The organism is Streptomyces sp. NPDC050534 (assembly GCF_044457745.1).
Lineage (GTDB): Bacteria > Actinomycetota > Actinomycetes > Streptomycetales > Streptomycetaceae > Streptomyces.
On the sequence record NZ_JBITHF010000012.1, the window covers coordinates 111,269 to 224,791 of the forward strand.

The 113,523-nt window shown below is 69.9% G+C and carries 102 protein-coding genes, 3 pseudogenes and 1 riboswitch (2 of these 106 only partly in view); of the genes and pseudogenes, 36 read left to right on the forward strand and 69 right to left on the reverse strand.

The window, feature by feature from the left end:
- The 3 genes from ACIBN2_RS34520 to ACIBN2_RS34530 form a co-directional block, all read right to left on the reverse strand.
- On the reverse strand, window positions 1–693 hold the 5' portion of the coding sequence (locus tag ACIBN2_RS34520) for an outer membrane lipoprotein carrier protein LolA (protein WP_399140398.1). Its footprint begins 531 nt before the window's first position; 693 of the gene's 1,224 nt are visible here — the first part of the coding sequence; the start codon lies at window positions 691–693; its stop codon lies off the left edge, out of view.
- A 251-nt stretch (window positions 694–944) separates the two neighbouring features.
- Complete coding sequence (locus ACIBN2_RS34525; protein ID WP_399140399.1) at window positions 945–1,955, reverse strand: CHRD domain-containing protein; 1,011 nt, start codon at window positions 1,953–1,955, stop codon at window positions 945–947.
- Window positions 1,956–2,131: 176 nt separating this feature from the next.
- A complete protein-coding gene (locus ACIBN2_RS34530) occupies window positions 2,132–3,142 on the reverse strand; it encodes a polyprenyl synthetase family protein (protein ID WP_399140401.1) in 1,011 nt (336 codons plus the stop codon).
- A 731-nt stretch (window positions 3,143–3,873) separates the two neighbouring features.
- Window positions 3,874–4,079: riboswitch (cyclic di-AMP (ydaO/yuaA leader) on the forward strand.
- 4 nt (window positions 4,080–4,083) lie between these two features.
- On the opposite strand from ACIBN2_RS34530, the gene ACIBN2_RS34535 reads away from it, so the two are divergent.
- Window positions 4,084–4,566: a transglycosylase SLT domain-containing protein gene (locus tag ACIBN2_RS34535; RefSeq protein WP_399140403.1), complete on the forward strand. Its 483-nt coding sequence runs from the start codon at window positions 4,084–4,086 to the stop codon at window positions 4,564–4,566.
- A 17-nt stretch (window positions 4,567–4,583) separates the two neighbouring features.
- Here the strand turns inward: ACIBN2_RS34535 and ACIBN2_RS34540 are convergent, their stop codons facing one another.
- The 3 genes from ACIBN2_RS34540 to ACIBN2_RS34550 all read right to left on the reverse strand — a co-directional run bounded on the left by ACIBN2_RS34540 (window position 4,584) and on the right by ACIBN2_RS34550 (window position 8,075).
- Window positions 4,584–5,423 carry an HAD family hydrolase gene (locus ACIBN2_RS34540; protein WP_399140404.1) on the reverse strand — a complete coding sequence of 280 codons (840 nt, stop codon included), beginning with the start codon at window positions 5,421–5,423 and terminating at the stop codon, window positions 4,584–4,586.
- A gap of 131 nt (window positions 5,424–5,554) precedes the next feature.
- On the reverse strand, window positions 5,555–6,757 hold the full coding sequence (locus tag ACIBN2_RS34545) for an FAD-dependent oxidoreductase (protein ID WP_399140405.1): 1,203 nt from the start codon (window positions 6,755–6,757) through the stop codon (window positions 5,555–5,557).
- 70 nt (window positions 6,758–6,827) lie between these two features.
- On the reverse strand, window positions 6,828–8,075 hold the full coding sequence (locus ACIBN2_RS34550; protein WP_399140406.1) for an ATP-grasp domain-containing protein: 1,248 nt from the start codon (window positions 8,073–8,075) through the stop codon (window positions 6,828–6,830).
- Between the two features lie 239 nt (window positions 8,076–8,314).
- Here ACIBN2_RS34550 and fahA point away from each other — a divergent pair, with 239 nt between their 5' ends.
- The 8 genes and pseudogenes from fahA (at window position 8,315) to ACIBN2_RS34590 (ending at window position 18,228) form a co-directional block, all read left to right on the forward strand.
- On the forward strand, window positions 8,315–9,544 hold the full coding sequence (gene fahA / locus ACIBN2_RS34555; protein WP_399140408.1) for a fumarylacetoacetase: 1,230 nt from the start codon (window positions 8,315–8,317) through the stop codon (window positions 9,542–9,544).
- A gap of 581 nt (window positions 9,545–10,125) precedes the next feature.
- Window positions 10,126–11,067 carry a M56 family metallopeptidase gene (locus ACIBN2_RS34560; protein ID WP_399140410.1) on the forward strand — a complete coding sequence of 314 codons (942 nt, stop codon included), beginning with the start codon at window positions 10,126–10,128 and terminating at the stop codon, window positions 11,065–11,067.
- Window positions 11,068–11,281: 214 nt separating this feature from the next.
- Window positions 11,282–12,070 carry a GntR family transcriptional regulator gene (locus ACIBN2_RS34565; RefSeq protein WP_399140411.1) on the forward strand — a complete coding sequence of 263 codons (789 nt, stop codon included), beginning with the start codon at window positions 11,282–11,284 and terminating at the stop codon, window positions 12,068–12,070.
- A gap of 41 nt (window positions 12,071–12,111) precedes the next feature.
- Entirely contained in the window at window positions 12,112–12,339 is a 228-nt protein-coding gene (locus ACIBN2_RS34570) for a ferredoxin family protein (protein ID WP_030180763.1), read from the forward strand.
- 16 nt (window positions 12,340–12,355) lie between these two features.
- Window positions 12,356–13,699: pseudogene (locus ACIBN2_RS34575) on the forward strand (ABC transporter substrate-binding protein).
- Between the two features lie 11 nt (window positions 13,700–13,710).
- Entirely contained in the window at window positions 13,711–14,574 is an 864-nt protein-coding gene (locus ACIBN2_RS34580) for an ABC transporter permease (RefSeq protein WP_399140658.1), read from the forward strand.
- Window positions 14,558–15,325: an ABC transporter ATP-binding protein gene (locus ACIBN2_RS34585; protein ID WP_399140413.1), complete on the forward strand. Its 768-nt coding sequence runs from the start codon at window positions 14,558–14,560 to the stop codon at window positions 15,323–15,325. Before ACIBN2_RS34580 ends, ACIBN2_RS34585 begins: the two co-directional genes overlap by 17 nt.
- An 11-nt stretch (window positions 15,326–15,336) precedes the next feature.
- Entirely contained in the window at window positions 15,337–18,228 is a 2,892-nt protein-coding gene (locus ACIBN2_RS34590; RefSeq protein WP_399140414.1) for a fumarate reductase/succinate dehydrogenase flavoprotein subunit, read from the forward strand.
- A gap of 49 nt (window positions 18,229–18,277) precedes the next feature.
- Here ACIBN2_RS34590 and recQ read toward each other — a convergent pair whose 3' ends face one another.
- The 15 genes from recQ to ACIBN2_RS34665 all read right to left on the reverse strand — a co-directional run bounded on the left by recQ (window position 18,278) and on the right by ACIBN2_RS34665 (window position 36,469).
- A complete protein-coding gene (recQ, locus tag ACIBN2_RS34595; RefSeq protein WP_399140659.1) occupies window positions 18,278–20,287 on the reverse strand; it encodes a DNA helicase RecQ in 2,010 nt (669 codons plus the stop codon).
- Window positions 20,288–20,475: 188 nt separating this feature from the next.
- Entirely contained in the window at window positions 20,476–22,134 is a 1,659-nt protein-coding gene (gene nuoN / locus ACIBN2_RS34600; RefSeq protein ID WP_399140415.1) for an NADH-quinone oxidoreductase subunit NuoN, read from the reverse strand.
- Window positions 22,131–23,702: an NADH-quinone oxidoreductase subunit M gene (locus tag ACIBN2_RS34605; RefSeq protein ID WP_399140416.1), complete on the reverse strand. Its 1,572-nt coding sequence runs from the start codon at window positions 23,700–23,702 to the stop codon at window positions 22,131–22,133. Before ACIBN2_RS34605 ends, nuoN begins: the two co-directional genes overlap by 4 nt.
- Window positions 23,703–23,707: 5 nt before the next feature.
- Complete coding sequence (gene nuoL, locus ACIBN2_RS34610) at window positions 23,708–25,654, reverse strand: NADH-quinone oxidoreductase subunit L (protein ID WP_399140417.1); 1,947 nt, start codon at window positions 25,652–25,654, stop codon at window positions 23,708–23,710.
- A gap of 14 nt (window positions 25,655–25,668) precedes the next feature.
- Complete coding sequence (gene nuoK, locus ACIBN2_RS34615; protein ID WP_242779136.1) at window positions 25,669–25,968, reverse strand: NADH-quinone oxidoreductase subunit NuoK; 300 nt, start codon at window positions 25,966–25,968, stop codon at window positions 25,669–25,671.
- Window positions 25,965–26,801 carry an NADH-quinone oxidoreductase subunit J gene (locus ACIBN2_RS34620; RefSeq protein WP_399140419.1) on the reverse strand — a complete coding sequence of 279 codons (837 nt, stop codon included), beginning with the start codon at window positions 26,799–26,801 and terminating at the stop codon, window positions 25,965–25,967. The genes nuoK and ACIBN2_RS34620 overlap by 4 nt, the downstream gene beginning before the upstream one ends.
- Window positions 26,798–27,409 (reverse strand): NADH-quinone oxidoreductase subunit NuoI, encoded by a 612-nt coding sequence (gene nuoI, locus ACIBN2_RS34625; RefSeq protein WP_399140420.1) that lies wholly within the window; start codon window positions 27,407–27,409, stop codon window positions 26,798–26,800. Before nuoI ends, ACIBN2_RS34620 begins: the two co-directional genes overlap by 4 nt.
- Window positions 27,402–28,766 carry an NADH-quinone oxidoreductase subunit NuoH gene (nuoH, locus tag ACIBN2_RS34630; RefSeq protein ID WP_399140422.1) on the reverse strand — a complete coding sequence of 455 codons (1,365 nt, stop codon included), beginning with the start codon at window positions 28,764–28,766 and terminating at the stop codon, window positions 27,402–27,404. The genes nuoI and nuoH overlap by 8 nt, the downstream gene beginning before the upstream one ends.
- Entirely contained in the window at window positions 28,763–31,267 is a 2,505-nt protein-coding gene (locus ACIBN2_RS34635) for an NADH-quinone oxidoreductase subunit G (protein WP_399140423.1), read from the reverse strand. The genes nuoH and ACIBN2_RS34635 overlap by 4 nt, the downstream gene beginning before the upstream one ends.
- Window positions 31,264–32,610 (reverse strand): NADH-quinone oxidoreductase subunit NuoF, encoded by a 1,347-nt coding sequence (gene nuoF / locus ACIBN2_RS34640; protein WP_399140425.1) that lies wholly within the window; start codon window positions 32,608–32,610, stop codon window positions 31,264–31,266. Before nuoF ends, ACIBN2_RS34635 begins: the two co-directional genes overlap by 4 nt.
- Complete coding sequence (gene nuoE, locus ACIBN2_RS34645) at window positions 32,610–33,479, reverse strand: NADH-quinone oxidoreductase subunit NuoE (protein WP_399140427.1); 870 nt, start codon at window positions 33,477–33,479, stop codon at window positions 32,610–32,612. The genes nuoF and nuoE overlap by 1 nt, the downstream gene beginning before the upstream one ends.
- Entirely contained in the window at window positions 33,476–34,798 is a 1,323-nt protein-coding gene (locus ACIBN2_RS34650; protein WP_399140429.1) for an NADH-quinone oxidoreductase subunit D, read from the reverse strand. The genes nuoE and ACIBN2_RS34650 overlap by 4 nt, the downstream gene beginning before the upstream one ends.
- The gene (locus ACIBN2_RS34655; RefSeq protein ID WP_399140430.1) at window positions 34,795–35,544 is read right to left on the reverse strand and encodes an NADH-quinone oxidoreductase subunit C; all 750 of its coding nucleotides are present in this window, start codon (window positions 35,542–35,544) and stop codon (window positions 34,795–34,797) included. Before ACIBN2_RS34655 ends, ACIBN2_RS34650 begins: the two co-directional genes overlap by 4 nt.
- Window positions 35,541–36,095, reverse strand: a complete 555-nt coding sequence (locus tag ACIBN2_RS34660) for a NuoB/complex I 20 kDa subunit family protein (RefSeq protein ID WP_399140431.1) — start codon at window positions 36,093–36,095, stop codon at window positions 35,541–35,543. Before ACIBN2_RS34660 ends, ACIBN2_RS34655 begins: the two co-directional genes overlap by 4 nt.
- 14 nt (window positions 36,096–36,109) lie before the next feature.
- Window positions 36,110–36,469, reverse strand: coding sequence for an NADH-quinone oxidoreductase subunit A (locus tag ACIBN2_RS34665; RefSeq protein WP_003992243.1), 360 nt, complete (start codon window positions 36,467–36,469; stop codon window positions 36,110–36,112).
- A 767-nt stretch (window positions 36,470–37,236) separates the two neighbouring features.
- Between ACIBN2_RS34665 and ACIBN2_RS34670 the strand changes: the two genes are divergently transcribed.
- A complete protein-coding gene (locus ACIBN2_RS34670) occupies window positions 37,237–38,046 on the forward strand; it encodes a C40 family peptidase (RefSeq protein ID WP_399140433.1) in 810 nt (269 codons plus the stop codon).
- A gap of 119 nt (window positions 38,047–38,165) precedes the next feature.
- Here the strand turns inward: ACIBN2_RS34670 and ACIBN2_RS34675 are convergent, their stop codons facing one another.
- The gene (locus tag ACIBN2_RS34675) at window positions 38,166–39,980 is read right to left on the reverse strand and encodes an FAD-dependent oxidoreductase (protein WP_399140435.1); all 1,815 of its coding nucleotides are present in this window, start codon (window positions 39,978–39,980) and stop codon (window positions 38,166–38,168) included.
- Window positions 39,981–40,070: 90 nt separating this feature from the next.
- On the opposite strand from ACIBN2_RS34675, the gene def reads away from it, so the two are divergent.
- Complete coding sequence (def, locus tag ACIBN2_RS34680) at window positions 40,071–40,697, forward strand: peptide deformylase (protein ID WP_399140437.1); 627 nt, start codon at window positions 40,071–40,073, stop codon at window positions 40,695–40,697.
- Window position 40,698: 1 nt separating this feature from the next.
- On the opposite strand, the gene ACIBN2_RS34685 is transcribed toward def, so the two are convergent.
- Window positions 40,699–41,991, reverse strand: coding sequence for a geranylgeranyl reductase family protein (locus tag ACIBN2_RS34685; RefSeq protein ID WP_399140439.1), 1,293 nt, complete (start codon window positions 41,989–41,991; stop codon window positions 40,699–40,701).
- 98 nt (window positions 41,992–42,089) lie between these two features.
- Between ACIBN2_RS34685 and ACIBN2_RS34690 the strand changes: the two genes are divergently transcribed.
- Together ACIBN2_RS34690 and ACIBN2_RS34695 are read left to right on the forward strand one after the other, a co-directional pair.
- Entirely contained in the window at window positions 42,090–42,614 is a 525-nt protein-coding gene (locus ACIBN2_RS34690; protein WP_399140440.1) for a GNAT family N-acetyltransferase, read from the forward strand.
- Between the two features lie 83 nt (window positions 42,615–42,697).
- Complete coding sequence (locus tag ACIBN2_RS34695) at window positions 42,698–43,033, forward strand: PASTA domain-containing protein (RefSeq protein ID WP_399140441.1); 336 nt, start codon at window positions 42,698–42,700, stop codon at window positions 43,031–43,033.
- On the opposite strand, the gene ACIBN2_RS34700 is transcribed toward ACIBN2_RS34695, so the two are convergent.
- The 4 genes from ACIBN2_RS34700 to ACIBN2_RS34715 are packed head-to-tail and all read right to left on the reverse strand — an operon-like array spanning window position 43,020 to window position 47,514.
- Window positions 43,020–43,715: a demethylmenaquinone methyltransferase gene (locus ACIBN2_RS34700; protein WP_399140443.1), complete on the reverse strand. Its 696-nt coding sequence runs from the start codon at window positions 43,713–43,715 to the stop codon at window positions 43,020–43,022. The genes ACIBN2_RS34695 and ACIBN2_RS34700 overlap by 14 nt on opposite strands.
- A gap of 23 nt (window positions 43,716–43,738) precedes the next feature.
- A complete protein-coding gene (locus ACIBN2_RS34705) occupies window positions 43,739–44,857 on the reverse strand; it encodes an acyltransferase (protein WP_399140445.1) in 1,119 nt (372 codons plus the stop codon).
- Window position 44,858: 1 nt separating this feature from the next.
- Window positions 44,859–47,180, reverse strand: coding sequence for a bifunctional polysaccharide deacetylase/glycosyltransferase family 2 protein (locus ACIBN2_RS34710; RefSeq protein ID WP_399140447.1), 2,322 nt, complete (start codon window positions 47,178–47,180; stop codon window positions 44,859–44,861).
- Between the two features lie 19 nt (window positions 47,181–47,199).
- Window positions 47,200–47,514, reverse strand: a complete 315-nt coding sequence (locus tag ACIBN2_RS34715; RefSeq protein ID WP_399140449.1) for a hypothetical protein — start codon at window positions 47,512–47,514, stop codon at window positions 47,200–47,202.
- A gap of 389 nt (window positions 47,515–47,903) precedes the next feature.
- Between ACIBN2_RS34715 and ACIBN2_RS34720 the strand changes: the two genes are divergently transcribed.
- Window positions 47,904–48,926, forward strand: coding sequence for a chitinase (locus ACIBN2_RS34720; RefSeq protein ID WP_399140450.1), 1,023 nt, complete (start codon window positions 47,904–47,906; stop codon window positions 48,924–48,926).
- A gap of 10 nt (window positions 48,927–48,936) precedes the next feature.
- Here the strand turns inward: ACIBN2_RS34720 and ACIBN2_RS34725 are convergent, their stop codons facing one another.
- From ACIBN2_RS34725 to ACIBN2_RS34740, 4 genes are all read right to left on the reverse strand, one after another.
- Entirely contained in the window at window positions 48,937–49,386 is a 450-nt protein-coding gene (locus ACIBN2_RS34725; protein WP_399140452.1) for an imidazolonepropionase-like domain-containing protein, read from the reverse strand.
- Window positions 49,387–49,408: 22 nt separating this feature from the next.
- Window positions 49,409–50,608, reverse strand: coding sequence for a cyclic dehypoxanthinyl futalosine synthase (gene mqnC, locus ACIBN2_RS34730; RefSeq protein WP_399140454.1), 1,200 nt, complete (start codon window positions 50,606–50,608; stop codon window positions 49,409–49,411).
- A gap of 150 nt (window positions 50,609–50,758) precedes the next feature.
- Window positions 50,759–51,502, reverse strand: a complete 744-nt coding sequence (locus tag ACIBN2_RS34735) for a prepilin peptidase (RefSeq protein WP_399140456.1) — start codon at window positions 51,500–51,502, stop codon at window positions 50,759–50,761.
- Entirely contained in the window at window positions 51,499–54,456 is a 2,958-nt protein-coding gene (locus ACIBN2_RS34740) for a BTAD domain-containing putative transcriptional regulator (protein WP_399140458.1), read from the reverse strand. The genes ACIBN2_RS34735 and ACIBN2_RS34740 overlap by 4 nt, the downstream gene beginning before the upstream one ends.
- A gap of 370 nt (window positions 54,457–54,826) precedes the next feature.
- On the opposite strand from ACIBN2_RS34740, the gene ACIBN2_RS34745 reads away from it, so the two are divergent.
- On the forward strand, window positions 54,827–55,468 hold the full coding sequence (locus ACIBN2_RS34745) for a hypothetical protein (protein WP_399140460.1): 642 nt from the start codon (window positions 54,827–54,829) through the stop codon (window positions 55,466–55,468).
- Between the two features lie 2 nt (window positions 55,469–55,470).
- A complete protein-coding gene (locus ACIBN2_RS34750) occupies window positions 55,471–56,529 on the forward strand; it encodes a hypothetical protein (protein WP_399140462.1) in 1,059 nt (352 codons plus the stop codon).
- A gap of 21 nt (window positions 56,530–56,550) precedes the next feature.
- Here the strand turns inward: ACIBN2_RS34750 and ACIBN2_RS34755 are convergent.
- Window positions 56,551–57,454, reverse strand: a pseudogene (locus ACIBN2_RS34755) (hypothetical protein).
- Between the two features lie 33 nt (window positions 57,455–57,487).
- Window positions 57,488–57,895 (reverse strand): ATP-binding protein, encoded by a 408-nt coding sequence (locus ACIBN2_RS34760; RefSeq protein ID WP_399140464.1) that lies wholly within the window; start codon window positions 57,893–57,895, stop codon window positions 57,488–57,490.
- Window positions 57,896–58,133: 238 nt separating this feature from the next.
- Between ACIBN2_RS34760 and ACIBN2_RS34765 the strand changes: the two genes are divergently transcribed.
- Together ACIBN2_RS34765 and ACIBN2_RS34770 are read left to right on the forward strand one after the other, a co-directional pair.
- Window positions 58,134–58,985 carry a helix-turn-helix domain-containing protein gene (locus tag ACIBN2_RS34765; RefSeq protein WP_399140465.1) on the forward strand — a complete coding sequence of 284 codons (852 nt, stop codon included), beginning with the start codon at window positions 58,134–58,136 and terminating at the stop codon, window positions 58,983–58,985.
- A 4-nt stretch (window positions 58,986–58,989) separates the two neighbouring features.
- Window positions 58,990–59,193 carry a DUF397 domain-containing protein gene (locus tag ACIBN2_RS34770; RefSeq protein ID WP_399140467.1) on the forward strand — a complete coding sequence of 68 codons (204 nt, stop codon included), beginning with the start codon at window positions 58,990–58,992 and terminating at the stop codon, window positions 59,191–59,193.
- Window positions 59,194–59,231: 38 nt separating this feature from the next.
- Here the strand turns inward: ACIBN2_RS34770 and ACIBN2_RS34775 are convergent, their stop codons facing one another.
- Together ACIBN2_RS34775 and ACIBN2_RS34780 are read right to left on the reverse strand one after the other, a co-directional pair.
- Entirely contained in the window at window positions 59,232–59,708 is a 477-nt protein-coding gene (locus ACIBN2_RS34775) for a hypothetical protein (protein WP_399140468.1), read from the reverse strand.
- Entirely contained in the window at window positions 59,708–60,250 is a 543-nt protein-coding gene (locus ACIBN2_RS34780) for a barstar family protein (RefSeq protein WP_399140470.1), read from the reverse strand. The genes ACIBN2_RS34775 and ACIBN2_RS34780 overlap by 1 nt, the downstream gene beginning before the upstream one ends.
- 225 nt (window positions 60,251–60,475) lie before the next feature.
- Here ACIBN2_RS34780 and ACIBN2_RS34785 point away from each other — a divergent pair, with 225 nt between their 5' ends.
- Entirely contained in the window at window positions 60,476–60,643 is a 168-nt protein-coding gene (locus ACIBN2_RS34785; RefSeq protein ID WP_399140472.1) for a hypothetical protein, read from the forward strand.
- Between the two features lie 13 nt (window positions 60,644–60,656).
- Here ACIBN2_RS34785 and ACIBN2_RS34790 read toward each other — a convergent pair whose 3' ends face one another.
- The 10 genes from ACIBN2_RS34790 to ACIBN2_RS34835 all read right to left on the reverse strand — a co-directional run bounded on the left by ACIBN2_RS34790 (window position 60,657) and on the right by ACIBN2_RS34835 (window position 67,888).
- Entirely contained in the window at window positions 60,657–61,070 is a 414-nt protein-coding gene (locus tag ACIBN2_RS34790) for an SsgA family sporulation/cell division regulator (protein WP_399140474.1), read from the reverse strand.
- 251 nt (window positions 61,071–61,321) lie between these two features.
- Window positions 61,322–61,789, reverse strand: coding sequence for a TadE/TadG family type IV pilus assembly protein (locus ACIBN2_RS34795; RefSeq protein ID WP_399140476.1), 468 nt, complete (start codon window positions 61,787–61,789; stop codon window positions 61,322–61,324).
- Window positions 61,789–62,241 (reverse strand): TadE/TadG family type IV pilus assembly protein, encoded by a 453-nt coding sequence (locus tag ACIBN2_RS34800; RefSeq protein WP_399140477.1) that lies wholly within the window; start codon window positions 62,239–62,241, stop codon window positions 61,789–61,791. Before ACIBN2_RS34800 ends, ACIBN2_RS34795 begins: the two co-directional genes overlap by 1 nt.
- 3 nt (window positions 62,242–62,244) lie before the next feature.
- Window positions 62,245–62,706, reverse strand: coding sequence for a TadE family protein (locus ACIBN2_RS34805; RefSeq protein WP_399140479.1), 462 nt, complete (start codon window positions 62,704–62,706; stop codon window positions 62,245–62,247).
- Window positions 62,707–62,731: 25 nt separating this feature from the next.
- Window positions 62,732–62,983, reverse strand: coding sequence for a hypothetical protein (locus ACIBN2_RS34810; protein ID WP_399140481.1), 252 nt, complete (start codon window positions 62,981–62,983; stop codon window positions 62,732–62,734).
- Window positions 62,984–63,082: 99 nt separating this feature from the next.
- The gene (locus ACIBN2_RS34815) at window positions 63,083–64,006 is read right to left on the reverse strand and encodes a type II secretion system F family protein (RefSeq protein WP_399140483.1); all 924 of its coding nucleotides are present in this window, start codon (window positions 64,004–64,006) and stop codon (window positions 63,083–63,085) included.
- Window positions 64,003–64,947, reverse strand: coding sequence for a type II secretion system F family protein (locus tag ACIBN2_RS34820; RefSeq protein ID WP_399140661.1), 945 nt, complete (start codon window positions 64,945–64,947; stop codon window positions 64,003–64,005). Before ACIBN2_RS34820 ends, ACIBN2_RS34815 begins: the two co-directional genes overlap by 4 nt.
- 34 nt (window positions 64,948–64,981) lie before the next feature.
- A complete protein-coding gene (locus ACIBN2_RS34825) occupies window positions 64,982–66,289 on the reverse strand; it encodes a CpaF family protein (RefSeq protein ID WP_399140485.1) in 1,308 nt (435 codons plus the stop codon).
- Window positions 66,286–67,140, reverse strand: coding sequence for a hypothetical protein (locus ACIBN2_RS34830; RefSeq protein ID WP_399140487.1), 855 nt, complete (start codon window positions 67,138–67,140; stop codon window positions 66,286–66,288). Before ACIBN2_RS34830 ends, ACIBN2_RS34825 begins: the two co-directional genes overlap by 4 nt.
- 19 nt (window positions 67,141–67,159) lie before the next feature.
- A complete protein-coding gene (locus ACIBN2_RS34835; protein WP_399140489.1) occupies window positions 67,160–67,888 on the reverse strand; it encodes a hypothetical protein in 729 nt (242 codons plus the stop codon).
- A gap of 485 nt (window positions 67,889–68,373) precedes the next feature.
- On the opposite strand from ACIBN2_RS34835, the gene ACIBN2_RS34840 reads away from it, so the two are divergent.
- Together ACIBN2_RS34840 and ACIBN2_RS34845 are read left to right on the forward strand one after the other, a co-directional pair.
- On the forward strand, window positions 68,374–70,512 hold the full coding sequence (locus ACIBN2_RS34840) for a hypothetical protein (protein WP_399140491.1): 2,139 nt from the start codon (window positions 68,374–68,376) through the stop codon (window positions 70,510–70,512).
- A complete protein-coding gene (locus ACIBN2_RS34845) occupies window positions 70,502–71,752 on the forward strand; it encodes a hypothetical protein (RefSeq protein WP_399140492.1) in 1,251 nt (416 codons plus the stop codon). The genes ACIBN2_RS34840 and ACIBN2_RS34845 overlap by 11 nt, the downstream gene beginning before the upstream one ends.
- Here the strand turns inward: ACIBN2_RS34845 and ACIBN2_RS34850 are convergent.
- The 9 genes from ACIBN2_RS34850 to ACIBN2_RS34890 form a co-directional block, all read right to left on the reverse strand.
- A complete protein-coding gene (locus tag ACIBN2_RS34850) occupies window positions 71,733–72,335 on the reverse strand; it encodes a hypothetical protein (protein ID WP_399140494.1) in 603 nt (200 codons plus the stop codon). The genes ACIBN2_RS34845 and ACIBN2_RS34850 overlap by 20 nt on opposite strands.
- Window positions 72,335–73,000: a hypothetical protein gene (locus ACIBN2_RS34855; protein WP_399140496.1), complete on the reverse strand. Its 666-nt coding sequence runs from the start codon at window positions 72,998–73,000 to the stop codon at window positions 72,335–72,337. Before ACIBN2_RS34855 ends, ACIBN2_RS34850 begins: the two co-directional genes overlap by 1 nt.
- On the reverse strand, window positions 72,997–73,800 hold the full coding sequence (locus ACIBN2_RS34860; protein WP_399140498.1) for a hypothetical protein: 804 nt from the start codon (window positions 73,798–73,800) through the stop codon (window positions 72,997–72,999). The genes ACIBN2_RS34855 and ACIBN2_RS34860 overlap by 4 nt, the downstream gene beginning before the upstream one ends.
- Window positions 73,801–73,813: 13 nt before the next feature.
- Window positions 73,814–74,596, reverse strand: coding sequence for a hypothetical protein (locus tag ACIBN2_RS34865; protein ID WP_399140500.1), 783 nt, complete (start codon window positions 74,594–74,596; stop codon window positions 73,814–73,816).
- A gap of 17 nt (window positions 74,597–74,613) precedes the next feature.
- Window positions 74,614–76,023 carry a hypothetical protein gene (locus tag ACIBN2_RS34870; protein ID WP_399140501.1) on the reverse strand — a complete coding sequence of 470 codons (1,410 nt, stop codon included), beginning with the start codon at window positions 76,021–76,023 and terminating at the stop codon, window positions 74,614–74,616.
- Window positions 76,020–76,322 (reverse strand): hypothetical protein, encoded by a 303-nt coding sequence (locus ACIBN2_RS34875; RefSeq protein ID WP_399140503.1) that lies wholly within the window; start codon window positions 76,320–76,322, stop codon window positions 76,020–76,022. Before ACIBN2_RS34875 ends, ACIBN2_RS34870 begins: the two co-directional genes overlap by 4 nt.
- 919 nt (window positions 76,323–77,241) lie before the next feature.
- Window positions 77,242–77,478 carry a hypothetical protein gene (locus tag ACIBN2_RS34880; protein WP_399140504.1) on the reverse strand — a complete coding sequence of 79 codons (237 nt, stop codon included), beginning with the start codon at window positions 77,476–77,478 and terminating at the stop codon, window positions 77,242–77,244.
- A gap of 39 nt (window positions 77,479–77,517) precedes the next feature.
- On the reverse strand, window positions 77,518–81,840 hold the full coding sequence (locus ACIBN2_RS34885; protein ID WP_399140506.1) for a DUF6531 domain-containing protein: 4,323 nt from the start codon (window positions 81,838–81,840) through the stop codon (window positions 77,518–77,520).
- Between the two features lie 11 nt (window positions 81,841–81,851).
- The gene (locus ACIBN2_RS34890) at window positions 81,852–82,133 is read right to left on the reverse strand and encodes a hypothetical protein (RefSeq protein ID WP_399140663.1); all 282 of its coding nucleotides are present in this window, start codon (window positions 82,131–82,133) and stop codon (window positions 81,852–81,854) included.
- Window positions 82,134–83,092: 959 nt separating this feature from the next.
- Here ACIBN2_RS34890 and ACIBN2_RS34895 point away from each other — a divergent pair.
- The 7 genes from ACIBN2_RS34895 (at window position 83,093) to ACIBN2_RS34925 (ending at window position 89,417) form a co-directional block, all read left to right on the forward strand.
- Window positions 83,093–83,752: a hypothetical protein gene (locus ACIBN2_RS34895; protein WP_399140665.1), complete on the forward strand. Its 660-nt coding sequence runs from the start codon at window positions 83,093–83,095 to the stop codon at window positions 83,750–83,752.
- Entirely contained in the window at window positions 83,740–84,783 is a 1,044-nt protein-coding gene (locus ACIBN2_RS34900) for a hypothetical protein (protein WP_399140508.1), read from the forward strand. Before ACIBN2_RS34895 ends, ACIBN2_RS34900 begins: the two co-directional genes overlap by 13 nt.
- 589 nt (window positions 84,784–85,372) lie before the next feature.
- On the forward strand, window positions 85,373–85,675 hold the full coding sequence (locus ACIBN2_RS34905; protein ID WP_399140510.1) for a hypothetical protein: 303 nt from the start codon (window positions 85,373–85,375) through the stop codon (window positions 85,673–85,675).
- A 1-nt stretch (window position 85,676) separates the two neighbouring features.
- Window positions 85,677–86,951, forward strand: coding sequence for a WXG100 family type VII secretion target (locus ACIBN2_RS34910; RefSeq protein ID WP_399140512.1), 1,275 nt, complete (start codon window positions 85,677–85,679; stop codon window positions 86,949–86,951).
- 11 nt (window positions 86,952–86,962) lie between these two features.
- Window positions 86,963–87,856: a hypothetical protein gene (locus ACIBN2_RS34915; protein WP_399140514.1), complete on the forward strand. Its 894-nt coding sequence runs from the start codon at window positions 86,963–86,965 to the stop codon at window positions 87,854–87,856.
- A 22-nt stretch (window positions 87,857–87,878) separates the two neighbouring features.
- Complete coding sequence (locus ACIBN2_RS34920; RefSeq protein WP_399140516.1) at window positions 87,879–88,514, forward strand: hypothetical protein; 636 nt, start codon at window positions 87,879–87,881, stop codon at window positions 88,512–88,514.
- Between the two features lie 6 nt (window positions 88,515–88,520).
- Window positions 88,521–89,417 (forward strand): hypothetical protein, encoded by an 897-nt coding sequence (locus ACIBN2_RS34925; protein WP_399140518.1) that lies wholly within the window; start codon window positions 88,521–88,523, stop codon window positions 89,415–89,417.
- A gap of 18 nt (window positions 89,418–89,435) precedes the next feature.
- Here the strand turns inward: ACIBN2_RS34925 and ACIBN2_RS34930 are convergent, their stop codons facing one another.
- From ACIBN2_RS34930 to ACIBN2_RS34940, 3 genes are all read right to left on the reverse strand, one after another.
- Window positions 89,436–89,930 carry a hypothetical protein gene (locus ACIBN2_RS34930; RefSeq protein WP_399140520.1) on the reverse strand — a complete coding sequence of 165 codons (495 nt, stop codon included), beginning with the start codon at window positions 89,928–89,930 and terminating at the stop codon, window positions 89,436–89,438.
- Between the two features lie 62 nt (window positions 89,931–89,992).
- Complete coding sequence (locus ACIBN2_RS34935) at window positions 89,993–90,655, reverse strand: hypothetical protein (RefSeq protein WP_399140522.1); 663 nt, start codon at window positions 90,653–90,655, stop codon at window positions 89,993–89,995.
- 116 nt (window positions 90,656–90,771) lie between these two features.
- On the reverse strand, window positions 90,772–91,071 hold the full coding sequence (locus ACIBN2_RS34940) for a WXG100 family type VII secretion target (protein WP_384264376.1): 300 nt from the start codon (window positions 91,069–91,071) through the stop codon (window positions 90,772–90,774).
- A 291-nt stretch (window positions 91,072–91,362) separates the two neighbouring features.
- Between ACIBN2_RS34940 and ACIBN2_RS34945 the strand changes: the two genes are divergently transcribed.
- Entirely contained in the window at window positions 91,363–95,964 is a 4,602-nt protein-coding gene (locus ACIBN2_RS34945; protein ID WP_399140524.1) for an FtsK/SpoIIIE domain-containing protein, read from the forward strand.
- Between the two features lie 27 nt (window positions 95,965–95,991).
- Here the strand turns inward: ACIBN2_RS34945 and ACIBN2_RS34950 are convergent, their stop codons facing one another.
- Together ACIBN2_RS34950 and ACIBN2_RS34955 are read right to left on the reverse strand one after the other, a co-directional pair.
- The gene (locus ACIBN2_RS34950; protein ID WP_399140526.1) at window positions 95,992–97,776 is read right to left on the reverse strand and encodes a protein kinase; all 1,785 of its coding nucleotides are present in this window, start codon (window positions 97,774–97,776) and stop codon (window positions 95,992–95,994) included.
- Between the two features lie 56 nt (window positions 97,777–97,832).
- Window positions 97,833–98,681, reverse strand: coding sequence for a menaquinone biosynthetic enzyme MqnA/MqnD family protein (locus ACIBN2_RS34955; protein ID WP_399140528.1), 849 nt, complete (start codon window positions 98,679–98,681; stop codon window positions 97,833–97,835).
- Between the two features lie 307 nt (window positions 98,682–98,988).
- Between ACIBN2_RS34955 and ACIBN2_RS34960 the strand changes: the two genes are divergently transcribed.
- Window positions 98,989–99,192 (forward strand): cold-shock protein, encoded by a 204-nt coding sequence (locus ACIBN2_RS34960; protein ID WP_003992177.1) that lies wholly within the window; start codon window positions 98,989–98,991, stop codon window positions 99,190–99,192.
- Between the two features lie 129 nt (window positions 99,193–99,321).
- Here the strand turns inward: ACIBN2_RS34960 and ACIBN2_RS34965 are convergent, their stop codons facing one another.
- Entirely contained in the window at window positions 99,322–99,897 is a 576-nt protein-coding gene (locus ACIBN2_RS34965; RefSeq protein ID WP_399140530.1) for a helix-turn-helix domain-containing protein, read from the reverse strand.
- 68 nt (window positions 99,898–99,965) lie between these two features.
- On the opposite strand from ACIBN2_RS34965, the gene ACIBN2_RS34970 reads away from it, so the two are divergent.
- The 4 genes from ACIBN2_RS34970 to ACIBN2_RS34985 are packed head-to-tail and all read left to right on the forward strand — an operon-like array spanning window position 99,966 to window position 102,512.
- Window positions 99,966–100,700 carry an AzlC family ABC transporter permease gene (locus tag ACIBN2_RS34970; protein ID WP_399140532.1) on the forward strand — a complete coding sequence of 245 codons (735 nt, stop codon included), beginning with the start codon at window positions 99,966–99,968 and terminating at the stop codon, window positions 100,698–100,700.
- Window positions 100,697–101,011: an AzlD domain-containing protein gene (locus ACIBN2_RS34975; RefSeq protein WP_399140534.1), complete on the forward strand. Its 315-nt coding sequence runs from the start codon at window positions 100,697–100,699 to the stop codon at window positions 101,009–101,011. Before ACIBN2_RS34970 ends, ACIBN2_RS34975 begins: the two co-directional genes overlap by 4 nt.
- 47 nt (window positions 101,012–101,058) lie before the next feature.
- Entirely contained in the window at window positions 101,059–101,721 is a 663-nt protein-coding gene (locus tag ACIBN2_RS34980; RefSeq protein ID WP_399140536.1) for a class I SAM-dependent methyltransferase, read from the forward strand.
- A gap of 35 nt (window positions 101,722–101,756) precedes the next feature.
- A complete protein-coding gene (locus ACIBN2_RS34985; protein WP_399140538.1) occupies window positions 101,757–102,512 on the forward strand; it encodes a PIG-L deacetylase family protein in 756 nt (251 codons plus the stop codon).
- A gap of 21 nt (window positions 102,513–102,533) precedes the next feature.
- On the opposite strand, the gene ACIBN2_RS34990 is transcribed toward ACIBN2_RS34985, so the two are convergent.
- Window positions 102,534–104,456: an AMP-dependent synthetase/ligase gene (locus ACIBN2_RS34990; RefSeq protein ID WP_399140541.1), complete on the reverse strand. Its 1,923-nt coding sequence runs from the start codon at window positions 104,454–104,456 to the stop codon at window positions 102,534–102,536.
- Window positions 104,457–104,645: 189 nt separating this feature from the next.
- Complete coding sequence (locus ACIBN2_RS34995) at window positions 104,646–106,568, reverse strand: AMP-dependent synthetase/ligase (protein ID WP_399140667.1); 1,923 nt, start codon at window positions 106,566–106,568, stop codon at window positions 104,646–104,648.
- A 297-nt stretch (window positions 106,569–106,865) separates the two neighbouring features.
- Here ACIBN2_RS34995 and ACIBN2_RS35000 point away from each other — a divergent pair, with 297 nt between their 5' ends.
- Together ACIBN2_RS35000 and ACIBN2_RS35005 are read left to right on the forward strand one after the other, a co-directional pair.
- Window positions 106,866–108,164 carry a 3-oxoacyl-ACP reductase gene (locus ACIBN2_RS35000; protein ID WP_399140543.1) on the forward strand — a complete coding sequence of 433 codons (1,299 nt, stop codon included), beginning with the start codon at window positions 106,866–106,868 and terminating at the stop codon, window positions 108,162–108,164.
- A 5-nt stretch (window positions 108,165–108,169) separates the two neighbouring features.
- A complete protein-coding gene (locus ACIBN2_RS35005) occupies window positions 108,170–109,015 on the forward strand; it encodes a MaoC family dehydratase (protein WP_399140669.1) in 846 nt (281 codons plus the stop codon).
- A gap of 117 nt (window positions 109,016–109,132) precedes the next feature.
- Here ACIBN2_RS35005 and ACIBN2_RS35010 read toward each other — a convergent pair whose 3' ends face one another.
- From ACIBN2_RS35010 to ACIBN2_RS35040, 7 genes and pseudogenes are all read right to left on the reverse strand, one after another.
- Window positions 109,133–109,783, reverse strand: a complete 651-nt coding sequence (locus ACIBN2_RS35010) for a TetR/AcrR family transcriptional regulator (RefSeq protein WP_399140545.1) — start codon at window positions 109,781–109,783, stop codon at window positions 109,133–109,135.
- A 74-nt stretch (window positions 109,784–109,857) separates the two neighbouring features.
- The gene (locus tag ACIBN2_RS35015; RefSeq protein WP_399140547.1) at window positions 109,858–110,157 is read right to left on the reverse strand and encodes a DUF4229 domain-containing protein; all 300 of its coding nucleotides are present in this window, start codon (window positions 110,155–110,157) and stop codon (window positions 109,858–109,860) included.
- A gap of 93 nt (window positions 110,158–110,250) precedes the next feature.
- The gene (locus tag ACIBN2_RS35020) at window positions 110,251–110,775 is read right to left on the reverse strand and encodes a GNAT family N-acetyltransferase (protein WP_399140549.1); all 525 of its coding nucleotides are present in this window, start codon (window positions 110,773–110,775) and stop codon (window positions 110,251–110,253) included.
- A gap of 130 nt (window positions 110,776–110,905) precedes the next feature.
- A pseudogene (locus ACIBN2_RS35025) lies at window positions 110,906–111,232 on the reverse strand (uracil-DNA glycosylase family protein); the annotation flags it as partial.
- Between the two features lie 86 nt (window positions 111,233–111,318).
- Window positions 111,319–112,482 carry an aminofutalosine synthase MqnE gene (gene mqnE / locus ACIBN2_RS35030; protein ID WP_399140551.1) on the reverse strand — a complete coding sequence of 388 codons (1,164 nt, stop codon included), beginning with the start codon at window positions 112,480–112,482 and terminating at the stop codon, window positions 111,319–111,321.
- A gap of 46 nt (window positions 112,483–112,528) precedes the next feature.
- The gene (locus tag ACIBN2_RS35035) at window positions 112,529–112,984 is read right to left on the reverse strand and encodes an Lrp/AsnC family transcriptional regulator (RefSeq protein ID WP_399140553.1); all 456 of its coding nucleotides are present in this window, start codon (window positions 112,982–112,984) and stop codon (window positions 112,529–112,531) included.
- A 67-nt stretch (window positions 112,985–113,051) separates the two neighbouring features.
- A protein-coding gene (locus ACIBN2_RS35040; protein WP_399140555.1) for a UbiX family flavin prenyltransferase crosses the window boundary here: on the reverse strand, window positions 113,052–113,523 show its 3' portion. It continues 209 nt past the right edge of the window; only the last 472 of its 681 coding nucleotides appear in the window; its start codon lies beyond the right edge, outside the window; it ends in the stop codon at window positions 113,052–113,054.

A 113,523-nucleotide genomic window follows, 5' to 3' on the forward strand; every position in this document is an offset into this window, starting at 1 on the left:
GGTCGACCCGGACTGCTTCGGCTTCACGACCAGCCGGTAGGCGTCACGGCCCGCGACCTGGGCGGTGCCCTGGACGGTCACGGAGGTGGTGTCGTCGACCGACTTCAGGGCCTCCGAGGTGAAGTCCTTGGGCGTGGCCGGGACATCCTGCTTCTGCTGCGCCTTCGGGCTGCCGGAGGCGGTGGAGTGGTAGACCTCGTTCGACCGGCTGTCGTAGCCCCAGACGTCCTTGCCGTTGTGGATGAGGCTGTACTCCGCCGCGTTCTCCAGCAGCGACACCTTCTGCCGGTCCGGGCCGTCGGACGCGACGCGCAGGGTGTGCGTGCCGGTGACGAGCTCGGTGAGCTTGGAGCTCGGGTCGGCGGACGAGCCGCCGCCCTGCTTGGCGGCGCCGGACATCAGGTTGCTCTCGAGACCGCCGAGGTCCGGCAGGCCGAGGTCCGTGCTGACCTTCACCGTGCCGGACATCTGCTGCACGTCCGACTTGGCGATCTTGTCGATGAGTTGCTGCGCGCTGATCTTCGGCAGGCTGGGGTCGCCGGAGTCGGCGAGGGCCGGGACGAGGCCGATGGTCGCCGCCGCCACCCCCACCACCGCGACCGGGACCACGTACCGTGCGGCCTTGCGCCGGCCCGCGCGGAGGTCGTCGGCCTCCTCGGCAGTCGTGCTCTCGTCGGATTCGTACGGTGCCATGTGTGCGCTACCTCCGTCGTCGGCGGCGGCCTGTCCAACTCACGTGCTGCTGTTGTCCACCCCGTGCCGCCATTCTCACCCGAATCGGTGAGGAGTGGTGATTTCCGTGGTTTCCATCTCACCAAATTCGCCAGGAGGAAGCGTCAGACCGGGGATTCAACTCCGTGTACGCCTGGGGTATGACGCGAGAGGGCGGCGCCTCCCCCGACCCGTAGGGGTCGAGGGGGAGCGCCGCCGAAGATGAGCCCGTGTCAGTTCCGCACGAAGACGTAGTCCGCCTGGTAGGGGACGCCGACGATCGTGCCGGGCGAGCAGGAGCCGGACGGGGCCACTCCGCCGACGGTGTTGAGCCGCAGGATCTCGGCGGTGTGCGCGAGCAGGCCGTGGCGCTTGCCCGACTGCGTGGCCTTGAGGTCGAGCTCGGGGATGTTGCCGTCCCCGTTGGGCGTCTTGGACAGGACGGCCCCGGTCACCGCGCTGCCGTCCGGCGCGACCCACTGCGGCGTACCGGAGTTGGGCGCGGTGAAGGTGTGCCGGATGTCCCCGCCGAGCCGGGCGGCGACGTCCCGCTGCGCGAAGGCGTAGCCACCGCCGTCGGCCGGCTTGCACTCGTAGATCTGCTTGCCCTTGACCACCGACGCCTCGAAGTTGTGCAGGGCGTCACGGAAGTCGAAGGCGGCGACCGTGACCTTGTGGAGCTGGCCGCGGACGGCTCCGCCCGGGAACTCGGCGGTGTGCAGATTGGCGTAGAAGGAGCCGGGATCGGACTTCAGCGCGTCGAGCAGCGCCTTGTCCCCGACCTTCACGGTGCCGGTGACGCTGTGCCGCTTGCTGTGCCCGAGCAGGCCGGTGAAGTCGACCTTGACTCCGCCGTTGGTGCCCTTGGCACCCTGGTGGATGTGGAGCATGGTCGGTTTGCCGGTGCCGCGCCAGGTCACGGCCACGGACACCTTGTCGCCCTTGACCTTGATGAACTCCAGGGCGGCGCCGTCCTTGTCGCCGACGGCCGGACCGCCCGCCACGGGAACCTCGTTGGCGCCCCGCAGGCCGGCGGCGAGGAGCGTTCCCCCGCTGCCGCCGGACACGGTCCCGCTCTGGGTCACGATGCTCTGCTCACTCATGCCGGAGTGGCCCGCGTGGTCGGCGCGGGTGCCTCCGGCGGCGAAGGCGGGAATCACCGCGGCGGCGACACCGCCGGCGGCGGTCACCGCGACAGCGGTGACGATCAGGCTCTTACGGCGCTTGGAGGACGTCGTATTCATGCCCATGATTCTGTTTTCTCCCCGTAGACCGGCCGACACCCCCTGCGTCGGCCTTCTGGGTATGACTACGGAAGGGATCTGAGTTTGGACTCAGTCCAGAGTTGTGACCTGCATCACATCATGCGAGCGCAAGGTGCGCGACCTTTCCCGAGGGACTCCGGACGGGCGTGCAGGACTCAGCCGGCCCGGTGGACCACGGCGTCGCACATCTCCATCAGCGCCAGCTTCGCGTCGCACTCCGTCAGCGGAGCCAGCGCTGCCCGCGCTTCCTCGGCGTAGCGCACGGTGTCGCGGCGGGCGTGCTCCAGCGCGGGGTGCGCCCGCAGCCCGGCCAGCGCCTCCTCGAGCCGCTCGTCGTCACTCAGGTCGGAGTCCAGCAGCTCGCACAGGGCGATGTCCTCGGCCAGCCCCAGCCGCGCCGCCCGCTCCCGCAGCCGCAGCACCGGAAGGGTGGGGATCCCCTCACGGAGGTCCGTCCCCGGCGTCTTGCCGGACTCGCGCGATTCGGACGCGATGTCCAGCACGTCGTCCGCCAGCTGGAAGGCGACGCCCAGCCGCTCGCCGTACTGCGTGAGCACATCCACGACCGTCTCGTCGGCGCCCGACATCATCGCCCCGAAGCGGCACGAGACGGCCACCAGCGAGCCCGTCTTGCCGCCCAGCACGTCCAGGTAGTGGTCGACCGGGTCCCGGCCGTCCTGCGGCCCCGCCGTCTCCAGGATCTGCCCCGTGACCAGCCGCTCGAACGCCTCGGCCTGCACCCGGACCGCCTCGGGCCCGAGGTCGGCCAGGATGTGCGAGGCCCGCGCGAAGAGGAAGTCGCCGGTGAGGACCGCGACGGAGTTGCCCCAGCGGGCGTTCGCGCTGTCCACGCCGCGCCGCACGGCGGCCTCGTCCATCACGTCGTCGTGGTACAGCGTCGCCAGGTGGGTCAGCTCCACCACCACGGCCGAGGGCACGACGCCCGGCGCATACGGGTCGCCGAACTGCGCGGCGAGCATCACCAGCAGTGGACGGAACCGCTTGCCGCCCGCCCGCACCAGGTGCTGGGCGGCCTCCGTGATGAAGGGGACCTCACTCTTGGTGGCTTCGAGCAAACCCTCCTCGACAGCCGCCAATCCGGCCTGGACATCGGCTTCCAGAGCCTGGTCCCGCACGCTCAGCCCGAACGGCCCGACGACGGTCACGAGGGGTCTCCTGTCTGCTGGTGTCTACCTGCGGTTCATGCGGTTTGTCGATAGGTCGCTGCCATCACTCAAGTCAGCGTATCCGGTCACCTTTCGATCACCCATGCCGCCCACCCGTCCACCACGGGCGGTATCGGATCACGACCGGTATGTTTTTGATCGCCTCATATGAGCGGATATCTGTCGACTTGTCCACCGGTGCGTCGGCCGGCCGGGCGGGAGGCGGCGACCCGCGCCCCGAAGGCTCTCGTGACATCACTCCCCACACAGCCCCCCACATCGCTCCCCCAGAGGACGACCGCCCTGAGAACGATCTGCACCACTCGGGAGGTTCCGTCCCTGCGGACATATGGCCGGGCGGCTCGATAACGACGGCCCTGATTCGTCCCTTTTTCACCTTCAATAAGGCGATCTGCACCGAGGACGAAACGGCCGAAACGGTGGCCCGCTACCGGACTTGGGAGCGACAGATTCCACGGGCGGCTGGTTGAACACGAGTTGGGCTCAATGCCCGATTTACCACTCTTGCGGACGCCAGTGAGTTGGGTCACGTCCACCTCGGATCCGACGGTCATTCAGCTACCCCCGTTCTTCCGTCGCCCACAGGTCAGTTGAGGATTGGCAGCAGCAAAGGATCAAGCACCTCAAAAACCTCAGACCAAGGTCAATAGGCATGGTCTGTGAATCCGGCACTTGTTCCGGACATGTGCTCTCGCATACGTTCCCGGCCAGTCGGGCAGACGCCGAATCCTGCCGCAGCCCGGCCGACCCATCGACGAACTCACTCGCACGGCAGGAGCGGGGGACCCAGGTAAGTCGCCGGACCGGACACAGCCCCGGACCGGCTCGGGGTGAAGCCGCGACGCCGCAAGGCCGCGCGGCCGGGCCACTCCCGCCCGAACCCGACAGCTCACCTCGCAGGCGCCGGAGAGGAACCCCCCATGTCTGCTGCCGCTCAGCATCGCCGTCCCAAGAACTCCCGCCTCGCCCGCAAGCTCGCCGTCGTCGGCACCGGTGCCGCCGTTCTCGCCCTCCCGGTCATCGGCGCGACCAGCGCCTCGGCGGCCACGCCGACGACGCTCACCGCGACCTCCATGGGCTACACCGACAACCTCGACGGCTGGATCCGGGCCTCCCTGCAGGTGATGTCGCAGCACGGCATCCCCGGCTCGTACGACGGCATCTACCGCAACATCATGCGCGAGTCCTCCGGCAACCCCGCCGCCATCAACAACTGGGACTCGAACGCGATCGCCGGCACCCCCTCCAAGGGCCTCCTTCAGGTCATCGACCCGACCTTCCTCGCCTACCACGTGCCCGGCACGCAGCTGAACCCGTACGACCCGGTCGCCAACATCACCGCCGCCTGCAAGTACGCGGCCGCGCGCTACGGGTCGATCGACAACGTCTACGGCGCCTACTAGGACCTGACGGACGGACCCTAGAGCTCACCTGCCCCACTGAGCTCCTCCAGCCTGAAGAACAGTCGCTCGAGGACGACGGCGATGCCGTCGTCCTCGTTCGACAAGGTGATCTCGTCGGCCACCGCCTTGAGTTCGGGATGGGCGTTGGCCATGGCGACGCCGTGCGCCGCCCAGTCGAACATGGGGATGTCGTTGGGCATGTCGCCGAAGGCGATGGTCTCCCGCGGCCCGAGCCCCAGGTGCGCGGCGGCCAGGGCGAGGCCCGTCGCCTTGGTGATGCCGCATGGCTGGAGTTCGACGGTGCCGGGTCCCGACATGGTGACCGTGGCCAGCGAACCGACCACCGAGCGCGCCGTCGACGCCAACTCGTCGTCGGACAGGTCGGGATGGCGCAGCAGCACCTTGCTGATGGGCGCGCACCACAGGTCGTCGCGCCGGTCGACCTGTACGGCCGGCAGCGTGGGGTGCGGCATCAGATAGCCGGGCTCGATGAGCGTGAGGCCCTCCACTCCGTCCTGGTCGACGGCCGCGTACACCTGGCCCACCTCGGCCTCGATCTTGCCGAGGGCGGTCTCGGCCAGCTCCCGGTCCAGCGTGACGGACCACAGCAGACGGTCCGCGCCGGCGTCGTACACCTGCGCGCCCTGTCCGCACACCGCGAGCCCCGTGCTGCCCAGGTCGTCGAGAAGCGGCCGCACTCTCGGGGCCGGACGGCCCGTCACGACCAGATGCCGGGCGCCGGCGTCGGCCACCCGCGCGAGCGCGGCGAGGGACCGGTCGGACAGCGTGTCGTCGCCTCTCAGCAACGTGCCGTCCAGGTCGGTGGCGATGAGTGCATATGCGGTGGGTGCGGCCATGATCAGAGAATACGGACCGGACGCGCCACCGACTCATCCTGAACCGGACGACCACGGCGTCCCTCGCGGTCCCCGCTCAACTTCCTTGCCCCCGCCGGTCCTTCGTTCCCGTCCGGCGCCCGGGCCCCGGTCTACCCATGGGCTGCCACCAGGTGCCCGGCCAGCCTCGGCGAGGCGAACTCCGTGCCGCACACGAAGCGCATCGACGGGCCGTACGACGCCGCCGCCGGCAGGCCCGTGAAGTACAGACCCCGGACCGAGGAGACGTATCCCGCGCCCAGCTTGGGCGTGCCCCGGCTCACCGCCAGGCGGGTGCGCAGCTCGTGGCCGAGGAAGTCCATCGCTGCGATGTCCACCCGGTAGCCGGTGGCCGCGATCACGTGGTCCGCGGACAGCTCCTCGGTGCGGCCCGCGTGCGTGCGGACCGTCAGCCTCGGGCCGCCGTCGGCCGCGTCCGCCCGCACGATCCGGTCGACCTCGCTGACCTGCACCTTCCCCTCGAAACGGTCACGCAGCCACCACGCGCCGAGCGGACCGAGCACGCGGCGCACCAGGTAGTGGCGGGCCTCGGCCGGGAGGTACCGGTAGGGGTGCGGGTAGTAGCTGAGCGCCCACAGGGACCAGGCGCGGCCGAAGGGCGACTCGGGGCGCAGCTTCGGCTGCTTCCACGGCGGCGCCCCGAAGGCGACCTTGCCGCGGCCGCGCGAGACCACCCGCACCTGCGCGCCCGCCTCCGCCGCGAGCGCCGCCGTCTCCAGCGCGGACTGCCCGGCGCCGACGACGATCAGGTCCTTGCCCGCGTAGCGCGTGAGGTCGTGCTCCTGGGAGCTGTGGGAGACCGGACCCGTGGGCGCCGGTCCCTCCGGGACGGCCGCGGCGAGCTCCGCCGGCAGGTGCGCCAGGCCGGACAGACCGGTCGCCACGACGACCGCGCGGGCGGTGAACAACTCCCCCGAGTCCAGCTTCAGTTCGAACCCGCCGCCCCGGTCCCGGTCCACCGACACCACCCGCACCTGCTCCAGTTCGGGCAGGAGCCGGTCCCGGAACCACTCGCCGTAGCCGATGAAGGTCTCGACCGGGATGATGTCCTCGTCCGTCACCAGCCGCTTGATGCCGGCGGCGTCGCAGTAGTCGACGAGGCTGTGGCCCCGCTGGGGGGCGTCGATGCTGGAGGCGGCCGGGGTCGACTTCAGGCGCATGCCCGCGGGCATGTGGTCGCGCCAGCTGACCATGGGGTCGCCGAAGACGCGCACCGGGATGCCACGGGCCTTGAGATGGGCGGCGGTCGACAGGCCGAACGGCCCGGCGCCGATGACTGCAACCGGTTGCATCACGAAGTCCCTCCCCAGGACGTCACTTCGCCACTTCGTGTCCGGCTCTCGCAGCTGGTCGGGGTCTGCTCGGCTAGCTGCTCGAACCGGCGCTGCTGCCGCGGCGGTTGGTCCGCCACAGCTGATACAGATGCTTCGCGCCCGGCCGCACGAAGCGCGCGAGCATCGTGAGGAACGGCAGCGGGTCGTCACCCGCGAGCCAGGCCAGCTCCGTCCCGCTCGCGCGCGCCGGGGCGTGCGGCGTCGTGTAGCCGCTGCGGCGGTAGGCGAGCAGGGCGGGCAGGTCGATGTTCTCCACGATGTACCGGTGGCCGGCCCGCTGTTCCCCCTCCGGAACAGAGCGTCCGGTCAGATTCAGATGCATGGCGCGGACCACGTCCACCCCCGACTCGTTCTCGAAGAGCCGGAACTGGGCGCCCATGCGCGGGTTGAAGTCGAGGAGCTTGTACTGTCCGTCGCGCCGGTCGAAGCGCAGGTCGAGGTCGATGATGCCGGTGAAGCCGATCTGCTTGATGAAACGACCGGCGAGGTCGGCGAGTTCCGGATTGTCGACGACGTACGCGTTCGCGGTCATGCCCGCGTGCGGCGGCCAGGAGCGCACCTTCACCCCGGTGAACATGGCGAGCGGGGTGGAGTCCTGGTCGAAGTAGGCGTGCACGATCCAGTCCTCCGCCTCCTCCCTCGGCAGGTACTCCTGGAGGATCACCCCCGGTTGCTCGCCCCAGTCGCGGGCGAGGCGCAGCAGGCCGTCGCGGGTGGCGATCCGCGTGGTGCCGTTCACCGCCGGCTGCCTGCGCCGCAGGAACGCCTCGCGGTTCTTGGCCACCACCGGGAAGCAGGCCTTCTCGGCGAAGTCCAAGATGTCGTCGTACGACTGCGGAAAGGCCGCCGTCGGGCTCGGGATGCCGTGCTCCACGCACAGCTCGTGCAGGCCCTGCTTGCTCGCGAGGCGGCGCGGCAGGGCGGGGTCGACGGGCGGGAAGAGGAAGTTGCCGGCGAGCGCGTCCTGGTGCTCGGCGATCAGGACGGCCGCCTCCTCGTCGGTCGGGACGAGGACGGTGGGGCGGCCGATCCGGCGGCCGATCCGGATCAGTCCCTCCACCAGGTGGTCCGGGTTCTCCGTGCCGGTGGTCGGCCAGACGAAGGCCTTCTTGAGGTAGCGGGAGGAGGCGGCGGGTGTGTAGCGGTCCTCGGTGATCGCGTACATGGGCACGCCGAGGCGGCCCAGGCTGCGGATCGCGCCGACACCGCCGTGGTGCAGCGGGTAGTCGCCGATTTTGACGATCAGGCCGGGCACATCACGGTCGGCGTCAAATGGCACACTGCCGCTGTTCCTGGCCACGGGTCCCCCCACGCGTCCCCCCTACGGACCGGACCCACCCCGTCCGTGTCCCCCAAAGGACGCTAAGCCGGAATTAGGGCCTCCGACAAGGCCAATTCGGACATTGCAATCTCTTTAGACACTGCCCAAGCGGGCAACTCAGCCGTAACGTGTGGCGCGGCCACATGACGGCCCGTGACAGAACGCTTGCGACCTGGTGAGAGTGAGGCAGTCACCCCATGCCCCCCTTCGATGTCCCCGAGGGCGACCCCTTCGGACCGCACAACCTTCCGTACGGCGTCTTCTCGCTCGGCGATCCGGCGCAGCGGACCGTCGGCGTCCGGCTCGGCGACCACGTCCTCGACGCGGGCGCGGCGGCGCTGGCGCTCGGCTCGCCGTACGCCTCCCTGCTCGCGCGGCCCTCGCTCGGCCCGCTCCTCGCCGCGGGCCGCACCGCCTGGTCGGACGTACGGCGCGCGCTGACGGCGTGGGTGACGGTGCCGGCGCACCAGGAGTCCGTCGCCCCCTTCCTGCACCCGCTGTCCTCGGTGACGCTGCACCTTCCGTTCGAGGTCGCGGACTACGTCGACTTCTACGCGTCCGAGCACCACGCCCGCAACGTCGGACAGATCTTCCGCCCCGACGCGGCGGACTCGCTGACCCCGAACTGGAAGCACCTGCCGATCGGCTACCACGGTCGGTCCGGCACGGTCGTGGTGTCGGGCACGGACGTCGTACGGCCGTCCGGGCAGCGCAAGGCTCCGGCCGACGCCGCGCCCGTCTTCGGGCCGTCCGTCCGCCTGGACATCGAGGCCGAGGTCGGATTCGTGGTGGGCGTGCCCTCGCCGCAGGGGACGCCGGTGGCGCTCGGCGACTTCCGGGAGCACGTCTTCGGGCTGTGCCTGCTCAACGACTGGTCCGCGCGCGACATCCAGGCCTGGGAGTACGTGCCCCTCGGCCCGTTCCTCGGCAAGTCCTTCGCGACCTCGGTGTCGGCCTGGATCACACCGCTGGACGCGCTGGAGGACGCGCGCGTGGGGCCGCCGGAGCGCACGCACGCGCTGCTGCCCTACCTGGACGACACCGAGGACACCGACGCCGAACCCGGCGGCTACGACCTGCGCATCTCCGTCGCGCTCAACGGCCATGTCGTCTCCGAGCCGCCCTTCTCCACCATGTACTGGACGGCCGCGCAGCAGCTCGCCCACATGACGGTGAACGGCGCCTCCCTGCGCACCGGCGACCTGTACGGCTCGGGCACGGTCAGCGGTACGGAGCCGGCCCAGCGCGGGTCCCTGCTGGAGCTGACCTGGAACGGGCGGGACCCCCTCGAACTCCCCGACGGCAAGCGGACGTTCCTGGAGGACGGCGACATCGTGACGCTCTCGGCGTGGGCGCCCGGGCCGGGCGGCGTCCGGGTCGGACTGGGCGAGGTGAGCGGACGCATCGTGGCGGGGCCGCGGGAGTGAGCGTGCGGGGGTGAGCGGTGGGCTCGCGGGAGTGAGCGGCCGGGCGTGAGCGGTGGGCCGGGGTGAGCGGCCGGGCATGACCGGCGGGCTGAGGTGAGCGTGCCAGTGTGAGCGGGCGGTTCGCGGCACGCGCGCGGGCGTGAGCGTCGCGGTACGAGCGGGCGTCGCGGTACGAGCGCCGGGTCGGCTCGTGGGTCTGGGCACACGCGCCGGACCGGGCCTCCGGTCGGGGCGCACGCGCCGGGCGGAGCTGTCGGTCCAGGCACATGCGCCGCGCGGCGCCGTCGGTCCAGGCACATGCGTCGCGCGGAGCTGTCGGTCCAGGCACATGCGCCGGGCCGGGCCGAGCCGTCGAGTGGGGCGCACGTGCCGGGCTGCCGTCGCCGTAAGGGCGTTGAGGTGAGCCGGAGTTGCAGGGCGTGACGACGGCCGCACGGGACGTACGGGGTGGTCGTCGTCTCCTGACTCCCGCGCCGTTCGCCGTCATACTGGCGGCGAGCGCCCCGTGCGCCGAGCCGCAACACCCCGCCGCAGCACCCCACCGCACCGCCCCCTCCTCCGACCGATCCGGAGACCGTGGCATGACCGTCTGCCTGCTCCTGCTGAGCTTCGTCGCCCTGATGGCCGCCGTGCCGGTTCCGCGTGCGCTGGTACGGGCGGCGTGGCCCGAGCGGGAACCCGTGGTCGCCCTGTGGGTGTGGCAGTGCCTGGTCGCCACCGTCCTGCTGTGCTGTCTGACGGCGCTGGTGCTCGGCGCCGCCGCCGTCTTCCACACCTTCCGCGACCACGTCTTCGCACCGGCGCCCCCGGCCGTGACCGCGGCGTACGACCTGACCGCCACCCCTGCCTGGGCCGACGCCCTCACCCTGCTGCTGGCCTGCGGCGCCGCCTGGACGACGGCGATGCTCGCCCGCGAACTCGTCGAGGCCCGCCGGCACCGCGGCCAGACCCGGGCGCATCTGCGCGAACGCGCCCCCGAACTGCCCGCGGGACTGGAGGAGGCGGCGCGCGGTCCGCTGCTGGTGCTGGAGGACGAGTACCCCGACGCCTGGTGGATGCCGGGCCATCCGCCCCAGCTCGTCGTCACGACGGGTGCGCTGCACCGTCTCACCGACCACCAGCTCGACGCCGTCCTCACCCACGAGCGCGACCACGCCCGCGCCCACCACGACTGGCTGCTGCACCTGTCGAGCGCGCTGGCCACGGGTTTCCCCCGGGTGCCGCTGTTCGCCCACTTCTGCGAGCAGACGCACCGGCTGGTGGAGCTGGCGGCGGACGACACGGCGTCGCGGCGGTGCGGCCACCTGACCACCGCGCTGGCCCTGATCGAGCTGAACCAGCACCGCGGGGTCCTGTCCTGCGCCTCCAGCCACCGGCTCCTCGGCGAACGGGTCGACCGTCTCCTCCAGCCTCCGCCACGGCTCGGCCGCCGGCACCGCGCCCTGACGACGACGGTCGCCGCCCTGGTGCCTCTGCTGCCGCTGCTGATCATGTTCGCGCCGGGGCTGACGGCGCTCGGCTGAGAGGCCCGGCCGCCGTACCGTTCGGTGGCAGGCGCGCGGCTCTTCAGGCATGCACCAGGCGTGCACCAGGCGTGTGCCAGGCGCGGCCGAGGTTGTGGCAGATCTTACATCCGCACCGCCATTCTCCCAGCTCAGCGCCCTGTCTGACACCCCGGTAGGTGGCGCAACACCGCCGCAACACTCCTTTCCCTACCGACTCGGTATGGTTCAAAACATGCCACCCAGCGACCGCATCCGAGACCACGCCGGCCAGAGCGCGACCACCGTCGCCGCCCACCGGGCGCGGCGCCGGCTGCGCGCCGACCAGGCCAGGCAACTCGCCGATCTGCTCCGCCACCAGCTCCTGGCCGGCGGCTTTCCGGACGGCACCCTCCCCCACGAGACGACCCTCGCCACGGACTACCGCGCGACCCGCAACACCGTCCGCCAGGCCCTGGACCTGCTCAGGGCGGAAGGTCTCGTGGACCGGCTGCCCGGAGTCGGGACGGTGGTCGTCGGGCAGAAGTACCCGCACGGCCTCGACCGCCTGATGGGCCTCGCGGAAACCCTCCGCGAGCACGGCCGGGTCACCAACGAGGTCCGCGCCATGGGCCCCGCCTCCGCGCCCGCCCCGGTCGCCGAACGCCTGCAGGTCCACCCCGGCACCGACGTCCTCTACATCGAACGCCTGCGCCGCCTGAACGGCCTCCCCCTCTCCCTCGATCTGACCTACATCCCGCTCGACATCGGCACCGCCCTGCTCGGCGCCGACCTGGAGAACACCGACGTCTTCCGCCTGCTGGAGACGATCACCGGCCGGCGGCTGGGCCATGCCGAGATCACCCTGGAGGCGGTCAGCGCGGACGCCCACTCCGCCGCCGTACTCGAAGCCCCGCACGGCGCGGCCGTCCTGATGCTGGAACGGCTCACCCACCTCGCCGACGGCCGCCCCGTCGACCTGGAGTTCATCCGCTTCCGCGGCGACCGCATCACCATGAGCGGCCTGCTGCACCGCTCCCTCTGACTCCCCGCCTCCCATCGAGTTCGACCTTCCTGGAGACAGCCATGCCTTTGGCGCCCCAGCGGGCCGATGTGCCCGTGACCATCGACGAGTCGAAGTGCATCGACGGCTGCACCCTCTGCGTGGACATGTGCCCGCTGGACTCCCTCGCCATCGACGACAGCACCGGCAAGGCCTACATGCACGTCGACGAGTGCTGGTACTGCGGCCCGTGCGCGGCCCGCTGTCCCACCGGAGCCGTGACGGTCAACATGCCCTACCTGCTCCGGTGAGAGGTCCCGAACTCCCATGAAACGCACCGCAGTCGCCGCGTCCGCCGCCCTTCTCCTGCTGCCCCTGTCCGCCTGCGGCGGCAGCGCCGAGGCCGGCGACGGCAGGACGGTCGCCATCACGGTCGGCTACCAGTCCAAGACCATCAACACGGTCACCGCGGGCACCCTCCTGCGCTCGCTCGGCTACCTCGAGAGGGACCTCAACGCTCTGCACGACGGCCACACCTACAAGGTCGACTGGCAGGACTACGCCACCGGTGCCCCCATCACCGCCCAGATGACCGCCGGGAAGATCGACATCGGCTCGATGGGCGACTTCCCGCTGCTCATCAACGCGGCCCGGGGCAAGCAGCTCGGCAAGCCGACCCACCTGGTCTCCGTCACCGGCTACAACCTGCGCGGCGGTCTCAACACGATCGTCACCTCCCCCAGGTCCAAGCTGTCCTCCCTGACCGGCCTGAAGGGCAAGAAGGTCTCCACGAGCGTCGGCTCCGCGGCCGACGGCACCCTCGTACGGGCCCTGCAGCGCGCCGGCATCGACCCCGACAAGGGCATCGAAAAGCTCAACCAGCAGCCCGCGGTGGGCGCTTCGGCCCTGTCGGCCGGCAGCGCGGACGCGCTGTCGCAGTTCGTCGCCTGGCCCGGCCTGCTCGCCTACCAGGGCAAGGCGAAGGCCCTGTACGACGGTGCCCAGCTGAACCTCCCCACCTTCCACGGCGTCACCGCACGCGAGGACTTCGCCAAGCGGCGACCGACGGTCGTGGAGACCTTCCTCAAGGCCCAGGCAGAGGCGACCGACTACCTCGACGCCCACCCGGTCGCCGCCGCCGAGAAGGTCGCGAAGGCCACCGGACTGCCCGCCGAGGTCGTCTACCTCTACAACGGCGCCCACGGCATCTCCACCTTCGACCCGGCGATCAAGCCACAGCTCGTCTCCGCCCTGAAGCAGGACGTCTCGGTCCTGAAGTCGGAGAAGCTGACCGGCGACATCGACGTGGCCTCCTTCGTCGACGACCGGTACGTCAAGAAGGCCCTCGGCACCGGCTACGCCAAGCGGCTCATATCGACACCGCCGACTGCCGCGAGCGAGGTGTGGCCCAAGGGCTAGGAGCAGACGATCGGCTTCAAGACCCCCGCCGAGTTGCTGAGTTACGTCGCCGGGCACAAGAACGGCATCCGTGCCGCCTACGTCCCCGACGCCACCACCGGCACCCTCTGGTTCGCCGACCAGTCGGTCTGGGTGGCCGACGGCAAGCAGCTCCTCCCCTTCGTCGCACCGGCGACCGCGAAGGCGTACGCCGCCACGCACGGGGGCGCCCGCATCATCACGTACGCCGACGCGCTGGGGCGGGCGTCGTGAGCCGCCGGCCCCTGGCACGGTATGCGCTCCGGGCGGTGTCCCTGGCCGCCGCCCTCGGTCTCTGGCAGCTGCTGACCAGCCTGAACGTCGACCTGTGGCTGCGCTTCTCGCAGTTCCCCACGGTTGCCGACGTGGCCCGCGCCTTCGCCGACCGGCTGTCCGGCCCCGACTACTGGACGGACCTCTCCGACAGCCTCACCCGCATCGTCACCGGCTTCCTCCTCGCCGCCGTCCTGGGCGTGGCGACGGGCGTGCTCGTGGCGCGCTCCCGTCTCGCCGAGGACCTGCTCGGCCCGCTCGTCGAAGTCGTCCGCCCGATCCCGGCGATCGCCCTGGTCCCGGTCGCGATCCTCCTCTTCCCCTCCAACGAACAGGGCATCGTCTTCATCACCTTCACCGCCGCCTTCTTCCCGGTGCTGGTCTCCACCCGGCACGCGGTCCGCGCCCTGACCCCGGTGTGGGAGGAGGCGGTGCGCACCATGGGCGGCGGCCGGTGGCGGATCCTCGCCTCGGTCGTCCTGCCGGGCGCGCTGCCCGGCATCTTCGGCGGCCTGTCGGTGGGCATCGGCGTCTCGTGGATCTGTGTGATCTCCGCCGAGATGATCTCCGGCCAGTACGGCGTCGGCTACCGCACCTGGCAGGACTACACCGTCGTCAACTACGCGGGCGTCCTCGTCGGCATGGTCACGATCGGCGTGCTCGGCTGGCTCACGTCCACGGCCGTGGAACTGCTCGGCCGCCGGCTGACCCGCTGGCTGCCGCGCACTTCGTACGTGCCCGCCGGCCGGACTCCGCGGCGGGCACGCGGCGCCGAAGCCGCCGTACCGGTGGGCCCCAAGACCAAGGAGGACGTGCCCCATGACCAGCTCGTCTGACCTCCGCCGGCCTTCCCGCACCGGAGCGGGGCTGGCGCTGCGCGGCGCGGTCCTCGGCCGTCCCGGCGCGCCCGTGCTCGACGACGTGGACCTCGACGTGGCCCCCGGCGAGATCCTCACCGTCGTCGGCCCCTCCGGCTGCGGCAAGTCGACCCTGCTGCGCACGCTGGCCGGACTGCTGATCCCGCTGGCCGGGTCCCTGGAACAGGACGGACGCCCGCTGACGGGCCCCGCCGCCGACCGCGCCCTGATCTTCCAGGAGGACGCCCTCCTGCCCTGGCGCACCCTGCGCGCCAACGTCGAACTGCCCCTCGCCATCCGGGGTCTGCCGCGTGCCGGACGCCGCGCCCAGGCCGAGTCCTGGCTCCGCCGGGTCGGACTCACCGACCACGCACGGCACCTGCCGCACCGCGTGTCCGGCGGACAGCGCCAGCGCGCCCAGCTGGCCAGGGCCCTCGCGGGAGCGCCCCGCGCGGTCCTCATGGACGAGCCCTTCGGCGCCCTCGACGCCCAGACCCGCGCCGACATGCAGGACCTGCTGGTGGAGGTGCTCCAGGGCACGGGCGCGACCGTCGTCTTCGTCACCCACGACGTGGACGAGGCCCTGTTCCTCGGCGACCGCGTGGCGCTCCTCGGCAACGGCCGGCTGACCGCCGTACGCGACGTGCCGCGCCCGCGCGACCGCACGGCGCACGACGACCCCGGGCGCGTGGCGCTGCGGCGCGACGTCCTCTCCTCGCTCGGTACCTGAAAGGCCCCCCGGTGACCACCTCCGTGAACACACCCCTGGAGATCCCCGCGCTCGATGACGCCGAGGAGATCAGCTGCGACGTCCTCGTCGTCGGCGGCGGCACCGCCGGCACCATGGCGGCGCTCACCGCCGCCGAGCACGGCGCGGACGTGCTCCTGCTCGAGAAGGCCCACGTCCGGCACTCCGGCGCGCTCGCCATGGGCATGGACGGCGTCAACAACGCGGTCGTCCCGGGCCGGGCCGAGCCCGACGACTACGTCGCCGAGATCACCCGCGCCAACGACGGCATCGTCGACCAGACCACGGTCCGCCAGACCGCCACCCGCGGCTTCGCCATGGTGCAGCGGCTGGAGTCCTACGGGGTCAAGTTCGAGAAGGACGAGCACGGCGACTACGCGGTCCGCCAGGTCCACCGCTCCGGCTCCTACGTGCTGCCGATGCCGGAGGGCAAGGACGTCAAGAAGGTCCTGTACCGGCAGCTGCGGCGGCGCGAGATGCGGGAGCGCATCCGCATCGAGAACCGGGTGATGCCGGTGCGCGTGCTCACCGCGGAGGGGCGGGCCGTGGGGGCGGTCGGCTTCAACACGCGAACGGGCGGCTTCGTCACCGTACGCGCGGGCGCCGTGATCCTGGCGACCGGCGCCTGCGGCCGCCTCGGCCTGCCCGCCTCCGGCTACCTCTACGGCACGTACGAGAACCCGACCAACGCGGGCGACGGCTACGCGATGGCCTACCACGCGGGTGCGGAGCTCACCGGCATCGAATGCTTCCAGATCAACCCGCTGATCAAGGACTACAACGGCCCGGCCTGCGCGTACGTCGCCAACCCCTTCGGCGGCTACCAGGTCAACCGGCACGGCGAGCGCTTCGTCGACTCCGACTACTGGTCGGGCCAGATGATGGCCGAGTTCGCGGCGGAGGTCGCGAGCGACCGCGGCCCGGTGTACCTGAAGCTCAGCCACCTTCCCGAGGAGTCGGTCTCCGCCCTGGAGTCGATCCTCCACTCGACCGAGCGCCCCACCCGGGGCACCTTCCACTCGGGCCGCGGCCACGACTACCGCACCCACGACATCGAGATGCACATCTCCGAGATCGGCCTGTGCGGCGGCCATTCGGCCTCGGGCGTACGGGTCGACGACCACGCCCGTACGACCGTCCCCCGCCTGTACGCCGCCGGCGACCTGGCCTGCGTGCCGCACAACTACATGATCGGCGCATTCGTCTTCGGCGACCTGGCGGGGGCGGACGCGGCCCAGTACACGCCGTACGAGGGCGAGTTGCCGGCCGATCAGCTCCGGGACGCGCACGAGCTGATCTACCGCCCGCTGCGCAATCCGGACGGCCCGCCGCAGCCTCAGGTGGAGTACAAGCTGCGCCGCTTCGTGAACGACTACGTCGCCCCGCCGAAGTCCGGCGCCCGCCTCTCCCTGGCCCTCGAGTCCTTCGAGCGGATGCACGACGACATCGCGGAGATGGGCGCCCGCACCCCGCACGAACTGATGCGCTGTGCCGAGGTCTCCTTCATCCGCGACTGCGCGGAGATGGCCGCGCGCTCCTCCCTGGCCCGCACGGAGTCCCGCTGGGGCCTTTACCACGACCGTCTCGACCACCCCGAACGCGACGACGTCTCCTGGTTCCACCACCTCGACCTGCACAAGTCCCCCTCCGGATCGATGGAGTTCACGGCCCGTCCCGTGGCTCCCTATCTCGTCCCCGTCGACGAGTTCACCCCCGTCGGCGGCCCGTCCCGTCACCTCGGCGAGGTCCACCCCGAGGACGTCGCCACGGCCGGCTCGCGCGACGTGGCGCCGGTGGCCTCCGGCGCGCGGAGGACGCCGGCGGTCGCGACCGGGACGGCCGGCGCCGAGTCCCCGCTCCCGGACCCCGGCCAGGCCTCGGCCCGCCTCCTGGAGCTCGTCGCCCTCGCCGAGGAAGAACCCGAACTCGACGCCCTGCGTCCCTACTTGACCGACCCCGCCTCCGCCGTCCGCCGTGAGGCCGTCGCCGTCCTCACCGAGACGGTGCCGCCGGGAACGGGTCCCGCCCTCGCCGAGGCCCTCCGCGACGCCGCCCCCCAGGTGCGGGCCGCGGCCGCCGCGTCCCTGCGCGAACTCGTCGAGACGCTGCCCGCGCAGCCGGCCCTCCGCGACGGCCTCGCCGCCGCGTTGGCGTCGTCCGACCCCGTCGTCCGCGCCGCCTCCCTCGATGTACTGCGCGCCCTGCACCTGGGCGATGCGGCCCTGTTCACCGGGGCCCTGACCGACTCGGACATCGCTGTCCGCATCGAGGCCGTCCGCGCACTCGTCTCGGTGGACGCCGCCACGGAACTGTCCCGGGCCGCCACCACCGACCCCTCCCGCGAGGTCCGCGTCACCATCGCCAAGGGCCTGGCGACCGTATGGGCGAGCCGAGTTGGGGAAGTGGCGCAAGGCCGGATCAGGGAGGCGGAAGACCCGCTCGGGGAGGTGGAAGGCCCGCTCGGGGAGGTGGAAGGCCGGCTCGGGGTCGGGGACGACGCAGAGGCGACCGGCGACCTCGCCGCCGTCCTCACCGCCCTGGCCGACCTCACCGGCGACCCCGACGCCCTGGTGCAGGGCGCCGCCTACGGAGCGCTGGGCACCACCGGCTGCCCGGCACCGCTCGCCGCTCGCGCCATGGCCGCGCTGTCCGATGCGGCCTGGCAGGTGAGGTCGGGTGCCGCGACCGCGCTGTCCGCCGCCGAGCCGGACGTCGCGGTCCCCGCCCTCGCCAAGGCCCTCGCGGACCCGAACGCCGACGTGCGCAAGGCGGCCGTCCTCGCCCTGACCCGGCACGGCGACACCGAGGACGCCTGCGCCGCTCTGGCCACGGCCACGTCGGACTCGGACGCGGACGTCAGGGCGTACGCGGCCCGGGCGCTGTGACGATGCCCCACGCCGCGGGCCGGTGCCAGAACGGCGCCGGCCCCGCTCCTCATATCCAGTCGTCCGGTTCCGGCTCCGCGTCCATCTCGGGCCAGTAGTCCTCTCCCCCCGCACCGGCATTCGCTGTGGGAGCAGGCGCGGGAGCGGTCGGTGCACCCGCCGCGGGCTCCGAGGCGGGTGCGCCGCCCAGCGAGGCCAGTACCTCCAGCACACCCTCGCCGTACGTCGCCAGCTTCTTCTCGCCGACGCCGCCGATGCCGCCGAGCTGCTGCACCGACGTCGGCCAGACGGTGGCGATCTCCCGGAGCGTGGCGTCGTGGAAGATCACGTAGGCCGGGACGCCCTGCTCCCGGGCCTGTTCGGCGCGCCAGGCGCGCAGGGCCTCGAACGCGGGCTGCAGTTCCTCGGGCAGTTCGGCCGCGGCTGCCTTGGCCTTGCGCTCGCCCTTGCCGGAGGACGCCGACCGCGAGGTCGCCGGCTTCTTCGGCTCCTTGCGCAGCGGCACCTCCCGCTCGCGCCGCAGCACCGACCCGCTGTCGTCGGTCAGCACCAGCGTGCCGTACTCGCCCTCCACCGCGAGCAGTCCCTGTGCCAGCAACTGCCGTACGACGCCGCGCCATTCGCCCTCGGCGAGCTCCTCGCCGATGCCGAACACGGACAGCTGGTCGTGGTCGAACTGGATCACCTTGGCCGTGCGCCGCCCGAGCAGGATGTCGACGATCTGCACCGCGCCGAACTTCTGCCCGCGCTCCCGCTGCAGCCGCACCACCGTCGACAGGACCTTCTGGGCGGCGACCGTGCCGTCCCAGGTCTCCGGCGGGACGAGGCAGGTGTCGCAGTTGCCGCAGCCCGTCGGCTCGGGGTCCTGGCCGAAGTAGGCGAGCAGTTGCCCGCGGCGGCACCGGACCGTCTCGCACAGCGCCAGCATCGAGTCCAGGTGGGCGGCGGACCGGCGCCGGAACGCCTCGTCGCCCTCTCCGGTCTGGATCAGCTTGCGCTGCTGTATGACGTCGTTGAGGCCGTATGCCATCCATGCCGTCGAGGGCAGGCCGTCCCGGCCGGCCCGGCCCGTCTCCTGGTAGTAGCCCTCGACCGACTTCGGCAGGTCGAGGTGGGCGACGAAGCGGACGTCCGGCTTGTCGATGCCCATGCCGAAGGCGATGGTCGCGACCACGACCAGGCCCTCCTCGCGCAGGAACCGGGACTGGTGCGCCGCGCGCGTGCCCGCGTCCAGGCCCGCGTGGTACGGCACCGCCTCGATGCCGTTGCGCGAGAGGAACTCCGCCGTCGCCTCGACCGACTTGCGCGACAGGCAGTACACGATGCCCGCGTCGCCCGCGTGCTCCTCGCGCAGGAAGCTCAGCAGCTGCTTCTTGGGATCGGCCTTGGGCACGATCCGGTACTGGATGTTGGGCCGGTCGAAGCTCGCCTCGAAGTGCCGGGCCGCCGGCATGTGCAGCCGCTGGGTGATCTCCTGGTGGGTGGCGTGCGTGGCCGTGGCCGTGAGCGCGATCCGGGGGACGTCCGGCCAGCGCTCGCCGAGCAGGGAGAGGGCGAGGTAGTCGGGGCGGAAGTCGTGGCCCCACTGGGACACGCAGTGCGCCTCGTCGATCGCGAAGAGCGCGATCTTGCCGCGGGAGAGCAGGTCGAGTGTGGAGTCCAGACGCAGCCGCTCCGGCGCGAGATACAGCAGGTCCAGCTCACCGGCGAGGAACTCCGCCTCGACCACCCGGCGCTCGTCGAAGTCCTGCGTGGAGTTCATGAACCCGGCGCGCACGCCGAGCGCCCGCAGCGCGTCCACCTGGTCCTGCATCAGCGCGATGAGCGGGGAGACCACGATGCCCGTGCCGGGTCTGACCAGGGCCGGGATCTGGTAGCACAGCGACTTGCCGCCGCCGGTCGGCATGAGGACCACGGCGTCGCCGCCGGCCACCACGTGCTCGATGACGGCTTCCTGCTCGCCGCGGAAGGTCTCGTACCCGAAGACCCGGTGGAGCGTGGCCAGCGCCTCGCTGTCGGTCACCCCTGGCATCTCGCTGATCCCGCCCGTCCCGCGCATTGTCGTGTCCCCCGTACGTCGTCCCTCGACCACTGCCTCCACGATAGGGGCCCGCACCGACAGCCTCGGAGTTATCCACAGACCCGTATCGGTGACTCTCCGTGCTCGACGGTCCACCCGGGCCGACCGCACACGGCGAAGGGCCCCGGTTCCGTCGGGAACCGGGGCCCTCGCACAGGCACCGCGGGTCAGCGCACGAACACTCCTGCCTGGTTCGCCAGGTCGAGGAAGTACTGCGGCGCCACACCGAGGACCAGCGTGACCACCACGCCGAGACCGATCGCCGTCATGGTCAGCGGCGACGGCACGGCGACCGTCGGGCCCTCGGGCCGCGGCTCGCTGAAGAACATCAGCACGATCACACGGATGTAGAAGAAGGCCGCGACCGCGGACGAGATCACACCGATCACGACCAGCGGGGCCGCCCCGCCCTCCGCCGCCGCCTTGAAGACGGCGAACTTCCCGGCGAAGCCGGAGGTCAGCGGGATACCGGCGAAGGCCAGCAGGAACACCGCGAACACGGCTGCCACCAGTGGTGAACGGCGGCCGAGCCCGGCCCACTTGGACAGGTGCGTCGCCTCGCCGCCCGCGTCGCGCACCAGCGTGACCACGGCGAACGCGCCGAGTGTCACGAAGGAGTACGCTGCCAGGTAGAAGAGGACGGAGGACACGCCGTCCTTCGAGGTCGCGATGACACCCGCCAGGATGAATCCCGCGTGTGCGATGGACGAGTAGGCCAGCAGCCGCTTGATGTCGGTCTGGGTGATCGCGACGATGGCGCCGCCCAGCATGGTGACGATCGCGACGGCCCACATGACCGGCCGCCAGTCCCAGCGCAGTCCGGGCAGGACGACGTAGAGCAGGCGGAGCAGCGCACCGAACGCCGCCACCTTCGTCGCCGACGCCATGAACCCGGTCACCGGGGTCGGAGCGCCCTGGTAGACGTCCGGCGTCCACATGTGGAACGGGACGGCGCCCACCTTGAACAGCAGCCCCATGACGATCATCGCGCTGCCGACCAGCAGCAGCGCGTCGTTGCCCATGGTGCCGGCGAGCGCCGGGTCGACGTTCGTGGCCGTGCCGTCGACGACCTGCGCGATCCTCGCGTACGTCACCGAGCCCGCGTAGCCGTACAGCATCGCGATGCCGAACAGCGTGAACGCGGAGGCGAAGGCGCCCAGCAGGAAGTACTTGACCGCGGCCTCCTGCGACATGAGCCGCTTGCGGCGGGCCACCGCGCAGAGCAGGTAGAGCGGCAGCGAGAAGACCTCCAGGGCCACGAACAGCGTCAGCAGGTCGTTGGCGGACGGGAAGACCAGCATGCCCGCGACCGCGAAGAGCAGCAGCGGGAACACCTCGGTGGTGGTGAACCCGGCCTTGACCGCGGCCTTTTCACTCTCACTGCCCGGCACGGACGCGGCCTGTGCGGCGAAGGAGTCGACGCGGTTGCCGTGCGCCTCCGGGTCCAGGCGCCGCTCGGCGAAGGTGAACAGGCCGACCAGACCGGCCAGCAGGATCGTGCCCTGCAGGAACAGGGACGGTCCGTCGACCGCGATCGCGCCCATCGCCGCGATGTGCGCCTTGGTGGTGCCGTATCCGTCGGCCGCGAGTGCCACGACCGCCGCGAAGGCGGCGCAGAGCGCGACGGCGGAGATGAACACCTGGGCGTAGTAACGGGACTTGCGCGGCACGAACGCCTCGACCAGCACCCCGACGATCGCCGCGCCCACGACGATCAAGGTGGGCGACAACTGCCCGTACTCGATCTTCGGCGCGGGGATCTTCGAGATCGGATCGGCCGCGGTTGCCGCCGTTGTCCACAGGCTGTGGACGGCTGTTGCGCTCACTTGGCCGCCTCCACCGAGGGCTTGGGGTCCTTCTTGTGTACGTCGGACAGGGTCGACTTCACGGCCGGGTTGACGATGTCCGTCACCGGCTTCGGATAGACGCCCAGGAAGATCAGCAGCACGACCAGCGGTGCGACGACCACGAGTTCACGCACCCTGAGGTCGGGCATCGCGGAGACCTCCTGCTTCACCGGGCCCGTCATCGTCCGCTGGTAGAGGACGAGGGTGTAGAGCGCGGCGAGCACGATGCCGAAGGTCGCGATGATCCCGATCGCCGGGTAGCGCGTGAACGTGCCGACCAGGACCAGGAACTCACTGACGAACGGCGCCAGACCGGGCAGCGACAGGGTCGCGAGGCTGCCGATCAGGAAGGTGCCGGCGAGCACCGGGGCGACCTTCTGCACACCGCCGTAGTCCGCGATGAGCCGCGAGCCGCGCCGGGAGATCAGGAAGCCCGCCACCAGCATCAACGCGGCAGTGGAAATACCGTGGTTGACCATGTAGAGCGTCGCGCCGGACTGGCCCTGGCTGGTCATCGCGAAGATGCCCATGATGATGAACCCGAAGTGGGAGATCGACGCGTACGCCACCAGCCGCTTGATGTCCCGCTGGCCGACGGCCAGCAGCGCCCCGTAGACGATGCTGATCAGGGCGAGGACGAGGATGGCGGGCGTCGCCCACTTCGACGCCTCCGGGAAGAGCTGGAGGCAGAAGCGGAGCATCGCGAAGGTGCCCACCTTGTCGACGACCGCCGTGATCAGGACGGCGACCGGCGCGGTGGACTCCTGCATGGCGTTGGGCAGCCAGGTGTGCAGCGGCCACAGCGGCGCCTTCACCGCGAAGGCGAAGAAGAAGCCGAGGAACAGCCAGCGCTCGGTGTTCGTCGCCATGTGGAGCGAGCCGTTGGCGCGGGCCTGCGCGATCTCCTGGAGGCTGAAGTTCCCGGCGACCACGTAGAGGCCGATCACCGCGGCCAGCATGATCAGGCCGCCGACCAGGTTGTAGAGGAGGAACTTCACCGCCGCGTACGACCGCTGCGTCGACGCCGCCTCCTCGCCGTGCTCGTGGGCACGGTCCCCGAAGCCACCGATGAGGAAGTACATCGGGATGAGCATGGCTTCGAAGAAGATGTAGAAGAGGAAGACGTCGGTGGCCTCGAAGGAGATGATCACCATCGCCTCGACGGCCAGGATCAGGGCGAAGAAGCCCTGCGTCGGCCGCCACCGCTTGCTTCCGGTCTCCAGCGGGTCGGCGTCGTGCCAGCCCGCGAGGATGATGAACGGGATCAGCAGGGCGGTCAGCGCGAGCAGCGCCACCCCGATGCCGTCCACGCCCAGTTCGTATCTGACCCCGAAGGCCCTGATCCAGGAGTGGGACTCGGTGAGCTGGTAGCGGTCGCCGTTCGGGTCGAAGCGGACCAGGACGGTGATCGCGAGGGCGAGGGTGGCCAGCGAGACCAGCAGCGCCAGCCACTTCGCGGCGGTGCGCCGCGCGGCCGGTACCGCCGCCGTGGCGACCGCCCCGATCGCGGGGAGCACCGCCGTCGCTGTCAGCAGAGGAAAGGACATCGGTATCAGACCGCCCTCATCAGCAGGGTCGCGGCGATGAGGACCGCCGCACCGCCGAACATCGAGACCGCGTAGGAGCGCGCGAAGCCGTTCTGCAGCCTGCGCATGCGTCCGGACAGGCCACCGACCGAGGCCGCCGTGCCGTTGACGACGCCGTCGACCAGGGTGTGGTCGACGTACACCAGGGAGCGCGTGAGGTGCTCGCCGCCGCGGACCAGGACGACGTGGTTGAAGTCGTCCTGCAGCAGGTCGCGCCGGGCGGCCCGGGTGAGCAGCGATCCGCGCGGGGCGACGGACGGGGCCGGGCGGCGGCCGTACATGGCGTAGGCGATGCCGACGCCGATGACCAGGCAGACCATGGTCGCGCCGGTGACCGTCGTCGCGCTGACCGGCGAGTCGCCCTCGCTGTGACCGGTGACCGGCTCGAGCCAGTGCAGGAAGCGGTCGCCGATACTGAAGAACGCACCGGCGAAGACCGACCCGAAGGCCAGCACGATCATGGGGATCGTCATGACCTTGGGTGACTCGTGCGGGTGCGGCTCCGCGTGCTCGCCGTGGTGCTCGGCGGCCGGCTCCGCGCTCGGCGCCTCCGGAGAGCGGGTGGGCTGGTTGCGCCAGCGCTCCTCGCCGAAGAACGTCATCAGCATCACGCGCGTCATGTAGAAGGCCGTGATCGCGGCGCCCAGCAGGGCGCAGCCGCCGAGGATCCAGCCCTCGGCACCGCCCTTCGCGAAGGCCGCCTCGATGATCTTGTCCTTGGAGAAGAAGCCGGACAGACCCGGGAAGCCGATGATCGCGAGGTAGCCGAGGCCGAAGGTGATGAAGGTGACCGGCATGTACTTGCGCAGGCCGCCGTACCTCCTCATGTCGACCTCGTCGTTCATGCCGTGCATGACCGATCCGGCGCCGAGGAAGAGCCCGGCCTTGAAGAAGCCGTGCGTCACCAGGTGCATGATCGCGAAGACGTAGCCGATGGGGCCGAGGCCCGCGGCCAGCACCATGTAGCCGATCTGCGACATCGTCGAGCCGGCCAGCGCCTTCTTGATGTCGTCCTTCGCGCAACCGACGATCGCACCGAACAGGAGCGTGACGGCACCGACCACGGTGACCACCAGCTGCGCGTCCGGCGCGGCGTTGAAGATCGCTCCGGAGCGGACGATCAGGTAGACGCCCGCGGTCACCATCGTCGCGGCGTGAATGAGGGCCGAGACCGGGGTCGGGCCCTCCATCGCGTCCCCGAGCCAGGACTGCAGCGGCACCTGGGCGGACTTGCCGCAGGCGGCGAGCAGCAGCATCAGGGCGATGGCGGTGAGCTTGCCCTCGGAGGTGTCACCGACGTGGCTGAAGACCGGCCCGAACGCGAAGGTCCCGAACGTCGCGAACATCAGCATGATCGCGATCGACAGGCCCATGTCGCCGACGCGGTTGACCAGGAAGGCCTTCTTGGCCGCAGTCGCCGCGCTGGGCTTGTGCTGCCAGAAGCCGATGAGCAGGTAGGACGCGAGGCCCACGCCTTCCCAGCCGACGTACAGCAGGAGGTAGTTGTCGGCGAGGACCAGCAGGAGCATCGCCGCGAGGAACAGGTTCAGATAGCCGAAGAAGCGGCGGCGGCGCTCGTCGTGCTCCATGTACCCGACCGAGTACAGGTGGATCAGCGAGCCGACGCCGGTGATCAGCAGCACGAACGTCATCGACAGCTGGTCCAGGCGGAAGGTGACGTCCGCCTGGAAGCTCTCGACCGGGATCCACGTCCACAGGTGCTGCGTCAGGGTCCGGTGTTCGGCGTTCTTGCCGAGCAGGTCGGCGAAGAGGATCACACCGAACACGAAGGACGCGGTCGACATCAGGACGCCGATCCAGTGGCCGACGGCATCGAGCCGCCGCCCCCCGCACAGCAGTACGGCCGCTCCGAGCAGTGGCGCCGCCACCAGCAGCGCAATCAGGTTCTCCACGATTCAGCGACCCCTCAGAGCTTCATCAGGCTGGCGTCGTCGACCGAGGCCGAGTGGCGGGAACGGAACAGGGACACGATGATCGCGAGCCCGACCACGACCTCCGCCGCGGCGACGACCATCGTGAAGAAGGCGATGATCTGGCCGTCGAGATTGCCGTGCATGCGGGAGAACGTGACGAACGCGAGGTTGCAGGCGTTCAGCATCAGCTCGATGCACATGAACACGACGATCGCGTTGCGCCGGATCAGCACACCGGTGGCGCCGATCGTGAACAACAGGGCCGACAGATACAGGTAGTTGACCGGGTTCACTGCGACGCCTCCTCCTTCTTGAAGGTGGCCGGTTCGATCTCGGTGCGCTCCAGGCGCTCCTCCGCGCGCTGCTCCAGCGCCTTGAGGTCGTTGAGCGCCTCGGCCGACACGTCCCGGATCTGGCCGCGGTCGCGCAGCGTCTTGCTGACGGTGAGGTCGGACGGGGTGCCGTCGGGCAGCAGGCCCGCGATGTCCACCGCGTTGTGTCGCGCGTACACGCCCGGCGCCGGCAGCGGCGGTACGTGCTTGCCCTCGCGGACGCGCTGTTCGGACAGCTCGCGCTGCGTCTTGGCGCGCTCGGTGCGCTCGCGGTGGGTGAGCACCATCGCGCCGACGGCGGCCGTGATCAGCAGGGCGCCGGTGATTTCGAAGGCGAAGACGTACTTGGTGAAGATGAGGGCCGCGAGGCCCTCCACATTGCCGTTCGCGTTCGCCGCGGCGAGGCCGTTGAAGTCGTTCAGCGACGCGTTGCCGATCCCGGCGAACAGCAGGACGCCGAAGCCGAGGCCGCAGAGAAGGGCCAGCCAGCGCTGGCCCTTGATGGTCTCCTTCAGGGAGTCTGCCGCCGTCACGCCGACCAGCATCACCACGAACAGGAACAGCATCATGATCGCGCCGGTGTAGACGACGACCTGGACGATGCCCAGGAAGTAGGCGCCGTTGGCGAGGTAGAACACCGCCAGGACGATCATGGTCCCGGCGAGCGACAGCGCGCTGTGGACGGACTTCTTCATGAAGACCGTGGACAGGGCGCCGATCACGGCGACGGTGCCGAGGACCCAGAACTGGAAGGCCTCTCCGGTGGAGGTGGAGTAGGCGGCGAGGTCGCTCATGCCTCGGCCCCCTGTTCTTCGGGCTTCTCGCCCTTGGAGAGGGCCACTTGGCGCTCCGTGCCGGGCGCGGCCTCGGTGACGAGTCCCCGGTAGTAGTCCTGCTCGTCCATCCCCGGGTAGATGGCGTGCGGGCTGTCGACCATGTTCTCCTCGAGGCCGGCGAGCAGCTGCTCCTTGGTGTAGATGAGGTTGGCGCGGCTCGAGTCCGCCAGCTCGAACTCGTTGGTCATCGTCAGAGCGCGCGTGGGGCACGCCTCGATGCACAGGCCGCACAGGATGCAGCGGGCGTAGTTGATCTGGTAGACGCGGCCGTACCGCTCGCCCGGCGAGTAGCGCTCCTCGTCCGTGTTGTCCGCGCCCTCCACGTAGATCGCGTCGGCGGGGCAGGCCCAGGCGCACAGCTCGCAGCCGACGCACTTCTCCAGCCCGTCCGGATGGCGGTTGAGCTGGTGCCGTCCGTGGAACCGGGGGGCAGTGGTCTTCTGCTGCTCCGGGTACTGCTCGGTCAGCCGCTTCTTGAACATGGCCTTGAAGGTCACGCCGAAGCCGGCGACGGGGTTCATGAAGCCAGGCTTCAACTGCTCAGTCTCCTTGGGCTCCTCAGCCATCGGACGCCTCCTTTCCATCCGAAGATCCGTCACTGGCAGTATCCGGCCCACCACTGACAATCAGCTCCCGCTCGCGGCGAGGGGTGCGCCTCGGCACCGGCGGGAGCTCCTGTCCGGGGAGCGGAGGCACGGGGAATCCACCGGCCATCGCGTCGAAGCCGGCCGGTTCGGTGGCAGGCTGCTCGGCCGCCCGGTTCTTCTCGCGGAACATGTCGGCGATGAAGGACAGGAGCAGCAGGGCGAGGACGCCGCCGCCGATGTAGAGGGCGATGTCGGCGAAGTCGTAGTTCTCGTTCCTGAGGGCCCGGACGGTCGCGACCAGCATCAGCCAGACCACGGAGACCGGGATGAGGACCTTCCAGCCGAGCTTCATCAGCTGGTCGTAGCGGACGCGAGGGAGCGTGCCGCGCAGCCAGATGAAGCCGAAGAGCAGCAGCTGCACCTTGATCGTGAACCAGAGGAGCGGCCACCAGCCGTGGTTGGCGCCCTCCCAGAACGTGCTGATCGGCCAGGGGGCCCGCCAGCCGCCGAGGAAGAGCGTGCTCGCCACCGCCGAGACCGTCACCATGTTGACGTACTCGGCGAGCATGAACAGCGCGAACTTGATCGACGAGTACTCGGTGTTGAAGCCGCCGACCAGGTCGCCCTCGGACTCCGGCATGTCGAAGGGGGCGCGGTTGGTCTCGCCGACCATCGTGACGATGTAGAGGATGAAGGAGACCGGCAGCAGGACGATGTACCAGCGGTCGTGCTGCTGCTCGACGATCGTCGACGTCGACATCGACCCCGAGTAGAGGAACACGGAGGCGAAGGCGGCACCCATGGCGATCTCGTACGAGATCATCTGCGCGCAGGAGCGCAGGCCGCCGAGGAGCGGGTAGGTGGATCCGGAACTCCAGCCCGCGAGCACGATGCCGTAGATGCCGACCGAGGCGACCGCGAGGATGAAGAGCATCGCGATCGGCAGGTCGGTCAGCTGCATCGTGGTGCGGGTGCCGAAGATCGAGATCTCGTTGTCGGCCGGCCCGAAGGGGATCACCGCGATCGCCATGAAGGCCGGGATGGCCGCGACGATCGGCGCGAGGACGTAGACCACCTTGTCGGCGCGCTTGACGATCACGTCTTCCTTGAGCATCAGCTTCACGCCGTCGGCGAGCGACTGGAGCATGCCCCAGGGGCCGTGCCGGTTGGGGCCGATGCGCAGCTGCATCCAGGCGACGACCTTGCGCTCCCAGACGATGGAGAACAGCACGGTCACCATCAGGAAGGCGAAGCAGAAGACGGCCTTGACGACGACCAGCCACCAGGGGTCGCGGCCGAACATCGAGAGGTCTTCAGCGGCGAGGTACGGGCTCATGCCTCCACCTCCTTCGGGGCCTCGCCGACGAGCGTCGCCGGGCCGATGCGGACGAGAGCGCCGGGCAGCGCCCCGGTGTCGGAGGCGACGCCCGTGCCGACCGAGTTCAGCGGGAGCCAGACCACGCGGTCGGGCATCTCCGTGATCTCAAGCGGGAGTTCGACCGCTCCCGAGGGGCCGGTCACGGCGAGGAGGTCGCCGTCCTTGACGCCCACCTCGGCGGCGGTCGCGGCCGACAGGCGCGCGTGGGCGGCGTGCCGGGTCCCGGCGAGCGCCTCGTCGCCCTCCTGGAGGACACCCTGGTCGAGCAGGAGGCGGTGGCCGGAGAGAACGGCCTCACCGGCGGCGGGCCGCGGCAGTGCGACCCCGCGCTCCAGGGGTTCGGTGGCCCGCGGTCCGTCCCAGGGGCCGAGCCGGTCGATCTCCGCGCGCACGGTGCGCAGATCGGGCAGCCCCAGGTGTACGTCCATGGCGTCGGCCAGCATCTGCAGCACGCGCGCGTCGGTGGGCGCGAGGCGGCGGGCCATCTGGTCGGGCTTGAGCGCGGCGTCGAAGAAGCGCACCCGGCCTTCCCAGTTGAGGAAGGTGCCGGCCTTCTCGGCGACCGCGGCGACGGGCAGCACGACGTCCGCCAGCTCGCTCACCTCGCTGGGCCGCAGCTCCAGCGACACCACGAAGCCGGCCTCGTGAAGTGCTTCACGCGCGCGTGCCGGGTCGGGCAGGTCGGCGACCTCGACGCCCGCGACCACCAGTGCCTGCAGCTCGCCGCTCAGAGCGGCCTCGACGATCTGGCCCGTGTCGCGGCCGTAGCGGTGCGGGAGTTCGGCCAGGCCCCAGGCCGCAGCGACCTCCTCACGCGCGCGTGGGTCGGTCGCCGGGCGTCCGCCCGGGAGCAGCGACGGCAGTGCGCCGACCTCGAGGGCGCCGCGTTCTCCGGCCCGCCGCGGGATCCACGCCAGCTGCGCGCCGGTCGCGGAGGCGGCCCGTACGGCGGCGGTGAGCCCGCCCGCGACGGCGGCCAGCCGTTCGCCGACGACGATGACCGCGCCCTCGGCGCGCAGCGCCTCGGCGGCCTTCGAACCGTCGCCCTCCAGGCCGACCCCGCCCGCGAGGGCGTCCAGCCACTCGGTCTCGGTGCCCGGAGCCGCGGGAAGCAGCGTGCCGCCCGCCTTCTCCAGGCCGCGCGTGGCGTGTGTGGCGAGCGAGAACACCTTCTGTCCGTGCTTGCGCCAGGCCTTGCGCAGCCTCAGGAAGACGCCGGGCGCCTCCTCCTCGGCCTCGAACCCGACCAGCAGGACGGCGGGTGCCTTCTCCAGAGAGGTGTACGTGGCGCCCGTACCGTCGAGGTCACGTCCGCGTCCGGCGATCCTTGCCGCCAGGAAGTCGGCCTCCTCGCTGGTGTGCACCCGCGCGCGGAAGTCGATGTCGTTCGTGTCGAGCGCCACGCGCGCGAACTTGCTGTACGCGTAGGCGTCTTCGACGGTGAGGCGACCGCCGGTCAGGACACCGGTGCGGCCGCGCGAGGCGAGCAGGCCCTGCGCGGCGATCTGCAGCGCCTCCGGCCAGGAGGCGGGCTCCAGCTCGCCCTCGGCGTTGCGCACGAGAGGCTGCTCGAGCCGGTCGCGCTGCTGCGCGTACCGGAACGCGAACCGCCCCTTGTCGCAGATCCACTCCTCGTTGACCTCGGGGTCGTTGGCCGCGAGCCGCCGCATGACCTTGCCGCGCCGGTGGTCGGTGCGGGTGGCACAGCCGCCGGAGCAGTGCTCGCACACGCTCGGCGAGGACACCAGGTCGAACGGGCGGGAGCGGAATCGGTACGCCGCCGAGGTCAGCGCGCCGACCGGGCAGATCTGGATGGTGTTGCCGGAGAAGTACGACTCGAAGGGGTCGCCCTCACCGGTACCGACCTGCTGGAGGGCGCCCCGCTCCAGGAGCTCGATCATCGGGTCGCCCGCGACCTGGTTGGAGAAGCGGGTGCAGCGGGCGCACAGCACGCACCGCTCACGGTCGAGCAGGACCTGGGTGGAGATCGGGACGGGCTTCTCGTACGTCCGCTTCTTCCCGTCGAACCGGGATTCGGCGTTGCCGTGCGACATGGACTGGTTCTGCAGCGGGCACTCGCCGCCCTTGTCGCAGACCGGGCAGTCCAGCGGGTGGTTGATGAGGAGGAACTCCATCATTCCGTGCTGGGCCTTCTCGGCGACCGGCGAGGTGAGCTGCGTCTTCACCACCATGCCGTCCGTGCACGTGATGGTGCAGGACGCCATCGGCTTGCGCTGGCCCTCGACCTCGACGATGCACTGGCGGCAGGCGCCGACCGGGTCGAGCAGGGGATGGTCGCAGAACCGGGGGATCTCGATGCCCAGTTGCTCGGCGGCCCGGATGACCAGGGTGCCCTTGGGCACGCTGATCTCCACGCCGTCGATCGTCAGCGTCACGAGATCTTCCGGCGGGACCGCCGCCTCTCCCCCTCCGGAGGGAGCGCTGGTGGTCACAGTCATGCGTTCACCTCCGTGCGGTCGGCCCAGGCCGTCGACTTGGCCGGGTCGAAGGGGCAGCCCCGGCCCGTGATGTGCTGCTCGTATTCCTCGCGGAAGTACTTGAGCGAGGAGAAGATCGGCGAGGCGGCACCGTCGCCGAGGGCGCAGAAGGCCTTGCCGTTGATGTTGTCCGCGATGTCGTTGAGCTTGTCGAGGTCGGACATGGCGCCCTTGCCGGCCTCGATGTCACGCAGCAACTGCACCAGCCAGTACGTCCCTTCGCGGCACGGTGTGCACTTGCCGCAGGACTCGTGGGCGTAGAACTCGGTCCAGCGGGTGACGGCGCGCACGACGCAGGTCGTCTCGTCGAAGCACTGCAGGGCCTTGGTGCCGAGCATGGAACCGGCGGCGCCGACGCCCTCGTAGTCAAGGGGTACGTCGAGGTGCTCGTCGGTGAACATCGGCGTCGAGGAGCCGCCCGGCGTCCAGAACTTGAGGCGGTGGCCCGGCCGCATGCCGCCGCTCATCTCGAGCAGCTGGCGGAGCGTGATGCCGAGCGGGGCCTCGTACTGGCCGGGGCTCGCGACATGGCCGCTGAGCGAGTAGAGCGTGAAGCCCGGGGACTTCTCGCTGCCCATCGACCGGAACCATTCTTTGCCCCGATTCAGAATTGCGGGAACCGACGCGATCGACTCGACGTTGTTCACAACAGTCGGGCACGCATAGAGGCCCGCCACAGCGGGGAAAGGGGGGCGGAGCCGCGGTTGACCCCGGCGGCCTTCGAGCGAGTCGAGCAGTGCGGTCTCCTCACCGCAGATGTACGCGCCGGCGCCGGCGTGCACGGTGACCTGCAGGTCCAGGCCGCTGCCCAGGATGTTCTCGCCGAGGTAGCCGGCCTCGTAGGCCTCGCGCACGGCCTCGTGCAACCGTCGCAGAACGGGGACGACTTCACCACGCAGATAGATGAAGGCATGCGACGACCTGATCGCATAACACGCGATGACAATGCCCTCGATGAGGCTGTGCGGGTTCGCGAAGAGGAGCGGGATGTCCTTGCACGTCCCAGGCTCCGACTCGTCGGCGTTGACAACTAGATAGTGCGGTTTTCCATCTCCCTGGGGAATGAACTGCCATTTCATTCCCGTCGGGAATCCCGCGCCGCCGCGGCCGCGCAGCCCGGAGTCCTTGACGTACGCGATGAGGTCGTCCGGCGACATCGCGAGCGCCTTGCGGAGCCCCTCGTATCCCTCGTGCCTCTTGTAGACGTCCAGCGACCAGGACTTGTCCTCGTCCCAGAAGGCCGACAGCACGGGTGCGAGCAGCTTCTCGGGGCTGGTGTCTTTGAGTTCGGGTGCCAAGGTCATCACTCCCCCTCCTCGGCGGTGGGCCCGGCCGGGTGGGCCGGGTCGGAGGCCGACGTCTCCTGCGGCGCGTCGTGTGCGCTCAGGCGCTCGGTCGGCGACGGGTCGTGCACGGCCGTGTGGCGCTCGTCGTGCGGCCCGCCGTCCCGCGGATGGACCACGCGCGCGGGTGCGGCCTCTCCCTTGGCCAGGCGGAGGCCCACCAGCGACGCCGGTCCCGCACTGCCGCTCGCCTCGACGGCCCCGGGCCGCTCGTCGGGGAAGCCGGCCAGAATCCGCGCGGTCTCCTTGAACGTGCACAGGCGCGCCCCGCGCGTGGGCTCGACGTCCCGTCCCGCGCGCAGGTCGTCGACGAGGCGCTTGGCGCTGGCCGGGGTCTGGTCGTCGAAGAACTCCCAGTTGACCATCACCACCGGCGCGAAGTCGCAGGCCGCGTTGCACTCGATGTGCTCCAGGGTGACCTTGCCGTCGCCGGTGGTCTCGCCGTTGCCGACGCCGAGGTGCTCCTGGAGCTCCTCGAAGATCGCGTCGCCGCCCATCACCGCGCACAGCGTGTTGGTGCAGACGCCCACCTGGTAGTCACCGGACGGCTTGCGCCGGTACATGGTGTAGAAGGTGGCGACGGCGGTGACCTCGGCCGTGGTCAGGTCCAGCATGTCCGCGCAGAACTGCATCCCGGTGCGCGTGACATAACCCTCCTCCGACTGCACCAGGTGCAGCAGCGGCAGCAGCGCGGACCGGGAGTCGGGGTAGCGGGCGATCAGCTCGCGCGCGTCCGTCTCGAGCCGGGCCCGGACGTCGTCCGGGTAGGCGGGCGCGGGCAGTTCGGGCATGCCCAGGCTGACGCCTCGCTCCGAAGAACTGGTGGTCACCGGTCGACGCCTCCCATCACGGGGTCGATGGACGCGACGGCGACGATGACGTCGGCGACCTGGCCGCCCTCGCACATCGCCGCCATGGCCTGCAGGTTGGTGAAGGACGGGTCGCGGAAGTGGACCCGGAAGGGGCGGGTGCCGCCGTCGGACACCGCGTGCACCCCGAGTTCGCCCTTGGGCGACTCGACGGCCGCGTACGCCTGTCCCGGCGGAACGCGGAAGCCCTCGGTGACCAGCTTGAAGTGGTGGATCAGGGCCTCCATGGAGGTGCCCATGATCTTCTTGATGTGGTCGAGGGAGTTGCCGAGCCCGTCCGGTCCCAGGGCGAGCTGGGCGGGCCAGGCGATCTTCTTGTCGGCGACCATGACCGGGCCGGGCTGGAGCCGGTCCAGGCACTGCTCGACGATCCCGAGGGACTGGCGCATCTCCTCCAGGCGGATCAGGAACCGCCCGTAGGAGTCGCAGGTGTCGGCGGTCGGGACCTCGAAGTCGTACGTCTCGTAGTCGCAGTACGGCTGCGCCTTGCGCAGGTCGTGCGGCAGGCCGGTGGAGCGCAGGATCGGGCCGGTGGCGCCGAGAGCCATGCAGCCGGCCAGGTCGAGGTAACCGACGTCCTGCATACGGGCCTTGAAGATGGGGTTCCCGGTGGCGAGCTTGTCGTACTCCGGGAGGTTCTTCCTCATCTTCTTCACGAACTCGCGGATGTGGTCCACCGCACCGGGCGGCAGGTCCTGCGCGAGGCCGCCGGGGCGGATGTACGCGTGGTTCATCCTGAGGCCCGTGATGAGCTCGTAGATGTCGAGAATCATTTCACGATCACGGAATCCGTAGATCATGATCGTGGTGGCGCCGAGCTCCATGCCGCCGGTGGCGATGCACACCAGGTGGGAGGAGAGCCGGTTCAGCTCCATCAGGAGCACCCGGATGATCTTGGCGCGCTCGGTGATCTCGTCCTCGATGCCGAGGAGTTTCTCGACGGCGAGACAGTAGGCGGTCTCGTTGAAGAAGGACGTCAGGTAGTCCATGCGCGTCACGAACGTGGTGCCCTGCGTCCACGTGCGGAACTCGAGGTTCTTCTCGATGCCCGTGTGGAGGTAGCCGATGCCGCAGCGGGCCTCGGTGACCGTCTCGCCCTCGATCTCCAGGATCAGGCGGAGCACCCCGTGGGTGGACGGGTGCTGGGGACCCATGTTGACGACGATGCGCTCGTCGTCGGCGCGGGCCGCGGACTGGACGACCTCGTCCCAGTCGCCACCGGTGACCGTGTATACGGTGCCCTCGGTGGTCTCGCGGGCCGATGCTGACTGCGTGCTCACGAGTACGACCTCCGCTGGTCCGGAGCCGGGATCTGGGCGCCCTTGTACTCGACGGGGATGCCGCCGAGGGGGTAGTCCTTGCGCTGCGGGTGGCCCTGCCAGTCGTCCGGCATCATGATCCGGGTCAGGGCCGGGTGACCGTCGAAGACGATGCCGAAGAAGTCGTAGGTCTCGCGCTCGTGCCAGTCGTTGGTGGGATACACGGAGACCAGCGACGGGATCCTCGGGTCGCTGTCGGGGGCGCTGACCTCGAGGCGGATCAGCCGGTTGTGGGTGATCGAGCGCAGGTGGTAGACGGCGTGCAGCTCGCGGCCCTTGTCGTGCAGGTAGTGCACGCCGCTGACGCCGGTGCACAGTTCGAAGCGCAGGGCCGGGTCGTCGCGGAGGGTCTGCGCGACACGGAGCAAGTGCTCGCGCTCGATGTGGAAGGTGAGCTCCCCGCGGTCGACGACCGTCTTCTCGATCGCGTTGTCGGGGAGCAGCCCCTGCTCCTCCAGGGCGCCCTCGAGTTCGTCGGCGACCTCGTCGAACCAGCCGCCGTAGGGGCGGGCCGACGGTCCCGGGAGGCGGACCGAGCGGACCAGGCCGCCGTAGCCGGAGGTGTCCCCGCCGTTGGTGGCGCCGAACATGCCGCGCTGGACGCGGATCTCCTCGCCGCCCTCGCCGCGCTGGCCGGGGAGGTTGGAGGCGCCGAGGTCCTTCTCCGGGTTGACCCCGCCCGCGCCGGTGCCGTTCACGTCGCTCACTGCAGCAGCCCCTTCATCTCGATCGTGGGCAGGGCCTTGAGCGCTGCTTCCTCCGCCTCGCGGGCCGCCTCCTCGGCGTTCACGCCGAGCTTGGAGGACTGGATCTTCTGGTGCAGCTTGACAATGGCGTCGATCAGCATCTCGGGCCGCGGCGGGCAGCCGGGCAGATAGATGTCGACGGGGACGATGTGGTCGACGCCCTGGACGATCGCGTAGTTGTTGAACATGCCGCCCGAGGAGGCGCAGACCCCCATGGAGATCACCCACTTGGGGTTCGGCATCTGGTCGTAGACCTGGCGCAGCACCGGTGCCATCTTCTGGCTCACCCGGCCGGCCACGATCATGAGGTCCGCCTGGCGGGGCGAGCCTCGGAAGACCTCCATGCCGAAGCGCGCCAGGTCGTAACGGCCGGCGCCGGTGGTCATCATCTCGATGGCACAGCAGGCGAGGCCGAACGTGGCCGGGAAGACGGACGCCTTGCGCACCCAGCCCGCGGCCTGCTCCACGGTGGTCAGCAGGAATCCGCTCGGCAGCTTTTCTTCGAGTCCCATGTTCTAAAGGCCCCTCAGTCCCATTCCAGGCCGCCGCGCCGCCATACGTACGCGTACGCGACGAAGACGGTGAGCACGAAGAGCAGCATCTCGACGAGCCCGAAGATCCCCAGGGCGTCGAAGGTGACGGCCCAGGGGTAGAGGAAGACGATCTCGATGTCGAAGACGATGAAGAGCATCGCCGTCAGGTAGTACTTGATGGGGAAGCGCCCGCCGCCGGCCGGCGTGGGGGTCGGCTCGATGCCGCACTCGTAGGCCTCGAGCTTGGCCCGGTTGTAACGCTTCGGACCGATCAGCGTGGCCATGACCACGGAGAAGATCGCAAAGCCTGCCCCGAGGGCTCCCAGTACGAGGATGGGCGCATACGCGTTCACCGCTCCTCGCTCCTCTCAGTCGGCACTGACTGCTGGCGATGACGTCGGACTCACACCCGCCTCATACGCCCCTCCCGCCCCGCCCGTTCCGGCGAAGATCGAGAACATGTGAAGCAGGTCACAAGCCCAACTGCCTCGCATCTTATGCCCGACGCTCTGTGATCTGCGACACGGGGTATTGCACAAGCTTTGTGATCTCCACCACCTGACGAAGGATCATGAAGTCGGATGAGCGGTGATCTTCATACGTGAAGCGTCAGACTGATCACCAGAGGTGACATTTCCGCTTGTCGGCGCAGTTCGGAGGGGGCGTCTCCATATCAAGAGGCTTCCTTTGCATGCAAATTGGTGATGGACGGGTCGTCCTGATAGAGGGGCCCGTTCACACATCAGGGGGAGGGGTGAGGTGCGGTGTGGACGCGTGCACGCGTTCACGAGCGGAGCCGGGTCGTGATCGGGGCGCAATCCCGTCGTGATCTACGCGCGAGACGCGCACACCGACGCGACCGTTGCGTGACCTCCGCCACACTCATGAGAGGCGCATGAGAACGGGGCTTGGCCATCTGCCTCAACCGATGGTAGGCGCGGGGCAATTCGGGCGTAACGATGAAAGACCGTGATCACGAGGGCAATGAGTCTCGTCCGCAATGTCCGTTACGGCGTCAATAAGGGTCGCTGGAACCAGGTTTCGGGGCGTCAGTTGAACAACTGTGGCGCAGCACACGTTTCTTGAAGGTATGGAGGAGCCCCTGATACCGGTTGTTCTCATGTCCCACACCGCTCACATACGCAGCCACCGGAAACCCCGCCGCACCGCGACGTCCTCGCTCGCGCTGCGCGTCGGTGTGACCGGTGGCGTCCTCAGCATGGCGGCCGCGGGTGCGTCGGCCTCGGCGAACGCCGCCGAGCCGGTGACGCAGACCCTCGAACTGCCCACCCTGACGGCCGATCTGGCCTCTCAGGTCGCCCAGTCCGCGGATGCCACGCAGCAGGCGGCCGCGAACTACCAGCTGCAGGCCGAGCGTGACGCGGCCGCCGCAAAGGCCGCGAAGCAGGCCAAGACGGACCTCGCGGAGGCCAAGCAGAAGGCCGCGGCCAAGAAGAAGGCGGCCCAGGAGGCCGCTCGCAAGGCCGCTGCCGAGCGCGCCTCGCGCAGCACGCAGCGGACCACCCTGGCCGCCTCCGCGAGCTCCACGACCACCACCAGCTCCTCCACGGCCACCGGTTCGGCCGCGGCGGTCATCGCTTTCGTGAAGGCTCAGGTCGGCGACGCGTACGTCTCCGGCGGCACCGGCCCCAACTCGTGGGACTGCTCCGGTCTGGTGCAGGCGGCCTTCAAGCAGGTCGGCGTCGACCTGCCGCGCGTCTCGCAGGACCAGTCGACGGCCGGCACCCAGGTCTCGCTGAGCAACCTGCAGGCGGGCGACATCCTGTACTGGGGTGGCGCGGGCAGCGCGTACCACGTTGCGGTGTACGTGGGCGACGGCATGTTCGTCGGCGCGCAGAACCCGTCGACCGGCGTCGTCGAGAAGCCGCTCTCCTACGACCCGCCGACCGGCGCGGTGCGGGTGCTCTGACGCACGGCGCGACACACAACGCAACAGACGCACGGAAGGACCGCGGCCGCTCGGGGGCAGTGGTCCTTCCGTCCGTTTCGCCGGACTTGACCCGCGATCAGGCCCGGCCCCGGCCGGGCTCAGCCCAGGTCGAAGGTGTTCGGCAGGCCCAGCTTGTAGCGGACCTCGTCGACCCGCTTGAGGGGTTCCATCTCCGGTGGGCGGTACAGCTCCCAGATCGCACAGGGCGGGGCGTCCGAATTGTCCGCACTCAGCAGTGCGTTGACGGCACGCCGCGCGGACTCGTTGGCCCCCTCCATCGTCGCCAGGTCGACATCCGTGCGGACGTAGTCGCCGGCGAGGAAGAAGTTCGGGACCCCCGTGCGGGCCGAAGGGCGGTTGTAGAGCGTGCCCGTGGGGTGGATGAGGAGCTGTTCGCGGTTCTGCGGGTCCGGGCCGCCGAGGCCCGTCACCGCCGGGTCCATGAACCAGCCGAGGCGGTCCTCGTCGGTCAGGGTCGTTTTGCCCGAGTCGTTCAAGGCGTCCTTCAGTTGCGCCCAGAGCTCGGCGACGATTTCGTCCTTGGTGCACTCCTTGGCCGTTTTGCCGTACAGGATGCCGGGCTTGTCCCACTCCGAGATGATCGTGGAGAGGCAGTCGTGCGCCTGTCCGTCGCCGTAGTCGCGTGAGAAGTCCCGTCCGTTCCAGAACTGGGCCTGCCCGATGCCCGTCACCGACCAGGGCGAGTCGAGGCAGTTGATGTGGCCGTGCACGACGGGTGTGGGCGTGCGCAGGTAGAACATCACGCCGGTCATCCAGTCGGTCCGCAGCGCGTCGCACTTCGCGAGCTGCGGGTCGGCCGCCCGCAGCGCCGCGCCCCACGTCGCGCGCGCGTGCTCGACGGGCAGCGCGGAGACGTAGTGGTCGGCGGTGACCGTGCGCTCCTGGCCGCCGTCGCGCGCCGAGACGCGTACGCCGGTGACCCGGCCGCCGGCGCACGAGACCTCGCGGACCTGGGTGCCGAGGACGAACTCGACGCCGAGGCAGCGGAGGTGGGCCTCCCAGGGATCGATCCACGCCTCGCTCGTGGGGGCGTTGAGGACGCGGTCGACGTCGGCGTCGCCGTCCAGACCCCGGCCGAGCAGTCCCCACAGGATCAGGGCCTCGATGATGACGCGGCCGACGGTGCGCGTGGACGCCACCTCCGCGCGTGTGGCGACGAGGTTGCGGGTCTGGCCGATGCCGAGGAGGGTCCGGTACTCCTCGCTCATCTCCTCGGCGCGGATGAAGTCCCACCACGCGACCTTCTCCCACTGTCCCTCGCGGCGGGCGTCGCAGCTCGTGAGATGGACGAGGAGACGGTCCGCGAAGTAGGCGGCCTCGTGGGCGGGCAGGCGGGTGCCGAGGTCCAGGACGGAGAGGATCTGGTCGCGGATCCACGACGGGGTGATGTCGCCGGGGGCGGGCGGCGTGGTGACGCGGCGCAGGGGGAAGTGCAGGTCGGACCGGCCGGCGCTGCGGGCGAACAGTTCCTCGGTGGCTCCCCGGAGGTTGCCGTGGACGCCGTTCGGGCTGCCGGGGAAGGGGATGCGGCGCATCGTGTCCGGCAGGTTCCGGTAGAAGCCGGGGAAGAAGCGGAAGCCGTGCTCGCCCGGGAGGGGCTTGCGGCCACCGCTCGCGGTGCCGGGCACATCCATCGAGCGGGCCTTGCCGCCGAGGATGTCGTAGTACTCGTAGACGGTGACGGCGTAGCCGCGTTCGGCGAGTTCCTGGGCCGCGCTGAGGCCGGAGACCCCGCCGCCGAGGACGGCGACGCGCTTGCCGGCGGACGCCGCGCTCGCGCGCCCGGCGGGCCATAAGGCGAGGGCGCCGGCCGCTCCCCCGGCTCCGGCGAGGAAGCGTCTGCGGGTGTGGCCGGAGATCTCCTGCGCCTGCTCTGTGTGTTCTGTTGTCATGAGTACCGGAGGGTAGGGAGGGGCTCCGCGGGCCGGAACCCGCTTTTCCCGCCACCCACAGCATCCTCACAACCACAGGGAGACACAGACATGCCCAGCGTGTTCGTACAAGGCAGGCCCGTCGAGTCGTATCCTCCGCTGGCGCCCGAGGCCCGGCGCGGCTCGGTGCGGCGCATCACCGAGGTCGGCGAGGAGGTGCTGCACAAGCCGTGCCGGGACGTCACCGAGTTCGGGCCCGATCTCGCCGCGCTCATCGACGACATGTTCCTGACGATGTACGTCGCCGAGGGCGCGGGGCTCGCGGCGAACCAAGTCGGCGTCGGCCTGCGGCTGTTCGTCTACGACTGCCCGGACGACGACGGGGTCCGGCATGTCGGGCACATCGTCAATCCGGTCCTCGACGCCCTGGCCCCCGCCGGGCGCCGGCTGCTCGACGAGGGCGAGGGGTGCCTGTCGGTGCCGGGTGCCGTGATGGACGTACCGCGCCCGGACCGGGCCGTGGTGCGCGGCCTCGACAAGGACGGCGAGCCGGTCACCGTCGAGGGCACCGGGTACTTCGCCCGCTGCCTGGAGCACGAGACCGACCACTGCAACGGCCGGGTCTACCTGGACCGGCTCTCCGTGCGCGGGCGCAAGGACGCCCTGCGGCAGGTGGCGGACCGGCGCGACGAGGTGTTCGCCCGCCGGGCCGCCAACGTCGAGGCACTGAGCCGCTGACTCACGCCTTCGGGGCCACCTTGCTCAGGCCGTTGATGATGCGGTCCATGGCGTCGCCGCCGGTCGGGTCGGTCAGGTTCGCCAGCATCTTCAGGGTGAACTTCATCAGCACCGGGTGCGTCAGGCCGCGCTGGGTCGCGATCTTCATGACCTTCGGGTTGCCGATGAGCTTCACGAAGGCGCGGCCCAGCGTGTAGTAGCCGCCGTAGGTGTCCTTCAGGACGCGCGGGTAGCGCTGCAGGGCCAGTTCGCGGCTCGCGGGCGTCGGGCGGGCGTGGGCCTGGACGATGACGTCGGCGGCGATCTGGCCGGACTCCATGGCGTAGGCGATGCCCTCGCCGTTGAAGGGGTTCACCAGGCCGCCGGCGTCGCCGACCAAAAGCAGGCCCCTGGTGTAGTGGGGCTGGCGGTTGAAGGCCATCGGCAGGGCGGCACCGCGGATCGGGCCGGTCATGTTGTCCGGGGTGTAGCCCCAGTCCTCGGGCATGGAGGCGCACCAGGCCTTCAGGACCTCGCGCCAGTCCAGGTCCTTGAAGGACGCCGAGGTGTTGAGGACGCCGAGGCCGACGTTCGACGTGCCGTCGCCCATGCCGAAGATCCAGCCGTAGCCGGGCAGCAGCCGGTCCTGCGCGCCGCGGCGGTCCCACAGCTCCAGCCAGGACTCCAGGTAGTCGTCGTCGTGGCGGGGCGACTCGAAGTACGTCCGCACGGCCACGCCCATCGGGCGGTCCTCGCGGCGGTGCAGGCCCATCGCCAGCGACAGCCGCGTGGAGTTGCCGTCGGCGGCGACGACCAGCGGCGCGTGGAAGGTGACCTCGCGCTTCTCGTCGCCGAGCTTGGCGTGCACGCCGGTGATGCGGCCCGTGCGCTCGTCGACGATCGGGGCGCCGACGTTGCAGCGCTCGTAGAGCCGCGCGCCCGCCTTCTGGGCCTGGTGGGCGAGCTGCTCGTCGAAGTCGTCGCGCTTGCGGACGAGGCCGTAGTCGGGGAAGGAGGCGAGATCCGGCCAGTCGAGCTGGAGGCGGCTGCCGCCGCCGATGATGCGCAGGCCCTTGTTGCGCAGCCAGCCGGCTTCCTCGGAGATGTCGATGCCCATGGCCACGAGCTGTTTGACGGCGCGAGGGGTGAGGCCGTCGCCGCAGACCTTCTCGCGCGGGAACTCGGTCTTCTCCAGCAGCAGGACGTCGAGGCCCGACTTGGCGAGGTGGTAGGCGGTCGTGGAGCCGGCCGGCCCCGCGCCCACGACGATGACATCGGCGGTGTTCCCGGAGAGCGGCTCGGTCGCGACGGTCACGGCGGGATCTCCCCAAGTTCGAAATCTCGGTGCCGAACGGCACGGGACAGGGGCAGTCTATTCAGCAGCACTGATCACCCGGCTGAAGGGCTGCCCTCGTGAACCGAGCTCTCCCCGTCGTACGGCTGCGCGTCCCCACCGACGAGGACGCGGTCGCCTGGCACCGGATCTTCGACGACCCGGAGGTCATGGAGTTCCACGGCCGCACGTCCGCGGAGCTGTCCGTCTACGAGGAGCTCACCGCGCGCCAGCGCCGGCACGACGCCGAGCGGGGCTTCTGCCTGTGGACCATGGTCGACGACTCCGGGCGGGTCGTCGGCTTCACCGGCGCCCAGCCGTGGCCGCGGGACTGGGGTCCGGCGGGCGAGATAGAGATCGGGTGGCGGCTCGGACGGGGGTTCTGGGGCAAGGGGTACGCCACCGCGGCCGCGCAGATGACGCTGGAGCGGCTGAGGGCGGCCGGGGTCCCGGAGGTCGTGGCGATGGTCAGACCCGGAAACGAACGGTCCATCGCTGTCACGAAGCGCCTCGGCATGGAGCTGCGGGAGACATACCGGCACCCGCAGCTCGACGAGGAGGCACTCTGCTTCGGACTCGGCCTCCAGATCGGTCACACCGAGTAACCGACTGCTACAGAAAGACACTTGGCGCTTCCGGACGACACCCCCTTGCGGTTACCCTTCCAGTACCGCTGGGGGTGACATCTGTGCGCATAACGCCCAAGACGCCCGAAGTACGCGTACCGCGACTTGTCGGACTCATGGCCATGGACGCGCGCAAGACGGCAGAGGCGACCGGCCTCTTCCTCAACGCGCCGGATCGGCCCGACTTCCACCAGACCGTCGTCGAGTACGTCGTACGGCAGTACCCGCAGCCCAACGCCGAGGTGCCCCGGGACTCCGTGATCTACGTGTGGTTCGACTTCGGCGAGGGAGAGGGCGGCGGCGGCGTGCGCGAGCCGCGCATCCCAGGGCCGCCGACCGGCGGACTCCAGCGCGAACTCGACGAGCCGGGCGACCCGTACGTCGTCAGCTCTGCTTGAACCCGCGGTGCAGGGCCACCACCCCGCCCGTGAGGTTGCGCCACGCCACCTTCGACCAGCCGGCCTTCTGCAGCCGCTCGGCCAGCGCGGGCTGGTCGGGCCAGGCACGGATGGATTCGGCGAGGTAGACGTAGGCGTCGGGGTTGGACGAGACCGTGCGGGCGACCGGCGGGAGGGCGCGCATCAGGTACTCGGTGTAGACCGTGCGGAAGGGCGCCCAGGTCGGGTGCGAGAACTCGCAGATCACCACCCGGCCGCCGGGCCTGGTCACCCGGTACATCTCGCGCAGGGCCCCGTCGAAGTCCTGCACGTTGCGCAGCCCGAAGGAGATCGTGACGGCGTCGAAGACGTCGTCGCGGAACGGCAGCCTGGTCGCGTCGCCCGCGGTCAGCGGCAGCCAGGGGTGCTTCTGCTTGCCGACCTGGAGCATGCCGAGCGAGAAGTCGCACGGGACGACGTAGGCGCCGGTGCGCGCGAACGGCAGCGAGGAGGTCGCCGTGCCGGCCGCGAGGTCCAGGACCTTCTGCGCGGGCCGGGCGTCGACCGCCCTGGCCACCTCCTTGCGCCACACCCGGTCCTGGCCGAGCGACAGCACGTCGTTGGTCAGGTCGTACCGTTCCGCCACGTCGTCGAACATCGAGGCGACTTCGTGCGGCTGCTTGTTCAGGGAGGCGCGGGTCACCTCGCCATTGTTGCAGCCCGCCCTCACGGAAGAAGTCGCGGCTTCTTCTTCGCGGCCACGTCCTCCACCCAGCCGCACAGCAGGACGAACACCGCGATCAGCAGCCAGCCGATGCCGAACATGAACCACTGGCTGTCGAGCGGCAGGTACGTCTCGAACGCGGGCACGTTCCAGAACAGGTCGATCAGCGGGACCGCCAGGATCAGCGCGATCTCGTGCCAGAGGTAGATCGTCACGGCGCGCGCGTTGAAGACCGTGACCGTCCGGTCCAGCCGCCTGAAGCGCCTCAGCCCGGCGAAGTCGATCCGGAAGTGCGCCTTCGCCCACATCAGCAGCATCACGAAGCCGGCCGACCAGAAGGCCTGGGCGAGCGGGTTCTCGTCGAGGTCGTACGTCCCGAAGTCGGCCTGGTGGGCGAAGGCGTACCAGCCGCCGTAGGCCATCGCGGCGAGCGAGACCACGGCGACCGGGGCCGGCCTCATCCGCTGCAGGACGCCGTCGCGGTGGGCGAAGCCGAGAATCCAGCAGAAGAGGTACGTCGACAGGTCCCACAGGGCGCTGCCGAAGCGGTTGTCCGGGCCGGACCAGAGGAAGTTCAGGACCAGGACCGGGGCCAGGGACAGCAGCAGGACGGGGACCGGGGCGAGGCGGAAGATCCACAGGAGCAGCGGGGACAGCAGGACGAACCAGAGGTACGTCCGCAGGTACCAGAGGATCTCCCACGCCTGCTCGCCCCACGCGTTGCCCGGCGGGTCGCCGAGCGGCACGATCCAGTAGACGATCTGCCAACCCGGCATCCAGCCGTGGATCAGCATCGCGAGGACCACGAAGACGCCCCAGAACCAGAACGGCGGGAGCAGGCGTCTGAGGCGGCTCCTCAGCACCTTCGGCGCGGGGCGTTCGAGGGACTTCGCCATCAGGGTGCCGGCCAGGCCGAACATGATGCCCATGGAGGGGAAGACCAGGCCGGCCCAGGCCCAGCCGAAGGTGTGGTAGGCGACGACCCTGACCAGGGCTACGGCGCGCAGGGTGTCGAAGTACCGGTCGCGTGAGGGGAGTTGTGGGAGCGAGGCGGTGCTCCGGACGTCGGTTCCGGCCGCGCCCGGCGCAGTGGCGGCTGCCCCTCGTCGGTGCGAGCCCACGTCAGCTCACCCCCGCCGGCGTTCCGACCTCGCCGGTCCGCTTCAGCTTCTGCCAGCGCAGGCGGCCGCCGGTGAGGGCGGTGATGCAGGAGTGGATGAGGACGAGGTACATCATCTGGCGGTAGGCCAGTTGCTGGAGCGGCATCATCAGCAGGTACCGGTACTTCTCCCGGTCCAGGCGGAACGCGTAGGCCGCGCAGACCAGTTGCACCGCGAGCACCGCGAGCCAGGCCAGCAGCGCCGCCGTGAAGTCGACGAAGACCATCGAGTAGGCGGTGAACACGTCGATCAGCGGGGCGCAGACGGGCGTGACGATCTGGAAGATCACCACCAGTGGCATGCCGACCCGGCCGAAGCGGCCCGAAGGCCCCTTGTCCGTCAGGGACTTGCGGTGCTTCCACAGGGCCTGCATGGTGCCGTAGGACCAGCGGTAGCGCTGCGACCACAGCTGCTTGAGCGAACCCGGCGCCTCCGTCCAGGCCCTGGCGTGCTCCTCGTAGACGACCCGCCAGCCCGCGCGGTGCATGGCGATGGTGATGTCGGTGTCCTCGGCGAGGGTGTCCTCGCTCATGCCGCCGGCCTGGAGCACCGCCTCGCGGCGGAACGCGCCGATCGCGCCCGGGATGGTGGGCATGCAGCGCAGCAGGTCGTACATGCGGCGGTCGAGGTTGAAGCCCATCACGTACTCGATGTGCTGCCAGGCGCCGATGACCGTGTTGCGGTTGCCGACCTTCGCGTTGCCGGCGACCGCGCCGACTCCGGGGTCGGCGAAGGGCTGCACGAGCCGGCGTACGGTCTCCGGCTCGAAGACCGTGTCGCCGTCCATCATCACGACGAGGTCGCAACTGGCGCTGCGCACACCGTTGTTGAGAGCGGCCGGCTTGCCCGCGTTCTCCTGGCGGATCACCCGGACGTTGGTCATGCCGAGCGCGTACGCCGCCTCGCGCGCGATCTCGGAGGTACCGTCCGTGGAGCCGTCGTCGACCACGATGACCTCGATCGGATGGGTGCTCCTCGACAGCGACTCGAGGGTGTTGGCGATGCACTCCTTCTCGTTGTACGCCGGGACGATCACACTGACCGGCCGGGTGACCGGCGGCCCCCAGGCGAACCGGCGTCGGTTGCGCTGTCTGTAGTGGCGCCGGGCGAGGATCACCATCATCCCGAAGCGGCCCATGACGGCCACGCCCACCACCATCAGGCCGACCGAGAGCACCGGCAGCGCGTACTCGGCCACGGCGACGGCGACGATCAGCGCCTTGCCCTCGTAGAGGGTCGCGCCGGTGGCCTTGCGGTGAGCGGCCTGGAGACGGCCGGCGGCCGAACCACCCTGGGCCGCCTGCCGGTTGGGGCCGGTGCCCGGCTGCTCGCCCGTGGCACCCGGGGTGGCGGCCGCCGCGGCGGCTCCGGTCCCCCGGGCCGCCGTCTGCCGGCTGCCCGCGTTCTGCTTCTCGATGACGCCGCTGACGGTGGTGAAGGTGTAGCCCTTCGCCTTCATCTTCTTGATGTACGCGGGCAGCGCCGCGATCGTCTGCTCACGGTCGCCGCCCGCGTCGTGCATGAGGACCGCCGCGCCCGACGTCCCCTTGGGCGTGGCCCAGTCGACGATCTTCGAGACGCCCGGCTTCTTCCAGTCGTCGCTGTCGGTGTCGACGAAGACGCTGGTGTACCCCTCCTGCCCGAGCCGCTTGTAGACGGGCCAGCTGTAGTTGTCGATGGCGTCCGTCTCCGAGGAGTACGGCGCCCTGAACAAGGTGGTCGTGATGCCGGCCGCGCCCGCGAGCGCGAGCTGGGTCTGCTCCATCTCCCGGTCGACGCGGGCGTCGCTCTGGTACGAGAGGTCGACGTGGGTGAACGTGTGGATCCCCACCTCGCTGCCCTGCTGGACCATGTCACGCACGATGCCCGGGTAGCGCGAGACCATCGAGCCGACCAGGAAGAACGTGGCCGGGACGTCGTTCTCCTGCAGGATCTTCAGCACCTGGGGTGTGTACGTGGGGTTCGGGCCGTCGTCGAAGGTGAGGGCGATGGTCTTCTTCGGCACCGAGACCGTCGCGGCCCGCCCGCCCCGGAAGGTGAGGATCGGGCCGCCGTCGATGATCTTGTCGGGGACCTTGCTGGAACTGGCCCCGGTGCGCACGCGCTCGTCGCCGCCGACCTCGGCACGCAGATAGCCGTCGAGCAGCATGACGCTGGTCAGGCCCAGCAGGAGCAGCAGCACGAGGATGACGCGCGGCCTCTGGAGCGCCGCGGCCCTGCCCGCCGCCCGCTGCATACGGCTCGGGGCCCGGCGGCGGCCGCGAGGGGTGGATGTCGTCGTCATGGCAGTGGCCGCGTCCCGGTCATCCGGCCGTGGTGGCGGAGGCGGACGCGGACGGGGCGGCGGACGCGGACGGGGCGGAGCTCGGGCGCCTGCCGTGGGCGGTGCCCGCGGGCGGCGTGCCGCCGGGTCGTGCGCGCGGGGTGCCGGCGCCGCCCTGCGGCGCGGCGCCGCCGGGGCCGCCGCCCGCGAAGGGCAGCAGCGAGGACGGGGTCCCGGTGCCGATCCCCATGAAGGCCAGGCCCAGCACGCCGGCGTACCCGAGGCAGAGCACGCCGGCGAGGAGGCCGATCCGGCGCAGCAGCTTGGACCGGCGCCCGGAGTTGTCAACGAACACGGGCCCCTCGGCGGGCCCGATACCGCGTTCGCGGCGGCGACCATGCCCGGTCGCATGGTTTTCGATGGCAGGCTCGGAATGCATTCCCCAGACGTTAGGGAGTCTTTATGTGACCGGGTCGCGCCTTCTTGTGAGGCAGATATGAGAAACGCCGCAGACTGTCTCCCGCCTGTGGAATATCGTGAATGCCTGCACAACTCCACACGAGGAGGAAGGGGCCGAATGTCCCGTTCCGCCTGCCCGAATGGTCCAGCTCAACCCCCTTCCTCCCCTGTGTTTCCTGTGCATGAGCCGGTTTCATGAACACCGGCTCCGTGTGAGACGTTTCCCTTTCGAATGAGCCTTTGTTTCGAGGCTGAGACAGAAATCACGAGAGCGGGTGCATGCGAATGCCGAGTTTCCGGAAGCCGGTGGCCGGGCTCACTTGTCTGTTCGCCCTGGCCACGGCGGGCTGTTCCGCGGGCTCGGGCGGGGGCACCGACACCACGCAGCAGCCCGGGGCGTCCGGTGCCGCGTCGGCCGCCGGGTCGTCCGGCACGTCGTACGCCCCCTACGTGAGCGCCACGGACGCCTCCGGCACCGACTCCAGTGGCTCCCCGTCGACGTACAACCTGGCTTTCGTGATCTCCGACGGCAGCGGCTGCACACCGAAGTGGAACGGCGAGAACGCCCTGGGCGACCCGGCGGTGAAGTCCCGGATATCGAAGCTGACGAAGGACGGCGGCTCCGTCCGCGTCTCGTTCGGCGGTGCCTCGGGCAAGGAGCTGGCGTCGACCTGCGACAGCGCGTCCGCGCTGGCGGCGGCGTACGGCAAGGCCCTGGACGCGGCCGGCGCCACCCGCGCCGACTTCGACATCGAGGGCGACGGGCTGACCGACTCCCACTCGATCGCCCTGCGCTCCGAGGCGATCGCCCTGCTCCAGAAGGAGCGGAGCGACCTGGAGGTCTCCTTCACGCTGCCGGTCATGCCGTCCGGGCTGGACTCCGGCAGCCTGGCGCTGCTGGAGTCGGCCAACAAGTACGACGTCCAGGTCGCCACGGTCGATCTCATGACCATGAACTACGGCGAGTCGTACACCGGCGACATGGGCGACTACGCCCTCACCTCGGCGAAGGCCGCCCACGCGCAGCTGAAGAAGGTGTTCGGCCTGTCCGACGCCGGCGCCTGGCAGGGGATGGCGCTCACCTCGATGATCGGCGTGAACGACATCACCGCCGAGACGTTCACGCTCTCCGACGCGGCGCAGGTGCGGACGTTCGCGGAGCAGAAGGGGATCGCGTGGGTGTCGATGTGGGCGACGTTCCGGGATCAGCAGTGCGAGAAGGGGAAGCCGACGCGGGACGACGCGGCGACCAACTGCAGTGGGGTGAAGCAGAGTTCGGGGGCCTTCGGGAAGGCGCTCGCGGGCTGAGCCGTCCTGGTCAGCGGCGCCGGTGCACCAGGCGCCCCGCGCACACCGTGGCGATGCAGGCGCCGGTCCCGTCGAACACGGCGAGGTCGGCGCGGCCGGTCGGGATGATCGCCGTGGGCCGGGTGCGCTCAAGGACGACGACGTCGTTCCGCTCGGCCGCGGCCCGCAGTTCGGGCGAGTCGACGTACTGCTCCAGGACCGCGACCGCGCCCAGCTTCAGCACGGCGTGGATGCGCTCGCGCGGCGACGGGGCGTCCGGGAGCGGCCCTTCGTGGATACGCGCCGGCCCCAGGGTGCCGGGCCAGCTGCGCACGCGCGCGTCCGGGAACTCCTCCCGTACCTCCGCGAGTTGGCCCACGGCGGCGATGCGTATCCCCACTACCGCGACGGCACCATCCTTGACGGGCTCCGTACCGTCCCAGGTGTACCGGACCTCGTCGGCGGCGTGAATCGTCAGCACGGGTAGGCCGGTTGGAGGCGAGTCAGTTGGACGCCAGGAGCTTCAGCTCCGGGTGGGCCGTGCCGCCCGCGATCGCCGTGGAGGAGATGTGGGACATGACCCGCTCGTCCACGGGGTCGTCCGCCGGGTCGTCGTGCACGACGATGTGCTCGTACGTCGTCGTCCGCTGGGCCGGGACGCGCCCGGCCTTGCGGATCAGGTCGATGATCTCGAGCCGGTTGGAGCGGTGCTTGGCGCCGGCCGAGGAGACGACGTTCTCCTCCAGCATGATCGAGCCGAGGTCGTCGGCGCCGTAGTGCAGCGACAGCTGGCCGACCTCCTTGCCCGTGGTCAGCCAGGAGCCCTGGATGTGCTGGATGTTGTCCATGAACAGCCGCGCGATGGCGATCATCCGCAGGTACTCGAAGAGCGTGGCCTGCGTACGGCCCTTCAGGTGGTTGTTCTCGGGCTGGTAGGTGTACGGGATGAACGCGCGGAAGCCGCCCGTCCGGTTCTGTACGTCACGGATCATCCGCAGGTGCTCGATGCGCTCGGCGTTGGTCTCGCCGGTGCCCATGAGCATGGTGGACGTGGACTCCACGCCCAGCCGGTGCGCGGTCTCCATGATCTCCAGCCAGCGCTCGCCGGACTCCTTCAGCGGTGCGATCGCCTTGCGCGGCCGCTCGGGGAGCAGCTCGGCGCCGGCGCCCGCGAAGGAGTCGAGACCGGCGGCGTGGATGCGCTGGATCGCCTCCTCGACGGAGACCTTCGAGATCCGCGCCATGTGCTCGACCTCGCTCGCCCCCAGGCTGTGGATGACGAGCTGCGGGAACTCCTTCTTGATGGCGGCGAAGTGCTGCTCGTAGTACTCGACGCCGTAGTCCGGGTGGTGCCCGCCCTGGAACATGATCTGCGTGCCGCCCAGCTCGACGGTCTCGGCGCAGCGCCGCAGGATGTCGTCGAGGTCGCGCGTCCAGCCCTTCGCGGTGTCCTTGGGCGCGGCGTAGAAGGCGCAGAACTTGCACGCCGTGACGCAGACGTTCGTGTAGTTGATGTTGCGCTCGATGATGTACGTCGCGATGTGCTCGGTGCCCGCGTACTTGCGGCGGCGCACGGCGTCGGCGGCGGCGCCGAGCGCGTGCAGCGGGGCGTCGCGGTAGAGGTCGAGCGCCTCCTCGGGGGTGATCCGCCCACCGGCGGCGGCACGGTCGAGGACGGACTGAAGGTCGGCCTTCTCGGTCACCGGGGCGTCCCTTTCGTCAAGGGTTGTGGACAGACCAGACCAGCGTACGCCAGGCGTTTCGTGCGTCCGACGTCAGGCCGCGCGCGCCCTGGATGCCGTCGGGCGGCGTAGGCCACGGATGCCGTCAGGCGGCGTGAACCCCGGATGCCGTCAGGCGGCGTAGGCGCCGATGAGGAGGCCGGCGAACGCCCCGGCGATCAGGAACGGCCCGAACGCGATGGCCGTCTTGCGCCCGGCCCGCCGCACGGCGACGAGGGCGCCCCCGTACAGCGCCCCGAGCAGGAACGCGGCGAACGTGCCCAGCATGAGGGTCGGCCAGCCGTACCACCCCAGGACGGCGCCCAGGCCGAGCGCCAGCTTCACATCGCCGAAGCCCATGCCTCCTGGGTTGATCAGGAACAGAAGGAAGAAGCCGCCGCCGAGCGCGAGGGCGCCGTAGAGGGAGGTGAACCAGTCGCCGGCGTGCTCGGGCAGCAGGGCGGCCACGCCGAGCAGGACGAGCGCACCGGCCGCGAGCGGCAGAGTGAGCACGTCAGGCAGCCGCTTCACCCGGAGGTCGACGGCCGCGAGCAGCACGCCGACGGGCCCGAGCAGCAGCCAGACGCCCAGCTCGGGCCGGGTGCCGGTGGCGGCGGCGAGGGCCGCGCAGACGAGAGCGGTGGCGACGATCGTGGACGCCGCCGATCCGTAGACCGATTCCGCGGAGGCGCACTGAGCGCAGCGCGCCCGGCCGAGCCACCCGGCCACGGGATGCCCGCCGGGGCACCGGTCGCGCCAGTCCTCTCCGGACGGCGCGGAGAAGCGGTACGCGGCCCGCGGCAGCAGCGCTCCCGCCGCCGCGCCCCACAGGGCGGCGACGGCGATCAGCAGGGTCGTGCTCACACCGCCGTTCATCCCACGGCGGCGGCGCCGCTGCGCCAGGACGGCAGCAGCTCGTCGAGCAACGCCTCGGTGCGCGGCGGCAGTCCGCGCGCACCACTGCGGTTCACGAGGTCGGCGGCGAGGGTCTGCAGCCGGTCCGCGTCACCGGTGGCGTGGGTGGCGCGCAGCAGCTCGTTCCAGAGCCGCTCGTCGGCGGGGGCGGAGCCCAGGGCCGCGCCCAGCGCCTCGATCGCCTTCTCCGCGCGGTCCTTCTCCAGGTGGAAGGCGGACAGCGCGAGGCCGATGTCCGCGACGAGCAGCGGGAGTTGGGCGTCGATGATCTCGTGGGTGAGCCAGCCGTAGCGGCCCTCGGGCCGGTCGGCGAGCAGCGGGCCGCGCACCAGCACCAGCGCGTCGGTGAGCAGCCGCCCGCGCACGGCACGGCTGTCGACGCCCTTGCCCTGCGTGGCCTCGTGGTAGAGCGAGCGCAGCACATCCAGGTCGGACACCACGGACTTGGCGAGCACCAGCCGCCCCGTCGCGTCGGCGGACAGCCGCGGGCTGCCGTCCGGATCGGCGCCGAGCCAGTCCGCGAGACGCTCCAGCAGCGCGTCCCGTACGTCCTCGGTGACACCCCGCGGCCACAGCGCGGAGGACAGCACCCGCGGGTGCACGCCCTCACGGTGCAGGAGCAGCAGCGCGAGCGCCTCGTGCAGCAGCGCGCTCCGGTCGCCGTCCGGGGTGCCGAGGCCGATGATCTCGTACGGGCCGACGAGGCGCGCGTACACCGCCGGGCGGCCCTGCTCGCTGACGTCGACGAGGAACGGCGGGGTGGGCGTCGGCCCCTGCGGGTCGCGCTCGGGGTCGGCCTCCACGAACAGCTCGACGACGGCGCGCTGGGTGGCCAACGGCAGCATCTGGGCGTCGAGTTCGAGCCCGAGCAGCGGGGCGAGCAGCTTGCCCTCGCTGGTGACCTCCATCTCCCAGGCGGCGCCGGGCAGATCGCCGGTCTCGGTGCCGACGAGGTAGCCGATGCCGAGCCGGCTCGCGTCGGAGGCCAGTTCGGCGAGCTTGACGGCGTCCTCGGCGGAGGGCTGCGCGGCGAGCAGGACGAGGTGCGGGGCCCAACGGGTGTGCTGGGCAGGCCCCGTACGCCCGGTGAGGACGGAGTCGTGGCCGGCGGCCCCGAGCGCTCCCCTCCGCTGCCGCGTCTCGGCCTCCATGGTCTCGACGAGGTCGTCGATGCCGTCGAGGTGACGCAGCCGGTTGGGCGCGAGCGGGGTCAGGTCCTCGCCGAACCCGACGAGGGTGATGGTCATGCGGTCCGACCACCCGTTGGTGGCCAGCTCCGCGGCGACCGAGGCGAAGACGGCGGCCCGGTCGGCCTCACGGCCGCTCAGGGAGACGATGCCGGGCACGGACTCCAGGTTGAGCAGGAGCCGCGAGTCGTCCATGGTCCCGAGGCTGACGAGGCCGGGGTAGGGAGCGGCGGTGTCGCCGTCCTCGTACCGCTCGGCGTCGGTGCGGGCGAGCATCCAGAACGTCTGGTCCTGCCCGAGCTGCCAGGGCGCGGGCGGCTTCCCGGCGGGCTGGGCGAGTTGCAGGTGCAGATCACCGTTGCTGAGCCAGGCGGCGTAGACGGTGGGCAGGGCGCGGGACTCACCGGCGAGCTGGGCGGCGAGGCCCCGCAGCGACCGGTCCAGCAGTCGTACGCCGTCGGGGTCGGCGCCCACGAGCAGGGCGTCCTGCGCGTCCGCGGCGTCGCCGGTCGGCATCGGCGGCTCCATGCCGCGCCGCCCGCCGACCGCACCGAGCGCCGACTGCCACAGCGCCTGCCGGCGCCGCCGCCCGAGTGCACCGAGGAGACCGGCGGCGAGGAGGGGGGCGCCGATGAGGGCCTGGGGCAGGCCGAAGGCGCTGCCGGCGCCGTGGGAGCTGGTTGCGGCGGGCGCGGTGTGCTGCCGGGCGCCGTCGGCGGCGGGGCGCTGCTGGGGGACGGAGACCTGCTGAGCGTGGTGGCCGCCGCCTTGGGCATGACTGCTGCCCTGGGCGTGGTCGCCGGACTTGGCGTAGTCGTGGATCTGCTGCTGGACGCCGGGCGCGGCATGGGTGTCGGGCGCCTCGACGAGTTCGCCGCCGTGCGCGTCGCCGGGCATCTCCATGATCCACCCGGGGCGGATGAGGCTGGCCTCGGACAGCCGCGAACCGTCGGGCTGGACACGGTCCTTGTTGAGCTCGTAGATCTCCTTGTACCGGCGTCCGTCGCCGAGGTGCCGCTGGGCGATCTCCCAGAGGGAGTCGTGGTGGCGGCCCTCGGGCGGCTGGATCCGGTAGTACTTCGTGTCGCCGTGCTGCTTGGCGGTGCTGCCGGCGTCGGCCTGCGCGTGCGAGGCCTGCTCGGCGAGGGCGGCGGCGGTGCTGGCCGCCTGCTCCTGCTGCTGCGCGAAGATCCCGGGGGTCGCCTGCGCCGCGGCCACGGTGGGCTTCTGGTTCCCTTCCAGGCTGTGCCCCAGCTGCGACAGCCCCGGCGTGAGGCTCGCGGCGGTCGCGCCGACGAGCAGCAGGGCGGCGACGAGCTGCCGCGCGAGCAGCTGACTGGGCCCGCCCCCGGGAACCCGCCCGGGCACCCCGACCCCGGACAGGGCGGCCTTCACCTCGACCAGCACGCAGGCGGTGAACTGGGCCCAGGCCAGCCACACGACGACGGTCAGGATGTGCAGGAAGGTCGTGACGGTGATCTCCTGCTGCAGCCAGTCCAGGCTCGGCACCCCGTGCGGCAGCGGCCACCCGATCAGCACGGCGAGCGCACCGGGCACCCCGACCACGAGCACGAGCAACGCCACGAACGCGAAGAACGCCTTGACGAAGTCCCCGAACGAACGCCGCCGGATACGGACGGCTTGCGGCGTCCGGTTCCTCGGCCCCGTAGAGGCCGTCGAGTTGCCCGTCGAGCGTCCCGTCGAGCTTGAGGTGCTGCGTCGCGGCATGGCGGTGTCCTGGGTTGAGTGGTGAGTGGTGAGCGGTGCCTGGTGTGCGAGGTGCGGTGGGTGTGGGGCTAAGTGAGGCTAGTGAGCCTACAGAGATCTTATGGACTCTTATTTGGGACGTCGAAGGCCGGACAAGGCGGCGAGGGCACGCCCGTTACCCAGTAAGTCACCCCGTGCCCCCCTAAGCCCGATTGATCCCTGCGGCCCCCGTCATCAAGGGTTCACTTGCCTACGATCCACGCCCCAGCGCTGGTCACGCCACACTCCTCACATCCCCCACACAATCCCCCACCGGCACGCCAGACCCTCTTACCCGCCCCTGATAGCTTCGTTCCCCGTTGCACACAGCCGACAACGGGGGAGATCAACCGTGGCCCGCCGCGCACTGCCGATCACTGCTGCCGCGATCACTGTCGCGGGGGCGCTTCTGCTCACCGGGTGCGGTGGGGACAAGTCGTCTTCGGGGGACATCAAGGGGGCGGACACGGGGTCGAGCAGCCCTTCGGCTTCGGCGTCGCAGTCCTCCGGGATCAAGCGCCCCGGCATCACGCTCCCGAGCGAGTTCCAGCTGACGTTCGAGAACTGGACAAGCAGCGATGCCGTCGAACAGGCAGTCCTCAACGACACCAAGGAACAACTCCGAGCCGGATATGCGGCGATCATCGCCAACAAGCCTGACGGAGGCGACGCCCTCGCGTTCTACGACACCGCATCGGGCCTCTCGCAGGACCAGCAGTGGATCAAGACGTATACGAGCAAGAACCTCACCGTCTTCGGAAAGCTGCCCGCGTACGACCCCAAGCCCACCCTCCTTGGCAACAAGCAGACGCGCGCCGTAGTGACGTATTGCACGGACGAAAGCAAGGCGTACACGAGGGACCGTAAGACGAAGGAAGTCCAGGGGAACCCCAAGGGCACCGACCCCAAGGTGTTCTACACGGTCACTCTGACCAAGAACCCCAACGGCGTTTGGCAGAACATCTCCACGCGCGCCAAGAGGGGTGGCTGCTGACGATGAGGCCCGGACACGTAACAGCGGCGTCGATCGCTGCCATCGCCGGGGTCCTCCTCGTCGCCGTACCCGCCGGAGCGGTCGGCGGCGGAGGCACCAACAGCGGAACACACGGCGGCAAGCACGGTAAAAACGTGTACGCCTCCGCCACCTACTCCACAATCAAGGTCCGCCAGGTCAGCGGCCCCGCCGGCGGCAAGCGCGGCAGCCTGGCCTCCGTGGACGTCAGCTGGAAGCCCCCGGCCTGCTGGTACGAACCCGTCTTCACCGGCCAGGAGCTGAAGGACTTCGTCAACGCCAACGACGGCGACGGCGACGTGGGCATCCACGAGTCCTGGTTCGGCAAGGGCCTGTGGACGGACCACTATCGTGACGGCAAGCCGGAAAACAACTTCGACGACACGAACAGCACCGCCGAGGGTTACAAGAACTGGAACATCGGCAAGGACGGCTACTTCTGGCGCAGCGTCGCACCGGACGAGAGCGATCCCGACTCCTGGGACTGCGGCAAGATCATGTTCTGGCAGGACGCAAACGTGGTCCCCAAGGTCGCCCACGCCCCCACGCCGAAGATGCTCGCCGAGTACGCCTACAACAAGGTGCAGGTCCCCGACACCGAGATCGAGGTCAAGCCCACCGCCAAGTCGACGGTGAACCTGCCCACTTGGGTCTGGCTGGACAAGGGCAAGTTCAAGGAGATCAAGGTCCGCGCCGAACTCCCCCGCACCAACCTCTGGGCCGAGACGACCGCCAAGCCGGTCGCCCTCCACCTGGACCCGGGCACGCAGGACGCGACGACCTACCCGGCCTCCGGCGACTGCAAGATCAACGACGACGGCTCGATCGGCACCCCGTACAAGACCGGCGACGCCAAGCAGACCCCGCCCTGCGGCATCACCTACCTCCACGCCACGAACGGCACCCCGTACCACCTGAAGGCCAGCATCACCTGGCAGGTCTCCTGGGAGGGCACGGGCGGAGCCAAGGGCGACCTCCCGGACGGCACCTTCGACACGACCCAGGACATGAACGTCCAGGAGATCCAGGCCGTCAACCGCTGAGGCGGCCTACGAACGAGCGGATCAGTCCCTGCCGTCGGCGAACAGATCCTCCGCCCTCGCCGCATGGACTGCCCGCTGGGCCCACACATCGAGCTGCTCCAGGTCGGAGCAAGCCTTGACCTGGTCGCGAACGGAGTCAGGCACCGGCACACCACGCCAGTCGAGGATCCGCAGAACCATCGAGGCACGCTCCTGCTCGATACCCTCTTCGCGACCTTCTTCGCGCGCCTCCGCACGGACTTTCTCGGCGACCTCGTGCCGGAAGAAGTAGTTGACCGGCATCATCAGCTCCTTCCAGATCTCCTTGGCCTGGGTATCGACCAGGCATGATTCGACGAACTGCGCGAGCATCCCCGCGCTGTCGGTGTCGGTGGTCGCCAAGGCTGCCGGCCAGCGGTTTCAGTATGGCAGCGGCGCCTGGGCCCTTACCATGCGTCATCGCCGAGAAGGCCGCGAGGAACACGTCCCGCTGGGCTTCCGCCTCGTCGGCGATCAATGGCACGTTCTCCGGGCTCAACACAAGCGGCCGTACGGTGAGCGAGTGCCAGCCCGGCAGACCGAGGAGGATCGGCTGCATCGCCCAGCGGGCTGTGGACCTGCTCTGGGTGAGGACGATCAGAACCGGCTCCCAGCGGTACTTCGCGTACAAGTAGGAGAGGTAGTACGCCCAGCTCCCCCGCTTGTCCTCGTCCCGCTTGCCCTGCGACTCGACGACCAGAAGGTACGTCCCTACATCCGTCTCCGCCGGCAACAGCGTATCCACGCGCCGCTCGACGGGCTCGATCTCCGTGAGGTCGGCGTTGAGCACCGCGAACTCACGCGGTTCGGGAATCGGGATGTGCAACACACGCTGCAGGGTGCGCGTGAAACCTGCCGGGTCCTTCTGGCAGATCTGGTGCAGACCCTCGTGCGACGAGCTGACCATCAACTCTCCCTCCCATACGACGCGATCAACGAGTTACGCCGCAACGAGGTCACACCACACGTACTTGCCGCGATTCCCGCCCCTGGCCAGCGGCTGCCACCCCCAGAGGTCGGAGCAGGCCCGCACCAGAGCGAGCCCCCGCCCTTCCTCCAGCTCGGTGAGTTGCTCCAACACCCGCGGCGGCTCCGGCGGTTCAGGGCTCGCGTCCCACGCCCCGATCCGCAGCACTCCGGCCGACCAGCGCAGCCGTAGCGCCGCGGGCCCCTTCGTATGACGTACGGCATTGGAGACCAGCTCCGCCGCGAGCAGCTCCGCGGTGTCGACCAACCGGATCAGGCCGTGCATGGTCAGGATCAGGCGGAGGGTACGCCGGCAGACGGTGACGGCGCGGGGATCGTGCGGGATGTAGAGGGAGTACTCCCACGGATCGTTTTCCGGCATGGCTGAACTCCTGTGAGAGAGGGGGAGTTGGCGGATTTCACCGCGGTCGCGGTCGGTGGCAGTGCCGCAGCCGTCATGGCATGACGGAGTGGTGCGCTTCCGGGACCCGGCGGTTTCGCGGTGCGTTCGGCGCATCACTGAACGTAGGAGTTAAAATTAACTCCGCGCAAGTCATTGCCGTAATCTCACCCACGAACGAGCTACGGCCTCCGCACGGTTGGGGGCAGGGAGGAAGCTGATGCCGCGCCGCCAGCCGCCCACCGCACGCCAGGTACGCCTTGGACGCGAGCTACGGAAACTGCGCGAGGCCGCAGGGCTCAAGGCGCGGGAAGCCGCCGAGCTGATCGGGGCCGACTCTGTACAGATGAGCCAGATCGAGTCCGGGATTGTGGGTGTGAGTGAGCAGCGCCTGCGCCGCCTCGCCGCCAACTACGCATGCTCAGATGAGGAGTTGATCGACGCCCTGGTCTCCATGGCGACCGAGCGGACGAGTGGCTGGTGGGAAGAGTACCGGGGCATTCTGCCGACACCGTTTCTGGACCTGCCCGAGCTCGAGTACTCCGCGATTTACCGGTCGGACGTCGAGTTCCTGCACATCCCAGGGCTGCTGCAGACTCCGGACTACGCCCGCGCGCTCTTCTCGTACGTGAACCCGGAGTTCCCGGCCGCTGAGGTCGAACGCTGGGTGGAACACCGGATGAAGCGCAGGGTCATCATCGAGCGCCTCACCCCGGTCCGGTACGAGACAGTGATCCACGAGGCGGCGCTGCGCATCAGGGTCGGCGACCGGGCCGCGACACGGGCTCAACTCGCCCAGGTATTGACTCTCTCGGAAGCTGACCACGTCGCAGTGCGCGTCGTCCCCTTCGATCTGGACGGCTTCGGCGGGGCCGGAAGTGCGATGGTGTACGCGGGCGGTCACGTCCCCCGACTGGACACAGTGGTACGCGACGGACCCAACGGCCCCGTGTTCATCGACGCCGAAGCCCAACTCAGCCGATACCGAACACTCTTCCGTAGGGTAAAGGCGGTGTCGCTCGAACCTGAGCGTTCACGCGACTTCATCCACAGGCTGGCAAGGGAGCTGTAGGGACATGAGGACCACAGGCATCTGGCAGAAGTCGTCCTACTCGGGTGGCGGCCAGGGCGACGCTTGCGTGGAGATAGCGAACCACCACACGCACGTGGCCATACGCGACTCGAAAGACCCTGCCAGAGGCATCCTGTCTCTCCCCGCCACGTCCTTCACCACATTCATCAACGCCCTCAAGACGAGCCCCTCACCCGAGGCCGTCTGACCCGGCCGCCGTCTCGGATACCGAGGCGTACCGCACCATCATTTCGGCCCCCCAGATCCCCGGACTCGACGCTCGCGCAGAGCCCGCCAGGCATCAACAACCGCATCCGCGAGCCGCAGCCACCAGCCTTCCACGGCATTCCGCACCATGCCCAACACCCATTGCCACTTGAACCAGGGCGGCAACTTCCGAAACGGCACATACGCCAGTGTGTCGTTGATGGCGTATACGGCCAGCCCCTTGGCTCCTTCCGCTCGCAGCGCGGCATACAACTCCGGCGTCAACTCCCCATGGAGCCGGGCCGCTACACCCGCGGCGGTGAAAGCGAACCCCCGCTGCATGGCCTCGGCCAGCCGCATCGCCCTGACAATGCGAGGCGACGCCTCCTCCAGTGAGCAGTTGAAGGCCAGCCCGATCACCGCCGAGCCAAGATCCCGCTCACCTCGCTCGAACGCGGCGTCCACCAAGGCAGGGTCGTCGATGTACGGCACACCATCACCGCTCACCCAGTCCATCACTGCCACTCCGCGGGATTGAGGGCCGCCCCCACCCAACGGTCCCCAGCCGTGATGGTCAAGTCAGGCTGCCGCACCCGGGAGGCGATCTCCGCAGAGTCGAACTCATCGAACTCCAACACGAAATGCTCGCCGATGGCGGGTCGGCCCATGGAGAACCCATCGAGATCCACTACCGAGTTCGCGCGATCCGCGCCCTGACAGAGGACCGACACGAACAGTGGGAAGTGTTCCGCCTTCAGCAACTGATCCGCGCCATGAACGACGACCGCGACCCCGACTCGCCCCGTGGCTGCACCGCACAGGTCGCCCAGGCAATCCACCACCGCGTCCCAGTTCCGGCCGAAATAGCCAGGGAACCGCAAGACATCCGCGAATGAGGAGAAGATTCCTTGCTCGGTCGTCAGAGCGCGAGACTTGAGGTGGTAAACCCGTCCGCCCTTCGCCTCCAGTGCCGTCAGTTCTTGCCGGATCTCGGGCCTCTCTTGAGGAACGAAGATCACCCAGGGTTCCGAAGTCCCTGTAAGGTCGAATTTACTCATTCCGCTCTGCGATCGCATCGGATGGTTGGGCGGCCTGCGTCTCGTCCATCTCCCGGCCGAGGCGGTCCATGCTGAACGGCACGATCGGCACCGACGGGGTGAGCGCCGCCTGTGAGCCGACCACTAGTCGTACAACCGCGCCGTGGCGAACTCAACAAGTTCTTCGATCCCCGCCTCACGCGGAGTACCACTCTGTGTGCCCCACTCCGCGATGAGCCAGGCACCGTGCCATTCGACACGCCACCCCAGTCGTTCGACGCGCTCGCCGACATGTCCGACGCCGTCGTCCGCGAGTTCAAGAAGCTCGACGTCGACCTCGTGAAGAAGGCCCACGACGCGGTCAAGCCGGACGGGAGCGGTGGCAGCACGGGCGGCGGCTCCGGCGACAAGTGACCCTCTTCCGTTCTCACGCCGCCCCGAACAGCGAAGCCACTCCCCGGTCCAGCGCCGGTTCCGCCGGCTCGCCGCCCCGCTCCGTGACCTCGTAGGAGCGGGTCAGGAAGCGGTGGAGGGCCCTTGTCTCGAAGCGGACCGCCGCCGTGCCGTCCGGGGTGTGGAGTTCCACGACGGTGTGGGACGGGCCGTGCGGGCGCAGGCGTACGGTGCCGAGGCCGGCCCGCGCGGCGAGGCCCTCCGCCAGGAGGCTGCGGGCGAAGGTCCAGGTCACCTCCTCCTCGTCCAGCGAGATCCACGCCGGGAACACCAGGTGCACCGCCAGCGGGTCGTCGGAGGTGTACCGGAGGGTCACCGGCACCGCCACCTCGTCGTCGTCGGGCGTGAGCAGATGGGCGCCGGTGGGCTGCTCCAGGGCTATGTACACGGGCGGGGTCTCGTTTCGTGCAGGGCGAGCGGTCGGGCATGTCGGACTGAGCGGCGGCCGGTTGGGGCCTCTGCATCATGTAGAGCAAGAAGTGGCGCTCGGATTACGCCGTGGCGGGCGGCAATTTTCGTGGCGTGCGTCACACACGTTCACGTCGGGCTGTCGTAGCGATTTCGGCTGGAACTCGCTTATGCCCACTGGCTCGCCAGAAACGCCCGAGCGGGGACCCGTGCCCGCTCACCCCTGCCGGCTCAGCCGACCTCGTTCTGCGCTACGCCCTCTCCGTGCACGACGACGTCGCCGCCGTAGAACATGCCCGTGAAGACCGGTGAGTACGTCAACTGCACCTCGACCTCGACCTGCTGGGCGTCGGCCGCCACGCAGTGGGTCGCGGCGATGTCCGCGCCGGACATGTCCATCTGCCGCGCGAAGGTCTTCACCCGGGCGTCGCAGTTCTGGTAGTTGATCGGGGCGGCGCCGCCGCCGTTCTCGTAGAGGGAGTCGAGGTCGATGTCCTGGGCGGCGTAACGGGCCGCCTGCTCCGCTATGTCGGCCGCCCGCTCCCGCTTGGAGATGGACAGGCCCCCGTCGATGACGAAGGCCGAGAGGGAGAGGAAGACCAGCGTGAAGATGATGACCGCGCCGGCGCCCGAGCCCCGGTCGTCGAGGTGGGTCCGGCGTGCCTCCCACCAGGTGCGCGCGTGCCGCAACTTCCCCATCACGCCTTCCTCTTGTACGGGTCCAGCGGCGCGGTGAACGAGCCCGACATGTGCGTCTTGATGTCCAGGCCCAGCATGGCCAGGCCCCGCACCTGGCAGCTCACCTCGACCGTGAACAGGTCGGCGTCCGCGAAGCCGGCGCTGGTCTTGGTCACGTCCACCGGTCCGGAGCAGACGTCCGTCAGGTCGGCCTGGGCCGCCTTGCGGGCCTCGGCCATGGCGTTGCCCTCGTCCCACTGGAGGGAACCGGAGCGGGCCGCGTCCCGGGCCGCCCCGTCGATCGCTCCGCGTCCGTCCACCATCTGCCCGAAGGCGACCAGGACGAGGATGAAGAGGATCATCACCGGGGCCAGGATGACCACTTCGATCGCGGACAGGCCTCGGTCGTCGTCCCGGAGACAGCGGAAGCCGCGGAAGCCGCGGAAGCCGAAGAAGAGTTCGGAGCGAGTCATCGGCTAGTTACCGTTCTCCCGTACAAACCTCTCCACCGGGCCTTCCGACTGCGCGTGGACCGTGAAGTCCAGCCCGGGAAACACCGTCGGCACCTTCGCCGTGATCTCCACGCCCACCGTGTTCTGCGCGGGCTGGAGCATCTTCACGTCCGGCGACAGCACCAGCTGCGGGCCCAGTTGGCCGATGTAGCTGTCGACGACGCTCCGGGCCTCGCCCCGCCACGCACCGGGCTGGTCGTGCGCCGTCGCACGGGCCTTGCGGGCGCCGGCCTGGGCGGCCGCCTGAGCCACATGGTCGGCGAAGAAGTACAGCGCGAACTGCACCGTGGCGAAGATCATGAAGAAGAGGACCGGCGTGAGCAGCACGAACTCGATCGCGGTCATGCCGGAGTCACCGCGGGTGGCCGCCGCCTCGCGTGCGGTCCCCACCCTGCGGCGTATCCATCTGCCCACGTTGGCCGGCATCACTTCGTCCCCGTCGCTGCTGCGGTCAGCAGGTGCCGCTCGCCTTGGCGCCGTTGATGCAGTTGGAGACCTTCTTCGCGCCGTCGCTCAGCGCGGCGTTGATGATCGCGGCCACCACGCCGACGATCGCCACGACGACCGCGGAGATGATGACCCACTCGACCGCCGAGGCGCCGCGGTCCAGCTCTCCGGAGCGGACCCGCTGCACGCGGCCCTGCAGGAAGGTGACCAGGAAGTCCATCGCCGGAATGCCGGTGTTGAAGTTCCGTCCCGTCATGGTGAGTTGTCCTCTCAGAAGGCAGAAGTCAGAAGGCAGAGAGCAGAAGTCAGAAGTCGTGAGGCAGAAACAAGACGTGGGAAGGCAGAAGCCCGGCGGTCATTGCACCTGGAACACCCGCATCGCCGCCGGGAAGATCAGGAACACCAGGAAGCCCGCACACAGCAGCAACTGGGCCACGAGCATCGACTGCGACTTCTCGCCCGCGCTGCCCTCGATCTCGGAGAGCTCGCGGTGGCGCATGGTCTCGGCGCGGGAGGCGAGCGACTCGCGCACCTTCGCGCCGTCGTCCGCGACCAGGGCGAGGGAGGCGGAGAGGTCCTTGAGCTCCTCCACGCCGATCTCCTCACCGAGCTGCCCCAGCGCCTGCCACTGGCTGATGCCGGTGATGCGGGCGTCGGCGAGCACGTTGCGGATGCGCTGGGTCGCCCAGCCGTCGGAGACCTCGGCGGCGGCCATCAGCGCCTCGGGCAGACCCCGGCCGCCCGCCAGGCTCATCGACACCAGGTCCAGGTACGCGCCGATCACGCGCCGCAGGTCGCGCCGCTTCTCGGCCGCGTCCCGCCGTACCTCGAGGTCGGGCAGGAAGAAGAAGACGAGGGCGAAGGCCAGCGCGAGCCAGACCGGGATGACGGGGCTGCTGCCGACGCCCAGCGTCCAGGCCACCGCGAACAGGAACGGGCCGAAGAACAGGCCCGCCACGCTCAGCAGCACCTTGGTCGCCAGGAACTTCTCCCAGCTGCGGTCCAGCACCGACAGGTCGGCGCGCAGCGAGCGCTGCTCCCAGCCCTGCTGGAGGTAGAACTCGGCCACCCGCTCGCCGACCTGGGCCCGCAGCGAGCCGAGGCGGCCCTTGTCCACCGTCGTCCGAGCGGACTCGTACGCCGCTCCCCGCGCCCGCATCGCGTCGATCCGCGCGACCTGCGAGACGGCGCTGCGCTTCGAGGGCATGAGGGCCCGTACGAGGGCGAAGATGCCCAGGCCCAGGACCGCGCCGACGAGGATCGGCATCGTCAGGTTCACCGTCGTACCCCCTCTTCGTGCTGCGACGACTGCGGCTGCGTGGGCGTCCGGGGCCGTACGAACTGCACCGACGACTCGTCCCGCACCAGGAACCGCTCCGGCGTCTCGATGGTCGACAGCTTGCGCAGCCACCAGAAGCCGAGCGCGAACAGGCCGCAGACGCAGGCGAGTACGAGCTGACCGACCGGCGTGCCGTACGGCGCCACGAAGTCGCGGTTGAAGATGGACAGGCCCAGGACGAACGCGATGGAGACGGCGACGACGATCTGGACCGAGCGGCGGGTGGAGGCGCGCTGCGCCATCACCCGCTGGCGCATGTCCACCTCTTCGCGCGCCGACTTGGCGAGTGCGCCGAGGACCTGGCGCAGACCCGGGCCGCGCAGACGGGCGTTGAGGATGAGCGCCGCGACGATGATGTCGGCCGAGGCGTCGTTGATCTCGTCGGCGAGGTGCTGCAGCGCTTCGGGCAGCGGGGTGCGGCTCCGGAGCCGGTCGACGAGCGCGTCCAGGTGCGGGCGCAGGACCGGGGCCGACGCACGGGCCGACGCGGGGATGGCCTGCTCCAGGCCCACCGCGCCCGCGATGGTGTCGCGCAGCGACTCCGTCCAGGAGGCGAGGGCCTCGACGCGGCGCATGGCGGCCCGCTCCTCGCCGGCGCCGCCGAAGAGGCGGTCCCAGAAGAAGACGAGGACGCCGGCCGCGATTCCGGCCACCGCCCAGCGGGTCAGCAGCAGCACGACCAGGCCGACGATGGCGGCCAGCGAGCCGCGCCGGCCGGCGAACCGGATCAGCTCGCCCGCCCGCTCGGCGGCCTTCTGCTTCTCGTGGTCTGGCTTCGCCGGCAGACCGCGCAGGGCGATCATGAACAGCGCGAGCCCGCCGCCGACGGCGACACCGCAGCCGATCGAGTACAGGACGGTCGTGGAGAACAGGCCGCCCATGGAACCGAGCGAGCCGAGAGCCTCGTAAGTCATGTCACCCCCACGTGCCGGTGGGCCGGTAGCCGTACGCGATCAGTTCCTCCAGGCACGCGATGGGCGCATGCGGCACCACCCGCCCGTCCGGGGTCTCGGCGAACACCTCGCTGGACAGCACGCGGCCGTCCACGCCGTTGACCTCGCGGACGGAGGTGACCATGCGCTGCAGGCGGCCGCCGCTCTGGTATTCGTTGCGCCGCTGGATGAAGACGACGAAGTTCACCGCGCCCGCGATGAGCATCTGGCTGGCCTCGATGGGCAGCCGCTCGGACGCCTGCAGCGCGTAAGTGGAAATACGGTTGAAGACCTCGCTGGAGCTGTTCGCGTGGATCGTGGACAGCGAGCCGTCGTTGCCCTGCGACATCGCGTTCAGCATGGTCACGATCTCGTCGCCGAGCACCTCACCGACGATGACGCGGGAGGGGTTCATACGCAGCGAACGGCGGACCAGCTCGGCCATCGAAATCATGCCCTGGCCCTCGGAGTTGGGCAGCCGCTCCTCGAACGCGACGACGTTCGGGTGGAGTTCGGGGAAGGTGTCGAGGCCGAGCTCGAGCGCCCGCTCGACGGTGATAAGGCGCTCGTGCGGTGGGATCTCGTTCGCCAGGGCCCTCAGCAGCGTCGTCTTACCGGCGTTGGTGGCGCCCGCGATCATGATGTTCTTACGGGCGCGGACGGCGCAGGCGAGGAAGTGCGCGACCTCGGGGGCCAGCGTCCCGTTGCCCACGAGGTCGGAGATGAAGACCTTGCCCATGCGGGCGCGGCGGATGGAGAGCGCGGGGCGCCGCGTCACGTCCATGACGGCCGACAGACGCGAACCGTCCGGCAGCCGCAGGTCGAGCTGCGGGTTGGCGGAGTCGAACGGCCGGGAGGAGAGACCGGAGTAGGCGCCGAGCACCTGGATCAGCTCGATGAGCTCCTCGTCGGTCTCGGCGACGGGGTCGCCGACCACCTCACGGCCGTCGGCGTACCCGACGAACACCTGGTCGGAGCCGTTGATGTCGATGTTCTCGACATCGGGGTTGTCGAGCAGCGGCTGGAGCCGGCCGACGCCGAAGAGGGCGGCGTGCACGGCGGCCGCGTACTGCTCCTCGGTCTCGGCGTCGAGAGGCGTGCGGCCCGCGTTGATCTCGGTGCGGGCGTACTCCTCCAGGATCTGGGCTATGACCGCGCGGGCGTACTGCCGTTCGTCCTCGGTGGACATCGGCGTGACGTTGTTCGCCTGGTCGAGGCGGCGCTGCTCGGCGATGCGGTCACCGGCGTCCTGCCGGAACCGCTTGACCAGCTGGTGGTCGACAGCGGTCATGCCCCGGCCCCCGCATGGCCGCTGACATGGCCCTGGGCCTGTGTCGGGACGGACCAGGCGGCGCCGTACTGCTGGTAGATGTCCGCGGTGACCTTGCGGGCCGAGCGGATGAGCAGGGACTTCTCGAGGCGGCCGCGCTTTCGGCCGGCCAGCTGGTCGGCGCCCGCGGGGTCGTCGGCGATGGTGCCGACGACGCGGGCACCCGTCTGGGCGTGCACCAACATGTCGTTGACCTGGCCGGCGATCTTGGACGCGTTGTTGGTGTCGGCGATCAGCACGACGCCGATCAGCGGGGTCCCGAGGCTCGCGGCACCGCGCGGCCCGCCGTGCAGCTTGTTGCCGAGCGCGGCGGCGCGGTCCCGGACGCGCGCGATGGACTCGGGCTCCGTGCGCGAGACGAGCAGCACGAGGGCGGCGTGCGGGAAGAGCTCGACCGCCGGGGTGTCTCCGCTGATACGTCCGCAGTCGGCGATGACGTCGGCGGGCGCGTTCGGCGAGTCGGCGAGCGAGGAGAAGGCGTGGCCGAGGGTCGGCCAGAGCCCGGCGAGACCGGCCGCGTGCTCGGCGTTTCCGAGCCCGACGAGGACCTCGAGCCCGCCGCTCAACGGCTGGACGTGGTCCCAGAGTTGGTCGGGCACGAGGCCGCGGCGCGCGGTCGCGGCGATGGACAGCATGCCGGTGTTGGGGTTGAGCGGTCCGCCGTGCGCCGCGGCGCTGCGGTAGACGAGGTCGCCGCCCGCCGGGTCGGTCTCGGCGAGCAGGACGCGGCGCGGCCAGACCGCCGAGAGGGCGACGGCCGCGGTGGTGACGCCGGGGGAACCCTTGTCGGCGGCGAGGGCGATGAGGGCCATGGTCTGGTTCAGCCGCCTTCTACTTGCTGGAGACGAGCACGAGAGCCACCTGGCCGTTGGAGGCGGCCTGGGCGAGGGCGGCCGCCTTGTCGGAGTCGACGGTCACCGTGATCGACTTGTTCGTGCTGCTGACCAGGTCGTCGCCGCCCTCCTTGGGGACGGTGCTGACGGTGGCCCGCTCGACGATCAGCGAGTTGCTGCCGCCGGCCGAGGAGGAGGGCGAGGACGAGCCGCTGCCGGAGCTCGAACCGGTGTCGCTGGTGACGCGATAGGCGGACACGACGTCCCCGGGCTCGATCCCGGTCGGGTACTGGCCCGCCTTCAGGGAGAGGCCGACGAGGGCCTTGCCCTGCCCGACACCGCTCTGGTCGCCGAACATCTCGCCGACGGCGACGACGCCGCCCGGGATGGTGCTGACGGCCTTCAGCTTCTTCAGGGCGCCCAGCTGCGACCACTCGATGTAGTGGATGCCGCTGTCCTTGGCCACCATCACCGACGTCACGTTGCTGTCGGTGACGGAGCCGCCGGCGGGGATCTCCTGCGTGACCTTGACGACCTCGATCCGGTCGCCGGCCCGCAGCACGAGCATGGTCGCGCCGAGCGCGCCGACCAGGATCAGCAGCACGGCCAGTGCGGCCAGTGCCGGTTTGCGCTCGCGAGGCGGAGTGGGAAGCCGGTCGCCGACCGACGGCTGAGCCGGAGCCGCGGAACGACCATGAGTCGCCCCCGTACGCTCTTGGATCTTCACGCAACCGCTCCCCGTACAACCAAGAATGTGTTTGACATGCCCGTCAAATACCTTGCAAATCCGGACACTTCACCCGGCTTCATCCGCACACCGACGTGCGGGACGCGCCGGACATACCCCCCGACCTGGGCGGTTAGCCACGGCGGGGGCGAGTGTCAAGCCATGGCACCGTATCAGCCGCACATAAGCCCCTCAAGGCGCGTCCTGACCCATGGGCCGCACCACGCTCGCCGTTACTCATCTGCAACTTGAAGTGCACGTTTCCCAGTTGGCGACCCGGCCGCGCAGGCCCGTCACCTGTGCGTGAGCGAATCCGCGGCCGTGCCGACATGTTGCCCGAAGCGGGGCGTTCCTCACGGTCCGGCCATCATGCCTGCACGATTCACTCACGAAGCGCCTTGGCCGGTGCACGAGCAAAGCGGTCAGTAGAGTGCCGTTGACAGAGTGCCGTTGACAGCGGCCGAGGCGGTACGGGGGACTGCATCGTGCACACAGTCAGGGCATACGGCACCTTCGGGACCGGGCATCCGCTCCGCGCACGCGGCGGCCGCGTGGTGCTCGCCCTCCTCGTCCTGGCCGCCGTCCTGCTCACCGCCGTCCCGGCCGCCCGCGCCGACGAGCCCGCATCCCAGGCCGCCTACCTCGCCGCCCGCCTCCGTGCCGACCCCGTCTACGTCACCGACCAACTGCCGCGTGAGATACCCCACTCGACGGCTCCCGACTTCGCCAGGCTGGCCCGCCGGACCGGGGTGCCGACGTACGTCCTCGTCCTGGCCGGCCCGGCAGGCAGCGGCAAGGGACTGCTCGGCGCCGTCCACGACCGGCTCGGCCGGGACGGCCTCTACGTGCTGGTCGACGCCTCGGGGGTCACCGCCGCCACGGCCTACGGAGTGCGCGCCCCCGCCGACGACGCCTGGACCGTCGCGTCCTACGAACTCCCTTATGATGCCGGTCCGTTGCGCAGCTTCGAGCGCTTCGTGGACGTCGTCGCGCAGGGCGGCGCCGAGGCCGCGCGGCGCGCGGCGAGCGCGCGCGAGCGGTACGGCGACCACGACCCCGCCGATCTGTACATCGGTCCGAGCGACCGCGACAACCAGTCGTTCCTCACCGGCGTCCTGCTCACCGCCGTACCGCTGTCGATCCTGCTGCTCGTTCCGTATGTACGGCGGTGGCGCGGCCGTCGGCCTGGCGCGACCGAGCCCACGAAGGCGCGTCCCCGCTCGCGCCACCCCTGGCGCGTCCCCGTCGCCGCGCTCACGGCCGCCGCCGCCATCGCCGTCACGGCCTCCCTCGTCTTCGACCAGACCAGGTCGAGCGCCGCTCCCCCGCCCACCGCCGCCGACCTGACCGCCCGCGTGGACCGCGTGGTGGAGGGCCTGAAGGCGGAGGGCCTGAGGCACGACACCGTGTACGTCGACCCGGAGAGCCCGCGCGTGCTGAGCTCCGGCCGGCTGTCCGAACTCCACGACCGCATCCGCGCGTTCGCCCGCTCGGACGGCGGCGGCGGCCCGGTGTACGTCCTGCTCGTCCCGCAGATCAGCGAGGACGAATCCGCCGGCCGGCAGGACGTGTTCACCGCGGCCGTGCACAAGAGGCTCGGCAGGGACGGCCTGTACGTGGTGGCCGACCCGCTGGGCGGCTTCATCGACGTGTACGACTACGGCCTCCGCCTGGACGGCGACCGCCTCTCCTTCGACCTCCCCGAGTCGATCTCGTTCGGCGACCGCAAGGCGGAGCAGGCCGACGACCACGCGCTCGGCGACCGCCTCGACGCCCTGATGACGTACCTGGACAAGGTCCCGCGCACGGACGAGCCGGCCACGGCGGACGCCTACGCCCCCGCCCCCGAACCCGTCGCGAACCACGCCCTGCCTCCGCTGTTCTCGGGGGACTTGGGGCCGGGCCTGTTCGTGGGCGCCGTCACGGCCCTGCTCGCCCTCGCCCTGACGGGCGGCGGACTGGCCGTCGTCGGTGCGGTGCTGCGCCGGCGCCATCCGGTTCCGCAGCCCACCTCCGGCCTGCCGTTCACGGCACCCACGGACCCGTCACCGCAGTACCTGCGACGCACCGCCCGCACCGAACTCGGCGCGCTGGCGGACGAGTTCACGGACGCCACACGGAATGCCGCACAGGGGGACGCGCCGACGGACACCCCGGACGCACCGCGCCCCGGCATCCTCTCCCCGGCCCGCGCCTGGGACTGCTTCGACGCGGCCATGCTCCTGGTCGACGGCGACCTCGACACCCTGGGTGCCCCCGGGCCCGGGGACGCGGCCCTGGTCGCGGTGGTCGTCCTGTCCCGCGCGGGCCGGGCCGCGCTCCGGGGCGAGGCGGGCGACCTGTGCTGCGGCGTGAACCCGCTGCACGGGCCCGCGGTGGGCCGGCACCACGTGCGCGTCTCCGCCGAGGGCACGCGCCGCCGAAGGCTCCCCGTCTGCGAGATGTGCCGCAACACCGCCGTCGCCGATCCGGCCGCCGTCCACAGCCTGTTGATGACCCTGCCCCCTCCGGCGGGCGACGGCGGACGGGTGCCGTACCTCGATGCCGACGGTCCGCTGACCGCCGTACCCCGGGGAATCCCCCGGCTGATCGACAAGGTGAGGGAGACCGCCGGTGTCCAGTGATCCGAAGCGGACCGCCGCCGTCCTCGCGGCGGCCTTCCTGGCGGCGGCCTTCTTGGCCGTGGCCCCCGCCGCCTCCGCGCACGCCTCGGACCACGACCCGAGCGCCGGCGAACGCATCGCGCGTGCCCTGCGCGGCTCCCCCGTCTACGTCGACGCCTCGTACACGACGGCCGTACCCCCGTCCCGGCAGCGGCAGTTGGCCGCCGAGATCAAGAAGACGCACCTTCCCATCAAGGTCGTCCTCACGCCCCTCACCAAAGGCGACGCCTTCGACGGTGAGTCGGACGTCCTCGCGGACGTCGTCCACGACCGTCTCCCTCAGCGCGACCTCATCCTCATCACCACGGACGGCGACTTCCCCGACACCCTGAACGGCTACGAGTGGCCGAGCGACACCCACCAGACGGACGACGCCGCGCGTGCGACCGCCTTCCTGGACGAGACCCGTGAGGCGGGCCTCGCCGACATGACGGCGAAGGCGGTGGAGCTGGTGGCGGAGGGCGACGGCACGAAGGTGTACGAGGAGGCGACGAAGGATCTGCGCAGCCCCTCACCGGACGACGGCACGTCCAAGTCGGTTTCACACGGCTCGCGTTCATGGCTGTGGCTGCTGATCGCCGTGGCGGCCCTGGCTGCCCTCGTCCTCACCGGCAGCCGTCTGGCGTCGCGCCGCCGCTCCCGTACGGCCGACGTACCCGAGCTGGTGTTCGCGACGGCCCGCGCGGCCGACGAGGCGGAGCTGCGGCGCCGGGCGGAGACGGAGGTCCTGGCCCTGGGCGAGGCGACGCGCGAGGCCCCCGCCGACCGAACTCCCGCTCTTCAGCAGGCCCTTGACGCCTATACGGCCGCCGGCACAGTCCTCGACGCGGCACGCGGCGTACCGGACCTGGCGGGAGTCCTGGCCCTGGTGGCGGAGGGCGAGAACGCCCTGTCCGGCACCGCCGCCCCGCTCCCCCTCTGCTTCTTCAACCCCCTCCACGGCCGTGCCACCGCCCGCACCACCTGGCGCCCCCTCGGCCGCCGCGACCGCCTCCGCATCGCTGCCTGCCCCGGCTGCGCGACCGCCCTCACCCGGCGCCGTCCCCCGGAGGTCCTCACGGACACCGCGCCGGACGGCCGCACCGTCCCCTACTTCGAGATCCCGGCGGAGCGCAGCGTGTGGGCGGCGACCGGATACGGCTCGTACGGCTCCCTGACCGAGCAGGTCAACCGCGGCGACTTCACCCGCTCGCTGGGCTGAGCGAGACAGTCTGCGCGAGGCGGTCGGTCAGCTCGCACAGTGCGTCGCCGTACGCCTGCTGCTGCCATGAAGTCAGCAGCACCAGGCCCCACTTGGCGTCGGGGACGATGCCGTAGGCGCAGGTCTCCAGGACCGTGCCGGTCCCGTCCCGGCCGGGATCCTGGACGTACGCGTGCCGGACCCGGACCGCCGGTCCGACGGGCAGGGTGCGCGGCTCGGCCTCGGGCGGCCGGAACGAGTCGGCGGTGGGCGCGGCGAGATAGCGCTCCAGCAGCTCGACGGTCATCGTCGGGTACGTCTCGTCCGCGACCAGCGCCGACAGCTCGACGCGGGCGAGTTCGCCGAGACGCGGCTCGGGGACGTAGGACAGCGCGGTGACCGGGCCCCGGGTGCGCGCGTCCTCGGCGGCCAGCCGCAGTTCTTCCGCCAGTGCCTCGACGAGTTGGCTGTCGTCGCCCGCGTCTACGCGCCTCATGGCCGCGTCCTTGGCCCAGGTGGCCAGGTCGACCGTTGCGCGCACGGGCAGGGAGATCGCGTCGTCGGGCGCCTTCATGTGCACGGTCGACGAGGAGAAGGCGGGCATCAGGCCATCCATTGCAGAGTGCGGGCGATCGAGTCGAAGAGGCCGACCAGGGCCTCGGCCAGCGGCTCCATGGGCGTCGAGAAGGAGAGCAGCAGACGCTGGTCGCTGTGCGGGACGCCCACATAGACGTCCAGGTGCGTGACCAGCAGCTTGTTGCCGTCCGGGTCGTCGGGCGCGGGGCGCCGGCGGTAGAGGTGCCGCACGGCCGGGCCGGCGGGCAGCTCGACCGTGGTGACCTCGTCGTCGGAGGCGGCGGCGCGGGCCGCCAGGGACAGGGCGATGTCGCCGAGGTCTCCCGCGGCGGTGCCGGCCGGGGGCCGCAGCAGGGTGACCACCAGTCCGGCGGAGACCGGCACCTGTCCGAGCACCTGATTGAAGACGTACATCTCCACACCGCCGTTGGCATGCGCGGCCTCGGCCTGCTCCACCATCCGCCCGGCAAGCGCCGCCTTCAGCTGCGGGCTCGCCTTCGTGCGGCGCAGGCTGCGGTTGACCAGCTTGTCGATGCGGTGGGGCCAGCGGTCGGGGTCGAGGACGACGCGTTCCCAGCCGTCGGGGACGGCCAGGCGGTAGTCCGAGGGGGGTGGGGGCGGGGATGGGAGGTCGGGGGTGTCGGTCGGCGTAGCCATGTCCGTCTCTTCGGTGTGCGGTGTCTCGTGGCTCATCCCGCGGCTCCGTCCGTCCTTTGGATCCGGCGGGGTCGCCGCATCACCACGGCGGTCGCCGGAGCCGGGAGCAGTACGGCGGCCGAGGTCAGGGACACGGTGGTGGGGAGGGTGCTGTCGATGTCGGCTTCCGCGCCGAGGAAGGGGCTGTAGTAGCCGGACGGGTCTACGACCGCCGTGGCCCTGTCCCCGATCCGGCTCGGGTCGGCACAGTTCTCCCGGTTGCCGAGCACCCGGTGGGCCGCTCCGTCCGGCGTACGGACCCTGCAGTACGTCTGGCGGAACCCGCGGGACATCGTGTGGCCGGGCGCGGCGATGGTGACCGGCTGTTCCACACCGCGCAGTTGCAGGTACCACTGGTGGGTAGTGAGCGTCGCGACGACGATCAGGACGTGGTACGCCAGCACGGTGAGCCGCCGTAGGCCCACGTCGCGACGCGAGTCGTCGATCCCGAACCCGGCCACCCGGAGGCCCACGCCGAAGACGAGCCCGACGAAGAGCGAGAGGTCACCCATCACCGGGTTCAGCAGCTCGCACACGGCGAACCCGGCGACGGCCACGAGGAACATCCGCAGCCACGGCCACACGTCGAGCCACCGGAGCGGCCCTTCGCCGTCGAAGCGGTGCGTACGGGAGCTGACGGAGAACTCGGACAGGATGCTGGACACCCGCCGCGCACCGCCCTCTTCGGCGGCCCTGCGGCGCAGTTCCGGCAGCCCCAGACCGGCTTCCTCCAGCGTCCGCCGAGAGCTCTGCGGCAGCTCCGCGAACTGTTCGTCGACGGTCCGCTCGTGGGTCACGCGATCGCTCCGGTCACGCGGGCGCACCCGTCATGCGGTCGGACCGGGTGCGGCGGCCTATGGCGACGGCCGCCGCCGGAGCCAGGAGGAGCACCACGGCGGCGCCGAGGCAGAGATAGTCGTAGACACCGCCACCGATGTCCGACTTGTTCCCGAGGAACGGCCGGTAGTGTCCCGCCGGATCGACCACCGCCCGGGTCTTCGTGCCCACCACGGACTCGTCGGTGCACGAGTCGTCGTTACGGAACACTTGGTGGACCGACCCGTCGGGCAGCTTGACGCGGCAGTACAGGGTGGTCACACCGTGCGAGCCCCGGTCCACGGCCTTGGCGTAGGTGACCGTGGTCTCCTGTCCGCGCACCTGGAGGTACCACCTGTCGGCCTGCTGGGACCCCAGCCAGATCAGCACGACGTAGGCGACGCCGACCAGGCACCGCACGACGAGACCGCCGCGCTGCGCGGGCGCTTTGATCGCCGCCCAGATCACGGCCAGACCCCACACCAGACCTACGAACACGGCGTACCGGTCGAGCAGATACGTGGACGCCAGGCAGACGACCACGCCGGCCACGGCGATCAGGGGCAGTCGGATCCAGGGCCACACACCCGCGTCGCCGTCCGGGCGATGCGGCTCGTCGAAGGCCAGGATGAGCCGCACGCGCCGCAGATCGCCGTCCTCCGCGGCGATCTGCCGCAGCTTCGGCAGGTCCAGCCCGTTCTCCTCGAGCGCGCGTTGCTTGCTCGCCGGAAGCCGGGCGAACAGTTCGTCGACGGTTCGACCGTCTTCAGTGGCCACGTTCTCCGTACGCTCCTTCAGCCTCCGGCAACCTTCAGGTGCCCGTTGTAGAAGGGGATGCCGTTCGCTCCCCAACCGGTCGTGTGCTTCAGGCCGTCGAAGACGTTGAGCTCGAGTGCGCTCGGCTCCCAGCTGTGCAGGGGGGACAGGTTCAGGACGCCCGCGGCCGTCGGCCCGAACTGACTCGCCTGGTAGAGCAGCGACCGCGAGCGGGCCATGGTCTTGAAGGCGGAGTCGGAAAGGTCGCCCAGCTTGGGCAGTTTGCCCCCGGCGAGGATTCCGTCGTCCTCGGCGCTCTTCGTGACGGCGACGCGGATGTCGTTGTAGTACGCCTTGAAGTCGAGGGAGTCCTTGACGATCGACTGCATCTTCGGCAGGACGCTGTTCGGCCCCTTCGCCAGGGCCTCGCCGATCTTGCCGGCCTTGACGCCGGTGAGCAGTTCGGAGCTCTCACCGGCCAGTTTCGCGCCGACGCCCAGCTCCCGCAGGGCGAGGAACTGCTTCAGCGCCGCCGATCCGCGTGCGGCGACCGCCGCCTCCTTCGCGGCGGTCCCGAGGATCCGCCCGGCGCCGAACGACAGCACGCCGACCACGTCGATGGCGACGTCCAGCCAGGTGCCCTTGCCGTCGAGTGCGGAGACCGTGTCGCACGCGAGCGCCACCACGGAAGCCACCAGCGCCAGGGCCACGATGATCTCGCCGAGAATCGGGACGGCGCCGAGCACGAGCGCCAGGATGCAGAGCACGCCTGCGGCGACTCCCGCCCAGTGCCCGATCTCCGCGACCCAGTCCTTCCAGTTGTCCCACCAGTGGTGCTTGGGATCCTTCAGACCGTCGTGGTCGATGGCGTCACGGATCGCCTTGGCGGCATACCCGGCCTGGGTGTCCCGGTAGTCCAGCGCATGCCGCAGATCCCGCTTCGCGGCCTCCAGCTCCCCGTCCGCGGCGTCCTTCTGCCGCTTCAACTTCTGCTTGTCGGGGTGCTCGTCGGGCCCGGGATGCTGATCGATCTGCTTCTGGTAGCGACTGCCGTCCCCGTCGGCGTTCTTGGCCTTCGTGAGCGCCGTACGCACCAGACCCTGCGCGTGGTTGAGGGCGATCGCCCAGTTCTCCCGCATCTGATCGGTGACGGGCCCGTACGGAACGGAGGAACCGAGGGCGGAGGCGGCGGCCGCGTACCGCTGGTGCGTCTTCGTCAGCAGCCCGACCGTGTCATGGGTCTTGTCCTGGAACACCCGCCCGGCATCGGAGTCCCACCCGTTGCCGTCGACGAGGTTGTTCAGCTTGCCGGCCTGCTCCTCGATCAGCTTGGCGGTGTCGGCGATGCGCTTGCCGAGCCGCGCCACCTCGTACGGGTCGCCCGGCGTGAATTCCTTGTCGTCGTACCGCGCCGTCTGCCAGTCGACGCCGGAGAAGTCGTCGCTCACTTGTCCCCCGGCTGAGCCTTCAGCAGCGCGTCGGCGAGATGCTGATCGAGCCCGTCGTACGCCTTCGCCGCGGCCCCGGCGGTCTTGCCGAGGAACTCCAGCCCGTCACAGAGCTGCTTCCGCTTCTTCTTCCAGTCGTCGGCGAAGTCGTCGAGCGCGGAGGCGACGTCACCGGAGCCCATCTCGGCGTCGTAGGAGTCGACGAGGTCCTTGGACCCCTCGAACTGCGACTTCAGCTTGCCCACGGCCCGGCTGATCTCCTTCAGCTCGGACGTGGACACCTTGACGTGCTCCGCCACCACGGCCCCCGTACCCCGTACACCTACGCCACTTCCGCCCCTCAGGCATGGGACGGGCACGGTCACTCTCTGTCGAGTGTTTTCGCGGGTGCAACCAACGGGATGCAAAGGGAGGGTCTAGGAAGCTCCGCGTCGTGCGGTGGACCCGAGAAGGCATGGAAAGAGTTACGACCCCTCAGGCGCGATGAACTCAAGGACGCTGCCATCAAGTCGACCTCCGCAAACAGGGCACTCTGCGCAATAGGAGTGGGTGCTCGTGCGCTCGGTGCCGTCGGGAAAGAGGGGGAGAACGACATCGAGAGCGACCACGCGGAGGTCAGAGCCGCAGGCCGGATGTGTGATGTCCAGCGGTTCCCCGACGACGGCCCCGTCGAAGTCCGCTTCGGTGGCCGCCCCGGAAGCTACGCGTCTGTCGAGGGATGCCAGGTCAGTCCCATCGCTCCAGTGAAGGTAGTAGCGGTGCAGCAGCCATCCAGGGCGTCCGCGCACCAGGATGCGGCGCATCCGTGGATGGTCGGCGAGTAGACGATCCTCCGGCTGGTCGAATCCGGCGAGCGGCTCGGCAGCCTCCACGGGCTCCCCAGCGGGAAAGTATCGCGTCTCCCATTTATGGAAGGTCATGGTCAGCCCGCCCACGGCTCCACCTTGATCATGTTGGCCTCTTGCGAAGTACTTCGCGACTTCCGGGTCCGTCGTGAATGACATCACCGACCTTGGCCCGTATGCCTGTTGCATTGCCGTCCCGAACTCGGAGTGGGCGTGTGCGAGCCTCTCAGGACCGCCCCACGAGGATCCGCGGTGATACAGCGCGCGTCTGGACATGCCCGCCGCCGCCCGGGGACTCGACGGGGACACGGACCGCGGCCGTCCGGCTGCGCGTTCGTCGTCGACAGCGCTCTGTTCGGTGCTGGCCTTCCGGTCACGGTTCCGATTCCCGGTCGGATCCCCATTCAACCACCCAGGACCCCTCCACGAAGAAATCATCCAGGGATTTGCGATCCTCCACCCAGTAGTCGCCATAACCGTTCCGAAAATCCTGGTCATGCGCCATGAGAATAAGGTAGCTGGGCGGGGAATCCGGGAGCTCCTGAATCTTCACATATTTCCCGGCATCATCCCCCGAACGAATATATCCGACTTTCCCGAACTCAATCACAGGCCCTCCAGGTATTTCTTCACCTTGACCACAAGGACATTATTCGATCAGCGGAACATGGTTGTTCACGACTGCTTTCTTACCCCCAGGGGTGAATATCTCGAAGTGTACGTGCGGGATGTCCGGCCAGTGTCCGCCTCGCATCGAGTCAGGGTCCATGCGGAACTGCCGCAGTCCGTCCGCACTCCGGAACACTCCCCTCCCTCGACCCAACTCCCTGTATCCGTCGCCCAGGAACTTCTCGGCGGCATCCAGGGCCTCGTCGGCGTTCATCGGGTACTGGCTGACGATGCTGCCGTCCCCGATCCTGTTGCGCGTCTCTGTCACGGCGGCGTGCTCGCACTCTGGAGCGAGGCCGAGAGGATCAGCCCACGTATGAGGGTTGCCGACGTAGGCCGTGGGGTTGGACGCAGGTGCCAGACCCAGTGGGTCCTTGGTCAGATACTGCGCTGTCTCCGGGTCATAGTGACGGAAGTAGTTGTAATGCAGCTCCGTCTCCGGGTCGAAGTACTGCCCAGGAAAGCGCAGCGGCGTATAGGCGAATGCTGACGCGTTCCATGCAGTGATGCCCCAAAGTGTCGTACGGGCGTGCCAGGCGATGTCGCCCGATGCCTCAACGAGTTCGGTAGGGGCACCGATCAGGTCGGTCACCATGGCGAAGAACCTGGAGTCGATCTCCCTCTGAGGCACGGAGGCCGACGTCACGCGTTCGGTCTGCATGACGGGCTTGAGACCTCGGTGCTCCCAGGTCAGGGAAACCGGGTGAGCCATGTCGGCGGACGCCGTGGTCTGTTCGCACAGTCGAGAGCCGTCCCAGACGAAGTCGACGTGTTCCACCACCGTTTCGCCGTCCGACGCGAACCGTTGCTTGGCGACACGGCGCCCCAGAGGGTCGTACAGGTACCGCCAGCGCACGCCGTCCGGCGTGACGACGGATGTCAACCGGTCCTCGGCATCCCACGTGTACCGCCAAGTGTCGGGTTTGCGTGACAGTCGAGTTTTCTGGCGCACGGTCATACGGCCCTGTGCGTCGTACTCGTAACGCACACGCCCAGCTCGGCTCACCCGTGTGCCTGTGGGAGAGCGGTCGCCGACCGCTTCCTGACCAGGGTGGGACGCCGGCCACTGCGCACTCGTCTGATTACCGGCGGCATCGTAGACGTACTGCTCTGCCCACCCTCTCCCATTGACATCGGTCACTCGGCCAACGTGGTCCAACTGGAAGGAGCGTGAGCCACGAAGGCTGTCGTCGATGCGGAGAACGTGGCCGTCGTCCCGGTAGGAATATGAGCGCTGTTGGACGTTTCGGCCGTCGGCATGCATCAGGGACTGCCTGAAGACACGGCCCACGGAGTCGTAAGTGTGTGACAGGGCCAGCGTTTCCCCGACACGACGAGCAATTTCCCTTCCCGTGGGGTCGTACTCGAAGTCGATCCCGTGACCGTCTGCGATCAGGAGGACCGCATTGCCCGCCGCGTCGTACGACCATTCACTGACCGATCCGGTCGGCGTGACACGGCGCGTACGACGGCCGAGGCGGTCGTACGCATAGGTGGTCGTACGGCCGTTGACGGTCTCGGAGATCAGGTTGCCCTGCGAGTCGTGACGGAACCCGACCCTCACATGGTCGTTGGCCGACTCTGAGAGTTGACCGGACGGAGCGTAGGCGAAGTACGTAACCTGCCCGTCAGCGTCCTTACGCACCACTTGGCCGAGCGCGTTGCGCTCGTAGGTGATGCGCTCGCCCATTGCATTGACACGGGACATAACACGTCCTGTTGCATCGCGGGTATAAACGGTGGATCGACCGTCGAAGTCGGATTCCGACACGAGGCCGCCCGCCGGATCGTAGGTGTACGCCCATGCCAACCCCATCGGGTTGACGACCTGCACGAGCCGCAGTTCGGTGTCGTGGATGAATTCTTGGCGCGTGCCGTCCGGCTCCGTGCGTGCGGCCATCAGATCGAAGTATGTGTACTCGAATCGGGAAACGGCGCCCGTCGGGTCCGTGTGGCTGGTGCAGTTTCCTTCGCCGTCATACGTCCACAATTCAACGCTGCCATCGGCATCGACGCGTTGGGCCAGCCTGCCTTCGACGGTCCACTTCAGTCGGGTGACACGACCGACAGCATCCGTGACGACCCTGGGCCGGCCAAAGGCATCTCGCTCGTATGTGGTCGTAGCATGCAGCGGATCTTCGATTGCGACAGGAAGGCCCGCCTGATCACAACGAAGTACGGTGGCGTGCCCTTCCGCGTCAGTAATCGTGGTGAGCCTGCCGGAAGCGTCGTAGGCGAAGGCCGTTGTGGCACCCGCGGAGTCAGTGACAGCGACGCGGTTACCGCGGACGTCGTACTCGTACCACTCTTCCGTACCGTCCGGCTCTCGTGCTGATACAGGCAGGCCGAGAGGGCCGTAGTCGACGCTTGTCCTACCGCCGTCCGGGCGAACGGTGGAAAGCACCCGTCCGTGCTCGTCATAGTCGAATCGAGTGGTATGGCCGAGCGAATCGGTGACCGCGGCCAACTGGTGCTCGCGGTCCCATTCCTGGGTGGTGGCGTTGCCGAGCGGATCGGTCTCGCGGATCAGGCGCAGGTTCTCGTTGTGTTCGTAGACGCGGGTGTGGCCCAGGGAGTCGGTGACGCGGGTGGTGCGGGTGGTGTCGTCGTAGGCGAGGGTGGAGGCCAGGGCGCCGGCAGTGCCGTCGGTGGCGATGACACGGCCCCGCTCGTCGTAGCGGTACCGGTAGGTGGTGTCGTTGCGGTCGGTCCAGGAGGTGATACGGCCCTCGGCGTCGTAGGTGTAACGCATCGGCAGACCAGAGGAGTTGTACTCCTCGCTCAGGTGGCCCTGTTCGTCGTAGCCGAAGGTGAGCAGGGTCGTGCCGGGGCGGTGGGGGTGGGCGGGGTCGAGCAGGCGCAGGCCGGTGATGCGGGAGCGGGCCCGGTCGTGGTCCAGGGCGACGTGGTAGCCGCCGGAGTGGACGACCGCGGAGGGGATGTCGCCCTCGGCGTAGACGATCGTGATGCGGTTGTTGTTGCGGTCGACGATGTGCTGCAACGGCAGATCCACCGCCGTGTCGTCGGCCGCCGGGACCGGGGAGTGGAAGACGTGGGTCAGGCCGGTGTCCGGGTCGCTGACGCGGACCGCGCCGTCAATCTCGGTGTCCCAGGCCAGGGTGATGCGGGAGCCCGGGGTCAGCGGGCGCACCGGGTCGCCGGCCTCGGGGTCCAGAGGTGGGAAGCACAGGCGGGCGCCGTCCGCCGCCGCGTACACGAAGCCGTCCTCGTCGGCCTGCACCCGCTGGTCCAGGGTGGAGGCCCAGGTGGGGCCGAACCAGCCACCGAACCGGTAGGAGGACAGGTGGGTGCGTTCCAGCACCAGTGGCAGCACGCCCGGGAGTTGGACATCGATGCGCGTGAGGGCCATGTCGCCGGTGGCCACGTCGATCGGGTCCCGCACGAACTTCTTGACCAGGTTGCGCACCGAGGCGGGCAGCTTCTCGAAGCCCGGGTTCAGCCTCAGCCGCTCGAACGCGGCGCAGTCCAGGCCCAGCGACTTACTCAGCTTCGCCAGCGCCGCCGGGCCCAGCGCCTTCAGGCCCTTGCCCAGCGCCTTGCCCAGCACCCCGAACCCGACGCCCATCACCGCGCCCTCGGCCAGGATCCCGGCCAGCTTCTGTGGATCCTTGAACGCGCCCGGGTCCTTCAGCAGCGTCTCGAAGGCGGAGAACTTCGCACCCTCCTTGGCCATCTTGGCCACCTCGGCGACCCCGCGGATCTCCTTGAGCGCCCGCAGCGCCCGCTCGATGCCCCGGATGACCTCCATCACCCCGCGGACCACGGAGCCCAGCGCGGTGCCCTCCTCCTCGATCCGGCCGATCAGCGCCACCACCTTCAGCGCCCGCTCGCCCGCCATCAGGGTGGCGGCCACCTCGGAGGCACCGGCGGTCAGGATCGACAGCGCCAGGCCGGCGATCTCGAACTCGGCGATCTCCGCCAGCATCACGCCGATCTCGGACAGCAACTCGTGCGCCTTGTCCGCGAAATCGTCCAGCGCCTTCGCGCCCTCACGCAACGAGTGAGCCATCTCCGTGGCCTGCTTACGGGACGCCTTCGAGCGCTTGGTGAACGCCTTGGCCGCCTTGCCCTCCCACTCCACCCCGCCCAGCGCCCGCTCCGCAGCGCCCGCCGCGTCGCCCAGGCCGGTGGCCAGGTGCCGCCACTTCTTCGCGATCTCCCGCACCCCGTCCGGGTCCACCGCCGGATCCGAGATGCCCAAAAACTCCAGCCCGCTGGCGATCGAGTCGCCGAACATGTGGTTGAACTTGTTGACGTAGTGCAAAGGGTTGAGATCGACCATGACGCCGCCGCTCAGCCCTTCCCGGCCTGCGCCGCCGCCGCGATCAGCACGTCCAGCAGATCGAACGCGGTGGAGACCTCACCGATCAGCTTCGCCTCCGCCTCCCACTCCTCATCCAAGGCCTTGGTCAGCTTGACCAGGGTGGTCATGCCCTTCTCGATCTCACCCTTCGCCCCCAGCAGCGAGCCCAGCGCCCCCAGCGCGTCCAAGTCACGCGACTGCGCCTCGAACTGCTGCAACGGCTTCGCCGTGTGATGACCCACGCCCCGCAGCCCCGACGCCGCCTTGTGCATCGACACCGCTTCCTTCTTCAGGTCCGACACCCGAACCAGCCCCCCGCACCCCGTACACCCATCACGCCAATTGCTTCACTCTGTGCACATGCCAACCCCACGACACTATGCAGAGCGGTTATGCCGGAGGTATGGCAGACACCAAGGGCGAGCAAAGTTCAGCTGGGGTGTGTGAGCAGGGTTCGCCCTGCGCAGGCTTGAGACGCCGACGCTCACCCGTCATCCTCGCCCGCAGGCCCAGGGCTCACTGGGTATGCGACGGAGGCGTCCTTCGCGTGAGAGTGGCCACCAGTCCACGCTCGCGGAGTTCGCGGGTAGCCCGCCGCGCGGCCTGTTGACCCACTCCGTACTCCGCTACGAGATCGCGCCTTTCGGAGCGAACCTCGGCATCGACGTACGTCCGAAACGCATCCACTGCGTATGCGTACCGACGGCCGCCCGGTGAATCGCCCCGACATACGGATGTACGCCTGCCGCCAAGCCACGACGGGTTCACCGGCTCTGCTCAACGAGGCCCACGCCACCGCGAGCCCTGGCTCCAAGGTCTATGCATGCCCTGAATGCACCGTCAACTACCCGTTCCCGCCGACTATCCGCAGCTACAAGGTCGACACCGCCAGACCGTGACCGAACGCAGCGGCATGCTCGAAATCGTCGTCGGCAGTCGCTCCGGGCCGGTTCCGCTCACGCCTGCGTACCCGCCGCGCCTGTGCCCAAGATGACTGACACCGCGATAGCGAACCGGAATCCCCTCACACACCAACGACGGCTCCGGACGCGCCAGCCGAACGCATCAGGGGTCGCCGCCAGCTTGAGCACGATCGGGACACATCCCACACCCCGGCGAGCCCGTTACGCCCTTAATTGCACATGTTCGCAGGGAAGTTCGCTCTGGCGAAACCAGCAACCCCACCGATACCGTCTGTGCTCTTGACGAACTTCAGTCTCACGGGGAGTCCATCACAGTGAAGCGCCGCACTTTGCCCGCTGCCGCCGCGCTGGCCGCGACCGCAGCCCTACTGCTGACGGCTTGCGGGAGCGGGGACGACAACAGCAAGGCCAACGACAAGATCGCGGGAGCGGACACGGGAAAGCCGGCGGCGGCTTCTCCTAGCGCTTCGGCCTCCAGCGCCACCGATCGCCCGAAGATCACCTTCCCGTCCGACGCCAAGAACGTCTTCGAAGACCAGAAGACGGGAAACGCGACAAAGGACGCGGTCCTTGCAGACAGCGCCATGAGCGTCAGCTCAATGGATGATGCGATCTTCAAGGGAAGTACGGACACGAAGGCTCTCGGCTTCTACAACGCAGACAAGGCCCTGAATGCGGCGATCACCTTTGTGCAGGGGTACATCAACAAGAACGACACCTGGATCGGTGAGACCCGTTACTTCGACCGCAAGGTGACTCTCTCTGGAGACAGTCAGGCATACGTGACCTACTGCTCCGACGAGAGTAAGTCGTTCCTCAAGAACACGAAGACCAAGAAGGTCGACAACACGCCGACTTCAGCTGATAGCTACGTGCTTTACCACACGTCGCTCGCCAAGAACTCTCGGGGCGTCTGGCAGACCACGAACATCGTGTCCAATCGGGGGGACAAGGCGTGCCAGCCGTAAGGAATCTGACCAGAACCGCGCTCGTGGTCTTGCTGGCCTGCGCTCCCGTGCTCGTCTCCCAGGCAGCCTATGCAGGCAGCCGCGGTGGCGCCGGCACCGCCGGAAAGACCGAAGAGCACGGCGACGCCAGTGACGACGGGACTCTTTCGTCGACCGTCGGCCGTGTCGTCTTCGACCGTTCGAACAACGGAAGCGGCAACTCCGCCGGCCCCGTGACCTCCACCACCTCCTGGACGCCGCCCGCCTGCTGGTACGCCCCGAAGTACTCGCCCGCCGGACTCAAGACGTACCTGGAGCCGATCTGGCAGGCCGAGTCGACGGGCTCCGAGTGGGACCTGCAACAGCGCAACAAGTACGAGGACGGCGGCAAGGACCCCGGCACGTACAAGGACTTCAACAAGGAGAAGACCGGCAAGGGCTACTGGTGGGACTCGTACGTCAACGAGAGCTTCCCGCCCGGCTGGGACAAGTGCACCAAGCCCTTCTTCTGGGTGGACAAGGGCGATCCGCCACCGGCCGACATCGAGAACGCCGTGACCCCGAAGGTCCTCGGTGAACTCGCCTACAACGAGATCCGCGTGCCCGGCACCAAGGTCACCCTCGCCCCGGCCGGCACGACCAAGGTCAACCTGCCGACCTGGGCCTGGCTGGACGGCGCCGCGTTCAAGCCGGTCTCCGTCACCGCCTCCGTCCCGGTCCTCGGTATCTCTGCGACGACCACCGCCGAGCCGGTCTCCCTGAAGATCGAGCCGGGCACCCCGGATGCGCAGGTCTACCCGTCCTCCGGGGTCTGTGAGATCAAGAACGGCAAGATCGGCGAGCCGTACGCCAAGGGCAAGGCACACCAGACCCCACCCTGCGGCGTGAAGTACCTGCGCTCCTCGGGCGACGGCACCTACCCCCTCAAGGCCACCATCACCTGGAAGATCCACTGGACCGGCACCGGCGGCACGGGCGCCAACCTGCCCGACGGCACCTTCGGCGCGACCCAGAACGTCACCGTCCAGGAGATCCAGGCCGTCAACCGCTGACGAGCCGAGAAGGACGAACGGCATGGCCGATCTCACCTTCGAGGCCGCATTCGCCGATCCGGCGTTCCCTCCGTTCCTGGCGGAGGGAACGCCGACGTCCGGTCCTCCTCGTGAACGTGGTGGGCATGGGCCTCGCCTCGGTGAGAGTCAGCCTGGCAGCGTGTCCGGCAAGCCGGCATCACCGCTCCACCTTCGGCCGAGGAACAGCGTCGGAAGCTGCTGTATCTGGTCTGGAGAAACTTCCGGAACAGGCCGCCGCCGTCCTGCCAGGACGCCACATGCCTGTACACGATCGGCACACATTCCACACGCCACCGAGAGTGCCATTGCGCACCAATTGCACCAGTTCACAGTGAAATTCGCTCTGGCGAGATCAGGATCCCCGCGGATAGCGTTTGAGCTCTTGACGCACTTCAGTCACACGGGGAGTCCACCACTGTGAAGCGCCGCACGCAGTCCGCTGCCGCCTTGTCCGCCGCCATCGCGGGACATGTGAAAGTGCACGGAACCCCAGCCGTCAACCGCTGATCAGAAGTGGGCGGTCTGCGCAGCCGCAGGCCGCCCGTTTCCCGTAGACCCCGGATGCCCCATGACTGACCTCCGCCTCGAAGACACGATCTTCCAGGATCTGAAGAAGACGTTCTCCTCCATCAGCGACCGCATGGAGACCACCCGCCGCACCCTCAAGGGGACGGACGCCTCAGCCGTCGGCGAGAGCAAGCTCGTCGAGGACGTGCAGGACTTCGCGGACGACTGGGCCTACGGCATCAAGCAGTTGGGCAAGCACACCCACGGCGCCGTGAAGATGATCAACAAGATCGGGGAGAGCTTCGGCAAGCTCGACCTCGACCTGGCCGAGTCCCTCAAGGCTCCGAAGAAGAAGGGCAAGTGACGTGACAGGGCGGCGGCCGGCGTTCCCCCACATCGGTTGGGACCCCACCCCGGGAAACGTCGAGGACACCCGGGAACTCGCCAAGCAGATAGGCAAATTGGCGGGGGAGCTCGGCACGGCGGTCAAGGAACTGGATCAGGTCGAGGCCGGTGCCTGGAAGGGCAAGACCGCGATCGCCTTCACCGACTACATCGGCAAGGACGTCACCCCTCTCATCCGCAAGAGCTACGACTCCTTCGACAAGGCGTCACGTGCGCTGCATCGCTGGGCCAACGAACTCCAGGACTTCCAGGACCGCGCGGACAGGCTCGAAAAGAGCGCCGGTGACAAACTGGACGCCAAGTCGAAGGCCGAGGGCAAGGCCGACGGCAAGGGCAGCGACGACCTGGCCAAGGCCTCCAGCGCGGTGGACGGAGTCATCCAGAAGGTCCACGAACTGGAGGAGGAGTACCGGCAGGCCGCCCGGAAGGTCAGCAAGGAGCTGGACAAGGCCGGCGACATCGCCCCGGACGAGCCTGGATTCTGGGACAAACTCGGTCACGGAATCACAGATGCGTGGGACGCCACCGGTGACTGGATCAAGGATCACGCCGACTTGATCAAGGAGATCGGCGACATCCTCAGCGACATCACCACGGTTCTCGGCGTACTGGCCATCATCACTCTGCCCTTCGAGCCGCTCGGCGCGATCTTCGGTGCCGCGGCAGTACTCACGAGCGGTCTGGCCCTGGTCGCGCACGGCGTTGCGATGGCGGGTGGTGCGGATGTCAGCTGGCTCACGATGGGGACGGATGCCCTCGGTCTGCTGCCCGGTATCGGCCTGTTCGGCAAGGGTGCCAAGGTCGCCAGCGAGGCGGCCGCGGGCGCGCGCATCGCAGAGTTCGGCAGCGGCTTCGGGGTGTCCCGCATCGGTAAGGCCTTCAACGTGATCGCGACCGGCGACATGGCAAAATCCGTAGAGGGTGGTATAGGCCTGCTGGGCAGAAAGATCGTCCTGGGCGGCGCCGGCAGGAACCTCGGCCTCCTCAGCCACGAGAGCGGAACGATGAATCGACTGGCCGGGCTCGCCGAGGCCGGATATCACCAGGGGCAGTGGCTGGGCACCAAGGGAGCCGCGCTACTGGGCGAGAAGTTCACCGTCGATCCGTTGAGCAAGCTGGGCAGAGGGATCGACGTGGCGGGCAAGGTGCTCCCCAAGGGAATCAGCATCGGCCTGCACAGCGGTGACTCGACCAATCCGGGGGACAGCCTTCAGCAGTCCGCAACCGCACATTGAGGCACTGGAACATGACGACATGGCAGCCTGACGTTGACGAGACCCTGCTTGCTCGCTGCGGAGTGAGCTTTGCCACCGGTGTCGCCACGCCCGTTTCCGGTATGCGCTGGTTCCGGGACACCGAGCGACGCGACATCCAGGACGAGCTGCCGGGCTGGCCCGAGGGACCCCGGTTCACCCCGCGAACCAAGGCGGAACGCCGCGTGCGGGAGGGGAGGAAATTCGGGGCCCGCTTCCTGCTCGTGGCGACCCTTGGCGTCCTGGAATCACTGGCCGGCTCGGGCAGCACGGGAAACGTGGCCAGACTCGGGCAACCGGAGGAGCCGGAGAACGAGGTCGAGGACTTCCCCGTCATGTGGGCCGCATCCGGAACACTCGCCCGTACCCTCCCCTGGCAGCTCGATCCCGGGCGCCTTCCCGACCACGAGCGGACACATCTGGTCGTAACGAACAGGCGGGCACTGATCCTTGGCCTTCTGGACGACAAGGAGCAGCGTCACGACGAGGTTCTATGGGAGACCTCGCGTTCGAATATCGCCACCGCGCAGCGAATGAAGTTCAGCCAGTACAGCGTCGACTTCAAGCTCGTGTTCAACGACGGTTCCTGGAGCCGCCTCGCAGGGTGGAACACGAACTGTCGTGACGACGTCACCCGGTTCCTCGACACCCCTCCGGAACTGGTGACCGACGAGGCACTGACAGGAGGGCAGCGCCAGGCAGTCGCGAAGTTCCTCAAGCGTCAGGACGGCCCCGGCGACCTCTTGATCACCCGACGGCCGAGCGGTCATCTCCGTGCCGAGTACCTGAAGTCCAACTCGATCGATCCGGACTACGGAATTTTCAGCGACGTCTGCTTGATGGGTGCCGACGGCGAAGCCGTCCCGTACGAGCCAGGCGACCTCTGATCCAAATGAAAGCCGTCTCCCAGTGACCACACCTCTCATCACGGTCGACGCCGACGTCCCTTTCCTGACGTTCAACGTCCCCGAGAGCTTCTTCTCGCTCCCCCTGGCAGCCACTGCCGAAGAACGAGCCGCGTTGTCCGACGCCTTCGTCCGGGATCTCTACTCCGAGGGTGACGACTCGCTGTGGACCCCCGCCGCCCCGTTCTACGCGGCCATGGCCGAACAGCTGACCCTGAGCGGACTCTCGTACTCGGCGCTGGGCCTCTTCTCCACCGACGACGGTGGTGTCGTCCAGTGCGCTTTCACCGTGGCCGCTGTCGAGACCAACCAGACCGACCCGGAGATCGCAGCGCACGGCATCCTCGCCGCCCTGGCACGCGAGCCGCACCACGATGCCCGTTGGATGGACCTGCCCTGCGGCCCCGCGGTCTCCTGCGTGACTCTGCGCGAGGTGACGATCTCGTCGGAACTCACTGCGGATCAGGAGGAAAAGCAGCTCCTCACCGGGCAGATACAGGTCCACGTGCCGTTCCCCACCGGTCCCTACACAGCCGTATTCACGCTCCACACGGCATCCACCGAGTACTGGAACGAGTTCTGCGACATGATCGTGTCGATTCTGCGGACGGCGTCCTTTGAACCGGCCGTAGGAAACTGACCGCACATGGACTGGTATCCGGGCGCCGACGAGGACCTGCTGCTCAGGACCGCGGCCAGGTTCGCCACCGGCCTCTCCCCCGCCGTCGCAGGTTCCCGATGGTTCCGGGACTCCGAACGCGACGACATTCAAGGCGAGTTGCCGGGGTGGCCTGAAGGCCCTTCCTACTCCCTTCACACGACCGGGGACCGCATCGCGCAGCGCACCGGCCGCGCCTTCCTGATCGGGATCCCCCTGATCGCGAACATCATCGCGAACATCGGTGGAGCCTCCGGATCACCGTTCGGCGACGTCTCCGTGCGGGGCAAGCCGGAGGAGCCGGAGAACGAGGTCCAGGACTTCCCCGTCATGTGGGCGGCGCCCGGCACTCTTGCACGCACCGTCCCCTGGCAACTCGACCCGGCCCGCCGCCCGAAGGGCTACACCACCGACCTCGTCCTCACCAGTCGGCGCCTGCTCTTCCTCGGTACCCGGGCCGGCACGCTGGACAAGGCCGACGTGCTGGCCGAATTCCCGCGCGAATCCGTCGCTGGAGCCAGGCGGATGCCGTACAGCGAGGTGGAGGCAGACGTACGGCTGACCTTCGCCGACCGGTCCTGGATACGCCTCTTCACGGGCAACCCCGACGGCGCCGAGCGCCTGTGCCATTTGCTTGCCGGGCAGGTCCGGACCGTCCCTCAGAGCGAGCTGACCAGCGGCCAGCGCGAGCGCCTGACCCGCTTCCTGGCCGAGCTACCGGCCGACGCGCAGTCTCCGGTCCTCACTCGCCTGCCCAGCGGCATCGTCATGGTCGAGGTTCCTGTTCCCTCGAAGGCGGCCAAGGACGTCCACGAGACGCATTCGATCCTGATGGGCTCCTCGGGAGAAGCGGTGAAGGCGCAGCCGGGTGACCTTCAGCGGTGAATTCGGGTCTACGTCGTCCTACAGTCGCTCCGGCAACGCGTCTGCCGGGATCTCGGTTTCCAATGCCTTGTCCCCCGCGACGAGTTGATCGGCGTATCCGGCCTCGGTCCACACCAGCTTCTTGAACTGCTCCGGCGTGAGGAATCCCTGCCACGGGGTGCCACCCGGGCAGAACACACCGACGCAGTCGTAGCAGTACTGCGCCGGCCGCCACAGACGTTCCGCGCGCGAGGCACCGGCATGGGCAGCGGTCTTTTCACGCCCGTCACCCCGGACGACGGCGATGGTTCCGACGAAGGAGACGACCGCGAGCAGCACACCGCCGACCAGGTACAGAGTCTTGTGCTGCTGGACGCCTGTGTACGCGAGAGCGATGCCGAGGCCGGTCAGCACCATGCCTTCCGCGAAGTGCATGCAGCCGTCACCGGACTTCTCCGGCCCAGGTGCCAGCCTGCCGTAGAGGCCGTCCCGCATCGCGCCCTTGCCCGAGCGCGCCTCCTCGACAGTCCGCACCTCGTTGCCACCGCAGTTCGGACAGGTCTCAACTCGCCTCCCCGCTGCATCGGTTGGCCTACTCACAAGGTGCCTCCGTCGGTAGGTATTGCCATGCCTCCTGTTGCAAGCGGTGTGATGCGCAGGCTGCGTACAGCTTCGTCGGCCAGCTCCGTGATCTCCTCGGTGAGAGTGATCTTCTCCCACGTCACGGTAACGACGATGAGGCTCTGCATGCTGGGCGGGAAGACCGCGTACTTGATGAACTCCGTCAGCTTCCTGCCGAAGCCGAGCATCCGCTTCACCTGGAGCGTGGCCTGAACGCGCACCGCAGGTCCGGCTGCCAGGTCGAGGTGGCTGATCCGAGGTTCGCCTGTGACCTGGGCATTTCCCCATTCCAGGAGCAGCGGGATGACCTCGTCCGCGCCGGGGCGCGGCACTCCCTCGTCGCTGTACGAGTCGACCATGAGGTTGGCCAGGGCCTCCCCCGCCCCGGAGTAGTACGCCGCCGCAAGGGTGGGCACGTCCTCGTTGAGGTCGACGGCCCGCTCGACCATGTCGTCGAGGACCGCACTCTTCTCGATCTCCAGGGCACGCGGGTTGAGCCTGTTGACGACCTCCGTGGCCAGTCCCCTGGCCTCGGAGGTCGTGCCCTCCCTCAGCGTCAGGTCGATCCAGCCGGGCTCGAACTCGAAGGTGCACTCGAAGGCCTCGTGCGGTGGGGCGCCCTCATCGGATGTCGTCATGCTCGTTCCTTCATGGCTCCCCCCGTGAAACCTTTTCCGACAAGTCCGGAGACAGCGACGTCCGAGCGTCGGCCGTCGGCCCTCCGCTCGGACGTCGCCCAGCTTGCCCGGGCAGGCTAGCCCTTGGCGCTCTTCGCCAGCTGGTCGTCCAGGTCCTCGTACGCCTTCTTGGCGTTGGTCAGGAACTTGGACAGGCCTTCCAGGCCCTTGATGGTCTTCGCCGCGCCCTTGGTGAAGTCCTTGATGGACTCGTCGTAGGCGCCGGAGGCCTTCTGGGTGGTGAACCCGTTCTGCACCAGGTGCTCGACACGCTTCTCGATGCTCTTCAGCATGTCTTCCATGTCGCCCATGGCTTTGATGAGCTCACCGGCCTCCTTCTCCATCTCGGAGTAAGTGAGGTCTGTGTCTTTGGCCATGACGGCTCTCCCTCCCGTTGGTCGCCGCAGGGCCTTCCCCCGTGGCTTGCCTGATGCGGTCTGCGCGGTCGCACACCGGCCGTCCGCATGAGCAAAGATCTTACGGGTGGGGCTGGTGGGATGACAGGGACGCCCGGCAACGGAACCGTGAACCACTGCACATCACTGCACATCACCGGACTGTGAAAGCAGTGTGCAGCCCGTTGCGCAGGGGAAAGACGTGGCGGCTAAGGTCACTCAGACTGTGTTCAGCGTTCCGGGGGCGGCCTCAGCCCAGCGAGGAGGACGAACGTGCGCCTGAGTCTGACCGTTGTCGACCCCATGGTCGGCGCCAGCGCCGATGTGGTGCTCGACGCGGATCCGGAGTCGTCGGTCGGCGACATCACTCGGGAGCTGGCGCGCCACGTCGGCCTCGACGGTGGTGCGCAGATCATTCCCATCGGCGGGCACGCGAACCCCGGTGGCGCACCGCTGGCGTTCGTCGACGGCTACGCACTGGACGACAGCGCGAACATCGTCGGCTCGCCCCTGCGCGACGGCGTCGTCGTCAGCCTGCACGATCCGGCAGGCTGCCTCCTCGGTGAGCCGACCGGTGTCGTCGAATTCCGGGTGGCCGGCGGTCCGGCCGCGGGTGCCGTGCACCGGCTGGGTGTCGGCCGGTACGACATCGGCAGCGGGCCGACCGCGCACATCCGTATCGACGATCCCGAACTCGCCGAGCGTGCCGCTTCCTTGTCCATCGCCATCGACGGCGCCTGCACCGTCACCCTGCACGGCATCGAGAAGAAGGACACGGCCGACAAGGGGAACGGCAAGGGAAGCGACGAGAGCAGCGGCGACCGACCCCGGCTCGACGGTGAGGACTTCGAGGGCGGTTCATGGCCCCTCGGCTCTCAACTCTCCCTTGGAAACACCCTGTTGGAGATTGACAGGTACACCCCGCCCAACGCCGCCCTCAAGTGGTCGGACGACGGCTCCGGGCTCGACTACAACCGGCCTCCGCGACTGCGTCCGGCCGAACGCACGACGCACTTCCGGCTGCCCACGCCGCCCAAGGAGTTCGAAGCACGGCCGCTGAACTGGCTGATGGCGCTGGCGCCCCTGGTCGGTGCCGTGGTCTCGGTCATGATCTTCGGCAGGTGGTACTACCTGATCATGGCGCTGATGAGCCCCCTGATGCTCTTCGGCAACTACTTCATGGACAAGAAGCACGGACGCAAGTCCCATGCGAAGCAGGTCAAGGAGTACAAGGAGCACAAGGAGCGGATCGAGAAGGACGCCCAGGACGCCCTGCGGCTGGAGCGGACGGACCGGCGCAGTGCCATTCCCGACCCTGCCTCCGTCCTGGCCTTCGGCACCGGGCCGCGTACCCGGCTGTGGGAGCGGCGCCGCACCGACGCCGACCACCTGCTGCTGCGGGTCGGCACCGGCCGTGTCCGTTCCGAGGTGGTGCTCGACGACCCGGAGCAGGACGAGCACAAGCGCCAGGTGACGTGGCGGCTCGAGGACTCGCCGGTCGCGCTGCCGCTGAAGGACCTCGGCGTCGTCGGTTTCGCCGGGCCGGGTGACTCCGCCGAGGCGCTGGGACGGTGGGCCGTCGCCCAGACCGCCGTGCTGCACAGCCCTATGGACGTGCAGTTCTACGTCCTCACCGACAACGACGCGCACCAGCGCTGGGACTGGGTGCGCTGGCTGCCGCACTCGCGCCCCGCGAGCGGCCAGGACGTCAACGTCCTGATCGGCACGGACTCCGAGACGGTGGGCGCGCGTGTCGGTGAGCTGACCCAGCTGCTCGACGCACGGCAGAAGGCCCTCAAGGAGGGCGGGCGCAGCGCCGACGGCCCCGCCTTCTCCGACCCCGACGTCATCGTCGTATGGGACGGGTCGCGCCGGCTGCGGTCGATGCCGGGTGTCGTACGGCTGCTCCGGGAAGGTCCGGCCGTCGCCATCTACGCCATCTGCCTGGACGAGGAGGAGCGGTTCCTGCCCGGCGAGTGCCAGGCGTTCGTGGTCGCCGAGCCGCTGCGCCGCGACGACACCGCAACCGCCTCGCCGATGAGCGCACCTCAGGTGTCCGCAGGTGGCTTCCCCTCCTTCCAGGGCTGGCACCAGAACGGCCGGCAAACCGAGGAGGACCAGGAGCAGGCCCTCGAACTGCGGCTGCGGGTCGAGCAGACCGGCGCCCGGCGCAGGATCGGCGTCCGGCCCGACTTCGTCTCCAGCGCCTGGTGCGCCCGCCTCGCCCGCTCGCTTTCGCCGCTGCGCGACATCAGCGGCGAGACCGAGGACTCCGCGCTGCCCGCCGCCAGCCGTCTGCTCGACGTACTGCAACTGGAGCCGCCGACTCGCGACGCGATCGCCGCGCGGTGGCGGATGGGCGGGCAGTCGACGATGGCCGTCATCGGTGAGTCGTACGACGGTGCATTCGGCATCGACATCCGCCGGGACGGGCCGCACGGTCTGATCGCCGGTACGACGGGTTCGGGTAAGTCGGAGCTGCTGCAGACCATCGTCGCCGCGCTCGCGGTCGCGAACACGCCCGAGAACATGACGTTCGTCCTCGTCGACTACAAGGGCGGCTCGGCGTTCAAGGACTGCGTCAAGCTCCCGCACACGGTCGGCATGGTCACCGACCTCGACGCCCACCTCGTCGAGCGCGCCCTGGAGTCTCTGGGCGCCGAGCTGAAGCGGCGCGAGCACATCCTGGCCGCCGCCGATGCCAAGGACATCGAGGACTACCAGGACCTGGTGAAGCGGGATCCCTCCCACGCGCCGGTCCCCCGACTGCTCATCGTCATCGACGAGTTCGCCTCGATGGTGCGTGACCTGCCTGACTTCGTGACCGGTCTGGTCAACATCGCCCAGCGTGGCCGTTCGCTCGGCATCCATCTGCTTCTGGCCACCCAGCGGCCGTCCGGTGTCGTCTCCCCCGAGATCCGCGCCAACACCAACCTCCGTATCGCGCTGCGCGTGACCGACGCCGGTGAGTCGACCGACGTCATCGACGCGCCCGAGGCCGGGCACATCTCGAAGAGCACGCCGGGTCGGGCGTACGTCCGCCTCGGGCACGCCTCGCTCATCCCGTTCCAGTCGGGCCGCGTCGGCGGCCGCCGCCCGGGTGCCGCAGACCCGGCCGCGCTCGCGCCGTGGGCCGGGGCACTGTCCTGGCAGGACCTGGGCCGAGCCGCGCTCACCAAACCCAAGACCGAGGCCCGCGAGGACGACGAGATCACCGACCTCAAGGTCCTGGTGGACGCCGTACGAGAGGCCAACACGGCGCTGGCGATCCCGGCCCAGCACTCGCCCTGGCTGCCTGCCCTGGACGAGATGCTGCTGCTGGACGACATCCCGGCGGTGCGCGGCGCGGGGGCGCTGCCGGCGGCCCCGTACGGCATCGAGGACCTGCCGGCCGATCAGGCCCGCCGGCCCGTGGTCGTGGACTTCGCCACCTTCGGGCATGTGCTCGTCGCCGGCGCGCCGCGCAGCGGCCGTTCGCAGATCCTGCGGACCATCGCGGGATCGCTGGCCCGCACGCTGTCGTGCGCCGACGTCCACCTGTACGGCATCGACTGCGGCAACGGCGCCCTGAACGCGCTCACCCGGCTGCCCCACACCGGTGCGGTCGCCAGCCGTAACCAACTGGAGCGGGTCGTCCGGCTGTTCAACCGGCTGACGGGTGAACTCACCAGGCGCCAGGAGCTGTTGGCGGACAAGGGCTACGCGGACATCGGCGAGCAGCGGGCCGCCGTGGTCCAGGACGAGCGACTGCCGCACATCGTGGTGCTGCTCGACCGCTGGGAGGGCTGGCTGCCCACGCTCGGCGAGTACAACCACGGTGATCTCACCGACCAGTTGATGGCGATGATGCGCGAGGGCGCGAGCGTCGGCATCCACATGGTGATGACCGGCGACCGCCAGCTGCTGACAGGCCGGATCTCCTCCCTCACCGAGGACAAGTACGGTCTGCGCCTCGCGGACCGCGGCGACTTCTCGATGCTGGACATCAATGCGCGCAAGATTCCCGAGGAGATCCCGCCCGGCCGCGGGTTCGCCAGTGAGACGGCCACGGAGACCCAGTTCGCGCTGCTCGCCGAGGACACCACCGGTCAGGGCCAGGCTGCGGCCCTCGTCGCGATCGGTGAAGCCGCCGCCGCGCGGGACGCCGAGGTGCCGCGCTCCCAACGCCCCTTCCGGGTCGACGTCCTGCCGGGCAGGATCTCCTTCGCCGACGCCTGGGCCATGCGCGACCCGGCGACGGCTGCGGCCCCGCTGTGGGCCCTGGTGGGCGTCGGCGGCGACGAGCTCACCGCCTTCGGACCCGATCTCGCCCAGGGCGTCCCGGCGTTCGTGATCGGCGGACCCGCCAAGTCCGGGCGCAGCACGGTGCTGGTGAACATCGCGCGCTCGTACCTCACTCAGGGCGTCCGACTGGTCCTCGCGGCACCGCGCCCGTCGCCGCTGCGTGAACTCGAAGGGCAGGACGGTGTGTTGAAGGTCTTCACCGGCCGAGACATCGACGAGGACGAACTGGAGGCGCTCGTCGAGTCGGCCAGCCCCGAACAGCCCATCGTCGTTCTGGTCGACGACGCGGAGGTGCACGACGACTGCGACGCCGAGGACGTCTTCAAACGCATCGTCGAGCGCGGCGCCGAGGAGGGCCTGGCCGTCGTCATCGCCGGTGACGAGGAGGAGATCTGCGACGGCTTCTCCGGCTGGCAGGTCGAGATGAAGAAGGCCCGCCGCGGCATCCTGCTGTCCCCGCAGGACAGTTCCGCGGGCGAGTTGATCGGCATCCGCACGAACCGGAGCATGGTCGGCGGCTCCGTCACCCCGGGCAAGGGCATGCTCCACCTGGGCACGGGGGAGCACGTCACGGTCACGACGCCGATGTAGGCCGATGCAGGTGGCCCTGCCCGACCCCTATCCCACTTTCGACATCCGAGCCGTGGGATTCCCCTCCGCCTCACTGTCCGACACGTACTTCAGGTCGTCGCCCACCCGCGACAGCCGCACCGTGTGCGGTGTCGGGTTGCAGCCGTCGTGGTTGGTCTTGGCGCCCACGGACGTCGCGAGGACCTGCTTCGTCGTGACCGTCCTGACGGTCAGGACGTCGTTGCAGACGCCGCCGAGCTGGTCGGTCTGGCGGAGTCTGCCCAGTTCCTCGCCGACGGACGCGGGGTGGACGGTGAGATGGAACGTGCCGACCGGGAGGGTGCCGTCGAGGGCGAGGGCCTGGCCCTCCCAGGTGCCGAGGTAGGAGGCGGGGACGGCGGATGACGCGCCGCCGGTGGGCTTGGGGCTCGCGCTCGGTTCGGCGGTGGTGCTCGGTGTGGCGGCCGTGCTCGGCTCGCCGGTCGTGCTCTGCGTCGCGCTCGAAGTGGGCTCGCTGCCCGCGCTGTTGTCCTTGCCGCCGCTCCCGTTGCCGGGCAGCAGGTCGAACAGGAACGCCGAGCCCACCGTCACCGCCGCGAGCGCTCCCGCGACCGCGAGCGCCACCGTGCAGCTCAGCCGGCGTCCGCGCCCGCCGTCGCCCGGTCCGGACGAGGCGGCCACGGAGACGGAGAGCTTGCCGGGAGGCGCGTCCTGCGGCTCCGGAACCGAAGGGGCGGGCGTCGAAGGCGCGGGCATCGAAGGCTGGGGCATCGCAGGCGCGGGCACCGAAGGCACGGGCACCGAGGGTGGCATCACCGGCGGTGGCCCGAACTCCCCCACCGTCGAACGCCCGGCCCCCTCCCCGCCGGCCGTCACCGCGTCACCGACCGAGACGCTGCTGAAGCCGACCGGGCCCGAGTTGGCCTCCGCCCCCGACGCCGCCTCCAGGTTCAGCAGTTGTACGGCGCTGCGGCTCACCTGTTCCACGAGTGTTCCCGGCAGCCAGCCGACCGCCACCAGCCTTGCGGTGCCCTCGGGGGCGAGCCGCCGCGCCAGTTCGGCGGGGGCCGGGCGCGCGCTCGGGTCCTTGGCCAGGCACGCCTGCACCGTCTCGCGCAACTCGCCGTCCAGCGGCTCGAGTTCGGGCTCCTCGTGGACGACCTTGTAGAGCAGCGCGGCCGAGGAGTCGCCCGGGAACGGCGGCCGGCCCGTCGCCGCGTACGCCAGCACCGCACCCAGCGAGAAGACGTCGGCCGCTCCCGTGGCGCCCTTGCCGAGGATCTGCTCGGGAGACATGTAGCCCGGTGAGCCGATGGAGACGCCGGTGGAGGTGAGGGACGCCGTGCCGTCCGTGGCGCGGGCGATCCCGAAGTCGATCAGGAGCGGGCCGTCCAGCGTCAACAAGACGTTCGACGGCTTCACGTCCCGGTGCACCAGGCCCAGTTCGTGCACCGCCACCAGCGCCTCGGCCAGGCCGGCACCCAGGACCCGTACGGAATGAGCCGGCAGCGGGCCGCCGTCCGTGACCGCCGCCGCGAGGGACGGGCCCGCGGCGTAACCCGTGGCGACCCAGGGCACGGAGGCCTCCGGGTCGGCGTCGAGGACCGGGGCCGTCCAGGCGCCGCCGACCCTGCGCGCGGCCTCGACCTCCCGGCGGAAGCGGGCGCGGAACTCCTCGTCGAGGGCGAAGTGCGGGTGCACGATCTTGACCGCGACCGTGCGGCCCCCGGCGCTGCGGCCCAGATAGACGCGGCCCATGCCGCCCGAGCCCAGCCGGCCGAGCAGCCGGTAGGGACCCACGACCGTGGGCTCGTCGGCTCCCAGTGGCTGCATGGCGTCACCCCTCCCCCGTAACACGAGAAAAGGGTAATGCGCCGTTCCCTTGGGGCTTACGGCTGCAGCAGATCCACCTTCACGTCCGCCGGGAAGCCGGTCGTCGGCCCGACGCGCCGGGCGAACTCGGCGACCGCGGCCAGCTGCGGGGCGCCGAAGCGGAAGTCCAGGGTCGTGAAGTACTGCTCCAGGACCTTCTCGTCGAAGGCCTCCCAGCGGGCCGCCTGCTCGGCCACCTTGCCGACCTCCACCAGGGAGAGGTTGCGGGAGGCGAGGAAGGCCTCGTGCACCTTGCGGGTGATCTCCGGCTCGCGCTCCAGGTAGTCGCGGCGGGCGGCCCAGACGGCGAAGACGAACGGCAGGCCGGTCCACTCCTTCCACAGCGCGCCGAGGTCGTGCACCTCGAGGCCGTAGCGGGGCGCGTCCAGCAGGTTCGCCCGCAGCGCCGCGTCGCCGATGAGGACGCCGGCCTCGGCCTCCTGCATCATCAGGCTCAGGTCCGGCGGGCAGGTGTAGTAGTCGGGCTGGACGCCGTGGCGCTCGGCCAGCAGCAGCTGGGCGAGGCGGACGGACGTGCGCGAGGTCGAGCCGAGGGCGACGCGGGCGCCGTCCAGCTCCGACAGGGGCACCTGCGAGACGATCACGCAGGACATCACCGGGCCGTCGCATCCCACCGCGATGTCCGGGAAGGCGACCAGTTCGTCCGCGTGCTTGAGGAACTCGACCAGGGTGATGGGCCCGATGTCGAGGTCGCCCTGCACCAGCTTCTCGTTGAGCTTGTCCGGGGTGTCCTTGGTGAGCTCGAAGTCGAGAAGCGTGCCCGTTCTCGCGAGCCCCCAGTAAAGGGGCAGGCAGTTCAGGAACTGGATGTGGCCGACGCGCGGCCGGGTGCGAGAAATGTCCACATCGCGAGACTAGCCCCCATGGGGTACGGTGCAGCGTTCAGGGTGGCGCAGTGGCCGCCACCTGCGTCTCGTCAAGCTCACCCGCCCCCTTTCAAACATCCGGGTGACGTGATCTTGACCTCTATTGCTTTCGGCTGCCCGCGTGCTAGGCTCGCCGCAAGTTGCAGTTTGGTTTCCCTTGCAGTACAGAGCCTGCGGAGCATGTAACCGCGGGCTCTAGTCGTTTTCAGACGTATGCAGTTGTGCGGCACCGTTTCACACTTGCAGGTTCTGGAGCAGGGCGACCCTTTGGGCCCAAGGAGGGCTTATGGCTACCGGAACCGTGAAGTGGTTCAACGCCGAAAAGGGCTTTGGTTTCATCGCCCAGGAAGGCGGCGGCCCCGACGTCTTCGTTCACTACTCCGCGATCAACGCGAGCGGCTTCCGCTCGCTGGAGGAGAACCAGCAGGTCTCCTTCGACGTGACCCAGGGTCCGAAGGGCCCGCAGGCGGAGAACGTCACCCCCGTCTGATCATTCGGTCTCGGAGCCTGGTGCTTTGATCCGGAACTGACAGCAGTACCCAAGGAGCCCCGCGCCGCAAGGCAGCGGGGCTCCTGCCTTTTCCCCCGCCCTTCCCGCCCGTCGTCGGCGGCGGGCGGCTCACACGTGCTGCATGATCAGCACGAACGTCGTCCCGGCCTCCAGCGCCTCGTACGCGTGCGGCACATCCCCGCGGTAGGCCATGTAGTCCCCCGGGCCCAGCTCGGTCTGCTCCTCCAGGGGCCCGGCCTTCACCCGGCCGGTGCCGACCACGATGTGCTCCACGGTTCCCGGAATGTGCGGCTTCGAGTCGCGTACGGAACCGGGCTCCAGGCGGACGCGGTAGATGTCCCGCCGGGTGCCGGGCGGGCTGACCGCCAGCAGCGAGGCCGTGTAGCTGGACTGCTCGGAGTGCACGGTCGGGCCCTCGCCCGCCCGGATCACCTGCACGGTCGGCGCCGGCGGCTCCACCAGCGTGCCGAACGGCACGCCGAGCGCCACGGCCAGCGCCCAGATCGTCTCCATGCTCGGGTTGCCGCTCGCCGCTTCCAGCTGGGACAGCGTGGACTTCGCGATTCCGGCTCGTTTGGCCAGCTCGGAGAGGGAGAGGCCGGACCGGGTGCGTTCGCGGCGCAGGGCCGCGGCGATCCAGCCGAGGGGGAGCCGGGAGGGCGGGGGCGGGGATGCGTCGGGCATGGCGTTCGCTCCATCGGTACGGTCGTTCGCCTTGACGAACAGGGCAGCTGCTGTTCATTCTATGAAACATGCGTTCGCTGCAACGAACACCCCAGGCACCCCGCTCACCGCAGGGACCCCGCTCACGCCAGGCACCCCGCTCACCGCGGCGGGACCTCGTCCGCGACAGTTCGCTCGTCTGGGTCGCCGGCGGGATCGTGGGCGTGTCCTTCGGCGCGATCTCCGTGGCCGGTGGGCTGCCGGTGTGGGTGCCGGTGGTGATGTCGCTGGTGGTGTACGCGGGTTCGGCCCAGTTCAGCGCGGTCGGGGTGCTGCTGGCCGGGGGCGGTCCGCTCGCCGCGGCCGCCACGGGGCTCCTCCTCAACGTCCGCACGGCCGCCTTCGGCCTCGCCGTCGCGGACGTCGTCGGGCGGGGGCGGGTGGCACGGCTGCTCGGCGCCCATCTGGTGACCGACGAGACGGTGGCCTTCACGCTCGCCCAGTCCGACCCCGTCCGCCGCCGGGCGGCGTTCTGGATCTCCGGGCTCGGCCTGTTCGTCGTATGGAACGTCGGTGTCCTCGCGGGCGCGCTGGCCGGGGACGCCCTGGGCGACACGGCGAGGTACGGCCTGGACGCCGCCTTCCCCGGCGTCCTCGTGGCGCTGGTCCTGCCCGCTCTGCGCGCGGACGCCCGGGTACGGCGGTGCGCTGCGGCCGGGGCCGCGGTGGCGCTCGCGGTGACGCCGGCCGTCCCGGCGGGCGTGCCGGTGCTGCTCGCGCTGGCGGGCCTGTTCCTGTACGGCCGGAAGGAGGTGGCCGCGTGAACGGCACGGTGGCGCTGATCCTGGCCCTGGCGGTGGGAACGTACGCCTTCCGCCTGGTGGGGCCGTTGCTGCACGGGCGGGTGCAACTTCCGACCCGCGTGCGGGAGTTGTCGTCGGCAGGGGCGGTCGTCCTGCTCACCGCGCTGTTGGCGGCGGGGGCGCTGACCGAGGGGGGCGGGTTCGCCGGGTGGGCGCGGCCGGGCGGGGTGCTGGTGGCGGGGGTGCTGGCGTGGCGGCGGGCGCCGTTCGTGGTGGTGGTGCTGGGGGCGGCGGTGACCGCCGCGGGGCTGCGGGCGGCCGGGGTGGCATGACCGGCTGGGCGGGGCGTTGTCAGTGCCCACCGGTACCGTCCCCGCCCATGACCGACGCCGACTTCCTCACCGCCACCCGCACCTTCTACGACACCGTCGCCGAGGACTACGCCGACCACTTCCCCGGCGACGGGCTCGCCGGCCGGCCGCTGGACCGGGCCCTGCTCGGTGTCTACGCCGAACTCGTGGGCGGGGGTGGGACCGTGGCCGACCTGGGGTGCGGGCCGGGCCGGATCACCGGGTACCTCGCCTCCCTCGGTCTGCCGGTGTTCGGGCTCGACCTGTCGGAGGGGATGCTCGCGATCGCCCGCCGCGAGAATCCGGGCCTGCGGTTCGAGCGGGGCTCGATGCTGGACATCGACCTGGCGGACGGCAGCCTCGGCGGCGTCGTGTCCTGGTACTCCTCCATCCACACCCCTGTGGACCGGCTCCCGTCCCTCTTCGCCGAGTTCCACCGCGTCCTGGCTCCCGGCGGCCACCTGCTGCTCGCCTTCCAGGCCGGTGACGTACCGCGCCGCCACGACCATCCGTGGGGCCACCCGGTCTCGCTGGACTTCCAGCGCCGCCGCCCCGAGCACATGGCGGACCTCCTCACGGAGGCAGACTTCACGGTCGTCTCCCGAACCGTCCGCGAGCCGAACGAAACCCTCGCAGAACCGGTCCCCCAGGCATTCCTGATCGCCCGCAAGCCCCAACAGCCGGCACCGTGACCGAAACCGCGTCCCCCTCCTGAAGGTGACCCGCCATGCCCCTCCCCAGCATCCTGGCCGTCTTCGCCCACCCCGACGACGAGTCCCTGTCCGCGGGCGGCGTCCTCGCCCGGCATGCTGCCTCCGGCGCGCGGACCGGTGTCGTCACGGCGACCTGGGCCGAAGGCAGCTCACGCGCCGGGGAGTTGGCAGACGCGCTGCGCATTCTCGGGGCCGGGAACCCGCGAATGCTCGGATACGCCGACGCGCGGGTACCGGAGTCGGCGCCGGGTGCGGACCGCTTCTGCGACGCACCGCTGGACGAGGCGGTGGGGCGACTGGTGGCGCAGATCCGCGAGTTCCGGCCGGACATCGTCGTCACGCACGACGCATACGGCGCGACCGGCCATCCGGACCACGTCCATACCCACCGGGTGACCGTGCTCGCGGTCGACGCGGCGGGCTGGGGCCGCCACTTTCCGGAGGCCGGTGACCCATGGCACCCCAGCGCCCTCTATTTGGCCGCGTTCCCCGACTCCGCCGCCCGCGCACTGAGTGATGTCCTGCTCCCGGGGCGGGAGTTGTACAGCGTGCCGGACGAGTGCATCACCGCTGCCGTTGATGTCGGCCCGTGGGCCGAGCAGAAGCTGGCCGCCGTCATGGCTCATCGCAGCGAGGTCGAGCGCGGAGCTCTGCCGGGGCGGCTGGCCGCCATGGCGCCGGGCGACCGGGAAAGGGCGGTGTCCACCGAGTGGTACGTCCGGTACGGCGCCGGGCCCAGGAGAGGGCCCTTCGCGGAACTCACCGTGTGACAGGACGACCGCCCCGCCCCCTTACCGCTCGTACAACCCCTCCACCTCCGCCGCGAAGTCCCGCAGGACCGCGTCTCGGCGGAGTTTCATCGATGGGGTCAGGTGGCCTGCGTCCTCTGTGAAGTCCTGGGGGACGATGGTGAAGCGGCGGATGGACTCCGGGCGGGAGACCAGTTTGTTCGCCTCGTCCACCGCCCGCTGCAGCACCGCCCTCAACTCCTGGTCGTCGATGAGGAGTTCCGCGGGGACGGGGTGCTTGCCGTGCATGCGGCGCCAGTGGCCGACGCCCTCCATGTCGAGGGTGACGAGGGCGGCGATGTAGGGGCGGCGGTCGCCGACGACCATGCACTGGGAGATCAGGGGGTGCGAGCGGAGCCAGTTCTCCAGGGGGGCCGGGGCCGTGTTCTTGCCGCCCGCCGTGATGATGATTTCCTTCTTGCGGCCGGTGATCGTGAGGTAGCCCTCGTCGTCCAGGTGGCCGATGTCGCCGGTCGGGAACCAGCCGTCCGCCGACGCGGGGATCACCCCGCCGCCCTGCGGATCCCAGTAGCCGCGGAAGACCTGGCCGCCGCTGAGCAGGATCTCGCCGTCGGTGGCGATGCGGACCTTCGTGCCGGGCAGGGGCCAGCCCACCGTGCCCAGACGGGGTTTCAAGGGGGGCGTCACCGTCGCCGCGCCCGTGGTCTCCGTCAGGCCGTAGCCCTCGTAGATCTCCATGCCCGCCCCGGCGTAGAACGCGGCGAGACGGCGGCCGAGCGGGGAGCCGCCGGAGATGATGTGGCGGATCCGGCCGCCCATGGCGTTGCGGATGCGGCGGTAGACGAGCGGGTCGTAGAAGGCACGGGCCGTCTTCAGCGCGGCACTCGGGCCCGAGCCGGTGCCCGCGTGGCGGGCCTCCAACGCCTCGGCGTAGCGGACGGCGGTGTTCGCCGCGCGGTCGAAGATGCCGGCCCGGCCGCCGCTCTCCGCCTTGGCCCGCGCGTTGTTGTAGACCTTCTCCAGCATGTACGGGATGCAGAGCAGGAAGGTCGGGCGGAAGGCGGCCAGGTCCGCCAGGAGGCTGTCGCCGTCCAGGCTCGCGGCGTGCCCGAGGCGGACCCGGGCCCGGATGCAGGCGATCCCCACCATGCGCCCGAAGACGTGCGACATGGGCAGGAAGAGGAGCGTGGAGGGGTCGTCCGCCTTCGACTTGAAGATCGGGTAGAGGAGCTCGATCGCGTTGTCGACCTCGGAGAGGAAGTTGCCGTGCGTGAGCACGCAGCCCTTGGGGCGGCCGGTCGTGCCGGAGGTGTAGATGACGGTGGAGAGCGTGTCGGGGACCAGCATCCCGCGCCGTACGGCGACCTCCTGGTCGGGGACGCGCTGTCCGAGTTCGGCGAGGCGGTCGAGGTGGTCCTTCTCGACGATCCACATGTGCCGCAGGTCGGGCAGGCGGCTCAGTTCGGGGCCGAGGGCCGAAGCCTGCGCGGCGGTCTCCGTCACCAGGGCCACCGCGCCGGAGTCCTGGAGGATCCACCGGGTCTGGAAGACGGACGAGGTGGGGTAGATCGGGACGGTGACCAGGCCGGCGGCCCACGCGGCGAAGTCCAGCAGCGTCCACTCGTAGATCGTCCGCGCCATCACGGCGATCCGGTCGCCGGGCACCAGGCCCTCCGAGATCAGGCCCTTCGCCAGGTCCTGGACCTGCTGCGCGAACTCCGCCGCAGTCACGTCCACCCAATCCCCGTCCGCCGTACGGCGGCTGAGGACGCGTGCCTCGGGCGCCGCGTCCGCGTTGTCGAACGGCAGGTCGGCGAGCGAGCCGTGGGTGCGCGGCGGGACGAGCGGCGGCACCGACGTCTCCCGCACCTGCCCGCCCAGCCTCCGGACCTCGGGCTCCACCAGCTGGGGCGTGCCGTCGTAGTCGGACGCGGAAGGGTACGGCACGGGCGCGGGGACGGACATGGCAGCTCCTGGGACGTGCAGCTCGGTTCCGCTCTGCTGTTGAGGTACGTGCAGGGCGAGCCGAGTGGTTCACCGGCAGTGCGCGGCGGAGGGGTTACCGGGGGTTAGAACGGCGATCGTACGGTGTTCGCGTGGGGGGTTGGTGCGGGTTCGGGGATGGAACGGGGCCGGGCCTGTGCGCATCGCCCCTCAGGGCGCTCCCGTGCCGGAGCGGTCGTACAGCTCCTCGATCTGCGCCGCGAACTCCTCGGCGATCACGTCCCTCTTCAGCTTCATCGACGGGGTCAGATGCCCGTCCTCCTCCGTGAAGTCGACCGGGAGGACGGTGAAGCGGCGGATCGACTCGGGGCGGGAGACCAGCTTGTTCGCCTCGTCCACGGCCCGCTGGAGGACCTGCCTCAACTCCTCGTCGTCGAGCAGGAGTCCGGCCGGTACCGCGTGCTTGCCGTGCATCCGGCGCCAGTGGCCGACGCCGTCGACGTCCAGGGTGATGAGCGCACCCACGTAGGGGCGCAGATCGCCGACCACCATGACCTGGGAGATCAGGGGGTGGGCGCGGAGCCAGTTCTCCAGCGGGGCCGGGGCGACGCTCTTGCCGCCCGCCGTGATCAGCATCTCCTTCTTGCGGCCGGTGATGTAGAGGTAGCCCTCGTCGTCGAGGCGGCCGATGTCGCCGGTGGCGAGCCAGCCGTCGACGGTGGCCGGGACGACGCCGCCGGCGTTCGGGTCCCAGTAGCCGCGCAGGACGTGTCCGCCGCCGAGCAGGATCTCGCCGTCGGCGGCGATGCGGACCTTCGAGCCGGGCAGGGGCCAACCGACCGTGCCGAGCCGGGGTTTGAGGGGCGGGGTCACGGTGGACGCGCCCGTGGTCTCCGTCAGGCCGTAGCCCTCGTAGATCTCGATGCCCGCTCCGGCGTAGAACGCGGCCAGCCGCCGGCCGAGCGGGGAGCCGCCGGAGATCATGTAGCGGACCCTGCCGCCCATGGCGTTGCGGATACGGCGGTAGACGAGCGGGTCGTAGAAGGCGCGGGCCGCCTTCAGGGCCGTGCCCGGGCCCGAGCCGGTGCCGGCGTGGCGGGCCTCCAGCGCCTCGCCGTAGCGGACGGCCACGCCCACCGCGCGGTCGAACGCGCTCACCCGGCCGCCCGTCTCGGCCTTCGCGCGGGCCCCGTTGAAGACCTTCTCCAGCATGTACGGGATGGCGATGAGACAGGTCGGCCGGAAGCTCGCGAGGTCGGGCAGCAGTTCCTCCGGCTTCAGGCTCGGCGCGTGGCCCAGCCGCACCCGTGCGCGGATGCAGGCGACCGCGACCATCCGGCCGAAGATGTGCGACATCGGCAGGAAGTGCAGGACCGCCGCCTCCTCGCTGGTCCGCGCCCGGAACACCGGGTAGAGCAGCTCGATCGCGTTGTCGACCCCGGCGAAGAAGTTGCCGTGGGTGATCGCGCAGCCCTTGGGGCGGCCGGTCGTGCCGGAGGTGTAGACGATGGTGGCGAGGGTGTCGGGGCTCAGCATGCCGCGCCGTACGGCCACTTCGGCGTCCGGCACGTGGCCGCCGAGCTCTCCCAGGCGCTCCACGTGGCCCTTCTCGATGACCCACAGATGCCGCAGGTCGGGCAGCCGGTCGAGCTCCGGGCCAAGGGTCGCGGCCTGCCCGGCGGTCTCCGCGACGAGCGCGACGGCGCCGGAGTCCTGGAGGATCCACCGGGTCTGGAAGACGGACGACGTGGGGTAGATCGGGACGGTGACCAGGCCGCAGGACCAGGCGGCGAAGTCCAGCAGCGTCCACTCGTAGACGGTCCGCGCCATGACGGCGATCCGGTCGCCCGGTGCCAGCCCCTCGGCGATCAGCCCCTTGGCCAGCGCCAGCACCTCGTCGGCGAACCGGGCCGCGGTCACGTCCGTCCACCGGCCCGCGTCCGTACGGCGGCTGAGGACCGTGTCGTCGGGGGCGAGGCGCGCGTTGTCGAAGGGCAGGTCGGCGAGCGAGCCGTGCCGCACGGGTGGGACGAAGGGCGGCACGGAAACCTCGCGCACCTCCCCGCCCAGCCGCTGGACCGCGGGCTCCACGAGGACCGGCGTGCCGTCGTACGCCGTGGCGTGAACCACCATGGCGGCGGACGGGTGCGAGCTGGACACGGGCGACTCCAGAGGCTCAACGGAGTTGCCCTGCGGGGAAGTTGCCGCAGGTCAGGGAGGAGGCGATCGTACGGTGCGCGCGTGATGAGGCGGTGAGGGTTCGAAGAGCGTACGGCGTCGGGGATGGGTCGGGGATGTGCAATCTCGTCACATTTCTTGCCGATCGGACGGTACCGGCCGGTATGTTGAACATTTCTCACCTCCTGAACTGCTATTACCTCGGGTAACCTGACTCCAGAGTAAGCATGTATCCGCCTGGGGAGAATGGACATGGCCGACCGCTATCTGCGCTTCGCCGGCACCGCGCCCGGCCGCCTCCTGACCCGCCGTCTGGGGCTGCCGCAACCGGCACCGCTGCACCGCTTCTCGCCCGAACGCCCTTCACTCGGCGGCGGCCTGCTGCATCTCACGGCCGGCAAGCCGGACCTCGACCTCGCGCCGGTGCTCGCCCGCACGGGACTGCCCGAGGACACCGGCCACCCCGCCGCCGTCGTCCTCGACGCCACCGGAGTGCGGGACGTCGACGCGCTCGCCGAGGTGCACGCCGCGCTCCGCCCGGTGGTGCGGTCCGTCGCGAGCAGCGGCCGGATCGTCGTGCTGGGCTCGCCGCTCGACCCGTGCGACCACCACCAGGCCGCCGCGCAGCAGGCGTTGGAGGGGTTCGTGCGCTCACTCGGCAAGGAGATCGGACGCGGCCGGACCGTCAACCTGCTGCGCCTGACGGACGCCGGCGCCGCCGAGTCGACCCTGCGCTTCCTGCTCTCCCCCAAGTCCGCCTACGTCAGCGGGCAGGTGATCGAGACCGGGGCCGCCCAGGAGGCCGACGTCGACTGGGAGCGTCCCCTGGCCGGGCGCACCGCCCTGGTCACCGGGGGCGCCCGCGGCATCGGCGAGGCGGTCGCCGCGACGCTGGCGCGCGACGGCGCCCGGGTCGTCGTACTCGACGTGCCGCAGGCCGAACAGGACGCGCGGCGGGTCGCCGAACAGCTCGGCGGGACGGCGCTCGCGCTCGACATCACCGCCGCGGACGCGGGCGAGCGGATCGCCGCCGCGCTCCCCGACGGGCTGGACGTACTGGTCCACAACGCGGGCATCACGCGTGACCGCCGCCTGGTCAACATGCCCGCCGAGCGCTGGAGTCCGGTCCTGGAGGTCAACCTCGCGAGCATGCTGCGGACGACGGACGCGCTCCTCGGGGCGGGGGCGGTCAAGCGGGGCGGGCGGATCGTCGCGACCGCCTCGATCGCCGGTCTCGCCGGGAACGCCGGGCAGACGAACTACGGCGCGAGCAAGGCCGGTGTGGTCGGCCTGGTCCGCTCCCTCGCGCCGCGCGCGCTCGCCGGGCACGGGGTGACCGTGAACGCGGTCGCGCCGGGATTCATCGAGACCAAGATGACGGCGGCCGTCCCGCTGTTCATCCGTGAGGCGGGGCGCCGGATGAACTCCCTTGCGCAGGGCGGGCTTCCGGCGGACGTCGCCGAGACCACGGCCTGGCTCGCACACCCGGCGTCCGGCGCGGTCAACGGCCAGGTCGTCCGGGTCTGCGGCCAGAGCCTGCTGGGGGCGTGATGTCGATGTCCGTCGTGCTGCCCGGCTCCCCCGCGCTCGCGCCCCTGCTCGCCCGAGGCGCCGTGCTCTCCCCCTTCAAGCACCCGCGCCCGGACGCCGACTTCCCCCGTGACCGGCTCGTCCTGCCCGGGCTGCGCATCGACCTCGCGCGGCTGGCGGCCTACGAGCGGGTGTGCGGCTTCGCCACCGGCGACGACGCGCTGCCGCTGACGTATCCGCATGTGCTGGGCTTCCCGCTGGCCATGCGGCTGATGAGTGACCGGGGCTTTCCGCTGCCGCTGCTCGGTCTTGTCCACACGTCGATCGAGATCACCCGTCAGCGGGCGCTCGCGGCCACCGGGGAGTACGAACTCTCCGTCCACGTGGCAGGGTTGGCACCCCACAGACGCGGCACCGAGGCGTCCGTGATCACCGAGGTGCGGGACGGCGGGGAGGTCGTGTGGGAGTCGCGCAGCACGTATCTGGCGCGGCACCGGACCGGGAGCACCGGCGAATCGCCCGGGACCGTGCGTGAGCCCCTGCCCGCCGTGGACGAGTGGCACCTCGGCGGGGACGTCGGACGCCGTTACGGCGCCGCGTCCGGGGACCGCAACCCCATCCACCTGTATCCGCTCACCGCCCGCCTGTTCGGCTTCCCGCGCGCCATCGCGCACGGCATGTGGACGGCGGCCCGCTGCCTCGCCGCCCACGGGGCGCCCGAACGCGCCCGTGTGCGGGCCGAGTTCCGGGCGCCGGTGCTGCTGCCGGGCACGGTGACGTACGCGGCGGACGGCGGGCGGTTCGAGCTGCGCGGTGCGGAGCGCGTCCATGTGAGCGGGGTCCTGGAGGACCTCAGCCCCGGCGGACGCTGACGCCGCCCAGCAGGCCCAGGCATCGACGCGGACGGTCGGGCCGCCGGACCCGGCAAGGTACGGGCGGAGGGATCCGTTCCCTCAGTGCCCTGCGTCCAGGTTGGCGCATGACAGCCGTCATGCCTCCGCCGCGAGCGGGGGTGACCACGGCCGGCCCTCCATGAGGTTGCCCAGGCCCGCCCAGGCGAAGTTCATCAGGGTGGCCGCCGCCTGCCGGGCCGTGGTGCCGGGGGTGGCGTTGGCCCAGGCGGCGAGGGACTCGGCGGCGCCGACCAGGGCCTCGGCGAGACCGGCGACCTCGCGCTCGGGCAGGTCGGGGTCGCGGTGGGCCTCCCGGGCCGCGACGACGATGAGCTGGGTGACGAACGCGACGATCTCCTCGCGCATCGCGGTCACCTCGGCCGCGAACGGTTCACGGGTACGGGCCTGCAGATGCAGCACCGCCCAGCCGTCCGGGTTCTGCGCGGTGTGCGTGAAGAACGCCCGCAAACCCTCCCAGAGTTGGCGGTCGGCGGGCAGATCGGGCCGGACGCCGGCCCGGACGGCCTCGACGAGCGCCGTCGCCTCCCGCCGGATACAGGCGGTGAACAGGTCTTCCTTCGAGTTCAGGTACAGGTAGACCAACGGCTTGGACACACCCGCCAGTTCGGCGATCTCGTCCATCGACGCGGCCATGTACCCCCGCTGCCCGAAGGTCCGCACGGCGGCGTCCAGCATCTGCTGCTCACGGACCGCCCGCGGCATGCGCTTGGTCTTCACGGCACCCATGGGAGAAGGGTAATTGGGCGGGCGTTCCCCGAGACCCCCGCCGGCCGTACGACTACCGGGTGGGACCTGGGCGGCTACGAGGTCTGGCCCTGTGCCCGGGCCGCGTCGTCCGCGCCGTCCTCCTGGTTGCGGCTGGCCTCCAGGTTGGCCTTGGCCCGGTCCACCCGCTCGACGATCTGCACCGAGGCCCGGTCACGCTCCTTGCGCAGGACCACGAAGCTGATCGGGGCGGAGATCACCAGGGCCAGCAGGACGACCCACATGCCGTTGGACTCGCCGAGCCCGCGCGGGACGATGCCGGAGTAGACGAGGCCCCAGACGACCACGAGGCAGCCCGCGAAGATCCCGAGGCGCATCAGCGTGTAGCGGAGCATCTCAATCCACTCTTCCGTCTCTGACAGTTTCGAACGACCCCAAAAGGCCCACCGTCCAGTGAAGCACGCCTGACCGGCGATCTTCGACCGGGGTCAGGTGAGCGGCAGCAGCATGAAGACGTCGTCGCGGTCGTCGCCCGGGGCGACGCGGATGGCGCCGGGCACCCGCCCGACCTCCTTGTAGCCGCAGGAGCCGTAGAACCGCTCCAGGCCGTTGCCGCCGCGGCAGGTGAGCCGGATCGCGCCGATGCCGTCGAACCCGCGGGCCGCGTCCTCGGCGGCGGCGAGGAGGTCGCGCCCGTATCCCCTGCCCTGGTGGCGGGGGTGCACCATCACCGTGTAGAGCCACACCCAGTGCCGCATCAGCCGGTGGGTGTTGAAGGAGAAGAAGGCGGTCGCCGCGACCTCGCCGGACTCGTCGTGGCCGACCAGCAGCCGGGTCCGGCCCTCGGCCATGGCGACGAAGTGCTTCACGAGCTCCGGGCGTATGTCGTCCGCCGTGACGGGCGGCACGAAGCCGACCGAACCGCCCGTGTTCGAGACGTCCGCCCACAGCTCGAGGACGCCGTCGCGCAGGGCGGGAGTGACGGCGGGGTCAAGAGTGAAAGTAAGGGACACCGGGCCATGGTACGCATTACCTTCAGCAGACGCGCCGCCACTCCGAGATCCGAGACGAGCCCCTGGTACGCCGGATCCACGGGCTCCCGGCGCGGCTCGTGCCGACCGTGCACCCCTCGTCCGTGCTGCAGGCGGACGACCGGGAGAAGTGCTTGACCGCGTTGGTGACGTACGCGTCCTCCGGGTCGATGCCGGCGTCCGCGCGGGCGCGGTCGAGGAGCTTGCCGGCCGGCCCGACGAAGAGCCTGCCCTGACGGTCCTCCTGGTCGCCGGGCTGCTCACCGACGAGCATCACGCGCGCGTGCGCGCTGCCCTCCCCGAAGACGGTTCGGGTGGCGTCCCGGTGCAGAGGACAGCCCGGGCAGCCGGCGGCGGCCTTGCGCAGGGCCGCAAGCCCGCCGCGCCCGGGCAGGAAGGGTTCGGCGGTACAGGCATCCTCGGGCGCCTCGGTGACCATGCGGCCCGGGTACCCACCCCGGGGGCGCGGGGAACTGCGCGATCAGCCCCCGCGCACCCGCAGCCGAAGCACGACCGGACTTCCCCTCACACCCGCATCGGCTGAGGGGACTCCCTGCGCTCCGGGTCCGGACCCTCGTACTCGCGGATGATCTCGTAGCGCGTGTTGCGCTCCACCGGGCGGAAGCCGGCGTCGCGGATCAGGTCGAGGAGGTCCTCGCGGGTCAGCTTGTTCGGCGTGCCGTAGTTGTCCGCGTCGTGCGTGATCTTGTACTCGACGACCGAGCCGTCCATGTCGTCGGCGCCGTGCTGGAGGGCCAGCTGGGCGGTCTGCACGCCGTGCATGACCCAGAAGACCTTGACGTGCGGGACGTTGTCGAAGAGCAGGCGGGAGACCGCGAAGGTCTTCAGGGCCTCGGCGCCGGTGGCCATCTGGGTGCGGGCCTGGAGCCGGTTGCGGACCTTGCCGTCCTTCATGTCCACGAAGTCGTGCTGGTAGCGCAGCGGGATGAAGACCTGGAAGCCGCCCGTCTCGTCCTGCAGCTCACGCAGGCGCAGCACGTGGTCCACGCGGTGACGCGGCTCCTCGATGTGGCCGTAGAGCATGGTGCACGGGGTCTTCAGACCCTTCTCGTGCGCCAGGCGGTGGATGCGCGACCAGTCCTCCCAGTGGGTGCGGTGGTCGACGATGTGCTGCCGGACCTCCCAGTCGAAGATCTCGGCGCCGCCGCCGGTCAGCGACTCCAGGCCCGCGTCGATCAGCTCGTCGAGGATCTCGGAGGCGGAGAGCCCGGAGATCGTCTCGAAGTGGTGGATCTCGGTCGCCGTGAAGGCCTTCAGGGAGACGTCCGGCAGGGCCGCCTTCAGCTCCCGCAGCGAGCGCGGGTAGTAGCGCCACGGCAGGTTAGGGTGCAGGCCGTTGACGATGTGCAGCTCGGTGAGGTTCTCGCCCTCCATCGCCTTGGCGAGCTTGACCGCCTCCTCGATGCGCATCGTGTACGCGTCCTTCTCGCCCGGCTTGCGCTGGAACGAGCAGTAGGCGCAGGACGCCGTGCACACGTTGGTCATGTTGAGGTGGCGGTTGACGTTGAAGTGGACGACGTCGCCGTTCTTCCGCGTCCGCACCTCGTGCGCGAGGCCGCCGAGCCAGGCCAGGTCGTCCGACTCGTACAGCGCGATGCCGTCCTCGCGGGTCAGCCGCTCACCCGCCCTGACCTTCTCCTCCAGCTCACGCTTGAGCCCGACGTCCATGCCCACACCTTTCTCCGACGACACCGACAACCGTACGTCCCGGCCGCTACACCTCTTCGGGCAGCTCCCCGACCCGGTTCTCCCACTTCGTGGAGAGAATGATGGTGGTACGGGTGCGGGAGACGCCCTTGGTGCCGGACAGCCGGCGGATGATCTTCTCCAGGCCGTCCACATCCGCCGCCCGCACCTTGAGCATGTACGAGTCGTCGCCCGCGATGAACCAGCAGTCCTCGATCTCGGAGAGGTCCTTCAGCCGCTGGGCCACGTCCTCGTGGTCGGTGGCGTCGGACAGCGAGATGCCGACGAGTGCGGTGACGCCGAGGCCGAGCGAGGCGGCGTCGACCGTGGCGCGGTAGCCGGTGATGACGCCGGCCGCCTCCAGCCGGTTGATGCGGTCGGTGACACTGGGTCCCGACAGGCCGACGAGGCGCCCCAGCTCCGCGTAGGAGGCCCGGCCGTTCTCCCTCAGGGCCTGGATGAGCTGCCTGTCCACCGCGTCCATGCGATCGAAGCCTTCCGCTGAAGAGTTCCTGAAGTGATGAGAGGTGCTAGGGGTACTGCGACTTGCCCTACTCGCCCGTCCCGCGGTGCAGTTCGCCCTTCCAGCGCCGGTACAGGCCGTGCTCGACGCCCGCCGCGTCCAGCACCCGCCCGCCGACGAAGTCCACGAGGTCCTGGATGTGGGTGGCACCCGCGTAGAAGCCCGGTGAGGCCGGCACCACGCTCGCGCCGGCGTCGTCCAGCGCGACCAGGTGCCGGAGGGTCTGGCCGTTCAGCGGGGTCTCCCGTACGGCCACGACCAAGGGGCGGCGTTCTTTGAGGGTGACGCTCGCCGCCCGCTGCAGCAGATCCTTGGACAGCCCGAGCGCGACGCCCGCGACACAGGCCGTGGAGGCGGGCACGATCAGCATGCCCTTGGTGCGGTACGACCCGGAGGACGGTCCGGCCGCGAGGTCGCCCGCGCTCCAGTACCGCACGTCCGAGAGGTCGGTCTCGAAGGCGCCGGGCTTGCCGTCGGCGCCCCGGGTCAGCCATTCCCGC

Excerpts from the sequence above, each read along its gene's own strand:
- ACIBN2_RS34525 (WP_399140399.1), bottom strand. The coding sequence starts at position 1,955 with ATGAATACGACGTCCTCCAAGCGCCGTAAGAGCCTGATCGTCACCGCT.
- ACIBN2_RS34535 (WP_399140403.1), top strand. The coding sequence starts at position 4,084 with ATGTCTGCTGCCGCTCAGCATCGCCGTCCCAAGAACTCCCGCCTCGCC.
- ACIBN2_RS34540 (WP_399140404.1), bottom strand. The coding sequence starts at position 5,423 with ATGGCCGCACCCACCGCATATGCACTCATCGCCACCGACCTGGACGGC.
- fahA (WP_399140408.1), top strand. The coding sequence starts at position 8,315 with ATGCCCCCCTTCGATGTCCCCGAGGGCGACCCCTTCGGACCGCACAAC.
- ACIBN2_RS34560 (WP_399140410.1), top strand. The coding sequence starts at position 10,126 with ATGACCGTCTGCCTGCTCCTGCTGAGCTTCGTCGCCCTGATGGCCGCC.
- ACIBN2_RS34565 (WP_399140411.1), top strand. The coding sequence starts at position 11,282 with ATGCCACCCAGCGACCGCATCCGAGACCACGCCGGCCAGAGCGCGACC.
- ACIBN2_RS34570 (WP_030180763.1), top strand. The coding sequence starts at position 12,112 with ATGCCTTTGGCGCCCCAGCGGGCCGATGTGCCCGTGACCATCGACGAG.
- ACIBN2_RS34585 (WP_399140413.1), top strand. The coding sequence starts at position 14,558 with ATGACCAGCTCGTCTGACCTCCGCCGGCCTTCCCGCACCGGAGCGGGG.
- recQ (WP_399140659.1), bottom strand. The coding sequence starts at position 20,287 with ATGCGCGGGACGGGCGGGATCAGCGAGATGCCAGGGGTGACCGACAGC.
- ACIBN2_RS34605 (WP_399140416.1), bottom strand. The coding sequence starts at position 23,702 with ATGTCCTTTCCTCTGCTGACAGCGACGGCGGTGCTCCCCGCGATCGGG.
- ACIBN2_RS34620 (WP_399140419.1), bottom strand. The coding sequence starts at position 26,801 with ATGAGCGACCTCGCCGCCTACTCCACCTCCACCGGAGAGGCCTTCCAG.
- nuoI (WP_399140420.1), bottom strand. The coding sequence starts at position 27,409 with ATGGCTGAGGAGCCCAAGGAGACTGAGCAGTTGAAGCCTGGCTTCATG.
- nuoH (WP_399140422.1), bottom strand. The coding sequence starts at position 28,766 with ATGAGCCCGTACCTCGCCGCTGAAGACCTCTCGATGTTCGGCCGCGAC.
- ACIBN2_RS34635 (WP_399140423.1), bottom strand. The coding sequence starts at position 31,267 with ATGACTGTGACCACCAGCGCTCCCTCCGGAGGGGGAGAGGCGGCGGTC.
- nuoF (WP_399140425.1), bottom strand. The coding sequence starts at position 32,610 with ATGACCTTGGCACCCGAACTCAAAGACACCAGCCCCGAGAAGCTGCTC.
- ACIBN2_RS34660 (WP_399140431.1), bottom strand. The coding sequence starts at position 36,095 with ATGGGACTCGAAGAAAAGCTGCCGAGCGGATTCCTGCTGACCACCGTG.
- ACIBN2_RS34670 (WP_399140433.1), top strand. The coding sequence starts at position 37,237 with ATGTCCCACACCGCTCACATACGCAGCCACCGGAAACCCCGCCGCACC.
- ACIBN2_RS34675 (WP_399140435.1), bottom strand. The coding sequence starts at position 39,980 with ATGACAACAGAACACACAGAGCAGGCGCAGGAGATCTCCGGCCACACC.
- def (WP_399140437.1), top strand. The coding sequence starts at position 40,071 with ATGCCCAGCGTGTTCGTACAAGGCAGGCCCGTCGAGTCGTATCCTCCG.
- ACIBN2_RS34710 (WP_399140447.1), bottom strand. The coding sequence starts at position 47,180 with ATGACGACGACATCCACCCCTCGCGGCCGCCGCCGGGCCCCGAGCCGT.
- ACIBN2_RS34720 (WP_399140450.1), top strand. The coding sequence starts at position 47,904 with ATGCCGAGTTTCCGGAAGCCGGTGGCCGGGCTCACTTGTCTGTTCGCC.
- ACIBN2_RS34735 (WP_399140456.1), bottom strand. The coding sequence starts at position 51,502 with ATGAACGGCGGTGTGAGCACGACCCTGCTGATCGCCGTCGCCGCCCTG.
- ACIBN2_RS34740 (WP_399140458.1), bottom strand. The coding sequence starts at position 54,456 with ATGCCGCGACGCAGCACCTCAAGCTCGACGGGACGCTCGACGGGCAAC.
- ACIBN2_RS34750 (WP_399140462.1), top strand. The coding sequence starts at position 55,471 with ATGAGGCCCGGACACGTAACAGCGGCGTCGATCGCTGCCATCGCCGGG.
- ACIBN2_RS34760 (WP_399140464.1), bottom strand. The coding sequence starts at position 57,895 with ATGCCGGAAAACGATCCGTGGGAGTACTCCCTCTACATCCCGCACGAT.
- ACIBN2_RS34765 (WP_399140465.1), top strand. The coding sequence starts at position 58,134 with ATGCCGCGCCGCCAGCCGCCCACCGCACGCCAGGTACGCCTTGGACGC.
- ACIBN2_RS34770 (WP_399140467.1), top strand. The coding sequence starts at position 58,990 with ATGAGGACCACAGGCATCTGGCAGAAGTCGTCCTACTCGGGTGGCGGC.
- ACIBN2_RS34775 (WP_399140468.1), bottom strand. The coding sequence starts at position 59,708 with ATGGACTGGGTGAGCGGTGATGGTGTGCCGTACATCGACGACCCTGCC.
- ACIBN2_RS34780 (WP_399140470.1), bottom strand. The coding sequence starts at position 60,250 with ATGAGTAAATTCGACCTTACAGGGACTTCGGAACCCTGGGTGATCTTC.
- ACIBN2_RS34795 (WP_399140476.1), bottom strand. The coding sequence starts at position 61,789 with ATGGGGAAGTTGCGGCACGCGCGCACCTGGTGGGAGGCACGCCGGACC.
- ACIBN2_RS34800 (WP_399140477.1), bottom strand. The coding sequence starts at position 62,241 with ATGACTCGCTCCGAACTCTTCTTCGGCTTCCGCGGCTTCCGCGGCTTC.
- ACIBN2_RS34805 (WP_399140479.1), bottom strand. The coding sequence starts at position 62,706 with ATGCCGGCCAACGTGGGCAGATGGATACGCCGCAGGGTGGGGACCGCA.
- ACIBN2_RS34810 (WP_399140481.1), bottom strand. The coding sequence starts at position 62,983 with ATGACGGGACGGAACTTCAACACCGGCATTCCGGCGATGGACTTCCTG.
- ACIBN2_RS34820 (WP_399140661.1), bottom strand. The coding sequence starts at position 64,947 with ATGGGCGGCCTGTTCTCCACGACCGTCCTGTACTCGATCGGCTGCGGT.
- ACIBN2_RS34825 (WP_399140485.1), bottom strand. The coding sequence starts at position 66,289 with ATGACCGCTGTCGACCACCAGCTGGTCAAGCGGTTCCGGCAGGACGCC.
- ACIBN2_RS34830 (WP_399140487.1), bottom strand. The coding sequence starts at position 67,140 with ATGGCCCTCATCGCCCTCGCCGCCGACAAGGGTTCCCCCGGCGTCACC.
- ACIBN2_RS34850 (WP_399140494.1), bottom strand. The coding sequence starts at position 72,335 with ATGCCCGCCTTCTCCTCGTCGACCGTGCACATGAAGGCGCCCGACGAC.
- ACIBN2_RS34855 (WP_399140496.1), bottom strand. The coding sequence starts at position 73,000 with ATGAGCCACGAGACACCGCACACCGAAGAGACGGACATGGCTACGCCG.
- ACIBN2_RS34885 (WP_399140506.1), bottom strand. The coding sequence starts at position 81,840 with ATGGTCGATCTCAACCCTTTGCACTACGTCAACAAGTTCAACCACATG.
- ACIBN2_RS34890 (WP_399140663.1), bottom strand. The coding sequence starts at position 82,133 with ATGCACAAGGCGGCGTCGGGGCTGCGGGGCGTGGGTCATCACACGGCG.
- ACIBN2_RS34905 (WP_399140510.1), top strand. The coding sequence starts at position 85,373 with ATGACTGACCTCCGCCTCGAAGACACGATCTTCCAGGATCTGAAGAAG.
- ACIBN2_RS34915 (WP_399140514.1), top strand. The coding sequence starts at position 86,963 with ATGACGACATGGCAGCCTGACGTTGACGAGACCCTGCTTGCTCGCTGC.
- ACIBN2_RS34925 (WP_399140518.1), top strand. The coding sequence starts at position 88,521 with ATGGACTGGTATCCGGGCGCCGACGAGGACCTGCTGCTCAGGACCGCG.
- ACIBN2_RS34935 (WP_399140522.1), bottom strand. The coding sequence starts at position 90,655 with ATGACGACATCCGATGAGGGCGCCCCACCGCACGAGGCCTTCGAGTGC.
- ACIBN2_RS34940 (WP_384264376.1), bottom strand. The coding sequence starts at position 91,071 with ATGGCCAAAGACACAGACCTCACTTACTCCGAGATGGAGAAGGAGGCC.
- ACIBN2_RS34950 (WP_399140526.1), bottom strand. The coding sequence starts at position 97,776 with ATGCAGCCACTGGGAGCCGACGAGCCCACGGTCGTGGGTCCCTACCGG.
- ACIBN2_RS34960 (WP_003992177.1), top strand. The coding sequence starts at position 98,989 with ATGGCTACCGGAACCGTGAAGTGGTTCAACGCCGAAAAGGGCTTTGGT.
- ACIBN2_RS34965 (WP_399140530.1), bottom strand. The coding sequence starts at position 99,897 with ATGCCCGACGCATCCCCGCCCCCGCCCTCCCGGCTCCCCCTCGGCTGG.
- ACIBN2_RS34970 (WP_399140532.1), top strand. The coding sequence starts at position 99,966 with ATGCGTTCGCTGCAACGAACACCCCAGGCACCCCGCTCACCGCAGGGA.
- ACIBN2_RS34980 (WP_399140536.1), top strand. The coding sequence starts at position 101,059 with ATGACCGACGCCGACTTCCTCACCGCCACCCGCACCTTCTACGACACC.
- ACIBN2_RS34985 (WP_399140538.1), top strand. The coding sequence starts at position 101,757 with ATGCCCCTCCCCAGCATCCTGGCCGTCTTCGCCCACCCCGACGACGAG.
- ACIBN2_RS34990 (WP_399140541.1), bottom strand. The coding sequence starts at position 104,456 with ATGTCCGTCCCCGCGCCCGTGCCGTACCCTTCCGCGTCCGACTACGAC.
- ACIBN2_RS34995 (WP_399140667.1), bottom strand. The coding sequence starts at position 106,568 with ATGGTGGTTCACGCCACGGCGTACGACGGCACGCCGGTCCTCGTGGAG.
- ACIBN2_RS35000 (WP_399140543.1), top strand. The coding sequence starts at position 106,866 with ATGGCCGACCGCTATCTGCGCTTCGCCGGCACCGCGCCCGGCCGCCTC.
- ACIBN2_RS35005 (WP_399140669.1), top strand. The coding sequence starts at position 108,170 with ATGTCCGTCGTGCTGCCCGGCTCCCCCGCGCTCGCGCCCCTGCTCGCC.
- ACIBN2_RS35010 (WP_399140545.1), bottom strand. The coding sequence starts at position 109,783 with ATGGGTGCCGTGAAGACCAAGCGCATGCCGCGGGCGGTCCGTGAGCAG.
- ACIBN2_RS35015 (WP_399140547.1), bottom strand. The coding sequence starts at position 110,157 with ATGCTCCGCTACACGCTGATGCGCCTCGGGATCTTCGCGGGCTGCCTC.
- mqnE (WP_399140551.1), bottom strand. The coding sequence starts at position 112,482 with ATGGACGTCGGGCTCAAGCGTGAGCTGGAGGAGAAGGTCAGGGCGGGT.
- ACIBN2_RS35035 (WP_399140553.1), bottom strand. The coding sequence starts at position 112,984 with ATGGACGCGGTGGACAGGCAGCTCATCCAGGCCCTGAGGGAGAACGGC.